We start from the raw sequence: 115,343 nt of genomic DNA, 5'->3' as shown, positions 1-115,343 counted from the left end.
CCGCCTGCCCTTCGACGTCGTCTTCCTGCTCAACCGCTATTTCGGGATCGTCGGCAAGGCGGTGGAACAGGCCGGCGGACGGCTCGACAAATTCATCGGCGACGGCGCCATGGCACTATTCGGCCTCAACACCACACCTGAGGAAGCCTGCCGGCAGGCTGTGGCAGCCGCATCCGCGATTGTTGCCGAGGTGGAGAAGCTCGCCGCCGAACTTTCCGACGAACTGCCATTGCCGCTGCAGATCGTTATCGGCATCCACACTGGCCCGGCAGTCGTCGGCACGATGGGCTATGGGCGCGTGCGCAGCCTGACGGCCGTCGGCGATACCGTCAACGTCGCAAGCCGCCTGGAGACGGCCGCCAAGGAGCTTAATGCTGCGATCGTCATTTCCGAGCCGGTCGCGATAGGCGCCGGCATTGATCTGGAAACGGTCGAAAGCTGCGAAATCAATGTGCGTGGCCGGGCGCTCCCCTTGAAAGTCTATGTCATTCCGAGAGAGAAAGCCGCCGAACCGCTCAAGGAAAGACAATAATGTCCGGCCAAGCATGGCTTACTGGCAAATATTGGAAGCGCCGTTTGCGTAAGGCGCGCAATGCGCTGGCCACACGTTTCTTTGACACCCGCACCGGCCGCCGGCTGCTGATCGAGAATATCGGGCCGCGCGTCACCTCCATGACGGTCGATGCCGGCGATCACCTGATGAGTTTTTCACCCGCCGACTATATCGGCCGCAAGGTCTTCCGGAAGGGCCATTTCGAACGCGAGGCAGTCGACCGGCTGCTCGTGATCCTGCGCGAGCGCGGCCTGCTGAAGAAGGGCAGCATGCTGCTGGAGATCGGCGGCAATATCGGCACACAGACAGTCTATTTTGCGCTCGCCCGCGCATTTGCCGGGATCGTCAGCGTCGAGCCAGATCCGCGCAATTTCCGCCTTCTGGAACAAAATATCCGCCAGAACGGTCTTATCGACACGGTGCGCCTCGTCAACTGCGCCGCCGGCGAAGGTGAAGGCGAGATCGACTTCTTTTTGAACAGCGCCAATCATGGCAAGAGCAGCGCCATCCGCCAGAGCCCCAGTGACCAGAAGATCAGCGTTCCGGTGCTACCCGTGACCGGCATCCTCGACGGACTCAGCATCGACCAAACAGCCATTGGCCTCGTCTGGATGGATATCGAGGGTTACGAGCCGGTTGCCTGCCGCTCAATGCTGCCGCTGCTTGCCCGCCGCACGCCTCTCTATATGGAATTCACACCGCTCTTTTACGGCCAGGAGGGCACGAAAGCCTTCATACGCATGCTCGCCGGCTTCTACGAGTATTGCCTCGTGGTTTTCGAGGACGGCGAGAAGGAGATGAAAGTCCGTGATCTGCCGGGCGAATTCGATCAATATGACGTGCTGTTCCTGCCTTAGACCGAAGAAGAACTATCGGGCGGACTGCATCGCCAGCGATTGATGGCAATGCACACCGGCGAGCACGCCTGAAGCGGAAGCGAGCGTGGCGTTATGCATTGCGCTTGCCGCATCGCCGGCGGCAAAGACACCCTTGACGGTTGTTTCCTTGTTATCGCCGGTCCGGATGAGCGGACCGAACGGACCGTCGTCGAAGACACAGCCGAGTTGTTCGGCAACCGGGCTCGCCATTGCCGTTTTCGGAGCGACGAACACGGCATCCAGCCGCAGGACCCTGCCATCGGCGAGGCGAACGGCCTCAAGCCTGGGAGTGTCCCCCAATAATTCCACGACAGGGCTGCGCTCGATCCGTACACCGCGAGCAGTCAGCCCTGCGAGTTGCTCTTCATCGGGCTCGAACAGCGCTTGGGTGAAATAGGTTGTCTCTCCCCAGTCGGGAATCAGCATGGCCGCATGTGCCGAATGCGGATGGTTTGCGAGAACGCCGAGCTTACCGCCGCTCACCTCATAACCGTGGCAATAGGGGCAGTGCAGTGCGGAGCGGCCCCATCGATCCCGCAGGCCGGGGATATCAGGCAGCGTGTCGCTTATGCCGGTTGCCAGGACGATGCGCGCTGCTCTTTCTTCGCCACCGCCCTTGATGCCGATAACGAATTCGTCGCCATCGGCACGTGCCTGAACAACTTCCCCGTCACGAATGGTGATGGTCGGATAAAGCGAAAGCTGCCGCTTTCCCTCCCGCATAATCGCTGCCGGCGTCTGGCCGTCCTGGCCCAGGAAACCATGTGACGCCTGCGAAAACCGATTGCGCGGCGCGCCCGCATCGATCAGCAGAACGCGGCGGCGCGCCCGGGCAAGCTGCATGGCCGCAGACAGGCCGGCGAAATTACCGCCGATGACGATGACCTCGAATGACATGAAACTCTCCTTTGACGCCGCCCCGATCATGAAGCAACATAAGTTACATGAAACGGTGCAGTCAAGCATCATGTTACTTGTCTTGTTACGATCTGCTTGTGATAATGGCCCATTCGATCGACGGGAATAGAATCTCATGCGCAATGACAGCCGCCTTTCACGCATGCTGCACGTGCTGATCCACATGGATAGGCACGATCATTCGGCTACCTCCGAAATGATTGCAAAGATGCTGAACACCAATCCCGTCGTCGTCCGCCGCACCATGGCCGGCCTTCGCGAACAGGGCTATGTCCGTTCCGAAAAGGGGCATGGCGGGGGCTGGACGCTGGTGCGTCCGTTGTCGGAAATCACCCTGTTCGATGTCTACAGCGCCATTGGCGAACCGCATCTTTTCGCCATCGGCCCAGCCGACGATCAGCCGAAATGCCTTGTGGAACAGGCCGTGAACGCGGCTCTCGAGGATGCGATGAAGGAGGCACAGGCCCTGCTCCTGCGGCGATTGGGCAGCGTGACGCTGGATGAAATCGCGGCCGACTTCGAGGCAAAATTTGCCGCGCTCTCGGCTACGTCCTATTTCTGCGCCTCATAAGCCCGGACTATTTCCGGCGGTAGAGAAAATAGCGCCCTTCCTTGATGCCGCCGGGCAGAGGCAGGGGCAAAAGCTCGGGATGTTCCAGCGGCAGGCCGCTGACGGCGATGCCGTGGTGGGTAAGCACGCCAGCCATCAATTGCGGCAGCCAAGTCAACGTCACGGCGTCGATCTCGTCATGGCCGGTGCCGATATCGGCATGGGCGAGCGCGGCATTGATCCCGAGGAACGCCCGGCCGGTATCGCGGATATTGCCCGTCACCATATTTTCGGCTGGCGGCGTGGAGGCAGAATAGGAGCGTATTTCCCAATCGAAGGCGATAATGCGGCGGTCGGGAAAATGCTCGCGCAGATGGTCGTAGGTGCGGCCATTGCCAAGGCCGAATTCGAGCACCGGCCCCTCCACCTCTTCCACCAGATCGATGATGGCATTGAGAATATCGCGTTGAGCCGTCAATCGGCGAATGAAGCTGTCGAGGCGGCTCATCTTGTCCTGTCCGTCATAAAATATGTCAGTGGTGCTACCATATCGATGCAGTGTAAGTCGATTGCCGGAAACGCAAATTGCCGTTGCAGCGGCAACACGGGTCTGTGATAAACTCTGCTCCATGAACGAGATGTCCAACGACGCATTCTTCGCCAACGTACCGGTCTTCAGCGACTTCGAAGGCGTTACCGATGAGAGCAATTATCAGCCGCTGCCCGAAGGGTGGGTGCTGGCGATGGCCGATATTGTCGGCTCGACGAAGGCGATCTCCGGCGGCCGCTACAAGGACGTCAACATGGCCGGCGCCAGCGTCATCTCCGCGGTGCTGAATGCTGTCGGCAAGGGCGACTATCCCTTTGTCTTTGCCGGCGACGGCGCGCTGATTGCCTTGCCCGCTTCGCTTGAGAAGGAAGCGCGCGAGGCGCTTGCCGCAACGCAGGTCTGGGTGAAGGAGGATCTTGACCTCGATCTTCGTATCGCCATCGTGCCGATCGCCGATATCCGCATGGAAGGTCTCGATGTGCGCGTCGCCCGCTATTCGGCAAGTCCTTACGTCACCTATGCGATGTTTTCCGGCGGTGGCACGATCTGGGCCGAGAAGAACATGAAGATGGGCCGGTACGGCGTCGAAAAAGCCGCGCCCGGCACACGGCCGGATCTGAGCGGCCTCTCCTGTCGCTGGAGCCCGATCGAGGCCCGCAACGGCGAGATCGTCTCGATCATCGCCGTGCCCGGCGAAGACGGTCCCGGGCCGGAATTTCAGGCTCTCGTTGCCGGCATTGTTTCTATCACAGCCGAACAGAACCGCAGCGGGCATCCCGTGCCGGAAGACGGGCCAGAGCTTGCCTTCTCGATGAAGGGCATCAATCGCGAGGTGAATGCCACGGCGCCGGAGGGCAAACGCTTGCGGCAAAAGTTCTTCATTCTCCTGCAGATCGGCCTGACCGTTTTCCTGCACAAATTCGGCATCACCTTCGCCCATTTCAACGCGCGCCGCTACAAGAAGGACGTCTCGGGCAATTCGGATTTCCGCAAATTCGACGACGGACTGAAGATGACCATCGACGTCGACGCGGCCCACCTCGCCCGCATCGAGATGCTGTTGAAGCAGGCGCAGGAAAAGGGCGTGGCGCGTTACGGCCTGCACCGCCAGTCATCGGCACTGATGACCTGCTTCGTACCGACGCCGCTGTCGCGCGACCACATGCACTTCATCGATGGCGCTGCCGGCGGTTACGCCGTCGCCGCCAGCCAGATCACCGGTAAGCAGCTTTCCGGCGTGCTCGTTACGCCTTGATGATGTGATCGGCTGCAAGGCCGAGCCGGCTGAAGACGTTTCGGGTATCGACGATCAGTTTGGCGCTCTTCGAAAGAGCCGCATAGTCGATCATGTCGTGATCGGTCGCGATGAGAACCGCGTCGTATCCCGTAATGGCTTCCGGCGTCAGGTCGATAGATTTCCGGCCCTTCAGCGCCTGATATTCGCGGGTCGGCGGAATCTCCGCGACGAACGGGTCATGATAATCTGCCTTGCCGCCGCGCTCCTCGATGATTTCAATCAGGCGCAGCGACGGACTTTCCCTGATATCGGCAACGTTTTTCTTGTAGGCGAGGCCAAGCACGAGGACGCGTGAGCGGCTGAGCGCCTTTCCGGCACGAATATCCAGCGCCTCGGCGAGCTTGCCGACGACATAGCGCGGCATCGCCGAATTGATTTCGCCGGCAAGCTCGATGAAGCGTGTCGGCAGCTCGTATTCACGCGACTTCCAGGTGAGGTAGAAAGGATCGATCGGAATGCAGTGACCACCGAGACCAGGGCCGGGATAGAAAGGCATATAGCCGAACGGCTTGGTCTTGGCAGCGTCGATGACTTCCCAGACATCGATGCCCATTGCCGCATAGACGGTCTTCAGCTCGTTGACGAGTGCGATATTGACCGAGCGGAAGATGTTCTCTGTGAGCTTGACCGCTTCCGCCGTCGCATTGGAGGAGACCGGGACGACGGTCGAGACGACAGCACCGTAGAAAGATTTCATCAAGGACAGGGCCTGCGTGCCGTCGCCTGCAACGACCTTCGGGATCGTCGCGGTGTGGTAATGCTGATTGCCGGGGTCTTCGCGCTCCGGCGAGAAACCGACGAAGAAGTCTGAGCCGGATTTCAGCCCGGTCCCTTCGAGAATGACCTTCACGATGTCATCGGTTGTGCCGGGATAGGTTGTCGATTCCAGTACGATGAGCTGGCCCGGCCGCAGATGGGCGGCGATCGACCGCGACGTCGCCTCCACGAAGGAAAGATCGGGATCGCGATGTTTGGTGAGCGGCGTCGGCACACAGATGACGATCACGTCGCAATCCGAAAGGCTGGCGAAATCGGTCGTCGAGGAGAACCGCCCCGCATCGATCTCGGCCGTCAGCGCCTCGTTCGTCACCGCATCGATATAGGAGCGGCGGGCATCCAGCGCGACGATCTTCTTCGGATCGATATCGAAGCCGGTCACGGCAAAGCCGCTGCGCGCCACAGCTATCGCCAGCGGCAGGCCGACATAACCAAGACCGATGATGGCGGCGCGCGCAGTGCGGGCCTCAATCTTCTTTGAAAGCGTCTCGAAGGTGGAAGAGCGTGCGTCCAAGGCCATGCCTTTTGCAAAAAGTGAATCCGAACGCTGATCTAATGCATGATCGCGGCAAATTAAACCCAGCCCGTTCGCAGTGTCTGGCCGTGCCGCGCCTTGGATTCTTCAGCAGGGTTGGCCGAAATGACTCGGGATCGCCAGTCCGGCAACCGGGACGCACAAAAAAAATCAGAATCCCATTGTTTCGCACTTTCAGCGTGCCTATTTTGGCAAATGATAATGAACCACTTTGCAAAGATTGCTCGCCCGTTTCCAGGAGGTCGGAAGCCGGCGGGTGTCATAGCCGGTCATCGGCAATCGTTGACACGATAATACCGCTCGTACATCCTGATTTCTTTGTGATCTGCTCATCGTGAATGGGCAGGTCCGGGTTGTTTTTGCCTTTCGGGATGGACGTGCGCCATGAGGATAATACCAAGAATGAGCACGATCGAATCCAGCGTATCCTCCATTTTGTTGGACCGTGTTGCTGAATGGCTGACGAATTCTTCGCTGGCCGGTGACGACCTTGAAAACATCGTGCGCGGTTTCTGCGAGCGGCTTGCGGCCGCCGGCCTGCCACTCGCGCGCGTGCACCTGACCTTCTCGATGCTGCATCCGCTTTACGACGCGCTGAGCTTCACCTGGAAGCGCTCCAGCGGCGTGACCATCGAGGGCTTCCGCATGCCGGCCGGCCAGAAGCCGGACCGTTTCCTGCAGAGCCCTTACTTCCATCTTCTCGACAACAATCTGCAGCATATCCGCCGCCGCATCATGCCTGACGGCCCGAGCGAATTTCCGATCTTTGAGGATCTCCGGCAGGAAAAGGTCACCGATTACCTCGCCTTCGTGCAACCCTTCGGCGACGGTTCGGTACAGGGCATGATGGGCTCCTGGTCGACCGACAGCCCGGTCGGTTTTTCCGACGATATGATCGACGCGCTGCTGCGCATGCAGAACCATCTGGCGGTTGCCGCCAAGATGGCGGTGCTTGCCAAGCTCGCCAACAATATGCTGACCACCTATCTCGGCGGCGATGCTGGCAAACGCGTGTTGAACGGCCAGGTTCGCCGTGGCGACGGTGAGACGATCCGCGCCGCTCTCGTCATGGCGGATATGCGCGAATCGACCATGTATGCCGAAAAGGAAGGCAGGCAGGCCTACATCGATACGCTCAACCAGTTCTTCGACGCGATCGCCGCGCCCTTCAACCGCAACGGCGGCGAAATCCTGAGCTTCCTCGGCGACGGCTTCCTGGCCGTCTATCCCTGCGGTCGCCACAAGGACCCGTCCAAGATCGCCTGCGAGGCAGCGCTTTCCGCAGTGCATCATGCGCAGTCGCGGGTTGCCGAACTGAACAAGGATCGCGAGGCGAAGGGGCTTCCGAAGATCGGCTACGGCATCGGCCTGCATGTCGGCAACGTCATGTTCGGTAATGTCGGCCTGAAGGATCGCCTTACCTTCTCCGCCTTCGGCTCTGCAGTGAACGAGGTGCAGCGCCTGCAGGTGCTGACCAAGAAATACAGCCGCGAGGTCGTCGCGAGCCAGGCCTTTGCCGGCTATTGCGGTGGCGAATGGATCACGCTTGGCGAGGAAAAGCTGCGCGGCATCCGCCAGAAGGTGACGGTGCTGCAGCCGCGGGCGCCGGCATCCGGCCTCCATGTCGACGAAGGCTTCCGCGAATCCGTTCAGAACGGCCTTTCGGAAGCCGAACAGGTCATCATGCTTCACCGCGACAAGAAACAGGTAAAACGTACGCCGATCGAAAAATTCATTCAGTAATCACGCGCGAACATTGCAGCCGCTTTACCCGCTGCACCGTACATGAGAACCCTCGCATCAAGCGCCTTGTAAAATAGGCGCCATGCGCCGTTTTTCCCCATGCCTGTCATCAACTAGACACCCCGTTTACGGTACGATAGTGTGCCTTAACGGGAACACAAAAGACTGGGGAATTTCGTTGGTATGGCGTCTGCAGCCGATCTGTTGCGTATTGAGAATCTGGACGTCGCCTTCTCCGTTTTCGGCGACCGACTGCGCGTCGTAAAGGAAGCCAATCTCCGCATCCTGCCGGGGAAAGTGACAGCCCTCGTTGGCGAAAGCGGCTCCGGCAAATCTGTTATCAGCCAATCGATCATGGGCATCCTGCCAGCACCGGCCCATGCGAGCGGCCGCATCCTGTTTACCGACCCGCTGGATGGCAAGGCGACCGATATTCTCTCCCTGTCACGTGATAGCGCCGAAATGCGCGACCTGCGCGGCCGCCGTATGGCGACCATCTTCCAGGAGCCGATGACGTCGCTCTCACCGCTCCACACGGTCGGTAATCAGATCGGCGAGGTTTTGCTGATCCACACGAATGCCGACAAGAAGGAAGCGCGCGAGCGCACCGAGGAAATGCTCGGCCTCGTCGGCTTTTCCAATCCGAAACGCACCTACGACATGTATCCGTTCGAGCTTTCGGGCGGCATGCGCCAGCGCGCCATGATCGCCATGGCGCTGATCTGCAAGCCGGCGCTCCTGATTGCCGACGAGCCGACCACCGCGCTCGACGTGACGATCCAGGCCCAGATTCTCGAACTGCTGCGCGACCTGCAGGCCAAGCTTGGCATGGCCATGCTGCTCATCACCCACGATCTCGGGGTCGTCGCCAATATGGCCGATGAAGTGGTGGTGATCTATCACGGCGAGATCATGGAAGCCGGCCCGGTCGAGGCAATCTTCCGCAATCCGCAACATCCCTATCTCAAGGCCCTGATGGCTGCGGTTCCGCATTTCGACATGAAGCCGGGCGAGCGATTGAAAGCTCTGCGGGAGGTTCCGGTCAACCTGGAATCGATGATCGGCAAGAAGAAGCCGGTCGAAAAGGAAGCGCCCGGCGTGCTCCTTTCCGTCGCCAACCTTTCGAAGACCTACAAGACACGCAAGCGTAGCTTCTTCGGCGGCCAGGAAGCCACGGTCGTGCACGCTGTCGACGACGTCAGCTTCGATATCCGCCGTGGCGAATGTCTGGGGCTCGTCGGCGAATCCGGCTGCGGCAAAACGACCGTCAGCAAGATCCTCATGCGCGCGATCACGCCTGACAGCGGCGCGGTCGTCTTCAACGACGGCAAGGATGTCCTCGACGTCCTCTCCGTCAAGGGTTCGGAACTGCAGGACCTGCGCACCAAGATCCAGATGGTGTTTCAGGACCCGGTTTCTTCGCTTTCGCCGCGCATGACGGTGCGCAATATCCTCAGCGAGCCGCTCGAAATCCACGATCGTGGCAATAGCGCCGAGCGCAGGGCCAAGGTCGAGGCGCTGATGGGCGCGATCGGCCTCGACCGGCGCTACCTCAACCGCTATCCACACAGCTTCTCCGGCGGCCAGCGCCAGCGCATCGGCATTGCCCGCGCGCTCGCCCTTGGCCCCAAGCTTCTCATCCTAGACGAACCGGTCTCGGCCCTCGACGTGTCTGTGCAGGCGCAGATCCTCAACCTTTTGAAGGATCTGCAGAAAGAACTGGGGCTGACCTATCTGTTCATCTCGCACAATCTCGCAGTCGTCGACTACATGGCGGACCGCATCGCCGTCATGTGCAAGGGCCGTATCGTCGAGATCGCCCCGCGTGAGATCATTCTGCGCAATCCGGTTCACCCCTATACGAAGTCATTGCTTGCCGCCGTTCCCTTCCCGGATCTCGACCGGCCGCTCGACTTCAAGGCACTGCAGGAAAACGGTGCTGCCGATAAGCAGAATTGGGGGCCCGTCTTCCGGGCGGACCATGATGACGCCTCCGAACTCGCTTATGCCGATCTCGGCGGTGGCCATCTGGTGCGCGCCCGCAAGGGCGCCGATGCGAAGGAACTGGTCTGATGGTGACTCGCCGCATCTTTCTCGGTGGCCTGATCGGTTCGGTCATCGCGCCTTCGGTGCTTCGGGCCCAGCAGGTCGCCGAGCCAGAATTTTTGAGGGCCAGGGTCGCTGACGGCAGTCTGCCGCCAATGGCTGAGCGCATTCCGACTGAGCCGCGTATCGTCAATCTCAAGGAGATGGGCCGCGTGCCCGGCACCTATGGCGGCAATGTGCGCACCATCATCGGCGGTGTGCGCGATATCCGCTACATGACGGTCTACGGCTATTCCCGGCTGGTCGGCTATGACACGAAGCTGCAGTTCCAGCCCGATATCCTGCGCGACTTCACCTCGGAGAATGACACGATCTTCACCTTCCGTCTGCGCGAGGGGCACAGATGGTCGGACGGTCATCCCTTCACGGCGGAAGCCTTCCGCTACTGGTGGGAAGAAGTCATCCTCAACAAGGAACTGACGCCCGGCGGCGGCGCTCTGGAGCTGCGTCCGCACGGCTCCCTGCCGCGCTTCGAAGTGCTCGACGAGCTGACTGTGCGCTATAGCTGGGACAAGCCCAACCCGGTTTTTCTGTCGGCGCTTGCCGGACCTCTGCCGCTCGTTATCTATGGCCCAGGCCATTACCTGAAACAGTTCCACAAAGGCTTTCAGGACAAGGCCAAGCTCGAAGAGCTGATGAAAAAGAACCGCGCCAAGAAGTGGGCGGATCTGCACATCAAGATGGCCCTTGCTTCCCGGCCCAATAATCCCGATCTGCCAACGCTCGATCCCTGGCAGAACCGCACGGCTCCGCCGGCCGATCAGTTCGTCTTCGAGCGCAATCCGTTCTTCCACCGCGTCGACGAGAACGGCATGCAACTGCCCTATCTCGACCGCTTCATCCTCAACGTATCCTCCTCCTCGATCATCGCTGCCAAGGCGGGTGCGGGCGAATCCGACCTGCAGGCGACCGGCATCGACTTCAACGACTACACCTTCCTGAAAGAGGCGGAAAAGCGCTTCCCGGTGAAGGTCAATCTGTGGAAGATGGCGCGCGGCTCGCGCATCACACTGTTGCCGAACCTCAATGTCGCCGACGAAGCCTGGCGCACGCTCTTTCGCGACGTGCGCTTCCGCCGAGCCCTATCGCTAGCGATCAACCGGCATGAGATCAACATGGTGGCCTTCTACGGCCTCGGCAAGGCGAGTGCCGATACGGTGCTGCCCGAAAGCCCGCTCTTCAAGCAGGAATATGCCGACGCCTATGTGAATTTCGACCCCGACACCGCCAACAAGCTGCTCGACGAACTCGGCCTCGACAAGCGCGACAGCGATGGCATCCGCCTGCTGCCTGACGGACGCCGCGCCGAGATCACCGTCGAGACAGCCGGCGAGAGCAATCTCGACACGGACGTTCTGGAACTCGTGCACGATCACTGGGCCAACATCGGTCTGGCGCTCTTCACCCGCACCTCGCAGCGCGACGTCTTCCGCAATCGCGCCATGAGCGGCTCGATCATGATGTCGATCTGGTACGGGCTGGATAACGGCGTGCCGACCGCCGACATGTCTCCCTATGGACTAGCCCCTACGCTGGATGACCAGCTTCAATGGCCGCTCTGGGGTATGTACTATCTTTCGGCCGGTCAGGAGGGCAAGGCGCCCGATCTGCCGGAGGCGGCCGAGCTTGTGAATCTCCTGAACCAGTGGGGCGCAAGTGCCACGACGGAAGAGCGTGAGGTTATCTGGCACAAGATGCTGTCCCTATATACCCAGCAGGTCTTTTCGATCGGCCTCATCAACAGCACGCTGCAGCCGATCCTCAGATCCGCCAAAATGCAGAACGTGCCGGAGCACGCGCTCTACGGTTTCGATCCGACCTCCTTCCTCGGCGTCTACATGCCGGACACCTTCTGGTTCAAGGAGGCCTGAGCGATGATCCGCTATATCCTCTGGCGCATCGCCGCCATGGTGCCAACCCTGCTCGTGATATCGGCGCTGGTCTTCGTCATCATCGAACTGCCGCCGGGTGACTTCTTCGAAAGCCAGATCGCCGAACTGCGCGCCCAGGGCGAGACCGCAAACCTGCAGGAAATCGAGGAACTGCGCCATCAATACGGCTTCGACCAACCGGAGATCGTGCGTTACTTCTTCTGGGTCGGGGGCATGCTGCACGGCGATTTCGGCTATTCCTTCGAATATCAGCTGCCGGTTTCCGACGTTGTGGGTGACCGCCTGTGGTTGACGATCCTCGTCTCCTTCTCGACCATCCTTCTCACCTGGCTGATCGCCTTCCCGATCGGCATCTATTCGGCGACCCATCAATATAGCTGGGGCGATTACGGGTTGACCTTCCTGGGCTTGCTCGGCATCGCCATCCCGAACTTCATGCTGGCGCTGATCCTGATGTATTTCGCCAATGTCTGGTTCGGGCTCTCCATCGGCCATCTGATGGACCAGCAATATCTGAACCAGCCGATGAGTTGGGAGAAGGCGAGGTCGATCCTTGCTCACCTCTGGATCCCCGTCGTCATTGTCGGAACGGCCGGCACAGCCGGCATGATCCGCCGCCTTCGCGCCAATCTGCTCGACGAGATGCAGAAGCAATATGTGACGACGGCGCGCGCCAAGGGCCTGCATCCGATACGCGCCCTTATCAAATATCCGCTGCGCATGGCGCTCAACTTCTTCGTTGCCGATATCGGCTCGATCCTGCCGTCGATCATATCAGGCGCCGAGATCGTCGCCATCGTGCTGTCCCTGGAGACGACCGGGCCGATGCTGATCAAGGCGCTGCAGAGCCAGGACATGTATCTTGCCGGCTCGTTCCTGATGTTCCTCGCTTTCCTGAACGTCATCGGCGTGCTGATTTCCGATATCGCACTCGGCTTCCTCGATCCCCGCATCCGTCTGCAAGGCAGGAGCACCAAATAATGTCGCCCCTACCCGCACCCGGTGCACCGCTGCCGCATTATGTTTCGACCGCCCCGTTCGATCCGATCGCAACGGAGACGATGACATCAGCGCAGTCGCGTATCCACCTCGCCTCGCAGAAGCAGCTCATGTGGTGGAAGTTCAAGCGCCACAAGCTGGCGCTTGCATCCGGCATTTTCCTTGCCGCCGTCTACCTGATGATCCTGATCGTCGAGTTCCTGGCGCCTTACGGGCTGCATACCCGCAACGTCGACTTTATCCATTCGCCGCCTCAGCGCGTCCGTCTTTTCGACAGCCAGGGCAATTTCGTCGGCCCCTTCGTGTATGGCCGGCAGATGACGCTCGATATCGACACCCTGCACCGTCTCTATACCGACAATCAGAAGGACATCCAGCCGATCCGCTTCTTCTGCCGTGGTGATGGCTACAAACTCTGGGGGCTTGTCGCTTCCAATTATCATCTCGTTTGTCCGGCAATCGGCGGGCAGATGTTCCTGCTCGGCACCGACCGTCTCGGCCGTGACGTGCTTTCGCGCATCCTTTATGGCGCGCGCATCTCGCTCACCATCGGGCTGATCGGTATTTCCATCAGCTTTGTGCTCGGCATCGTCATCGGCGGCCTTGCCGGTTATTGGGGCGGCGTCTTCGATCTCATCGTGCAGCGCCTGATCGAAGTGCTGCAATCACTGCCCTCGCTGCCGCTCTGGATGGCGCTTGCCGCCATCATGCCTGTGACGTGGAGCCCGATCGTCATCTATTTCGGCATTACCGTCATTCTCGGCATCATCGACTGGACAGGTCTCGCCCGCGCCGTGCGCTCCAAGCTTCTGGCACTGCGTGAGGAGGATTATGTCCAGGCCGCCCAGCTCATGGGTGCCAGCACCCCCCGTGTCATCGGCCGGCATCTCGTGCCCGGTTTCATGTCGCATCTCATCGCATCCGCCACGATTTCCATCCCGGGTATGATCCTCGGTGAGACGGCGCTTTCCTTCCTCGGCCTCGGCCTGCGGCCGCCCATCACCAGCTGGGGCATCCTGCTGACTGAAGCCAAGAGCGTAAGCGTGATCGCCTTCTACCCATGGCTGTTGTTCCCCATCGTTCCGGTGGTGCTGGTGATTTTGGCGTTCAATTTTCTGGGAGATGGCTTGCGCGATGCGGCAGATCCCTACAAATAACGTCGAGTTCGGCGGGGTGCTTCGCGTCCGCCGCCTCGTGGCCTCCGATTTACGGGGGTGGTAGAAGTATGTCGTCCACCTCAGAGGGCACCCACATGGCCAGACGCCTCGAAGATGCGCGCATCCTCATGTACAGCCACGATACATTCGGCCTCGGCCACTTGCGCCGTTGCCGCACGATCGCTCATGCCCTCGTCGAGGATTATCGCGGCCTGAACATCCTGATTATCTCGGGCGCGACGATTGCCGGCGCCTTCGACTACCGCGCCCGAGTCGATTTCGTGAAGATCCCGAGCGTCATCAAGCTTCGCAACGGTGAATATACGTCGCTCGCCAGCCATATCGATCTTCAGGACACGCTGAAGATGCGCGAATCGAGCATTCGTCATACCGCCGAAACCTTCCAGCCCGATATCTTCATCGTCGACAAGGAGCCTATGGGCCTGAAGGGCGAGATTGAGGAAACGCTTGCCTATCTGAAGTCGCGCGGCACCACTCTGGTGCTTGGTTTGCGCGAGATCATGGACGCACCACACCTGCTTGAAGCCGAGTGGAAGAGAAACAGCGTCATGCAGAAGATCGACCAGTATTACGACAGCATCTGGGTCTATGGGCCGCCGGATTTCTACGATCCGCTTGTCGGCCTCGACGTGCCCCCGGGGGTCCGCCGCAAGATGGATTTCGTCGGTTTCCTGCAGCGTAGCGTCTCCAAGGGCAAGAACTCGCTGAATGCCCGCAAGGATGACTATATCCTGGTGACGACAGGCGGCGGCGGCGACGGCTCCGATCTCGTTCACGACGTGATGAATGCCTATGAGGCCGACGAGACGCTGACGCAGAAGGCGCTTGTCGTGCTCGGCCCCTACATGCCGGCGGCCGAACGTGCAAAGCTGGTCAAAAAAGGGGAGAAGATCCCCTATATCGAGGTGATCGAATTCGACAATCACATGGAAGAGTTGATCGACGGCGCGACCGCCGTCGTCGCCATGGGTGGCTACAACACCTATTGCGAGATCCTCTCCTTCGACAAGCCGGCGCTCATCGTGCCGCGCGTCGCCCCGCGCGAGGAGCAGCTTCTGCGCGCCCGCCGCGCCAGCGAACTCGGTCTCATCGACATGCTGCTGCCTGAGCAGTCGGCCGACCCCTCCGTCATGGCGGAGACGCTGAAGCGCCTGCCCTCGCGGCTGCCGCCGTCGAAGAGCGGCTGCAACATGCACCTCGAAGGGCTGGATCATATTTCCCGCACCGTCGGCACATGGCTGGACAGCCGCGGACGCCATCTTTCCCTCGTCGGCGCAGAATAAAGAGCCATCCTTTGCCGCCACGCCGCAAGATCCTCGTTGTGCTGAAAGGCTATCCCCGCCTTTCGGAAACCTTCATCGCCCAGGAATTGCTCGGTCTCGAAAAGGCCGGCTTCGACCTGACGCTGATTTCCATGCGCCGGCCGACCGACAAGAAGCGTCATCCTGTCCATGACGAGATCAAGGCGCGCGTCGTCTATCTGCCGGAATATCTGCACGAAGAGCCGATCCGTGTGCTGAAGGGCCTTTTCGCCGGTTTTTCGAAACCAGGCTTCGGCGCGCTGATGAAGCGTTTCTTCGCCGATCTGCCGCGCGATATCTCCCGCAACCGCTTCCGCCGGCTCGGCCAGGCCCTGGTGCTGGCGCGCGAATGGCCCGATAACGGCGAATGGCTGCATGCTCATTTCATCCACACGCCGGCTTCCGTGACGGAATATGCGAGCGTTCTGACAGGCACGCCCTGGACCTGCTCGGCCCATGCCAAGGATATCTGGACCTCGCCCGACTGGGACCTCGGCCAGAAACTTGGAAGCGCCCGCTGGGCCGTGACCTGCACCCGCAGCGGATACGAGCATATGAAAGCGCTGACCGGCCGCAAAGATGCGGTACATCTGAGCTATCACGGCCTCGACCTTGCCCGCTTCGGCCATTTCGCCGGCGAGCGCTCGAATCGCGATGGCAGCGATCCCGCCGACCCCGCTTTCATCCTCAGCGTCGGCCGCGCAGTGGAAAAGAAGGGCTATGACGTACTGTTGCGCGCCCTTGCCCTGCTACCGAAAGAACTGAATTGGCGCATGGACCATATTGGCGGCGGCGAGGAGCTTTCCAAGCTGAAGAAACTTGCGGCTGAACTCGGCCTTGCCGAGCGCATCACCTGGAAAGGCGCGCTGGCGCAGGAAGATGTGCTTGACCATTATCGCCGCGCCGATCTCTTCACGCTCGCCTGCCGCATCGCCGCCAATGGCGACCGCGACGGACTGCCGAATGTGCTGGTCGAGGCCTCCAGTCAGCGGCTCGTCTGTCTCTCCACCGATGTCTCAGGCGTACCGGAACTGCTGAGCGACGGTGAGAACGGTCTGGTCGTGCCACCAGAAGATCCGTCAGCTCTTGCAAAAGCACTCGAGACGGCAATCCGCAATCCCGATCTGCGCAAGCGGCTGGGCGACGCGGCCGAGGAGCGCGTACGCGGCCACTTCGATTATCACTCCAGCATCCGACAGTTGAGTGGCCTGTTCGAGGCAGAATGGCAGAAGGCGTCATGACGGCTCCCCGCATCTTCTTTTATGTCCAGCATCTGCTCGGCATCGGCCACATTGCGCGTGCGAGCCGTATCGCCAATGCATTGGTGAAGGACGGTTTCGAGGTAACGGTCGTTACCGGCGGCCTGCCCGTGCCGGGCTTTCCGGGCGAGGGTGTCAAAACGGTCGAATTGCCGCCGGTCGTCGCAAGCAATGTCGGTTTTTCCGGCCTTGCTAATGCCGATGGGAAGCCGGCCGACGAGGAATTTCTCTCCAATCGCCGCGAGCTGCTTCTCAAAGCCTTCGACGAGGAAAAGCCTGACGTTGTCATCCTTGAGGCTTTTCCCTTCGGACGCCGACAGATGCGCTTCGAACTGCTGCCGTTGCTCGACGCGATCGAAAAGGCCAGCCCGCGCCCGAAGCTTTTGAGTTCCGTGCGCGACATCCTGCAGGAAAACCGCAAGCCCGGCCGCGACGAGGAAACCGTCAAGCTGGTCAAGGACCATTTCGACGCCGTGCTCGTCCATGGCGATCCTGACTTCGTGCGTCTGGAAGATACTTTCCCTCTGACAGCTGAGATCGCCAACAGGCTGCGCTATACCGGTCTTGTTGCTCCGCCGCCGGCGCCCGAACCATCCGAGACATTCGACATCATCGCTTCGGCCGGTGGTGGCGCCGTCGGGCTGGAGCTGATCCGCGCCGCGCGCGATGCGGCCGCACTCATGCCTGCCGATCTTCGCTGGCTGCTGATTACCGGCCCCAACCTTCCTGCAGCTGATTTTTCCGCATTGTCGGAAGATGCACCTGCCAACGTCACGCTGGTACGGTTCCGCAAGGATTTCCCCTCGTTGCTGCGCGGCGCCAAAGTCTCGATCTCGCAGGCCGGCTACAACACGGTGGGTGATCTCCTGCGCACCCAATGCAGCTCGATCCTCATCCCCTTCGTGGCCGACGGTGAAACGGAGCAGACCGTGCGCGCCGAAAGGCTGCAGACACTCGGCCTTGCCGAAATTCTGTCGGAGAAGGCGCTGACCCTCGACGATGTCAAAACAGCGATCGAACGGGCGCTTGCCGCCCCACTGCGTCCGGCCGTTTCCCTCGATCTCGACGGAGCTGCAAAAAGTGCAGCCATCATTCGTTCAATGATCGGCTGAAACCCTCGCCTATTCTAAAATTCATGTGATATAAGAAAATTTCCGGCGAGAATCGGCGTTTCGACATCAGTCCGCTCCGCCTTGTTTTCGTTGCGATATCGGCGGTCTGACTGCATGGTCCTGTACTCGGAGATTCCCCCTTTCCCAGCATCAGGATCGCTGTCCGGACTTTTCCCACAGTCTGACGGTTAGCCATGGAAAAAAGCCTCGCGCGCTACATCTGGAAGAACACGCGGCTGCAGCAGCTCTGGATTCTGCTGGTCGTCGCAGCTTCCATGGTGCCCTACTTCCTGTCCTTCGACCTGCCGAAGCAGATCGTCAACGGACCTATTCAGGGTGACGGCTTCGAAGGGCCGGGTGCGCGACAGACCTTCATGCACATCGCCTACGACATCCCGCTGATCGGTCATGTCGAATTCTTCAAGGGCCTGGAGCTCAACCGCTTCCAGATGCTGATGGCACTGAGCCTCGTCTTCCTGGCGCTGGTGGTGTTGAACGGCCTCTTCAAGTTCTATATCAATACGTATAAGGGTAGGCTCGGCGAACGCATGCTGCGCCGCATCCGCTTCGAGCTTATCGATCGCGTGCTGCGCTTCCCGCCCGCCCATTTCAAGCGGGTGAAATCGGCCGAAATCGCCACCATGATCAAGGACGAGGTGGAGCCGATGGGTGGCTTCACGGGCGACGCCTTCGTCTCGCCCGCCCTGCTCGGCGGTCAGGCGATCACCGCGCTTGCCTTCATCATCATCCAGAATTTCTGGCTCGGCATGATCGCTGCAGGCATCGTCGGCGTCCAGGCGATCGTCATTCCCCGCATGCGCAAGCGTCTCTTGGAACTCGGCCGTCAGCGGCAGCTGACCGCGCGTGAACTGTCGGGGCGCGTGGGGGAGATCGTTGACGGCATCGGCACGATCCACGGCAACGACACCTCCAACTTCGAGCGCGCCGATATCGCAACCCGCCTCGGCCGCATCTTCTCGATCCGCTACGATCTTTATCAGTGGAAGTTCCTGGTCAAGTTCATCAATAACTTCCTCGCCCAGGTCACGCCTTTCCTCTTCTACGCGATCGGCGGCTATCTGGCTCTGCAGGGCCGGCTCGACATCGGTCAGCTCGTCGCCGTCATTTCCGCCTACAAGGACCTGCCAGGCCCGCTGAAGGAACTGATCGACTGGGACCAGATGCGCCAGGACGTGCAGGTCAAATACGCGCAGGTCTACGAGCAGTTTAATGTCGAGCCGCTGATCGACAGCCGCATCCAGGAGCTTGCAACGGCGCCGGTCGCGCCGCTGACGAGTGCCTTCGTCGTCACAAACCTCTCTGTCAGCGACGACAGCGGCGCCCGCCTCGTCGACCACGTCTCGGTCGAGATCAAACCGAACGAGACGGTTGCGATCGTCGGGCCGAACGGCAGCGGTGCAGAAGCCTTCGCCGAAGCCCTCGGCCGTCTCGTATGGCCGGATTCCGGCCGCATCACCATCGACGGGCAGGACCTGCTGGATCTGCCGGAATCAATCACCGGCCGGCGCATTTCCTATGCGTCCGCCGAAAGCTATTTCTTCCACGGCACGCTCCGCGACAATCTGGTCTACGGCCTCAAGCATGCTCCGATGAAAGAGCCTGAATATGACGGCAAGGCTGCGCAGGAATATAAATGGCATGTGGCGGAATCGCAGAAGGCCGGCAACCCGACACTCGACCTCAACAGCGACTGGGTCGACTACAATGCTGCCGGCGCAAAAGGACCTGAAGACCTGCTGAAGGCGATCCGGCCGGTGCTCGACGCCGTCATGATGTCGCAGGACATTCTGGATCTGGCGCTGCGCTCCACCGTCAATACCGAGGTTCATACTGCCCTCGGCAGCCATATCGTCAAGCTTCGGACGTCGCTGCGCGAGCGGCTTGCCAGGGAAAACCTCGACGCCATCGTCGTGCCCTTCGATTTCGATGCTTACAACACGCAGGCGACCGTCGGCGAAAACCTGCTCTTCGGCACGATGAAGCGGCCGCTGATGAACAACCGCCGGCTTGCCGGCCATCCCTATTTCCAGCAGCTCTTCCGCGATACCGGGCTCAGCACAGATCTCTATGCGATGGGCCTGGAAATCGCCGAGAACGCGGTGGAACTCTTCCACGACCTGCCGCCGGATCACCCCTTCTTCCAGCAGCTCACCTTCATGACGGCGGACGACATTCCGACCTACCAGGCGCTGCTGCAGAAGCTGCAGGGCAGGCGCTTCGAGGATGCGACGCCGGAAGACCGGGCAAGCATCATCCGCCTGAGCTTCGCCTATATCGAACCGCGGCATCGCTTCGGTCTCTTGACCCAGGTGCTGATGGACAAGATCGTCAGTGCCCGCAAGCAGTTCCACCAGAACATCCCCGACGATCTCGCCGAGCTGATCGAGCGTTATGACGTCAGCCGCTTCACGGCCTCCGCGAGCCTGATGGACAATGTGCTCTTCGGCCGCATTGCCTATCAGCAGGCCGATGCCTCCGACCGCATCCGCCTCATCATGGGTGAACTGTTCGATACGCTCGATCTCTATGACGACGTATTGTCGATCGGGCTCGAATTTGATGTCGGGTCGGGCGGCAAGCGCCTGACGGGGGTGCAGCGGCAGAAGCTCAATCTCGCCCGCGCCCTGCTCAAGCGCTCCGACTACTTCATCTTCAACCGGCCGATCCCGGCGCTCGACCAGCGCATCCAGGACCAGATCACCCACAACATCATCGAAGGCCTGCACGAGGAAGGCAAGCGCCCGGCGATCATCTGGGTATTGTCCAACGCCAAGCTTGCGGAAATCTTCGATCGGATTCTGCTCTTCGATCGCGGCGATCTTGCCGAGGCGGGCAACTATCCGGAACTTTCCGAGAAAAACGGGATGTTCAAGGAACTGTTATCGTAATATTCTATTGGGGCGGCAGAGACGGCGCTCGCAAGGCGCTTGGAATTGGTTTTTAGCGCATGATCAAGGACCATGCGGCAGGGGGTTACAACGCTCATGCTGTTGAGAGATGAAGTCGAAATGCTGCGGCGGGTGCCGATCTTCTCGAGGATCGCACCGGCGAAACTCAAGCTCTTGGCGTTCACCTCCGACCGTATGACCTACAACGCCGGCCAGAACCTGTTCCGTCAGGGCGATGTTGGCGACGCCGCCTATGTCGTACTGTCAGGCACCGCCGATATCATCGTTTCCTCACCTGCCGGCGAAATCAAGGTCGCCGATGTTGAGGTCAATTCCATCGTGGGCGAAATTGCCATTCTCTGCGATGTCTCGCGTACCGCGACCGTGCGTGCCACCTCGCCGCTCGAAGTCCTGCGCATCAGCAAGGAACATTTCCTCAAGCTTCTGAGCGATTTCCCGGAAATGGCCGTGGAGATCATGCGCGTGCTCGCCGACCGTCTCAACCACACGACTGCCGAACTGACCGCCGCGCGCGCTGCCAAGCAGCCGCAGATGGCGCAGTAAAGCCCGAAATAGATCCCAAACAAAAAGGCCCGCCTAGTTTCCCAGGCGGGCCTTTTTGTTCTGCCTATGCGCTACTCACGCTGCTCCAGCGCCCTGCTGAAAGCAAGAGCCGCCAGCGTGCAGATTGCACCCGAGAGCAGGTAGTAGCCAACGAAGGGCAAGCCGAACTGGCTCGACAGACTGAGCGCCACCAGCGGTGCGAAGCCGGCGCCGATCAGCCAGGCAAGGTCGGAGGTGAAGGCCGCACCGGTGTAGCGGTAGCCGCGGCCGAAGCGCGACGAGATCGAGCCGGTCGCCTGGCCGAAAGAAAGGCCGAGCACGCCGAAGCCGATGATGACGAAAGCGTCATGACCGGTGTTGCCGGCGCCAATCAGGTACGGGCCGATGAAGCTGAAGATCGCAATCAGCACAGCGCAGATCGCAAGTTGCTTACGCCGGCCGATGCGGTCAGCGATCACACCCGAGGCAATGATGGCAACGAAGCCGACCACGGCGCCGATGACCTGCACCACCATGAAGGCGCCGATCCGCTGGTTGCCGTAAAGGCTCATCCAGCCGAGCGGGAAGATGGTGACGAGGTGGAACATGGCAAAGCTTGCAAGCGGCACGAAAGCGCCGATCAGGATATCGCGGCCATGGACGCGCAGCACCTCGAGGATTGGTGCTGCTTCAAGCTCATGCTGCTCCAAGAGCGTGCCGAAATCCTTGGTCATGACAAGCCGAAGACGGGCAAAGAGCGCGACGACGTTGATCGCGAAGGCGACGAAGAACGGATAACGCCAGCCCCATGAGAGGAAGTCTTCCGGGGAGAGGTTGGCGACGAAATAGCCGAACAGGATGCTCGCCAGCGCAAAGCCGATCGGTGCGCCGAGCTGCGGGATCATTGCATACCAGCCGCGATGATTCGGTGGCGCATTGAGGGCAAGCAGCGACGCAAGGCCATCCCACGCGCCGCCGAGGGCAAAGCCCTGCCCGAGCCGGAAGAGCGCCAATAGCGCAATCGACCAGTAGCCGATTTCATCGTAGCCCGGCAGGAAGGCGATCGATGCCGTCGAGCCGCCGAGCAGGAAAAGCGCAATAGTGAGCTTAGTGCCACGCCCGTACAAACGGTCGATCGTCATGAAGACAACGGAGCCCACGGGACGGGCGAGGAAGGCCAGCGAGAAAATCGCGAAAGAATAGAGCGTGGCCGTCAGCCGGTCCGGCGCGAAGGGAAAGACGAGCTGCGGAAAGACGAGAACGGATGCGAGGCCGTAAACGAAGAAATCAAAAAACTCCGACATGCGACCGATCACCACGCCGATCGCGATGCTGCCGGGCGAAACCGGCTTGTCACCATGAATGCGCCGCGCATCCCGCTCCAGCGATGAAGATGATGGTCCTAGATGTGTGGCAGTAGCCATATGAAACGCCTCCCTCGTTTAAGGTGCTTTTGCAAAGCACCTCAAGCTGATCTTGTTCCATATTTTCAGCTTATCAAGTCCTTGTTGCGCAAATAGTTGACGCCGAATTCTCAAAAATCGATGCGATGGAAAAATCGCGTGATACCTATCCCGACCTATTCCAGAGTTTTATTGGGCAAAGCCACGCTTTTCAGCTATACACGAGACGGCGCCGGAAAAATTTCCTTCTGACTTTTATCAGGATTTGTGGGCGCCGTGGAAGCTAACTTCTCCCGCGGTGCAAAATGCATGTTGCACTGCGACCAAAGACCTCATATCGCTCATCGTGCCAGTGCTTTAGTCGGCAATCGAACGAAACAAAAAGAGCTTAGAGACGTGCCAAAACTGCAGAAGTTTTCCCGCCTTCTATTAATCTTGCCGCTGTTTTTTTTGGCAGGATGCAACATGGTGGTCATGTCGCCTTCGGGCGATATCGCCACCCAACAGCGTGACCTCATCATCGTCTCCACGGTGCTGATGCTCTTGATCATCATTCCGGTGATCTTCCTCACACTGTTTTTCGCCTGGCGCTACCGGCGCTCCAATACGGCCGCGGACTACGCGCCCGAATGGCATCATTCCACACGCCTCGAAATCGTGATCTGGTCGGCGCCGCTCGCCATCATTATCGCGCTTGGCGCCGTCACCTGGATTTCCACGCACAAGCTCGATCCCTACCGCCCGCTCGATCGTATCGATGCGGACCGCGCCATTCCGGCAGATACCAAGTCGCTGACCGTCGAGGTCGTGGCGCTCGACTGGAAATGGCTATTCTTCTATCCCGACCTCGGCATTGCGACGGTCAATGAGCTTGCAGCTCCCGTCGACGTGCCGATCGACTTTAAGATCACCGCCTCCTCGGTGATGAACTCCTTCTTCATCCCCGCCCTTGCAGGCCAGGTCTATGCCATGCCCGGTATGCAGACGAGACTGCATGCCGTCATCAATAAGGAAGGCGAGTATGACGGCTTCTCCGCAAATTACAGCGGTGAAGGCTTCTCGCACATGCGCTTCAAGTTCCACGGCATGAACCAGCAGGGCTTCGATGCCTGGGTTGCGCAGGTCAAGCAGCGCGGCACGATGCTCAATCGCGACGCCTATCTGAAGCTCGAAAAGCCGAGCGAGAAGGAGCCGGTGCGCTACTACGCCGGCGCCGATGCCGATCTTTACGACGCGATCCTCAACATGTGCGCCACGCCCGGCAAGATGTGCGCGAGCGAGATGATGCACATCGACATGATGGGCGGCGGCGGCAAGGAAAGCGAAGAAAACCGCGAAAAGCTGACCTACGACAATCGCCATGCGGACGAAGGGATCGTCGCGCCTGCGGCGACAGTGCCTGCAACGGGCGCACCGGCACGCAGCGAGCCGGCCGAAAGCACCGATGGCAACAGCATGCAGAACATGCCCGGAATGGACATGCAGCATGAGGGTCATTCCATGCCCGGCATGAGCAATGGCGGCACTCCGGCGCCGGCTCAGCAACAATAACAGTTAACCTGGCGCTTTGCGTCGCAAGACATAATGAACGGGTTGTTCCATGTTTTCCAATCCTGACCTCCTGAAGTTCATCTTCGGCCGGTTGACCCTCGACGCGATCCCGTATCACGAACCGATCCTGGTCGTGACCTTCATCGGCGTCGTCATCGGCGCCATCGCGGTGCTGGGCATCATCACCTATTTCAAGTTCTGGGGTTCGCTCTGGAGCGACTGGATCTGCAGCGTCGATCACAAGAAGATCGGCATCATGTATGTGATCCTCGCCGTCATCATGCTGTTGCGCGGCTTCTCTGATGCCATCCTGATGCGCGTGCAGCAGGCGATCGCCTTCAACGGCAATGAAGGCCCACTGCCGCCGCACCATTACGACCAGATCTTCACCGCCCACGGCGTCATCATGATCTTCTTCGTGGCGATGCCCTTCGTCACCGGCCTCATGAATTTCGTGGTGCCGCTGCAGATCGGTGCCCGCGACGTTTCCTTCCCGTTCCTGAACAACTTCTCGTTCTGGATGACGACGGCAGGCGCGATCATCATCATGATCTCGCTTTTCATCGGTGAATTCGCTCAGACAGGCTGGCTCGCTTATCCGCCGCTGTCGGGTGCCGCCTACAGTCCTGGCGTCGGCGTCGACTATTACATCTGGGGCCTGCAGGTCGCCGGTGTCGGCACGACATTGTCAGGCATCAACCTGATCGCGACCATCGTGAAGATGCGTGCTCCGGGCATGACCTTCATGAAGATGCCGGTCTTCACCTGGACGGCGCTCTGCACCAACATCCTGATCGTCGCTTCCTTCCCGATCCTGACCGCAACGCTCGCTCTCCTGTCGCTCGACCGCTATGCCGGCACGAACTTCTTCACGAACGACCTCGGCGGCAATCCGATGATGTATGTCAACCTCATCTGGATCTGGGGCCACCCGGAAGTCTACATCCTGGTTCTGCCGGCCTTCGGTATCTTCTCGGAAGTGGTCGCAACCTTCTCCGGCAAGCGCCTCTTCGGCTACGCTTCGATGGTCTACGCCACCTGCGTGATCATGATCCTGTCCTACCTCGTCTGGCTGCACCACTTCTTCACGATGGGTTCGGGCGCTTCCGTCAACTCCTTCTTCGGCATCACCACGATGATCATCTCGATCCCGACGGGGGCGAAGATGTTCAACTGGCTCTTCACCATGTATCGCGGCCGTATCCGCTACGAAGTGCCGATGCTGTGGACAGTCGGCTTCATGGTGACCTTCGTCATCGGCGGTATGACCGGCGTCATGCTTGCCGTCCCGCCGGCCGACTTCGTGCTGCATAACTCGCTGTTCCTGATCGCCCACTTTCATAACGTGATCATCGGGGGTGTTCTCTTCGGCATGTTCGCCGGCGTGAACTACTGGTTCCCGAAGGCCTTCGGCTTCAAGCTCGATCCCTTCTGGGGCAAGATGAGCTTCTGGTTCTGGCAGATCGGCTTCTGGTTTGCCTTCATGCCGCTCTACGTGCTTGGTCTGATGGGCGTCACCCGCCGTATGAGCCAGTTCGAGGATCCGTCGCTGCAGATCTGGTTCATCATCGCCGCCTTCGGCGTCGGCCTGATCGCGCTTGGCATCGCGTCCTTCCTGATCCAGATCGTCGTCTCCTTCATGAGGCGCGAAGAGCTGCGCGATGACAGTGGCGATCCGTGGAACGGCCGCACGCTGGAATGGTCGACCTCTTCACCGCCGCCGGATTACAACTTCGCCTTCACGCCGGTCGTGCACGATCACGACAGCTGGTACGACATGAAGAATCGCGGCTACGAGCGTCCGCTCGGCGGTTTCAAGCCGATCCATATGCCGAAGAATACCGGCACCGGTGCGATTCTATCCGCCATCAGTATCGCGCTCGCCTTCGGCTTGATCTGGTACATGTGGTGGCTGGTGGTCGTCTCCGCCGTTGCCATGCTCGTCGTCGCGATTGGCCATACCTTCAACTACAACCGCGACTTCTACATCCCCGCGGATGAAGTCACCGAAACGGAAGGCAAGCGCACGCAGTTGCTTGCCGAACAGGTGTAAGAGACCATGAGCGATCATACTATCGACACGGCCGAAAAGCCTGAATTCTATCTGACGGAAGACCATCATCCGGAGAACAGCACCAATCTGGGCTTCTGGCTCTATCTGATGAGCGACAGCCTGATATTCTCGGTGCTGTTTGCCACCCATGCCGTGCTCGGCCGCAGCTATGCAGCCGGCCCGTCGCCGGCCGACCTCTTCGATCTGCCGCTGGTCGCCATCAACACCTCGATGCTGTTGCTCTCCTCCATCACCTATGGCTTCGCCATGCTGCAGATGGAGCGAAACGCAAAGGCCGAAACGCTGTTCTGGCTGGCCGTGACCGGCCTTTTCGGCGCGGCCTTCCTCGGCCTCGAGCTTTACGAGTTCGTGCACCTTATCCACGAGGGCGCCGGTCCGCAGCGCAGCGCCTTCCTGTCGTCTTTCTTCACGCTGGTCGGTACGCACGGTCTGCACGTCACCTTCGGCATCATCTGGCTGATCACGCTTATGGTGCAGGTCTCCATGCATGGCCTGCATGAAGCCAACCGCCGCCGTCTGATGTGCCTTTCCATGTTCTGGCACTTCCTCGACGTCGTCTGGATCGGCGTCTTTTCCTTCGTTTACCTGATGGGAGTTCTCGGATGAGTTCGCAAGCACCCGCACATGAGGATGCCCACGAGGCTCACCACGGCCACAGCCATGGGCACCAGGCCGGTCACGGAAGTTTCAAGAGTTACGTGACGGGCTTCATTCTCTCCGTCATCCTCACGGCCATCCCCTTCTGGCTGGTCATGGGAGAGGTCTTCGAAAATCATGTCGTGACCGCCATCTTCGTGATGGTGCTCGGCGCCGTGCAGATCGTCGTTCACATGATCTTCTTCCTGCACATGAACACGAAGTCGGAAGGCGGCTGGACGATCATGGCGCTGATCTTCACGATCATCATCGTCGCGATCGCTCTCTCGGGTTCGCTCTGGGTCATGTATCATCTGAATGCGAACATGATGCCGATGAGCCCTGAAATGATGAAGAATATGCCATAAAGGCAAAGGAACGGGCGGCGACAACGCCGCCCGCTGCGGTTTATCTATGAGCGATATCTCTTCCGACCAACAGGACAGGCCGCGTTCAGCCGTCACCCTTGCCATCTTGGGGCTCGGCCTTCTGGCCCTTATCGCCGCCTTGCTCGCGCTCGGCACCTGGCAAGTTTATCGACTCTCCTGGAAACTCGATCTCATCGCTCGTGTCGATGCCCGCGTCCACGCCGAGCCAGTCGCCCCGCCGACTCGCGGCGACTGGGGCAAGGTCAACGCCGCCGATGACGAATACCGGCGAGTGACGGCTACAGGCACTTTCGAAAACGACAAGGAAACGCTGGTCACGGCATCGACAGCACTCGGCGCCGGCTATTGGGTGCTGACGCCGCTCAGGCTCGCGGACGGCAGCGCGATATCAATCAATCGCGGCTTCGTACCGACCGACCGTCGCGACCCGGCCTCTCGACCGGAAAGCGAGATCGCCGGACCGGCTAATGTCACTGGGCTGATGCGCATGACCGAACCGAAGGGCATGCTGCTACGCTCCAACGATCCGGCTGCCGACCGCTGGTATTCGCGCGATGTCGCAGCCATTGCCGAGAAGCGTGACGTTGCGGGCGTTGCCCCCTTCTTCATTGACGCAGACGCGACACCCAATGCCGGCGGCTTGCCCGTCGGAGGGCTGACGGTCCTCGATTTCCCGAATAACCACCTTGTCTATGCAATCACCTGGTATGTGCTGGCGATCATGGTGGCGGGGCTGCTCATCTATATCGTGCGGAACGAAGCCAGGCTTCGCAGAATCTCTTAACGAGAGATCTATTGGGCAATGCGGCTGATCGCCTCGGCAAGCTGCGCCTGTGAGAAGGGTTTACCGAGGCGCGGTATATCGATAATGCCGGAACCCTCGGGAATCTCGGCAAAACCAGTTGCGAGGATGATCGGCATCTTCGGCCACTCTCTGCGGATTGCCAGCGCAAGTTGCGAGCCTGTCATGCGCGGCATGGCATGATCGGAGATAACGAGATCGACGTTTTCGTTGCGAAGAATATCGAGCGCGTCGGCGCCGGCCGTCGCCTCGATCACCGTGTGGCCGAGATCCTGCAGCAGCAGCGCGGTATTCATCAGGACCAGCCCGTCATCATCGACGGCAAGAATGCGCAGCGGCCGTGAGTTATTTGCGGCTTCGGGCACGGATTGTTCAGGCTCTTCAACAGTGTTTTCGGCTCCCGTGACAGGAAACCAGAGTTCAGCTGTCGTACCTTCACCGAGCCGACTTTTCAGCACGAGCCTGCCGCCGGACTGACCGGCGAGCCCCTGCACCATGGAAAGGCCGAGACCCGTTCCCTTGCCGACGCCCTTGGTCGTGAAGAACGGGGTCACCGCCTGTTTCAGCGTCTCTTCGTCCATGCCTTCGCCCTCATCGGCAACAGCGACGCGCACATAATGGCCGGCCGGCATGGTACCGCCGCCAGACACGACCTCTTCAGTGGCTTTGATCCTAATAAGCCCGCCGCCAGGCATGGCGTCGCGGGCATTGACGACGAGGTTGAGCACTGCCGTCTCAAGCTGTGCCGGGTCAGTAGCGATCGTCGGCAGGCTCTCGGGAAATTCGGTTTCAAGCGAGGAGACCGGCCCGAGGGATCGCGCGACCATGTCCATCATGCCACGCAGAAGCTCGGAAACATCGATCGTCTCCACCTGCAACTCCTGGCGGCGGGAAAAGGCGAGCATGCGCTGGGTCAGCGCCGCGCCGCGCTGGGCGCCGAGCATGGCATTGTCGACAAGCGGCGACAATGCAGGGTCCTGCGGCATGCGCTTCTTGAGGATTTCGAGGCTGCCCAGCACTGCCATCAGCAGATTGTTGAAGTCGTGCGCGATGCCGCCGGTCAATTGGCCGATCGCCTCCATCTTCTGCGCCTGGAAAAGTTCTTCGCGGGTCCGCTCCAGCGCACGCTGTGTCTCCATCTTCTCGGTAATGTCGCGGGTAATCTTCGCAAAGCCGATAATCTCGCCGAAATCGTCCTTGATCGCGTCGATCACGATACTGGCCCAGAAGCGGGAGCCGTCCTTGCGCTGGCGCCAGCCCTCCTTTTCGAACCGTCCGTCGCGGCTCGCGGTGGCCAGTGCCTGCTGAGGCAATCCGTTAAGGCGATCCTCATCCGTGTAGAAAGTGGAGAAGTGTCGGCCGATGATCTCTTCCGACCTATAACCCTTGATGCGTTCGGCACCGGAATTCCAGCTCGTCACGTTGCCTTCGGGGTCGAGCATGTAGATCGCATAATCGGAGACGCCCTGAACGAGAAGGCGAAACTGCTCTTCGCTGCGCTTCAATGCGTTCTCTGCCGCCTTGCGCTCCGTCAGGTCACGGGTGATTTTGGCAAAGCCGATCAGCTCGCCCGAGGAATGGCGGATCGGATCGATGATGACATGTGCCCAGAAGCGCGTACCATCCTTGCGCTGGCGCCAGCCCTCACCCTCGAAGCGTCCCTCTTTCGTGGCAATCGCCAGCGCGCGGGCTGGCAGGCCGGCTTGACGATCGGCATCGAGATAAAATCGGGAAAAATGTTGGCCGAGGATTTCGGAAGCGCGATACCCCTTGAAACGCTGGGCGCCGGAATTCCAGCTCGTCACATGACCTTCGGGGCTCAGCATATAGATCGCGTAGTCGGTGATTGCATCGACGAGCACCCGGAAACGTCCCTCGTCCCGAAGGGACGTATCATATCGATCCACCGCTTCCATCTGCCCCTCTAAACGATCTACCAGCGCACTATAACGCCGGCTCGGGCCGATGGTTCCCGCTGAAACGACGAATTCCCTCAGACGGCCTGGCTCTGCGGATAGAAGCGTTCCGCAATTCGTTCTGATGCCGAATAGGCCTGCGTGACGATCTCAGGCACGAGATCGATGTCCGGCAGGCTGCCGAGGCCGAGCGGGCCGACCGCAAAAAGCCCATCGATCGACGAGCCGTCGTCCAGAAACGTTTCGCCGCGGGCATTGACCGCCAGTCCAAGCGCAAGCTCATCAGGCACGGCGAGACGCGCCGCGAGCAAGCTCTGGATCAGAGGAGCAGAAAGATCGGGCGCATGGCAACGGCAATCGATGATGCGTTCGGTGTGGATGACCTCCTCGCTCGACGAACCGGCCGGCGTGAAGAACAGGCCGCTGAAACCTCGACGCCCGGCGCGGCCGCGCCTGAGCACCGTGCGGCCTTCGGCAAGCTCCCGCCTGAGACGCAGATGCATGGTCTCCGGCAGGCGGTTGCGGTGACTGTCATAGATCGCCCGCAGATGCCGGTTGAACTGACGCTTCTCGCGCGCCGGCAGCGATCGCCAGAGCGAACGGGCGTGCCTGCGAAGGCCGTTCATGACCGACTGCCAGCTTCGCCCCTCCTCTTCCGCCTCGCGGCAGGCCTGGCGGATGAAGCTGACAATGTCAGGCAGGCTTTGCGGTAGCGCCTCTGCCGGGAAGACCGGATCGGCGGAATTCGGCGTATGGCTCTGCGGCAGGAAACCGTGCCGTGAAATAATCGTTACCTGCCCGGTATAACCCGCGTCGCGAAGCTGCAGCAGCTGGTCCACGACGCGAATGCCGCTGCCGAGCAGCACTGTGTGCGGCCGGGCGACGAGGCGCTGCGTCCTGACGGGTGAAACCTCCTGCTCCTCGGTCTCGGGTCGAGGCAGGCCGTAGCCTGTCGCGAGGATCACGGTATCGAAGAGCGGATTGGACGGATTGGCGCTTTCAAGCAGGAAGCGGCTGCCATGGCTCCTGCGGATCGCCACGACCGGATCATGGCAGACCTGTACGGTGATGTCCCGGCGGGCGGCAAGCGCTTCCGAAAAGCGCTGGTAGACGTAGTCGCTGAAGATTTCCTTAGGCACGAAGATCTGCCGGAAGCCAGGGATTGCGGCTGGCACGGCGGCGCGGAATTCGGCGTTGCTGCAGAGCCAGTCGTTAAAATCGTCGGGATCGCCGAGCGAAACGGAGAGATCACGCACACGCGTATTGAGGATGGTTGAGGACCTTGCTGAGGCCAACGCCTGGCCGCCGCTGACCGTAGAGTTCGGATCGAAAAGCTGGAGGTGAAACGGCGTGCGCACGGTGCGCATCAGCGCCACCGCCATCATCATGCCGGAAAAACCGCGGCCGACGATCGCAATGCGCGGCACGGCGGAAATCTGCGCCGCCGCATTCGCCTTGCCGGAAAAAAGTCCCTGAACCGTCATCTCAACTCCCTTGCGGCTCATCCGCATGTGTCTCGATCAAGGTTTCAACGCACAACATCTGAAGCCCTGCGTTGGGCAGGTTCATGCGGCCACGGAAAACGTTCGCCGCTAAATCGGGCTCCGTTCGGAACCATTACAGGCCGGAGAAGACATTCTCAGCCCGCCCCATAGTCTATTAAACTAGTCGTGTATGAAAGCGCGAAAAGCCCAAGGTGGCAAGAAGTTTATTTTACCACCTGCCCAACACCCTGATCCAAAACGGAAAATGAGTCCGGCCTATTCGAGGATTTCGGCGCTGAAGGAAAAACGCGCCGTTTCGCCGGGAGCAAGCACCTTCGTATAGGGGCGCCCCTCCAGATCGTCCGGGCCGCCATTTTCGGCGGCCGTCCCGTGCCAGGGCTCGATGCAGAGGAAGGGAGCGCCAGGCTTGGTCCAGAGCGCCAGATTGGGCATGTTCTCAAAGCTGAAATGCATGGATGGGCCGCCTTCAGCCTTATAACGCAGGCTGGCGCCTGCGCCTTCCGGAAAGATCATCGCATCCTGCTCGAACATAGAATGGTCGAGCACCAGGCTGCCGGACTTGAAGGGCGAAGCAAGTTTCTTCGGCGAGATCAGCCCCCCTTCGAGCCGGACGAGCGCCGGCTCGACGCCGTTGTCCAGCGTGACCATGTGCGGCTTGTTCTCAGCACCCGGCAGCGGCCAGCGGAAAGCCGTATGAAAGCCAAGACCGAAAGGCATCGGCCTGATATCGCGGTTGGTGACTTCGGCAGCAACAGTCAGAGCACGACCTTCGACGCTATGGATGACGGCCAGCAGGAAATCGAAGGGATAGACGGCCTTGGTCGCCTCTGAAGCGGCAAGCTCGTAGCGGCAGCTCGCTTCGGACGAGGATGCCAGCACAAATTCACTGCGACGGGCAAAGCCGTGCTGGGCCATCGGCGCGCTGTGACCGCCAACCTTTAGAATGTCGTTCGGTGCCTTGCCAACCATCGGAAACAAGATCGGCGAACGGCCTGTCCAAAAGGCGGCATCGCCGTTCCACACCCAGGAGCGGCCGTCGCTGGATGTTAGCGCCTGCATTTCGGCGCCGAGCGAGGAAACGTCAACAGTGAGAAACTGATTTGCGATCCGGACCGTGGATGACATCGAACGCCCTCTTCGTGCTGATTGGCGAGCGGACCATACATGCGCGCCACACAGATTTCCACTGGCGATGCGCCGCTCCGAGACTTTCGTTTTCTGGCAGAAAAATGCGCCTGCTGCGTGCAGTCGGCAGGCCATAACGGCAGCGTTACCGTCCAATGCGAGGAAGGCTCACGTAAAAATAACCGACTGGTGAATTCTTTACTTGAACCCCCTGTCGGAATCGGCAAATGTGGGCGTGCTATCAATCCCTTCATGGATTTGCCTTCTTTCCGGACCACTTGGTCCGAGCACACATCTATTGGACAAAATACCGTGAGCAGCGATGCGTCTATACGCGCGACGAAGCCTTCGGCTTCGATGGCGCTTGCAACCGCGGCAGGGTGGGGCAAGGGCCTCTACACACTGTTCCGCATCACCGTCATGGCCTTCCGCCATCCCTGGCAAGCCGGCCTCGCCATCGGCGCTACCCTGATCGCCTCCACCTTCCAGCTTCTGATCCCCCGCCTGCTCGGCCAGGCGGTCGACCATACGCAGGTGGCGCTTCACGGCGGCACGCTCGGCCAGCAGGCGCAGGACGCGCTGTTGACAACGGCGTTGCTTCTGCTTGGCGCCAGTGTGCTGCGCGGCATCTTCACGATGGTCCAGAACTATTACAGCGAATCCGTCGGCCACCACATGGGCTACGAACTGCGCCTCGCCTGCTACGAAAAGATCCAGCGTCTCTCCTTCTCCTTTCACGATAGCGTGCATTCGGGCGACCTCATCACCATCGGCCTTCTCGATCTGGAAGGCGTGCGCATGTATTTCTCGACTGCGCTCGTGCGCGTCTTCCTGCTGACCATGCTGATCGGCATCGGCGCCTATATGCTACTCTCGACCGACGTCCTGCTCGGCCTGCTGGCGCTCTCCTTCGTGCCCTTCGTCGGCTGGCGCTCTTCTGTGACCCAGCTTCGCCTGCGCGCCACCTGGCTCGACCTGCAGCAGCGGTTGTCGGTGCTGACGCGCATCATGGAAGAGAACCTCGGCGGCATCCGCGTCGTGCGTGCTTTCGCAGCCCAGGACCACGAACTGTCGAAGTTCGAAGAAGCCTCGAAGAATGCGCTGGAACTTGCCCACCAGCGTGTTGGCATCCGCGTCATCAATACCAGCGCCATGACCTTTTCCTTCTTTGTGGCCATGGGGCTGGTGCTTTGGGTTGGCGGCGGCAAGGTGCACTCCGGCGAGATCACCGTTGGTACGCTGGCCTCGTTCCTTACTTTCATGACCATCCTGCAGATGCCGGTGCGGCAACTCGGCCTGATGGTCAACGCCTTCGCCCGTGCTTCGACCTGCGGCACACGCCTTTTTGACCTTCTGGATCTCGAAATCGCCGTTCGCGACGCGCCGGATGCGAAGGAGTTGAAGGTAACAGACGGCACGCTGCGCTTCGAGAATGTCAGCTTCGCCTATCCGAGCTCGCCGATGCACGAGGTTCTGCATGACGTGAGCTTCGAGGCGAAGCGCGGCGAAACGATCGGCATCGTGGGGCCGCCCGGCAGCGGCAAGTCGACGCTCGCGCACCTGATCCCTCGCTTCTATGACGCGACCGGCGGCAAGATCACCATCGACGGCCAGGATATCCGCAAGGCGACACTGCAGTCGCTGCGCCGCTCCGTCGCCGTCGTGCAGCAGGATTCCTTCCTCTTCACGACGACGATCGAGAACAACATCGCCTATGGCGATCCCTGGGCCAAGGAAGGCCGCATCGAGCGCGCCAGCGAAAGCGCGCAGCTCCACAACTACGTGCTCGGTCTGCCGACCGGCTACGGCACGGTCGTCGGCGAACGCGGCGTATCGCTCTCCGGCGGCCAGCGCCAGAGGCTTTCGATTGCCCGCGCGCTGATGCTCAAACCCGCCGTGATGGTGTTCGACGATTCGACCGCAGCAATCGACGCGGCGACCGAACAGCGCATCCGCAGTGCCATGCGCCGCTATGCCGCTGACCGCGTGACGATCATCGTCGCCCATCGCCTGAGCTCGCTGATGCATGCCGACAAGATCTTTTTCATCGAGGACGGCCGCATCGTCGAGCAGGGCACGCATGACGAGCTCCTGACGCTCGGTGGACGATACAAGGCACTTTACGATTTGCAGGTGCGACCGGGCGACGACGCTTTGAGCGCGTAAGAAACCGGCGCAGGAGGAAACAGCATGGCCGAGGAACTGGAAACCGAACGTCCGGACGTTCGCGAGGATGGCAGACGCCCGCCAAGGGCGGTCGTCGGATCGCAGCGCGTCGAAGAGGAAATCTTCGGCAAAGTCTTCGATACCAACATCGTCAAGCGCATCTGGGCCTTCGTGCATCCCTACCGGCGCGATGTCATTCTGTCGGTGATTTCGGTGTTGGTCTTCACCGGCATGCAGCTTCTCATTCCGCTGATCATCCGCTATGCCATCGACCATGGCATGCAGCCGGACGACAGCGGTTCCGCCCTGACCTTGGCGATCGTCGCCTTCCTGATCGCCATCCTCATCAATTACGGCGCCAGCTATTGGCAGGAAACGCTGGTTGGTGGCGTCGCGGAAAACGTGCTCTTCGATATCCGCAAGGCGATGTTCTCCCATCTCCAGCGCGTATCGCTCTCCTTCATGGACAAGACTGAAGTCGGCCGGTTGATGTCGCGCTTGCAGGGCGACGTCAACTCGATGCAGGAATTCCTGGAAACCTGCGTACTCTCGGTCGGCGATATCTTCCTGCTCTTCGGCATCGTCTTCGTAATGCTCTATCTCGACTTCAAGCTCGGCTTGCTGACGCTGTCCGTACTTCCGGTACTCTTCGTCGTGCGCCTGTTCTGGCTGCCGCTCGCCCGCAAGTCCTTCATGGCGGCGCATGAGACGAACTCAGTGGCGAATGGGGCGCTGGCCGAAGCGATCCATGGCGTCCGCGCCGTCCAGAGCATGGACCGGCAGGAGGTCAACTTCACGCTTTACGATGACAAGGCGCATGCCAACCTGCTGACGCATCTAACGGCAGCCCGTTACGCCCAGATCATGGTGCCGATCGTCGACACGCTGACAGGCATCGCCATGGCGCTCGTCATCGTCGTCGGCGGTGCGCGCGTGTTGAACCAGGCGCTCGACGTCGGTGTGCTCGTCGCCTTCCTCTTCTACATCCAGCGCTTCTTCGACCCTATTCGCTCGCTGACGCTCCAATATTCGGTCATGCAGCGCGCCATGGCATCGGGCCAACGGTTGACCGACGTGCTCGATGTGCCGGTCGAAATCAAAGATGCTCCGGATGCCAAGGTGCTTTCACCCGACATGGACGGCTCTGTCGAATTCCGCGATGTCGTCTTCGGCTACAATCCCAAGCATCCGGTGCTCAAGCATGTGAGCTTCAGGGTCAATCCCGGCGAGACGGTCGCTCTTGTCGGCCCAACCGGTTCGGGCAAGTCGAGCTGCATGTCGCTGATCCACCGCTTCTATGAGGTGCAACAGGGACAGGTCGTGGTCGGCGGCCATGACGTGCGCGAGCTGACGCAGGATTCTCTCGGCCAGCAGATCGCCATGGTGCTGCAGGAGCCCTTCCTCTTCACGGGCACAGTTTTCGAAAACATCCGTTATCACAAGACGGAAGCCACCCGTGAGCAGGTGATCGAGGCTGCCAAGGCCGTCGGTGCGCACGACTTCATCATGCGCCTGCCCTTGGGCTATGACAGCATGCTCGGCGAGCGCGGCGGCAATCTTTCGCTCGGCCAGCGCCAGCTTCTCTCCTTTGCCCGCGCGCTAGTGGCAGACGCCAAGATCCTCGTGCTCGACGAGGCGACAGCCAATATCGACAGCTATACGGAGATGCTGATCCAGAGGGCATTGGTAAAGCTGCTCGAAAACCGCACCGGCCTCGTCATCGCCCACCGCCTGGCAACGATCCGCGAAGCCGATCGCATCATCGTGCTGCAGAATGGCGAAATCGTCGAAAGCGGCAATCACCAGCAGCTTATGAAAAACGGCAAGCTTTATTCAAAGCTCTATAACCTCAACTACGCTTCCTTCGACGATATTCCCGAGGATGTGCTGGAAGAGACGGTGACGGAATCGGCGACCTGATTATATCACGCGTCAAGCGACATGACACAGCGTCACCAAACATGACATTTTCCGACCCTGCCCGGTAACAGCTCGCACTCACCGGCTTTTGCTGAAGAGTTCGTCCCGCTTCCCACCAACGGACCCCATCGTGTTGCCCTGCTCGGGTCTATCGGCGGCGAAGTTTCGGTGAGCGCCGCGAATGCAACGATTTCAAGAGGATACCTCGACACTTAATTCGAGACGCGGCAAAAACGGCGCATTCTCACGGGTAACTGCCAAACGACATGAGCCATTCTGCGAACGAGCATGAAGTGGCGCGAACGTTTCAGTGTGCGACGCCTGGTTCCTCATGTGCCCTCACGATGGCGTCCGCTTCCTTGCCGTATAGCTCCTCGAAGTGATCGAAGGTCTTGGAAAAATAACCAATGCCCTGCGTCGCCGAGCGCAGCGCCCGCGCCAGATCGTCAAGTGCGCCGCCCGGAATGAGCGCCCGGAAGATGTCCCATCCCTTAGCGGTTTCATCCCGGTCGAAGCCGAGAACCTGACCCTTGAGAGCGGAGACGATCTGGACGAGGCTGCCGGAATAGATCGACGGAATGTGAATTTCGCTGCGGAAGACCGGTTGCATTAAAACGGCCGCCCCTTCGGAAAGCGCCTGTCGCACTCCCATTTTCGACGCAGTCCGGAAGGCGTGTTCCGAACTGTCGACGGCATGGTGCTGACCATCGTACAGCGTTACGCCGACATCGATGACCTGGAAGCCTAGTGGCCCTTTCTCCATCGCTTCGCGCGCGCCCGCTTCGACGGCAGGGATGTAGTTGCGCGGAACGACGCCACCCTTGACCGTTTCGCTAAAGGTGAAGCCCCGGCCGCGCTCATTTGGCCGAATACTCAGCTTCACATCCGCGAACTGTCCGGCACCGCCGGTCTGTTTGCGGTGACGGTAATGAACCTCAGATGGTTTCGCAATTGTCTCGCGGTAGATCGGGCTGGGCGTTCGATCGGTTACGCCGATGTGAAAGACATCGGACAGCGTCCGGCAGAGATCACGCAGATGCACCGGCCCTTGGGCGCGGACGAGTTGAGCGCCCGTGCCTTCCTCCTGCAAGACTTTGAGACCGCGATCCGTCTCGGAAAGTTTTGCCAGCGTTTCGGAGAGCTTATTTTCATCGCGATCGCTGACCGGAACTAGGATCCTTTCAAGCATCGGCGTGGGTGGTTCCGTCCACTCAGGCGGGGCGACCACCGCGTTTGATGTCAACAGCGAAGGGACGGGCAAGTGGTCGGACTTGACCGTCGCAAACACATCCCCCGGCGCAGCCACAACCGCCGAATTGGACCGCCCGTTTGCGAGATCCTGTACTGCGCCGAGGCTGGAGCCGCCCAGTGATGCGCCCTGCCGCAGTCCCTCGCCAAGCGCGCGCACGAGCACTGTCTTACCGACATTCTGGCGATGATAGGCATGGAAGCTCACGGCGGTCAGCTTGTTTTCATCGACATTGCCTGCACGAGCGAGACGCTGCCGAAGAACCCCTACCGGCGGCGCCTCGTGGCGCAGCACCTTCATCAGCCTCATCATGCCGTTGCCGTGACTTGCGGCACCGATCAGGACTGGAATAATCCTGTTTTCCCTGAGAACCCGCGATGAGATGGCATAGAGCGCGTCGCTGGGCGGCTCGCGATCTTCGATCAATTCCTCGAGAAGCCAGTCATCGAATTCGGACAGGTGTTCCAGGAGCTCGCTGCGCGCTTCGTGCTCGCGCTCGGCGGCGCTTTCGGGGATTGCGATCAGCGCCGAAGTCTGGCTTTCCCGGTAGCGCCACGCCCGTTCCGAAATCAGATCGCAACTGCCTATGATCCTGTCCCCCTCGCGGATCGGGATCTGGCGAAGCAAAAGCGTGTGGTTGGCGTAGTCTTGAAGCGCGGCGATCACGTCCCTCAGCCGCCCTCTCGGTTCGTCCATCCGGTTGACGAAGAGGATGCAAGGCGTCCCCGAGGCTTCGACTATCCGCAGATAGGGCGCGGCGAGCACAGCTTCCTCGGGTGCCGATGAAACGCACAGGATGCAGGCGTCGCTGGCAAGAAGCGCGTGTTGTGCATGCGCCAACGCTTCGTTGGGTCCTGGCGCATCCAGCGCACACCACGCCTCGTTTCCAAAGGTGAATTTTGTGAGGTTCAATCCATAAGGGGAGCTGGATTTTCTCGGCGCCCCCTCCAGGGAGCCGAGCTTTTCCACGACTGTTGATTTTCCGGTCTGCGAGGGTCCAAGCACGGTAAAGCAGCGCATCGGCATTCCTCCAAGTGCCATAAACACAATTTTCAGCCATCACAGGATGCCCTGAACCGCTGCAAGGCGCCAGAGGTGTTCGGTTTCACAACGCTTTGACCTGGACTTGCATTTGAGGCTGTTCCATTCAGTGGCTGATGTCGTTTTGCATTTAATGCATGAGATTCTGTCTGCAACGACTTCAAGAGGATACCTCGACACTTAATTCGAGACGCGGCAGTTAGCGTGAGAATGCCGTTTTTGGCACATTACTTGAGAATCGCAGTGATTAGTGTGTCGGCTGTCGGAGGCTATCTCTTCGAGAAATTGCCTCCATTTCAAAACGTTGCTGATGCATTAGAAGCGGTTAGTGGCCGATAATCGCGCCCGCGAATCTCAGATTAAATGCCATTGGTAGCGTGAAACGGCGCATTCTCACGGTTAACTGCCAAACGACATTCTGCTTCGTGAGTACGAAAGTGAAAAACGGCAAGGTCGAAGGCCTGCATTTTCTGCGCATTGGGCATGATGCAGCTTTGGGCAAAATGGCTTCAAGACGAACGATGACGGGCAGGTCTCACCGCCGCAGAGAATTTGGCTTTCGCCCAGTCGTTTATCATGCCCAGAGCAGCACAGGATCAGAACCTCGTCATGTTTGCCGCAGGCGGATTGGGAGATCGTTGGAGGGTCATCTTGTATCCCTCCACTGCCTTCAATATCGGTCCGAGAACCCAGTCGTACATCGCGCCGATATTGTGCTCCTCCTGCGGGTCGGCCTCGATGTTGAACACCTGGGGATAACCGTTCATGGGTGCAGCGCTCGCGCCCACGCCGCCCATCAGAGTTGCGCCGCCCGCACCGCTGCGGCCCGGCGCTACGTCGGCAAAATAGGCCCGGAACTGTTTCCAGCGGACTGCGACTAGTTCCGATCCGACGAAGGTCAGCAAATGCTGGCGCGCTCCGCCGTCATCTTCGCCGAGCAGGAGCTTGCCCTGGTCGACGCCGTCGATCGGCCGGTCGTCCGGAACTTTGCCGCCTGCAATGCGGGCGAAGGTCGGGAAGAAGTCCATGATCGAGAACATCGCATATGAGGTTCGCGGCTTGATCCTTCCCGGCCAGCGGATCATGGCGGCGGTGCGGATGGCGCCTTCGCTTACTTCGCCAAGCGCGCCGCGGTAAGGTCCCGAGGCTCCCATGTCTGGCATGTCGGCGCCGAACCTGATCACGCCCGGACCGTCCGGCCCATTGTCGGAGGCGAAGACGACGATGGTGTCTTCCTCTGCACCAAGCTCCTTCAACGCGTCCAGCATCGTGCCGACAATGGCATCGCCCTCCACCAGGGAGTCGCCGAACTGGCCGATCCGGGACGCGCCTTCGAACCGCTTCGAGGGCAGGTTCGGATAGTGGGTTCGGGAAATCGGCAAGTACAGGAAGAACGGCTTGCCTGCCGCCTTCTGACGTCTCATGAAGTCGACACCGTGATCCACCAGCTCCCAGTCGATCTCGCGACGCACTTCCTCGGTATATGGTTTCACGGATTTGAGTGGCTCGCCTCGGTTCGCCTCGACAATTTGCGGACCCTTGTCGAGAGGGATATCGAGCGTGTTTGTCTGCTTGCCCTGGCGGATCATTCCAAACGCGTCCCAGGTGTCGCCGGGCGGAATTCCGTAGTATTCATCGAAACCCTGGTTTTGCGGTTGACTGTAGGTTTGCGCGCCGAGGTGCCACTTGCCGAAGATAGCAGTAGCGTAGCCGGCGTCGTGCAGCATCTCCGCCATGGTGATCTCGTTCTCAGGCAGTGAGAATTGAGTGCCGGGAACCGCAACCAGTGACAGTCCGGAACGGATGGAATACCGCCCTGTCATCAAGGCGGCGCGCGAGGGCGTGCAGGAAGGCTCGACCAGAAACTGCGTCAACCGCAGTCCCTCGGAGGCGAGCTGGTCGATGCGCGGCGTCGGCGACCCGCGCAACTCCCCCCTCCGTAAACTCCGATGTCGCCGTAGCCGATATTGTCGCCGAGAATGAACAGGATGTTGGGCTTCGCTTGCTGCGCAGATGCCGTTCCGACAAGAATCGGATGCACACTAAGGCATGATGCCATTGCCAGCGCTTCGGCCATCGGCCGCCAGTGTCTGAGCCATTCCATGTTCAGCCTCCCTGCCAGGGGTGAATAACTGGTCCGCCTTTTGACCTGCCGTCGTGGCGGTCTCTCCTCGATCAAGAACTCATAATCCGAGCGCCTTCTTGATTGCGTCGATGAGTACGGATCCCGCGAAGGGCTTCCGCAAATATGCGATACATCCAGCCTGCTCCGCCTCGGTCTGCAGGCGCATGTCTTCCAGGGCGGTGATGAAGATGATCGGCAGCTTCGCTCCAGCCCCTTTCAGCCTGCGCTGCAGTTCGATGCCGGACATGCCTCCGAGGTCGATGTCCAGCACGAGACAGTCGATCGGCGTCTTCGGATCGCGGACGAGAAAAGCTTCCGCCGATGCATATTCGATAGCCGCAAATCCGTAGGCATTGAGGAGCCGCCCGACGCTTCGACGTAGACTCGCATCATCGTCGACGACAGCGACAGTGCGGCGCAGCTTTCCCACCTCATGCCCTCATGCGTGACAGTGCGCGAGATACGCAATTGTCTGTCATTGTAGGCGTGTCGGCGGTTGCTTGATATTGCCCTAAGGGGAAGATTGTCCGATCACCCCGGGGTCGCAGTACGACCGATGTCGGCGGCGATCGATACGACCTCCGCCAGCGAGCGTGCTCCGAGCTTCTCCATGACCTGATGGCGATGCACCTTCACCGTTCGCTCCGATATGCCAAGGGTATACGCAATCTGCTTGTTGAGATGGCCACGGATGATCAGCCCAAAGACTTCGGCTTCGCGCGCGCTCAAGCACGCAACCAAAGCTCTCAGTTTCTGCAGATGCTCGTGCTCGGCACGGCGCTTTTCATATTGTGTCAACGCACGTCCGATCGTTTCGATCAGGACCGACACCGAGCTAGGCTTTTCCAGAAAGTCCTGAGCCCCCGCCTTCATCGCGTCGACGCTGGCCTTTATGTCTCCTTCGCCCGTGAGGAATATGATTGGCAAAAGTGGCGCCTGCTCACACAGTTGGCGCTGTATTTGCAGGCCAGACTGCCCGGGCATCTGCAGGTCAAGGAGAACGCAGCCCGGCTCGCAGCCTGGAAGATGGGCGAGAAACTGATCTCCGGATTCATACGCTTCGACCGTTAGACCATAGGCGGAGAGCAGGCGTGCAGTCGCCGTTCGATAGGATTCGTCGTCATCGACGATATGGACGACCGGTTTCATCAGCCTCGTTCCACTCGTCGAGAAAGAGGCAGGACCACGCGGAAGATGGCCCCGCCTTCAGGCCGGTTGTTAGCAGAGATTGTGCCGCCATAGGTCTCGACAATGGCGCGCGCTATGGAAAGACCCAGCCCCGTGCCCGCCTGCTTAGTCGTGTAGAACGGCTCGAAGATGCTGGACAACCTGTCTTCGGGAATGCCGTTGCCTGTGTCCGCGACACAAAGCTCCGCCTTCTCGTGCGCCACTCCTGTCGCAAAGGTGAGCATTCTTTTGGCTGGAGCGTCCGACATGGCGTCCATCGCATTGGTGGCCAGATTGAGAACGACCTGCTGCACATGGACCTTGTCCGCCCGCACCGGCAGCTCCGTCGTCGGTCGATTTGTATTGAGCGTGATCCCCCTGCGTTCGGCCTCGCCATGAATGATATGGATTGCACTCGAAGCCACGTCGTTCAGGTCGAACTCCTGCCAATCGATCTCGCTTCTCTTCTTGAGCAATCCTCTCATCCGGCCAATGATGTCGCCCGCACGCTGATCGTCCTCCTGGATGTCGAGAAGTATCTGCTGGATCAACTCCAGATCGGGGCTGCCACTTCGCAGCAGCACCGACGCAGCCTCGGCATTGTTTCGGATGGCCGCCAGAGGCTGGTTCAGTTCGTGGGCGACCGACGAGGACAAGGCGCCGGCCGTTGCGGACTGGTTGAGATGGACAGCTTCGAGCAGGTGAAGGCGTGACCTGCTCTCCGCATCGTGGCGACGGCGTCGCTCGAGCAGCAGCGCGGCGATGATGCCCGCCTGCATCAAAACGACGGCAAGCGCCCCCGTCGCCACCAGCCAGTGCTCCTCCCAAAGACTTGGCTCCTTATGCATCTGGACGGTGCCCGCAGGCAGGTTCCCCTCCGAAAGCCTCCAACGCCGGAGCTGCCGGGCATCGACAACGTATGTCTGCGGCGCTTGAATATCCGAGACCACCCGCCCGGCCATGAGATCGAGGACAAGATTTCCGACGGTGACGCCCAAAGTGTCGAATGTGACGGTATTGCCGCCGACGACGCCGTAGCCGATGTAGGTCTGATAGGGGGCATAGACTGGAGCGCTGGCCGTTGTTGCTATTTGCCTGATCGCCTCACGCGGGATGAAATTCCGCCCTGCCCGATCTTTAAACACCGTCAGCGCCAGGATGATGCTGTCGGGGGGGACATGGGCTGCACGATCGATGAATTCATCGATCGTCAAATCTTCGAGGTATGTCGTTTCGTACGACTTGGAGAACTCGTCGAGATCGGCGCGCGCCGTCGCCAGCCATCCTCGGTCGAACTCCGACGATCCGCCGATGATGTAGAGATGACGGGCACTGGGCTGCAGGCTGCGGGCCATTTCAGCCGTCTTCAGAATGTCGAATGTCGTGAACGCCCCGATCACGTCATCGGGTAGATCGATGTTCTCCGCAGTGGAGTTGCCGAAGCCTGCCGCCACTATCTTCGCATCGGGAGCGATCGTTTCGCGGTTGGTCGATATAAAGCTGGCAGACTCCTTGCCGAGCGCGACAACCACATCCGGGCGGTAATTGGCGTACTTCTCCGCAAGGTATCGCGCCATGCGCGCGACGTGATCGGATTCCGGGAATCTCGACAGATCGAGGAACTCCGAAAACAGGTCGATCCTGCTGTCTGTGGCTTGCAGCAAGCGGCTTCGCAACGCCTCTCCGGCAACGGTCGTCGCCACGAGCCTCTCGTCGTATGGGTAGAGAATGAGAACCCGCGGAACCCGATCAGCGGTTGCGTACGCCATGTCCGAGGCGATGGCGCAGCAGTTCGAAGCAGTCAGCCAGACCGCCGCCAGCAAGAGGCCAGCGCACCGCAATCGACCTGCCCCCTCGCCCAAGGCCATTGATCCACCCCCCAAGCAGAGCGACGATAACATCTTGTTGGTGTGGTGTCATCCGCCGCAAGCACCACTATTGATTGCCATCGGCTTTCATCGATTCCCCAAAGGGCAATATCGCCGAAGCAAGGCATTCGGTAGAGTTGGAAAGCGCTGGGATCGCAACTCGCCGGGCGCGCGCTCTGACCTTGGAGTAAATCCAATGTTTACTGTCCGTCACCTCGTCAGCTCTGCACGGATTCCGATCTCGGTTGTTATCGGAGCCTTTTTCCTCGCGGCATCCGCTTACGCACAGAGCGATCCCCTGCCATCGTGGAACGATACCGCGCCCAAGGCAGCTATCGTCGCCTTTGTCGAGAAGGTAACCAAACAGGGTTCGCCCGACTTCGTCACGGAACCGGAACGGATCGCAGTGTTCGATAATGACGGCACACTGTGGGTCGAGCATCCCATGTACACGCAGCTTGCCTTCGCCCTGGACCGCGTGAAGACGCTCGCTCCGCAGCATCCGGAATGGAAAAATGTACAGCCGTTCAAGGCGGTGCTCGAAGGCGATATGAAAACGCTTGCGGCATCGGGCGAAAAAGGCCTCTTGGAACTCATCATGGTCACCCACGCGGGAATGACGAACGACGATTTCCAGAAGGTCGTCACCGACTGGCTTTCGGCGGCACGCGACCCTAAGTTCAAGCGGCCCTACACCGAACTCGTGTACCAGCCGATGGTCGAGCTGCTTTCCTACCTCCGCGCGAACGGCTTCAAGACGTTCATCGTGTCGGGTGGCGGCGTTGAGTTCATGCGGCCATGGACGGAGAAGGTCTATGGCGTCCCACCGGAGCAGGTTATCGGTTCCTCGATCAAGACGGAGTTCAAGATGCAGGACGACACACCGACCTTGCACCGTCTGCCGGAAGTCAACTTCATCGATGACAAGGCGGGCAAGCCTGTCGGGATCAACCAACAGATCGGCCGTCGACCGATTGCTGCGTTCGGCAATTCCGACGGCGATCTCGAAATGCTGCAGTGGACGACGATGGCGGGTGCGCCTGCGCGTCTGGGCATGCTCGTCCACCATACCGATGCCGAACGCGAATACGCCTACGACCGCAAGAGCGAATTCGGCCGTCTCGACAAGGCGCTCGACGCGGCCGCGATTACCGGCTGGACCGTCATCGACATGAAAGCCGACTGGAAGCAGATCTTCAAGGACTAGGACTACGCGCCTCGCGACTGGGCGGCGTGCCAAGTCTTGTGATGAATTCATCAGACGACGGACATTCCGCCTGTCTCCATTGGGAGCATATTCGCCATGAAAATCGACCGTTTCACCACGCTGATCTTTGCAGGAAGTTTTGCGCTGACCTCCGCGGTCTTTGCGCAGGACGCGCCGAAGACGCCGCACGCACCGCTCGAAAAGGCAATTGGCAAAGTCACGCCGACAGGTCCGGTGCCGTCATTGGCAGTAATCAATTCTGCCGGGGCCAAAATCGAGAACGGGAAGCTCGTTTTGACCGGCGTCTCGGCCAACTCGATCGTCTTTGCCGACCGGCCGGTGCGCGCCGCCGGCCATGTCATGACTGAACAGTTCATTATGCAATGGGACGATGGCAAGGACAACTTCGCCATCGATCCCCCGAATGCGACTGTGTCGGTGCTGGGCGGCGACGGATCGGACGTCAGTGACGCCGTCGTCACGTTGAAGACTCCGAAACTCGACGGCACGACGCTAACATTCGATATCGCCATTCTGGAGGGAAGCCTAAGCGGTGCGACCGGACCCGCGTCCCTCTTCATCGATCACTTCGGTGGTAGTTTCGGCGGAGGTGGTTTCGGCGGGGGCAGCTTCGCTGGAGGCGGTTTCCGTGGCGGAGACTTTGGCGGCGGCTTCCGAGGCAATGACGTGCATATCGGCGACACGAACATCGACCGCGTGGGAGGAAGTTACTGGCATGCGCCCATCTACCACGGTGCCTGGTATCGCGGCGCCCCGGTCGCCGCGGGCGTGGTCGCTGGCGCAGCCATTGGAGCGGCGGCAGCCCGCCCCTACTACCCCTACTACAATTCCTACTACAACGATCCGCAATGCGGCTACTATCCCTACCCGCCTTGCTAGCAGACTGCTGTTTCGCGTCACGCAGCAAAGCGGCGTGACCCTCTCCCGGGAACAGAAAGACAAGAATGGTGAGGCTGGGGAGCCACAGCTTTGGGTATTCTGCCTCGCCAGCAACCCCTAATAGGTGTTTCATGTTGCGGGAATCCATTTCCCGCCACACAGTCCTCACTCGGAAGCAGTGCTGCGTTCAAACGAGATCGGGGGATTCTCATGAAGACCATTCACTTGCATGCGATAGTCTTGCTGACCTGTGTCTCTGCCGCATCGATCGGCAAAGCCGCGGATCTCACACCGCTCACGCCCGAAGCGAAGACGGTCGAGACCCGAAGCGGCTGGGAGTTCACGGTGGCACCTTACTTCTGGGCTGCCGGGATTTCAGGGGACGTAAGTCAATTCGGGCTTCCAGAGGTCGACATAGATGCCGATTTCGGCGACATTTTCGACAATCTCGACTTCGCCTTCATGGCTACAGGCGAAGCACGATATGAGCGCTACAGCATCGTCGGCGATGTGATCTACGTCAAGCTGGGTGCCGATGCGCACACGCCCCGCGGCATCTTCGCCGACAGCGTTGGCGTGACATCGGAAACCTTTGCAGGACTTCTCGGCGTGGGTTACGCGGTGCTCGAGGATCAGAATGGCCACCTTGACGTGTTCGGCGGCATGAAAGTCTGGTCAGTCGAGACGGATATCTCCTTCAACGGCGGACTTCTGGCCGGCGTGGAGCGGGATGACAGTGCCACGTGGGTGGATGCCGTCTTCGGCCTGCGTGGGAACTACTTCTTCACCCAGGAAATCTATCTCACGGGATGGGGTCTGGTGGGCGGTGGCGGCGCCGACGTCGACTGGGATGTTGGCCTCGGTCTCGGTTATAAGTTCAACGACACCATCTCGGCAGTCGCCGGATATCGGGCGCTGGGCGTCAACTACGAGAACGACGGGTTTGTCTTCGACGTCGTCCAGCAAGGCCCCATTATAGGTGTCTCCTTCCACTTCTAGCGCTGCTGCAGGCAGCTTGCCGGTGAACGTCGTGCTCGCTCTCTGAAGGCCTAATGTCCTGCAGGAGCCGGAAGAGCGATGCCTCCAGGAAACAGAGAGCCGCCCATGAACAGCGCGGCGGCTCCCGAGCCAGGCTCGGACGAAATCATTTTCATTAATCTCGCGGAGGCTCCTGATCCGTTGCGTACCGATAGCATAGAGGCGATCGGGGGAGCCAAGGAACTGACAGGTGAAGCACAGAGCGGACGCCACGAAGGGGGCCCGCTCCGACGTCGTTACGAAACTGCGCGCGTCAATCGTGACCTGTCTTCATCTCCCGGACCTGCTGCATGACCTGCTCCAGATTGTAGCTTGCAGGGCTCTGAAGCGGCGGGAAGTCGATGTAGGTCTCGAGATGCTTCAGCCACAACTGCTGCCCGATGGGCAGGATGTTCCAGTCATAGACATAGGCGGTGGACGGCGAAGCGATGGCACCGCCCATACCGAAGAGTGTCTTGATCTGCTGCCCGACCGAGGTCTCGAACGGGTCGCGCTTGATGTTGACGACCTGTGTCCAGGCGTACGGCATCACCCCGCCAATAAAGCCAGCCGGATCGTCGGAGACCATGGCGAAATACATCTTCCAGTTCTTGTAGCGCACAGCCGACGGCTCCTTGCCAGAATAGTACAAGAAACTGTTGCGCGCGGATGGAGACTTGCCTTCCAGGTAGTCACGCTGGTCGATGCCGTCGAGCGTGGTCTTGACAATCCCGGGATACGTACCCGCCTCGATCTCTTTCTTAAGACCATCGCCCTTCGGGCCGCCTGCGATGTTCACAAACGTCGGCAGCCAGTCGAGCGCCGAGAACATGTCGTTCTTGACCGTACCGGGCTCGATGTGCCCCGGCCAGCGAACCACAAGCGGCGCCCGCATGCCGCCTTCCCAAGTGCTGAGCTTTCCGCCTTTGAATGGGGTCGTGCCGCCGTCCGGGAATGTGATCGTCTCGGCGCCGTTGTCGGTGGTGAAGACGATGATCGTGTTGTCGAGTTCTCCTATCTCCTCGAGCTTCTTCAAAACGTAGCCGATGTTGTCGTCCATCTGCTTCATGCCGGCTTCGTTGACGCCCCAGTCCTTGCCGCCGACTTCGCCGACCATGTTCAGATATTTGTCGGGCAACACTGTCGTGATATGCATGCGGGCCGGGTTGTACCAGACGAAGAAGGGCTTGTTGGTCTTCTTCGGGTCATTCCTGTCTAGGAAGTCGATGACCTTGGCCGAGATCTCCTCGTCAATGGTTTTTGAGCGCTCCAGCGTCAGCGGCCCCTCGTCCTTACAGGATTGATTTGCCGGGGATCCGTCGGAGGATGCGCATGCGAGCATTGGGCGCGGCGGCGTGAGACAGGTCGTGGTCTTGGCGTCCACGGACGCCGGGTCTTCCCTTAGGCCGGGGATCGGCGTGTTCTTGCAAGGTGGTGCGATCCCCTGCTCGGTTGCGGTCTTGTTGATGTCGGGGAAGCTCACCCCCTGCATGGCATCGAGGTGATAGAGGTAGCCCCAAAATTCCTGGAACCCGTGTGCCGTCGGCAGGGATTCGGTGGTATCTCCGAGATGGTTTTTGCCGAATTCCCCTGTCGAGTAGCCGAGATCATACAGGAATTTGGCAAGGTGAGGCGTGCCGGCCCGCAGGTAGGACGGGCTTCCGGGAATCTCCGGTAGAACCATGCCGACTCGCACCGGCTGCATGCCGGTGATGAACGCGGTCCGCCCTGCCGTGCAGCTCTGCTCGGCATAGTAGGTCATGAACTTCGCCCCTTCCCGGCCGATGCGGTCGATATTGGGTGTTTCACCGACCGCGAGACCTTGGTGATAGATGCTCGGCTGCATCCAGCCGATGTCGTCGCCCATGATAAACAGGATGTTGGGTTTCCTGCTCTCCTGCGAATGTATTGCCGCCGTGCTCGCCAACAGGCTGCCTGCGACCGCCATTGCTGCTGTGAAGAACTTCGTAGTCCGTCTCACTTCAAATTCCTCCCTCACGGGGCCGCATTGGCGGCCAAGGTTAGTTGAAAGACAAGTCAGAGCAAAAGAGGGTTTGTCGGCGACGTCCAAGTTTACTGACCAGCAAATTGGACCAGATCTTTTCGGTAAAGACGCGGCTCCTCGGCCCGCACGGTGACCCTCGACTTGCGGAAGAGGGATTTCCACTCTTCCATCCATTTTCTACATTGTATTGGCGGGAGCAGATATTGCCCTTTGGGGAATCCGTCGGGGCTAAGAGTTGCCAGTTATGGGAGCCGTCCGCGCCGCATTTCCCGCGCCCCGCGTCGAGACCTCCCTAAAGGACAATAGGCAGCAACCGCGACCGCGTGTCATAAGATGCTCGCAGGGGGAGGTTCTAGCGATGGGCAGGACCATGAGTGCAGTGGACGCACACGAAACGGAATTTGAAGGCTTCGCCTGGGTGCCTGCCCGAACGTTCACCATGGGATCGAACAGGCACTATCCTGAAGAAGCCCCCGCCCATCCGGTGAAGGTTGACGGCTTCTGGATCGACGTGACGCCCGTGACCAACCATCAGTTCGCCGCGTTCGTCAAAGCCACCGGCCATGTCACCATCGCAGAAAAGACCCCAAAAGCTTCCGACTATCCCGGCGCGATTCCCAGGATGCTGCGCGCCGGATCGCTCGTATTCACCCAGCCGAAAACCGTCGTCGGCGCCGACATCAGACAGTGGTGGTCGTTCAAGTTCGGCGCCGACTGGCGGCATCCTTATGGCGGCCGCAGCGATATCCGCGGGAAGCTCGACCATCCGGTCGTCCATGTTGCCTATAGTGACGCCCTAGCGTATGCCCACTGGGCCGGGAAGGACCTGCCGACCGAGGCCGAATGGGAGCTGGCTGCCCGGGGAGGTCTCGAGGACGCCGAATTCGCATGGGGCGACGAATTGATCCCCGACGGAAAGCTCATGGCCAACATCTGGCAGGGTGCGTTTCCCACAGTGAGCACAAAGCCCACAGGAGCGGATAGAACATCACCTGTCGGATCGTTCCCGGCGAACGGCTACGGCATCCACGACATGATCGGCAACGTCTGGGAATGGACGTCGGATTTCTGGTCGCCCCGCCATTCGGAGCCTGCGGCGAAATCATGCTGCATTCCGCGGAATCCCCGAGGCGGCGATCGAGAGGCGAGCTTCGATCCTCGCGAGCCGGAAATACGAATTCCAAGGCGGGTGCTGAAAGGCGGATCGCATCTTTGCGCGCCGAACTACTGCCGGCGCTACCGTCCCGCCGCCCGCCATGCGGAACCAGAGGACACGTCCACCAGCCACGTTGGCTTCAGATGCGTCAAGCGAATCCTGAAGGACTAAGGCGAGGCATTCGGACAGTTGGGAGGCTGGCCAGTCGTTCGATGGTTCCTCGATCACGTCATCCGATTGATCCTCCGGGGTATCCGGGTCGCGGTCGTACGCGGCTCTTAGTGCGTCGAGTGCATTCTGGATGGCGTCAAAGACGTCCGGCGCCTTTGCGCCCTTCACCACGAATGTGTCGACGACATCTTCCAGCCTCATGCTCAAATCGTCACGCCAATCCTTGCTCATTGCCGTTCCTCCGGCTGAAGATGAATACCCCTGCAAAGAAGGCCCACGTCGGGCAATGGGCGGAATACGGTTTCGGACCATACGGGCGAGATCAGTGATCGGGAGGCAATCCGGCGGATCGTAGAACAGCTCTCGCGGACTTCCTGATGCCCGCAGTTGCGATTGCGCGTTTGACTCGGTGGAATTCGCCCTGAGGATTTCAGTGCAAAACATAAATTGAGGCCCGACGCACCGTTTCTTGGCGGGCTTGCCTCAAAAGGTGCAAGATTTGAACGAACAAACGCGGCCGTGGAGCATTTTATGTTCTATAGGGGCGATTTGCGACTAAGGAGAATGTTATGAAGAGAATTATTAGCAGTCTGTTGATTGCGACGGCCCTTATAGGCTCGGCTATTCAGCCTGCTGCGGCGCGCGATCATCATCACCACGACAATACCGGCCGTGCCATTGCCGGCGGCCTTGCCGCAGGTGTCGTTGGCGGCCTGATTGGTGGCGCGATAGTCAATAGTGGTCCTCGCTATGTCGACGGCCCTCGCTATTATGATGCAGGCCCACCGCCGCCGAGATGCTGGTACGAGGACCGTGACGTTCGTAACCGTTACGACGGCGGATATCACACCGAAACCGTCCGGGTCTGCGACTAGCGGCTTCGAGACAACCAATACCGTACAGCCCAATACCGTACAGCATTGAAGCGGCGTTGACCTGATCCTTGGTCATCGCCGCTGCCTTTCGCCCCCGGCCGGGATTGCAGTTGCAATCTCGGCCATGCTCCCCAGAATTGACGAAAGCTGTCGGCAACATCAGTTGTGACCCATCCGCCCAGGCGGAAAAATCCTCCATCTGTCATGCGTCTGCAAAGAACCGCCGTTAGTTGTCGGCCCGGGCAATTGCACGGCTGTGCGACATGATTGCACCTGTGCAACGGGCAGAGAAATGGACCGGGACAGATTCCTGAAACGGCAAAACATGGCCAGCCTCTCCGGCGCGGACCAATGTCAACTTACTGCCATCGCTCCTCTATACATGTGCTGGCGGAGACTGCCAGATCGCATCACCCGTCCTTCTGCGGCTCGTCCAGCATCAGTTTTCAATGCTGATACCGGGCGGTTTTGGGAGGCGGATGTTTTGTCGCGCGCGGGGCATTGAGGGAAAACGATGAGGGATGGTCCTGTGAATGACGGCAAGACGCCGAAGAAGGAACGAATGCGCTTCGTGAGCGCCGAACAGGTGGCGCAGCTTGCCGGCGTTTCCCGCTCGGCCGTATCACGCACCTTTACGCCGGGAGCTAGCGTTGCGCCCGCGACGCGCGAGAAGGTGCTGCGTGCGGCCCAGGAGCTCGGCTACCACGTCAACGATCTTGCGCGCGGCGTGCTGGCCAATCAGAGCCGCCTCGTCGGCATCGTCGCCACGAAACCCGAAATCGGCTTCCGCGCCCATCTTGCCGCCGCCCTTGCCAAATTCCTGATCCAGCGCGGCAGCATTCCGATCCTCATCAACACCGGCCAGACCGAGGACGAACTGCTGGCCGCCCAGAAGATGCTGATCGGCCACCGCGCCGAGGCAATCATCATCCTGTCGGGCTCGCCGCCGGCGAGCTTCTTCGATCTTGCCCAGCGTAATGGCCAGCCGCTCGTCGTCATCGGCCGTTCCGAACCGGATGCAGACCATGTGCGTGCCGGCAATTCGGAAGCCTCCCGCAAGGCGGCGACGGTGTTCTTCGAGGCCGGACGGCGCCGGCTGGCGGTTGCCGGTTCCAACACCGGTACGCCGAGCATTATCGAGCGCGAGAGCGCCTTTCTGTCGACGGCGGAAGGGCTCGGCGCCGAGGTCTTCATCGGCCGTGGCGCGGATTCCGACTATGGGAGCGGCATCGCCGCGGGGCGGGCGCTGTTTTCGAATTCTGTACGCCCCGACGCCGTCTATTGCGCCAACGACCAGATCGCCTTCGGCCTGATGGATTATGTGCGGCAGGAGGTGAAGCTGCGGATTCCGGAGGATGTTGCCATCATTGGTTTCGACGACGTTCCCGAAGCGTCCTGGCTGAGCTATCAGCTGACTACCTTCCGCCAAGACCCGCTCGTCATGGCGATGCGCGCCGTCGAACTGATGGAGCGACGCCTTGGAAATCCGGACTTGCCGCCGGGCTATGAACGCGTCATTCCAGAGTTCGTCATCCGCCAGAGCTTCAGACCCTGATTCCCTTCCGAAAGATTCCCATGCATTGCGAATTTCCTGATGATGCCCGCTTCCTACTTGCCAAGGACGTGATCCTCGATGCGGCGGGAAAGGCGCTCTCCTACTTCTCCGATCTTTCGTCACTGGAAACCGGCCATAAACTGAACGGCCAGGATGTCGTGAGCCAGGCCGACAAAGCCGTGGAGGCGATGATCCGCGACCGCATCACCGCCGCATTTCCCGATGATGGCGTGCTCGGGGAGGAGGAAGGACTGGCGGAAGGCCCCTCGGGCTACCTCTGGGTCGTCGACCCCATCGACGGTACGAGCTGCTTCGTGCACGGCATCGACCAGTGGTGCATCTCGATCGCCATCATGAAAGGCGACGAGACGGTGCTTGGCCTCATCTGCCAGCCGACATCGGGCGATCTTTTCGTGGCGAGGAAAGGCGAAGGTGCCTTTCTGAACGGCAAGGCAATCAGCGTCGACAAGGCCACCAGCATCGGCACCGGGCTTCTCGGTGTGGGCGCCAATTTCCGCATTCCGCTGAAGCAGGTGTCGATCTTCATCCACCTGCTGCTGGAGGCGGGCGGCATGTTTATCCGCAACGGCTCCGGTGCGCTCATGCTGGCGCAGGTCGCCTGCGGCCGGCTCGCTGGCTATTATGAACCGCATATCAACGCCTGGGACTGCATGGCCGGGCTATTGATGATCCGTGAAGCCGGCGGCTGGACCGAAGCCTTCCCCGGCAAGGGCACACTTTTGACCGGCGGCCCGGTCATCGCCGCAGCGCCCGGGCTAAGAGACGATCTCCTGACGCTTGTCAGCCGCTCTCTGCAGGATGAATTGGCCTAAACCTACTGGGTTGTTCGCCCAGCCTCGCTGGTCGCGGATGAACTTGATGCGATCTTCTCCGTCAGATCGACGAAATTGCGGATGAGGGCAAGCCGCGCATCGGCGCGGTGGGCGACGTATAATGGCAGGGGCGGTAGTTGGCCGGGCAATAGCGGCCGATAGACCACAGACTCCCGATGAAGCACGCGCATGGACGCCGGCACCACCGTCAGGCCACGGCCGCCGGCCACCAGATTGATGGCGGCGATGATTCGAGAAACCTCATCGACGATCCGCGGTGCAACGCCGGCAGTCTGGAAGGTTTCCATCAGCCGTTCGAATATTCCAGGCCCGTCCGTGCGCCGGTAGACGACCATATCGACACCGTGGAGCATATCGAGCGTCAGCGGTTCATCTTCCGCCTCTGCATAGGCGTGGCTGCGCGGGACCGCGACAAGCATGTCCTCTTCGGACAGAGCCCGTGCCGTCAGTTCCGGAAAGCGCTTCGCGTCGATGTGCAGCAACGCGACATCGACGCGCTGTTGCTGAAGGGCCAGAATGAGCTCATAGGTCTCGCTCTCCTCGACCACGATCTCGGCAAGCGGGAAGGCCCGGCGAAACTGCTGGAGGAACTGTGGTGCAAGCACGTGCAGAGAGGCCGAGCTTGTAAAGCCGACCGATAGCCGGCCGCTTTCGCCCTGGCTGAAGCGTCGTACAGTGTCGATCGCCAATTGCGACCTTCTCAGAATATCGCGTGCCTCTTCAAGGAACAGCTCACCCGAACTGTTGAGTGCGACCCTGCGCGGAGACCGGTCGAACAATTGGACGCCAAGCTCATATTCGAGATCACGGATCTGCTGGCCAAGGGGCGGTTGCTGGATATGCAGGCGCTCGGCAGCGCGATTGAGGCTCCCCTCCTCGGCGACGGCCACGAAATATCTGAGATGTCTGAGCTCCAATGGATACCCTAGGACTTTTGAAGTTTAAGTGTTGAACAATATAAATATTTTACATGCTGATGTCACGCCTCTAGGCTCTTCCCAACTTGACCGAGACACGGAGGAGACGACATGGCCAAGAGCAAACCGAAGATCGCAATCATTGGCGCCGGCATGGGCGGACTTGCCGCTGCGGCGACACTGCGCAAGGTCGGTATCGACGTCCAGGTTTACGAGCAGGCGCCGAAATTCGCGCGCGTCGGCGCCGGCATCCAGATGCTGCCCAATTCGTCGCATGTGCTACGCGGCATCGGCGTGCTGGATCGCCTCAAGAAGATTGCCTTCGAACCCTATTCCCATCTCAACCGCGTCTGGGACACCGGCGAGATCAAGCGCGAGCTGCCGATGCCGGAGAGCCTCTACGGTGCGCCGTTCCTCTGCATGCATCGTGCCGATCTGCATGAAGCGCTTTACTCGGTGCTTCCGCCTGAGATCGTTCATCTCGGCAAGAAGCTCGTCGGCCTCGATCAGAAGAACGGCGGCGTCAGCCTTTCCTTCGCCGATGGCACCAAGGTTGAAGCCGATGCGGTCATTGCCGCTGATGGCGTTCACTCGCTGGTGCGCGAGATCATCGTCGGCCCGGATGCGCCGCTGCACAAGGGACGTATCGCCTATCGCGCAGTCTTCGATGCCAGCCTGATGAATGGGGGCAAGATTGCGCCTTCAAGAACGAAATGGTGGGGCGTCGACCGGCACATCGTGATCTATTACACAGCCGCAGATCGCAGCTCGCTGTATTTCGTTACCAGCGTTCCGGAGTCGGCCGACTGGATGACGGCCGAATCCTGGTCGGCAAAGGGTGACGTCAAGGAGTTGAGAGCTGCTTATGAGGGCTTCCATCCGGAAGTGCAGATGGTCCTCAACGCCTGCCCGGATTGCCACAAGTGGGCAATTCTCGAACGCGAACCGCTGCCGCGCTGGAGTGATGGCCGCGTTGCACTTCTCGGAGACGCCTGCCATCCAATGACGCCCTATATGGCGCAGGGTGCGGCAACCTCGATCGAGGACGCCGCCGTGCTGGCGCGTTGCCTTGAGGCCGTCGACAATGACGACATCGAAGGTGCCTTCCGCCGCTACGAGGCCAACCGCAAGCCGCGTACGTCTCGCATTCAGGCCATCTCCAGCGCCAATACATGGATGTCGGGCGGAAACGAGGATACGACATGGCTCTACGGCTATGACGCCTGGAACGTGCCGCTCGTCGGCGAAAACGAACTGGCCATGGCCGGCTGATCGGAACAGCGCAATGTTGCAGCAAGAAACCCGCATGATGGACGGTCACTACGAGTTCGTGACCGTCTCGGATGAGGCAACTATCGCCTTTCGGCGATACGGCACGCCGGGAAAGGCGCGCCTGCTGCTGATCCATTCGCTCGCCCTTGACGGCAGCATCTGGACGGATGTTGTCAACGGATTGAAGGCGCGGGCCGAGATAATCTGTATCGACTGCCGCGGGCATGGCTGGAGCAGTCGCGCGCCCCTTTCCCACGCAATCGAACGCTACGCCGATGACATTGCAGAGGTTCTTGACAAGGTCGGCTGGGACAAGGTGATCGTTGCGGGTTGTTCCATGGGCGGCTGCATCGCTCAGGCTTTTGCCGCCCGCCACCCGAAACGGGTGTCGGCAATGACCCTTATCGATACCACGGCCTGGTATGGGGAAAAGGCACCGCAGGAATGGCGGGAACGGGCTCAGAAAGCGCGGGCCCAAGGCCTCGCCTCGATGGCCGCCTTCCAGGCAACCCGCTGGTTCGGCGACCGCTTCAGGGCGGAAAATCCGCGCAAGATCCAGGAGATGATGGAGATCTTTGTCCGCAACGATGTCGATGCCTATGAGGCGACCTGCACCATGCTCGGCAATGCCGATCTTCGCAGTGCGCTTTCCGGTTTTCATTTCCCGGTCTCCGTCATTGTCGGCGAAGAAGACTACGCGACCCCGGTCGAGAGTGCCCGCCAGCTTGCAAAGGCAATCCCCGGGGCGTCCCTGACGATCCTGCCGGGCGCCCGGCATCTGACGCCAATTGAATGCAGCGATGTCATCGCAGAGGCGATCGCCAAGATGATTGAAGCTGCCGCCCACTAGGGCGAAGCCGGCGGCAGGGGGCGCCGCCGGCGTGTTGAACCGTGCTGATCTGGGAGGATGATATGCACGATAACAATAGCATACTGGTTGCCGGCCCGGTTGCAGGCGAGGTCTCGCATGACGACCCGCAGCAGACGCGGTTGGCTGGCCGCGCCGCGGTTTTGACTGCACGCTTCGAAGCGATCCCCTTTACGCCCTGGCACCGCCGGGCACGTATCATCATGGGCAGCGCTACATTCCTCGATGCCTTCGATGCTCTTTCGCTGGCCTTTGTTCTGCCGATCCTGATCAAGCTCTGGGCACTGACGCCGGCTCAGATCGGCTGGATGATTGCGGCAAGCTACATCGGCCAGCTCGTCGGCGCCCTTCTCTTTAGCCGCCTAGCGGAGACGCTCGGCCGCGTTCACATGGCCGCATCCGCGACAGCGCTGATGTCGGCCATGAGCCTCGCCTGCATATTGGTGGGCGATTTCCAGATGCTGTTCATTTGCCGACTGATCCAGGGTATCGGGGTCGGCGGCGAAATGCCCGTCGCGGCCACCTATATCAGCGAGCTTTTGCGCGCCAAGGGTCGCGGGCGCAATTTCATGCTCTACGAGTTGATCTTTCCGATCGGCCTGATGGTGACCGGCCAGGTCGGCACATTGATCGTGCCGGTCTTCGGCTGGAAATCACTGTTCCTGCTTGGCGGGATTCCCGGTCTGCTGATTGCCTATCTCCTCTATCGGCTGCCGGAATCACCGCGCTGGCTGATCGGCCAGGGCCGGCTCGACGAAGCCGAAAAAGTGATCCGCCAGGCCGAGGAAAGTGCACGGCGCAAGGATCCCGGCTATTCCTTCGACGATCGCGCCTATAACGAAGCGACGCTGGCGCTCGGCGGTCAAAGCCAGGCCGCTGCACCGCGGACACGCAGCCGCTGGCGGGAACTGTTGTCTCCGACCTTCCGCATGCGCACCATCGTCGCCTGGATCCTCTGGGCAAGCTCGTTCTTTGTCGCCAACAGCCTCAACAACTGGATGCCGACGCTCTATCACACCGTCTATTCGCTGGAACTCGGCAGTGCGCTGCGGGCAGCCTCGATGACTAATGTCGCACAGGTCGTCATCCTGCTCGCCTGCGCCTTCTGCATCGACCGTATCGGGCGACGCACCTGGGCTGTCGTCTCGTTCCTCGTCGGTGCCGTTCTCTTGGCCGCACTCGCCGCCGGTGGTGCGAGCAGCCTCTGGTCGCTCATTCTGCTGGCCACACTTGCCTATGGCGTCGTCGGCTCCGTCAACGCCGTACTCTACCTCTATACGCCGGAAATCTACCCGACGCGCATGCGCGCGGTCGGAACAGGCCTTGCGACATCATGGCTGCGTATCGCCTCGGCCGTCGGTCCGACGACGGTCGGCTACATGGTCGGCGCGCAAGGCATCAAGTCGGTCTTCATCATGTTCGGGATCGTCGCCGTTATCGGCGCGCTTGCGGCAACGCAGATGATCGAGACCGGTGGACGCAAGCTTGAGGAGATTTCCTCCTAACTCATGCCCCGTCCGGAAGCATTCGCGGAAAGAAGCCCCGGTAACCTTTGATGCCGGGGCTTCGATGTCTCCAAGGCCTCAGGCGCCGCGCAGCACGGCATCATGCTCCTTGCGCGCGATCACCGTAGCGACGACAAAGACGAGCAGGGCGCCGACCGCAAGGCTGACGGCCAGAAAGAACATCGGCGCAATCGTGCTGCCGGTTTCGTCCTTGATCCAAGGCACGACGTTTTGAGCGACGAAGCCGCCGAGATTGCCGACCGAATTGATGGCTGCGAGGCCCGCCGCAGCACCCGCACCTTTGAGAAAGCGAGATGGCAGGCTCCAGAAGACCGGCTGTGGTGCGAAGATGCCGGCCGCGGCAATGCACAGGAAGATGAACTGCAGCGTGTTGTTCGGAACAAGCGCCGAGAGCAGCAGGCAGGCCGCACCGACGAAGGCAGGAATGACAATATAAGGCGTCTTCGCCTTCGCCTTGTCGGCGGCAGTCGGCACCGCCCAGAGCGCAATCGCCACGAGTACCCACGGGATGATGTTGAGCAAGCCGTTCACAGTGTTGCTGACGCCGAAGGCTTTCACGATGGTCGGCAGCCAGTAGCTGAGACCATAGGCGGCAAGCGGGAAGGCGATGTAGCAGAGCGCCATCAACAGGACACGGGGGTCGATGAGTGCCTTGAAGCCGTTCTCGGCATTGTGATCCATGCCGGAATTTTCCGACGCGAGGCGGTCTGTCAGCCAGCCCTTCTCCTCGTTGCTGAGGAACCTCGCGTTTTCGGGGCGGTCATAGAGATAGAAGAAGGTAACGACACCAGCAATGACGGCCGGAATGCCTGTCGCCAGAAAGACCCATTGCCAGCCGGCATGGCCGAGGAAGCCGTCGAGATCGAGCAACATGCCTCCAACAGGCGCGCCGACGGCATTGGCAAGTGCGCTGAAGATCATGAAGAGACCCACCATGCGGCCGCGATAATCCGAGGGGAACCAGAGCGTCAAAAGATAGAGGACGCCCGGAAAGAAGCCTGCCTCGCAGACGCCAAGCAGGAAACGCAGGATGTAAAACATTGTCGCATTCTGCGTATAGGAGAGCAGGATGGTAACGATGCCCCAGGATACGAGAATGCGGGCGAACCAGACGCGTGCGCCGAACCTGTCGAGGAATAGGTTGCTCGGTACTTCAAAAAGGAAGTAGCCGATAAAGAAGAGCGAGGCGCCAAGGCCATAGGCATATTCGCTCATGCCGAGCGCACCGACCATTTCCAGCTTGGCGAAGCTGACATTCTGACGATCGATATAGGCAATGAGGTAAAGGATTCCGAGGAATGGCATGAGCCGCCAGGTAATCTTCGAGATCAACTGCTGTTCGTTGACCATTGCAAATTCTCCAAATGATTGTTGCTTTTCTCGCCAATAGATAGCCACCTCCGGACGATTATCAATCACACCGAACGGATGGGGACGGCTCCTGCATTGACAAGCGATATGTCGACAGCCATGCCTAGGAGCGTGGAAAGCCATCCTTTCTGCCCGTGTCTCCAGAGAGATCATCATGTCCATGCCCTCCCCCCGCGATTTCCTGACTTCGCTATTTTCCGCCGCCGTGCGCGCCGCCGATCCGCTGACAGGTATTACCGCGCATTTGCCGGAGAAACCTGATGGCAGGACAGTCGTAATCGGCGCCGGCAAGGGGGCCGCGCAGATGGCACGCGCGCTGGAAAGCGTGTGGGACGGACCGCTCGAAGGCGTGGTGGTCACCCGCTATGGCTACGGTTGCGCGACCGATCATATCGAGATCATTGAAGCTGCTCATCCGGTTCCCGATGCCGCCGGCCTTTCCGCCTCCAGACGACTGATGGAAACCGTCGCCGGCCTGGGTGAAAACGATCTCGTCATCGCGCTGATCTGCGGCGGCGGCTCGGCGCTCCTGCCTTCCCCACCCGAAGGGCTGACGCTGCAGGACGAGATCCTCTTGAACGAGTTGCTTCTTGCTTCTGGCGCACCGATCTCGGCCATGAACGTCGTGCGCAAACACCTCTCCACCATCAAGGGCGGGCGGCTGGCGGCTGCGACCAAGGCCCGCGTCGTCAGCCTGATCGTCTCTGATATTCCCGGCGACAATCCCGCCCATGTTGCCTCAGGCCCGACCGTTCCCGACGGTTCGACCCGGCACGATGCGCTCGAGATCATCAAGCAGTACAGCCTCAAGCTGCCGCAGGCGGCTATCGATCATCTGAACTCCCCAAAGGCCGATGCGCCACGGCCGGACGATCCGGCCTTTGCCGGCCATGAGCACTACATCATCGCATCGGCCGGCGTATCGCTGGAGGCAGCCGCCGAACTTGCACGTTCGCAGGGAATCACACCGGCGATCCTGTCGGATTCTGTCGAAGGGGAATCGCGCGACGTGGCGCTGGTACATGCGGCGATCGCTCGCGAGGTCGCCGGCCGCGACCGGCCTTTCACGAAGCCGACCGTCATTCTCTCCGGCGGGGAGACGACGGTGACACTGCGTGCCAAGGGCGGCAAAGGCGGCCGCAACGGTGAATTCGCGCTGGCGCTCGCATTGGCAATCGACGGGCACAACACCATCCATGTGCTTGCCGCCGACACCGACGGCATCGACGGCTCGGAAAACAATGCCGGCGCATTTTCCGACGGCGGTACCGTCAAGCGACTGCGCGCCGCCGGCTTCGACCCGCGCCGCGTGCTCGACGGCAATGACAGCTATTCCGGCTTCAAGGCGATCGGCGACCTCTTCGAAACCGGCCCGACCGGCACCAACGTGAATGATTTCAGGGCAATCCTGATCGTCTGACAACTCTTCTATGAAAGGGCCGCGCGACTTACCGATTTATCGATGCGTCCTCGGATAGGGATTTCGCTCCGGCGGCGTCCAGTTGGCGAGTGTCGCGGGATCGGGCTTCCATATCTCGACCTTCAACGGATAGCATGCGGCCATATCGCTGGAATGGCTTGCGCCGCAATCGCCACCTGGGCAGGCTGATAAGGCGCCGAGAAGATCGATCTCCGCAAAGAATTCGATGAAATCTCCCGGCCTGACGGGGCTGGCCTTCATGAAATACTGATGCGTGTCCCTGGTGAAGCCGGTGCACATGAAGACGTTGAGCACGTCATGCACATGCATCTCGGCCTGCTCGAGCGGCATGCCGCTGTCGGCAGCGAGCGCCCGCGTCAGGTTCGAATGGCAGCAATGGTGGTAGTCGCTACCCTTCAGCAATCGGTTCGTATAAGGATCGCAGCGCGTGCCGATGACATCATGAATGCCGGCACCGTCGTCATCCCAGCCATACCAGCCGAGGCTGTCATAGGTGATCGTCGCCATAGGGCGCAGATACGGCAATGTGCCCCAGAGACGATCGCCGACACCGACATGGGTTGCGTGCAGAGCCCGTGTCTTGCCGCTGAAAAACCGTTCGGTGAGATTGGCAGCGTTCCACAGATTGAGGTCACCGACCTGCGGACCGTCGATGCTGACGATGCGAAAGAAATGCCCCTGTGGAACGTGGAAGCTGCCTGCCTCGCGCGGTGGCACGATCACCTCGCTGACCTTCGTCAGCGTTTGACGGGCGGCCTCGAGCAGACCGAGATCGGCAGACGGCAGCGTTTCGACGGGATAGACGACCACGGGCGGTGCTGACCGCCGCTCGGCTGCGTCAGATGGAATTGGCACTATCGACTTCTTCGACATCCGGTTAGTTCCGCTCCGCTGGCGATCTTCCGGTGCTGCGCCCGGTGACACGCAATAAGTCGCCGAGCACTCTTAGCGAGGTTGCGCCATTGGGCAACCGAGATGTTTCTTGCCCTATGGGCAAGTTTTGCTTAGTCATCCTGACATGAGAAACCTTCCCCTCGCATCACTGCGGGCATTCGAAGCCGCCGCACGCCACGAAAGCTTCGTCCGGGCGGCTGCCGAACTGAACCTGAAACCGGCCGGCATCAGCCAGCACGTGAGGGCGATGGAGAATTGGCTCCGCATCCCCATGTTTTTGCGTCATAGCCGGGGCGTGACGCTGACAGCCGCCGGCAGGGAATTCGGCGCGGCCGTCACGCATGCGTTGGCGCATATCGAAGTCGCCGCCGGGCAGTTGAGGCTGGAAGCAAACAGCCGCCCGGTCAGCGTTGCGTGCATTCCCTCGATGGCAGTGCGATGGCTCATTCCGCAGCTGCCGAGACTGAGAGTTGCTTATCCTGATATCAGGATCAACATCGTCTATGCGCTCGATGCCAGGACGCCCGAAGCGGCAGTTGCCGATCTCCTGGTCTGCCACGGCGTGCGACCAGGCCCCGGCGCCATCAAGCTCCTGGATGCAGCAACCAGACCAACCTGTTCTGCGGAATTCCTCGCCCGGCATGGCCCCTTTCACAAGCCAGCTGACCTGCTTGCCTGTGAAATCCTGCATGACGAGACGATCGATGCCTGGGCGCGCTGGTTGTCAGGCGTCGGCATCAATTCCGCACCGAAGGCCGGACCTGTTTTTGCCGACTTCAATCTCATGATCGGCTCGTTGATCAGCGGCCAGGGTATCGGACTTTGCCCAACCGCGCTGATCGCAGAGGAGATCGCGGCAGGTTCGCTCGTCTCCCTCTTCGAGAGGGCTTCCGATATGGACAAGGCCTACTGGCTCATCGAGGCAAAGGGCCTCTCGCGCGAGGCAAGAACGTTTCGCGATTGGCTGCTTGCAGCAAGGCAGGACGAGAGCTGACGGACCGATCAGGCTTTGGCCCGCTTCGGAACAGACAGATCCTGAAGTGTCATGCGCCAGATGTTGCGACCATCGGCCTTGGCGCGATAGAGCGCCCGGTCCGCCTCCTGCATGAGCGCTTCGTGGTCCACTCCGTCAGCTGCAGCAATGCCGACGCTGATGCCGAGGCGGATGGCAAGACCATTGATGGTAAAAGGCTGCTCGAAGGCGCCGATGCAGCGCTCGGCGAGATCAATCGCTTCGCCTCTTTCTCCCGTCATCAGGATTGCGAATTCATCGCCCCCGAGCCGGGCGACCAGATGACCTCGCGCATGCATCTGCAGCCGATTGGCAACATTTTTCAGCACTTCATCCCCGGCAGCATGGCCAAACGTGTCATTGACGGGCTTGAACCCATCCAGATCCAGACAGCAGATGATGACCTTTTCCCGGTCCTCCGATGCAAGGGCTTTTTCGAGCGCTTTGTAGAATTTCATCCTGTTTGGCAGACCTGTGAGAATGTCGTGATGCGCCAAACGATTGGCTTCAGTCTCGGCAAGAATTCTGTCGCTGACATCGGCCACGGTGAGCAGCAGCCGATGCTCGGCCCCTTCGTGGAGCTGACGAACATAGATCAGCACGTGGCGCTCCGATCCGTCCCGCGTTGTCTGTCGCCAGATCGTTCGCGCATCACAGTCACCGTCGAGATGAAGGAGGACTTTCTCGAATGCCTGGAGTTCGCCGTCGACATGCATGTCGCAGGCTCGCTTCGACAGTAGCGTCGCAGGTTGGAAGCCATAGAAATCAACAGCTGCCTGGTTGGCCTGCAGAATGGTAAGACTATCGCCATCGCACAAAAGCATGGGCATGGGGTTGGCGTTGAACAATTGGCGAAGCCAGTCTTCCCGCTGTTTGAGGCCGGTAATATCGATGCGCATGCCGATCGCGCCGCCGTCGGGCGTGCGCCGGTCGTCGTGGCGCAGCCACCGGCCATCCCGCAGCTGCTGCTCTTCTTGCGAAACAGGCTGACGAAATTTCTGCATGCGGGCTCTGAACCACGCCTCCTTGTCCTCGACGAGCTCGCACATCCCGTCGCCGGCGAGACTGGTCCTCAATATATCCTCAAAGGCGACACCGGGCCTGAGATGCTCGGCTATATCAGCGTAAAGCTCGGCATATTTCTGGTTCCAGAGAACATAGCGGTCGTTGGCGTCGAACACGCAGACCGCCTCCGGCAGCATCTCGATGACATAGCGCAGGCGCAGATTGGCCTCGCGCGCCGCATAACCAGCAGGACGCTCGTCATCCACCGGCTCGAGGAAAGCAGCCGTGACCGTCTCCGTGCCAGTAGGCCAGCTCACGACCTGTACGCGGCATAGCCGACGATGACCGGAATGATCGCTGATGAAGGCAGTGGAGACACCCGAGAGCAACGGCCATTCCGGCATGAGTTCGGTAATACCTACGCCGTGAGCCCGGTCTTCAAGATGGAGGAGATGCGCGGCTTCGGCATTGGCAAAGATGACGTGACCGGTGGTGTCGAGCACGATCACCGCCATCGGACATGCCTCCAGGAATGCAAGGATCTCGGCACCAAGCATCATTAGTCCAACCGTAAAGTCGCTTCAGCAGATCTTTCGGATGTGACTTTAACAGCGGAACGTAAAGGAATGTAACCAAGCCTCACAGTGCGAGCATTTCATACACACTCCGAAGCAAGACAAGGTTTGTCGAAAGTTAACAGAAGATCCTGATGTAATGTTCCACGACGAAATGGCTTGGGTATTGCATTGGCTTCACTGCTCTGCCCTCACCACATCACAACGCAAGGCCGCGTCTTCTCGCCTGAGCTGGAAATCGCCACGCGCTCAACAGGCAACACGCGAGTCTGTCACGCCTGCACAATTGGTAGGATTTTTCATGAACCGGCGAACGAAAGAAATAAATAGTCTATAGATTTTATAGAGAATTCGACACCCTTCGCGTCATCGCTTCCTGACATTGCAACCTCAAACGGGAAACATCAACGATGACATTGGCAAAAACATTGGGAACGGCTGTGCTCAGCCTCATCTCCCTCGGCATGTTCAGCAACGTGGCAGTGGCCGAGACGGGCGCGCCGTTGCTCGACAAGGTGCCGTCGGGAACGGTCCTGACGATCGGCGATCCGGTGACGCAAAAGGCCCTTGAGGTTTCCGGCCTCATCAAGGAACTCACCTTCGAGGTCAAATGGGCCAATCTCAGCGGCGGCCCACAGACCTCCGAAGCCTTCCGCGCGCACGCTCTCGATGTCGGCTCCGTCGCCGAAATCCCGTCGATCTTCGCAACCTGGAACAACCTGCCCGTCCGCAACATCGCCTATCGCGAACGCAAGGACCCCATTGCCAATCCAATCTACCGTTTCGGCATCGCGCCTGGCGTCGACGTCAAGTCGCTCACAGATTTCCGCGGCAAGCGCATCGCTTTCAGCCCCGGCCAGGCCCAGGGCACGCTCGTGCTTCGCGCGCTCCATGCCGCAGGCCTGACGAAGAAAGACGCCACGCTGGTCGAGCTGCCGAGCACCGGCGATGTCTATCCGAAGGCACTTGCCAGCAAGCAGGTCGATATCGCGCCGCTCGGCGGCGTCAATATCCGCCGCTACATCAGCCAGTATGGCTCCGATGGCGCAAGCCTTGTCGAGCATGGCCTGCGTGACGACCCCGCCCATCTCTACGCACCGCAATGGGTGCTGGACGATCCCGCAAAAGCAGCCGCCCTTGCCGAATATGTCCGCCTTTGGGCGCGCGCAACCGAATGGGTCGATCAGAATCCTGAGATCTGGATCAAGGAATATTACATCGGCCAGCAGGGCCTGAGCCGCGAGGATGCCGAATTTCTTATCAAGTTCGCAGGCACCCAGGTCATCCCCGATAGCTGGGCGGACGTGAAGAAGCGCCATCAGGAAACCATCAACCTCTTGGCCAGCGAGCTTGGCTACAAGCCCTTCGACGTCGAACAGATCTTCGACAACCGCTTCGAAAAAATCGCTGCAGCCGCTCTGCCAAGAAGCCAGTGATCGTGCGTGCCGTTCGATAGCGAAGAGAGGAGATCGCAAGCATGGCAACCACCTGGGATGCAGATAACGTCAAGACATCGCGGATATCGCCGCGCGAAAGCGCTGGCGTAAAAGCGACGGCAAAACCCGCGGCCTCCCGCGCCCGCCGCAGGCTCGGCCCCGGACGCGAGATACCCTTCGGACTGCAGATCGGTCCGGCACTGCTGGTGCTGGCCTGGGTTGCCGGATCAGCGTTGGGGTGGATCGATCCGCGCATTCTCTCGGCGCCCTGGACGGTCGTCGAGGCCTTCGGACGGCTGATCGCCGAGGGCCGCCTGCAGGACAACTTCGTGACGTCTGCGACGCGCGCGCTGCTCGGCCTCAGCATCGGCCTTGTCATCGGCACGGCCCTCGCGGTCATCGCCGGTCTGTCCCGCATCGGCGAGGCGCTGATCGATGGCCCGATCCAGATCAAGCGCGCCATCCCGACGCTGGCGCTGATCCCGCTTTTTATCCTGTGGTTCGGGATTGGTGAAGGCATGAAGGTCACGACCATCGTGCTTGCCGTCATCATCCCCATCTACATCCACACCCACAATGCACTGCGTAGCATCGACAGCCGTTACGTCGAGCTGGCCGAGACGCTGCGCATGAGCCAGAAGGACTTCGTCTTCCAGGTCGTACTGCCCGGCGCCCTGCCCGGTTTCCTTCTCGGTCTGCGCTTTGCCGTCACGCTCTGCTGGGTGTCGCTCGTGGTGGTCGAACAGATCAACTCCACCAGCGGCCTCGGCTACATGATCGATCTTGCCCGCACCTATGGCCAGACCGACGTCATTCTCGTCGGCCTTGTGGTCTATGTGCTGCTCGGCCTCATATCGGACGGTCTCGTCCGACTGCTCGAACGGAGGGTTCTGTCATGGCGCCGCACTCTGGCCAATTAAAGCCTGCCGTCCACGTCGCAAATCTCGTGCGGCGTTTTGCTGCAAAGACGATCCTCGACGGCGTGGATCTCGATATCGGCGAGGGCGAGTTCGTGGCCCTGCTCGGGAAAAGCGGATCAGGCAAGAGCACTTTCCTCAAAGCCCTTGCCGGCCTCGACCACGAAGTCGAGGGAACGGGTACGCTCGAGACGCCGGAAAAACTCTCGGTGGTCTTTCAGGATGCCCGCCTGCTGCCCTGGCGCACGGTCATCCAGAACGTCACGCTCGGCCTGCCGGGTGAAACCGGACAGGAAGCCGGACGCAAGGCGCTCGCCGAAGTCGGTCTCGAAGGACGGGAAACTGCCTGGCCGAACCAGCTTTCCGGTGGTGAGCAGCAGAGGGTGGCGCTCGCTCGCTCGCTGGTGCGCGAGCCGGCCCTGCTGCTGGCAGACGAGCCCTTCGGCGCGCTCGATGCGCTGACCCGGCTAAAGATGCATGACCTCTTGCGGGAGCTTTGTGCGAAACACCGCCCCGCCGTTCTCCTCGTCACCCATGATGTCGATGAGGCGATCTCGCTCGCCGACCGGATCCTGGTGCTCGACGAGGGCCGTTTCGTGGAGGATCTGCGCATCGACCTGCCGGCGCCGCGCGATCACGGCGATCCGCGCTTCGCACAGATCCGAACCCGTCTTCTGAGCCGGCTCGGGGTTGATGCCCCCGGCCGCCGCGCCGCCTGAAACCAACGGAGATCGTCATCATGGCCAGTCAGAAAAGACAGATACGGCTTGGCGCATTCATCATGGCAACGGGCCATCATATTGCCGCCTGGCGCCACCCGGACGCGCGGGCCGATGCCGGCTTGAATATCGATCACTATCGCGAACTGGCTCAGACCGCCGAACGCGGCAAGTTCGACCTGGTTTTCGTTGCCGACAGCCCCGCCGGCTGGGAGCGCGCCAAGGATCCGGAAGCCTTGCGCCGCACGGCCCAGGGCGCTCATTTCGAGCCAGTGACCCTATGGGCGGCGCTTTCGCAGGTGACGAGCAATATCGGCTTTGTCGCGACTGCCTCCACCACCTATGAAGACCCCTATCTGCTCGCCCGTAAATTCGCCTCGCTCGACTATATTTCCAAGGGGCGTGCGGCCTGGAATGTCGTCACCACAGGCGCCGATGTCTCCAAGAATTTCTCTATCCCTGGCCACCCGGCCCATGCCGACCGTTACGCACGGGCCGAGGAATTCGTCGACCTGGTGAAGGGCTTATGGGATTCCTACGAGGATGATGCCTTCATTCGCGACAAGGAAAGCGGCGTCTACCTCGATCCGGACAAGGTGCATCAGCTCAATCACAAGGGCCAGTTCTTCAGCGTCAGCGGGCCGTTGAATGTCGGACGCCCGGTTCAGGGTTACCCCGTCATCGTCCAGGCCGGCGCATCCGAGCCCGGACGCGAGCTCGCAGCGCGCACCGCCGAGATGATCTTTACCGCCAACCAGACGCTGGAAGACGCTCAGGAATTCTACTCCGACGTCAAAGGACGTCTTGCCCGCTACGGGCGCAGCCCGGACGAGCTGCTGATCAGCCCCGGCATCTTCCCGGTGCTCGGCGGCACGGAGGCTGAGGCCAAAGCAAATTACGACTACATCCAGTCGCTCGTTCACCCCTCGGTCGCCTGGAACATCCTGTCGCGTCACTACAAGGGCGTCGATCTATCCGCTTATTCGCTCGACGATCCTGCCCCGCCGCTTCCTGACAACACCGAGCTCAACAAGAGCCGCCTGAAGCTGGTCACCGATCTGGTCTCCCGCAACAATATGACGCTGCGCGAATTCTATCTGGCGGTCGCCACTGCCCGCGGCCACCGCACGGTGGTCGGCACGCCGGAACAGGTGGCGGACGCGATGCAGGAATGGTTCGACAATGGTGCCGCCGACGCCTTCAACATCATGCCGCCTGTCCTGCCGACAGGTTTGACGGATTTTGTCGATCAGGTGGTGCCGATCCTGCGCAAGCGCGGTCTTTTCCGGGAAGAGTACGAGGGCACGACACTGCGCGAGAACCTCGGCCTTCGCCGCCCGCCGAATGGCTTGGCGCTCAAGGCGCAGCAGGGCGAAGCCGCCCGGGCCGCCGGGTAATACATCACCGCAGAGACACGGGACAGCCGGGCTCGCAGGGAAACCCGGCTATCCTATCCAATCATAGAGAACCGCAGGCGCATCGCATGAGCAGCAATCCGGAATTCCTCTGGTACATCCCCAATGCCGTCAAACCCGGCCACCGCGGCGATTCAGCAGCAGAAAACCACAATAGCCTGGAAACGCTGACGAGCCATGCCAAGGCACTTGAAGAGCATGGCTGGAAGGGCGCGCTCATCGGGACCGGCTGGGGCCGGCCGGACACCTTTACTCTGGCAACTGCACTTGCCGCACGGACAACGACCTTCGAGCCGCTGATCGCGATCCGCCCCGGCTACTGGCGACCGGCGAATTTCGCATCGTCGGCCGCCTCGCTCGATCATCTCACCGGTGGACGTGTGCGCGTCAACATCGTCTCCGGCAAAGACAATCTGGCCGCCTATGGTGACAGCGAAGGCGATCAGGCGCATCGCTATGGCCGCACCAAGGAATTCATGCGGCTGGTGCGAAAACTATGGACCGAGGAAAACGTCACCTTTGCCGGCGAGCATTTCGGGGTCAGCGAATCCACCGTCGTTCCACGCATCGAGGCTCGCGGCGAGCGCCGCCATCCGAAACTCTATTTCGGTGGTGCATCGGAAGCGGCCGAGCGCGTCTCGGCCACCGAAGCTGACGTCCAGCTCTTTTGGGGTGAGCCGCTTGATGGCGTGCGGGAACGGATCGATCGCTTGAAGCGGCTGAGCCGCGACCTCGACCGCGACCTGCCGCCGCTTCAATTCGGGCTGAGGATTACGACGCTGGTCCGCGACACGACAGAAGAAGCTTGGGCCGATGCCGAGGCGAAGGTCGCCGAAATGGCAGAAAATAGCGGTGCCGGCTGGCACGACCACCAGCGGGCCGTTGCCGTCGGCCAGCAGCGCCTGCTCGACCTTCATCAGCGCGGTGAAGTGCTCGACGACAATCTTTACACCACGCCCGGCAAATTCGGCGGCGGCGGCGCGGGCACGACTTGGCTGGTCGGCTCCCCCGCAGATGTCGCCCGTTCGCTGCGCAAATACCAGGAGCTCGGCATCACCCATTTCGTTCTGTCCGACACGCCCTATCTTTCGGAGATCAAACGGCAGGGCGCACAGCTGCTGCCCTTGCTGAAGGCGGCATGACGGCGTCTGAAAAGCATATCCCCATCGCCGGTAATCGGTCCGCATGAGACGCAACAAAAAAACAGGCCCGGTGGGCCTGTTTTTGTTTCGACCGGGCGCCTCAATGCGCGCCTGCGCCTCCACCAGCCTGCGGCTTTTTGGTGAAAAGCAAGGCAATTGCTGCCAGCGCCAGCACCACGCCGATGACCGCAAACGTATCGGAGAAGCCCATGATCAGCGCCTGGCGCTTGACGATCTGACCGAGGGCAACGACCGCCTTCTGCGATGCGACGGCCGGATCGGTGACACCATGCTGCGTGAAATAGCCCGACAGTTGGGTCAGCCGATCGCGCACCTCGTCACGGGTCAATGTGATCGACTGGCCGATGATGTTGGAATGGAACTGCTCGCGCTTGGTCAGGATCGTGCCAAGCGAAGCCGTGCCGACCGCACCACCAAGATTGCGCAGCATGTTGGTGAGGCCCGAGGCAGCAGCGGCATCTGCGGGCGCAATGCCGGCTGTGGTGATCGCAGTGATCGGGGTCAGCACCAGGGCCTGGCCGATGGCGCGCACGATATTCGGGATCAAGAACTGGTCACCGGCATTGTTGGCCGAGAGCGTGATGTTCATGAAGCAGCTGATTGCGAAGATCGAGATACCGAGAAAGCCGATATAGCGAGCATCGAAGCGCTTCATCAGAACAGGCACGAGCGGGATCAGCAAGAGCTGTGGCAGACCGGTCCAGGCAAGCACGTTACCGATCTGCTCGGCGTTGTAGCGCTGCACCTGACCGAGATATTGCGGCAGGATATAGACCGTGCCGAAGAGCGCCACACCGACCAGCACGTTGACCAGCACGCCGATGCCGAAATTGCGCTGTGTGAGCAGGCGCAGCTTTACCAGCGGCTTTTTGACGGTCAGCTCGATCCAGATGAAGGCGGCCAGGAAAACCAAGGCCACGATGCCGAGCTTGACGATGAAGGGCGAAGAGAACCAGTCGTCCTTGTTGCCCTCTTCCAGTACGGTCTGCAGCGCCGAAAGGCCGATTGCCATAGTGAAGATGCCGGCCCAATCGCCCTCCTTCAGAAGATGAAGCTGCATCGGCTGCTTTTCAAGCGTCAGAGCGAGCGCCGCCGCCATGATGAGGCTCGGGATAGTGTTGATGAAGAAGATCGTCTGCCAGCCGTAGTTCTCGGTCAGGTAGCCACCGATCGTCGGGCCGATGGCCGGGGCGAAGGTGACCGACAAGGCAAAGACGGCAAGGCCAAGCGGCTGCTGGCTCTTCGGCAGCTTGGTCAGCACCATGGTGAAGGCCATGGGGATCAGCACGCCGCCGGCAAAGCCCTGCAGGCCGCGCAGCAGGATCATCGTGCCGAGATCATGGGCGAAGGCACAGGCCATCGAAAAGATCGGGAAGAGGATGGAATTGACGAGGATATAGCGGCGGAACGAGAAGACATTGCTGAAATAGGCCGTCAGCGGAATGACGACGATCTCGCCGATCAGATAGGAGGTGGAGATCCAGGCGCCGTTGTCGACGCCTGTGCCAATGCCGCCTTCGATATCAAGGAGGGAGGCATTGGTGATCTGGATATTGAGGATCGCCATGAAGGCGCCGATCATGCCGGCGAGAACGGCAATCCAATCCCTTGTGCTGGCCTTGGTGCTGGCGCCCGGCTGCGGGATAGCGCCTGATGTTGTTGCGATACTGGACATGACACGATCTCCTGCCCCTTCGCTTAGTTGCTGGTAGCATCGACCTTAGTGTCGATGCTCGGCTGGACGGACATGCCGGGTCGCAGATCGCCCTTTTCGGCGGCATCTCCGTCAAGCACGATCTTCACCGGGATGCGCTGAACAACCTTGGTGAAGTTGCCGGTGGCGTTGTCGGGCGGCAGCAGCGCAAATTCCTGGCCGCTTGCCGGCGCCAGGCTGTCGACATGGCCGCGATAGGTGCGGCCCGGGAACATGTCGACCTCGATAGCAACAGGCTGGCCGGCATGGACATCGGTCAGCTGTGTCTCCTTGTAATTGGCAACGATATAGGCAGCTGTCGTCGGCACCACTGCCATCAGTTGGGTGCCGGCCTGAACATACTGGCCGACGCGCAGCGTACGGTTACCGACCGTACCGTCGACGGGCGCAACGATCGTCGCATAGGAGAGGTTGAGCTCAGCCTGATGCATGACAGCCTGGTCATGGGCAAGTGTCGCCCTGGCCTGGGCAAGCTCGGCATTCAGTAGCTCGACCTGCTTCGTTGAGGCGTCGAGGGCAGCGCTGTCGCGCACGATCGTAGCCTGAGCGGCGGCGATTGCCGAAGCCGCCTGCTGGGCGGTCTGAACTGGTGCATAACCGTTGGTGGCCAGGTTCGTATAGCGCTTGTTGTTCTGTTCCGCGAAGGTCTCGTTGGCCCGGTCAACGTCGAGCGTGGCGCGAGCGGCGGCGATGGTCGACTGCTGGATATCGAGCGAAGCCTGCTTGGCGTTGACGGTGGCTTCGGCAGCGGCGACATCGGCTTTCGCCTGATCGAGCGCAGTGCGGAAATCTCGGTCGTCAATGCGGGCGAGCGGCTGGCCGGCCTTCACCGCCTGATTGTCGGCAACAAGGACCTCCATAAGATAGCCTGAAACCTTCGGGGAGACCGTGGTGCTGTCGGCCTTGACATAGGCATCGTCGGTCGAGACCTCGAAGCGGCCCACCGTCCAGTAATTATGGCCGTAATAGGCGCCGGCGGCGATAATGGCGATGGCGGCAACGCCGATCAGCAGCGAGCGGCCGCCGCGCTTGCGGACCGGTGCCTCTGTAGCGGGCGCGGCGGCAGGCTCGGTGACACGCGGCGTCTTGCCGGCGTCAAGCGTTGCAGGTGTGGCTTCAGCGGTGGTTTCGGCGGCCGGCATATCGGCCGGAGCGGCGTTGTTGTTCAGGGCATGCAGCTTCTTGACGGACATCGTCTCTCTCCTTGTGGAAGGTCGCTGTCGTCTTGGCCGCGGCCTCGAAATTCGGCTCAAGCCTCATTTAGGAAACTTGATGTTTTCCAAAATATAAGTTAAAAAAGAGAAGTCAACAAGAATTTGGAAAATCGCGATGGTCGAAAATCACAATATCGAGAAAAAGCCGCGCGGCAGGCCGCAGGTACGGTGTGACGAGGATACGCGCGGTGTGCTCATCGAAGCCGCCAACAGGCAGTTCCACGAGAATGGCTATGCCGCGGTCAGCATCGCTGCGATCGCGCAGGAAGCCGGCGTTTCAACCAAGACGCTCTATCGCCTGTTTCCGACGAAGGCAGATCTGTTTTCCGAAATGGTCTCGGATCGCACCGGACGCTTCCTCTTGGCGCTCGACCCCGGCACACTGGCGACGGCCGAGCTTCGCCAGGGACTGGAGCGCATGCTGATGGCCTATGGCATGCTGACGCTTTCGCAGGACACGATCACGATTACCCGCCTCGTCATCGGCGAATCCGACCGCTTTCCCGAACTCGCCACCTCGTTTTACGAGAAGGCGATCGTGCGCACGAACACGTCGATGGAAAACTGGCTGCGCCGCCAGGTGGAACACGGGCTGATCAAGCTCGAAGACCCGCACGCCGCCTGCGGCATGCTGCGCGGCATGATGATCATGGAACCCCAACGCGCCGCCATGCTGCGCCAGCTGCCGGCGCCCAACATCGAAGAGATCGCCGCGAGGGCGAGAATGTGTGCGGATATCTTCCTGAAGGGATGCGCTGCTTAGGGACATAGGACATGCGGGATTGAAGGCGGGCTCTCCCTGGGGTGGACGGCAGTTTTCCCACTCTTGAAGATCGCCTCCGGTGTTTCCACTTGACGATACGACAGATCCTGTCGACAAACCCGGTCTCGAGCTCGAATGGTCAGGCTCGAAAAATCAGGAAGAAACGCGCATGCGCACCCCGAGACGCCCCGCTAACCCGCATGAAGCGGCCGAGGCCCTGTTCAAACCTGTCAAGAAGCCGGCGACATCGGCCGTCGAGCGGCCCACTCTGCCGAATGTGAAGGAACTTGTGACCTTGAAGCTCGACAGCGAGGTTCTCGCCTACTTCCAGGCCGACGGCTCAGGTTGGCAGGAGCGTATCAACGACGCGTTGCGGGCAGCCATGACGAACAAGGACTGACCCGCATCTGGGTGAAGGCGCGTCGAGTGCCTTTATCCTGGAGCACCGCCGCGAGAATCGCGACGGTACCGAAAGCGAATTTCCGCGACGTGTCAGGCCGCGAGAACCCCTGCCTTTTTCGCCGTCCAGGTGGCGATCAAGTCCATCAACCCGGGCGACAGGCAATCGTAAGGCTCAAGCCCAACTTCCTTGAGACGCGAGCGTACGGCGCCCATCTTCCCGGGGTCGTATCCGCTTTCGATAATGGACGACACGAAGGCGGCAAAGCCGGGTGCTGCCCAGCCTCTTTCCTGGAACCGTTCGGGATGGACGAAGGAGAGCCCCTGAAAGGCATGATCGCGATCGACAGGCCCGTACATGTGAACCCCGCAATCCTTGCAGGCATGGCGCTGTATCAGCGCGGACGCGTCGACGATCGCGAGCTTATTTCCGTTCTCCAGAACCTCGACGTTCGCCGTTGGCGCGACGGCAACTACGGAAAAGACCGCACCCTGCGGCTTCCAGCATTTCGTGCAGCCGCAAGCATGGTTGTGGGCAATATCGCCCTTGACGCGGACTTTCACCGGATTGCTTGCGCAATTGCATACTAGCGTGCCGCCGACAAATGACGCATCGGTCGCCCGGTATCCTGAATCCACGATTGGGTGGATCGCTACATTGTTCATGCGTTGTCTCCTTCCCTTCCTGGGCCGAGGCGGGATGCCGCGGCCAAGCCCTGTGTCATCGCGCAAACCCTCGACTGCCAGCGCGAGACTTCCTCCTGGGGTGAGTATATCACCACACGGTTGATATCGTCCGCCCCTCTTCTGCTCATGCCACGGGATCAGGTACGATATCCGAGCCCGACTTTAGGGATGCTCAGTCAGCGGTCGGCTCGACGACCGCCAGGAGAAAGGTCGCGAGCCATTCGATGACCTCGGATCGTCGGGCATACCCGATACACCCTTTGCGCTCTCAACCCGCTATCCCAATGCAGCCGCCTCTCAATCCTTGATTCACAAAATTGCAGCACTGATACCTTATGGGACCGAGCAGATCCGTCTGGATTGCTCCCCGCCAGCTCCTTTGCCCATGCCAACCTTTGCCCGGCATATCGCGATCCTCCTGCCTCTCGACGAATGGTCGCCCCGCTCTAGCTCTTTAGCGTTTCTCGTAATTTATGTTGATCCGGATAATGGTAGCGAAAAGACATCCCCTGCCGACTATCGGCGCCGCGCTGCTTGCGCTTCTCCTCATCGCCTTTCCAGCCGCCACCGGCCAACATCGGTCCGCCGAAGTGCGCGCAGCAGAAATTGGACAGCAGGTCAACCAGCTATCCGATCGCGATCCGAATGCCGGCCGTACGCTTGCATGGTCGGCAAGTCAGGACTTCCGCAAGGAGGGCGAGCGCGTTTTGGCGGGGCGTTTCGGCCTCCAGGCCTTGAAGCTCGATGCAGAGGTGAATGCCTGGCAGCGCTTGGCACGAGACGGGCTCACGGCTCGTGACGAGCTGTCGAAAGAGCTGGACGGTGATGGAATCGCCCTGTTCTACAACCTGCTCCTGCACGCGCAGGGCATGGTTGGCGATCGTGAGGGCCAGCAGAAATCGGTCAAGGCCTATATCGAAAAAACCGTCGCCATGTCGGGAGAGGACAGCAAATCCGAGATCATGGCCCGCATCATCGGCGCCTATAGCTTTCTGGAAACCGGGGACACGCAGGAAGGTTTCATCCGTTTGCAGTCAGCCCTGCGCCATGCCGCCGCCGGCAAAAATTACGGCCTCACGCTTTCGGAATACACGACGGCTGCACAGTCCTTTGCAGATAGCGGGCAAATGGCGGCAGCCGAAGCCTTTTATACGGAAGGCCTCGGCACGAATGCAGCGAAAATCGAAAGCCGCGAACTCGCCACGCTGTGGTTCGAATATTCACGATTTCTGCAGAGGTCCGGCGGCGACATCGATGCGACACTCCGGACGGCCCAAACAGCCCGCGAGATGCTGCAACGGCAATACGGCGAAACATCCGAGGAAGCGATCTCAGGCGGCGACAATCTGGCTTCGTTCCTCGTCAATAATGGCGCCGTCGCATCCGGCCTCAACATCCAGGAGGAAATCTATCAGACAGCCCTTTCGTCACTCGGAAATGACGTGCCGCTGACCTGGCGGACCGCCAACAATTATGCCGAGGCATTGCGCATGGTCGACCATCCTGAGGTCGCCCGTGGTATTGATGAAGCCCTCCTCAAACTGCGTATCACCCATTACGGACACGCCAGCATCCAGGCGCTGGTCAGCGCCTCCAATCTCGGTCTTGATCTGCTCGCCCTCGGCGACAGGGATGGAGCGCTAAAGGCCTTCGAAGAGCAGCGCAAGATCGGTTTGGAAATCGCCGATCCGCACTCGGAGCACGCCGCACAGGGCGAAAGGTGGAAGGAATACACGCAGGCCTATTTCCTTCGCTACGCGCGGATGGACAACAAGTCGCTGGAGGATATGGCAGCGATAAAGGACTGGCGCAGCGCACCCGACCTGATGCGGATCAAAACAGCGCAGCTTGCGGCCGAGCAGTTCGAGATGCGGGACGACACCAAGCGTGCCCTTGCCCTCCGCCAGGAAGCCTATGAGATATCAAAAGGAGCCTTTGGCGAGCTCCATCCCCTGACCTTCGATGCATTGCTGGAGGTCGCGACAACCCACATGCGCCGCAAGGATGCCGAGACGCTCCAGAGTTTCCAGCAGCTCGACGAGAGGATGTTCGACTGGATGCTGCGCGAGGTCGGATCATCAGGCAACCGCTATGTCGCGGAGACAACGCGTCGCCTCGCCGATGATATGCTGCGCACATTCGGCGAATTCGCGCTATCCAGCCCGGAAGCCGCAACGCTCTATGCCGATTCAGTGGCGCGCTGGAAAACCATGGAGAGCGGCGAGCGCACCCGCCTGCGCATGGCAGCAGAGACAACCACCAATCCCGATATGCATAAGCTCGCCGAAACCGTTGTGCGGCTTTTGGGTCAACAGCAGGAGCTGCTTTCTTCGGGCGATGTAGACACCGAAGTCCGGCAGATCCTGACCGAACTTAAAGCGACCCGCGACCGATTGCCGAAATCACTCGGCCAAAACATCGCCACGCAATCCGTGGAAGACGTTCTCGGTACAAACGCAGCGATGGTCGACTTCTTCGTCAGTTCACGGCGCGCACGCAACGGTGATGCCAACAGCGCGGATTCAAGGCTTCAGGCGATCGTGCGTCGCAAGGGTGAGGCACCCGCCATCTTCGATCTCGGCGCCCTCGGCACGATCGTCCGACAGGCAGCAGCGGAAGAGAATCCGGACAGGCGCTTCGGTAAGCTCTACCAGTCGCTTTTCGGCCCACTGAAGGGCGTGCTCGAAGACAGGACGCAGCTCTATATCGTTCCCGACGGAGCACTCTACAGCATCCCATTCGCCATGATGAAGACGGATGACGGTAGACATCTTGACGAGGCATTCGAGGTACACATGCTGACGCGTGAGGATGCGATCTTCTTCACACCCAAGCGCGACCGGCCGGCACCGGGCGAAAAGGCGCTCGTCGTGGGCGATTTGAAATACTGGCACCAGCGCCCCCTGCCCTTTACGCGCCGTGAGATCCATGACGTGGGAAATGATCTGAAAGCTGCCGGCCTCGACGTAGTTTCGTTGAGTGGAACCACCGGTATGGAAGTACCGATCCGCAAGGCTTCAGCCGACGCTTCCATCATCCATCTTGCGACCCATGGTTTCTTTGACGCTGATACCGATGAGGAAACCACTGACGCCCTATGGCGCAGCGGCCTCATCGTTGCCGGCAAAGTCGCAGCGCAAGAGCCGGATGCCAATGACAATGACGGCATTCTTTATGCACGAGAACTGATGAACTGGGATCTCTCCTCAACCGATCTCGTCGTGTTATCGGCCTGCCAGACTGCACTTGGCGATCCAAGCCGCATAGGCAATGTTCGCGGTCTGCCGACGGCGCTTGCCATTGCAGGGGCCAGGCGCTCACTGCTCACTCTGTGGTCGGTCGATGACGAAGGCACCGCCAATTTCATGGCGCGCTACTATCAGATATTGACGGAAGACAAGCTCGATTATGCCGCAGCACTCCGAAGGACCCGCATCGAGGCCATAAGCGGCAAAATCGACAAGGCCAGCGATCCGTCGCTATGGGCAGCGTTTGTTCTCTTCGAGGGATGATCAGCCTCAGCTCACGCAGGTATCGCAGTGGCTCAATCAAACAACCAGCAAGATCGCGGATCATTACGCCGAAGCTGGTTTTGTGTTAAGACTTCGCGCGGTCAGGATGGGCAGCCTGGAAGGCTGGCAGTTTGGCGCATTTGCCATCGATATCAACAATGCGCTTGAAATCGGTCATGTCCACTCCCCAGCGGCGGGCATTGTAGACCTGCGGAACAAGACAGAGGTCCGCCATCGTCGGTGTATCCGCAAAGCTGAACCCTTTGTCGGCTGGGTCGATCATCGCTTCCAGTTTACGAAGTCCGTCCGTGATGAAATGCTTCATCCATTCCTCGCGGGCGTCGGTCTTGTCCGCTACGGTCATGAGGTGCGCCACGACATGCGTGTTGCATATCGGATGGATGTCCATGGCGACCGCGTATGCGAAGGCGCGCACTTTCTGGCGATCGGCAATATCCGCTGGCAGCAATCCGCATTCCGGCCGAACCTCGGCCAGATACTCGATGATTGCCAGCGACTGGGTCAGAGTTTTCCCGTCGATCACCAATGTCGGCACGAACCCCTGCGGGTTGAGCGCCAGATATTCCGGCTTCTTATGCGCTCCCTCCAACAGGTTGATGGACACTGTTTTGTAGTCGATCGCCAAGAGATTGAGCGCAATGCGGACGCGATAGCTCGCCGATGACCTCCAGTAATCGTAGAGAACGACCTCGTTCATTGCAGCCCGGCTCCTCTGTATCTTTCGACCGTCTGCTCGATCGCCCCGAAGATCGAATGGCCGGCACGATCCTTCATCTCGATGCGGACCTGATCCCCGAACTTCATGAACGGAGTCTTCGGCGATCCGGTCTCGATCGTCTCAATCATCCGTATCTCGGCGATGCATGAGTAGCCGTCTCCTCCGTCTTCGATGGGCTTGCCCGCTCCGCCATCCAGCTTATTGGAAACCGTTCCCGAGCCGATGATCGTTCCGGCCACCAGATTGCGGGTTTTGGCGGCATGGGCGATGAGCTGGCCAAAATCAAACGTCATATCGATGCCCGCATTCGCCTTGCCGAATGCCTTGCCGTTCAAGCTCACAAGCAGCGGCAGACACACCTTGCCGCCGTCCCACGACGCTCCGAGTTCGTCCGGCGTCACCGCGATCGGAGAAAATGCCGATGCCGGCTTGGACTGGAAGAAGCCAAATCCCTTTGCCAACTCGTCCGGTATGAGACCGCGCAGCGACACATCATTGACGAGCATCACCAGACGGATGGCATCGCGCGCTGCTTCAGGACCGGAACCCATAGCAACGTCACCGGCGATGACGGCAACCTCACCCTCCATGTCGATCCCATAAGTCTCGTCAGCCACCACGATCGGATCTCGCGGCGCGAGGAAACCATCCGAACCACCTTGATACATCAGCGGATCGGTCCAGAAACTCGCCGGCATCTCGGCGCCCCGCGCCTTGCGTACCAATTCAACATGGTTGAGATAGGCCGAACCGTCAGCCCATTGGTAGGCCCGCGGCAGGGGCGATGCGGCGTCGTGTTCGTGAAACCGGATCGTCGGCTGGGCACCTGTCTCGATACCTTCGGCAATCTGCGCGAGTCTTGGAGCCACGTGCTCCCAGTCATCGAGAGCCGCCTGCAACGTGCGGGCAATGTGACCGACTTCGGAATAGCGGGTAAGGTCACGGGAGACGACAACGAGCCGGCCATCTCTCGTGGAGTCTTTCAACGTCGCAAGCTTCATATCCCATTCCTGTGCCAGAGGATGCCTGACCGATCCTCACTTGAGGCCATCACTTGATACCGGGGGTTCCGTCGAACTTGCGTTCCAGGCCGTCCCAGCATTCCAGATAATCATCCTGCAGCGTTTCAAGCTCGGCTGCGTATTTCGTCAATTGCTGAGGGTACCGGGTCTCGAACATGAAGGCCATGGTGTGATCCAGCTTCACCGGCTTGAGCTCGGCATTGGATGCTTTTTCGAAGGCGAGGGCGTCCGGCCCGTGGGCGAGCATCATGTTGTGCAGGCTCATGCCGCCGGGGACGAAGCCCTCCTCCTTGGCGTCATACTGGCCATGGATCAGGCCCATGAACTCGCTCATGATGTTGCGGTGGTACCAAGGCGGACGGAACGTGTGCTCTGCCACCAGCCAGCGCGGCGGAAAGATCACGAAATCGACATTCGCCGTACCTGCATCTTCGGTGGGCGCGGTCAGCACCGAAAAAATCGACGGATCGGGATGATCGAAGCGGATCGCGCCAACAGGAGCAAATGTCCGTAAATCGTATTTAAACGGGGCGTAGTTGCCGTGCCACGCTACCACATCGAGCGGTGAGTGGCCGATATCGGTAACATAGAATTTTCCGCACCACTTCACATGGACGCGACAAGGCTTTTCCTTGTCCTCGAAAGCGGCGACGGGCGTCTTGAAGTCGCGCGGGTTCGCCAGGCAGTTGGCGCCGATGGGACCACGGTCCGGCAGCGTGAATTTCGCGCCGTAATTCTCGCATATGTATCCGCGCCAGACCGCCTGCTCGCCATTACGGAGAACCTTGAACATCATGCCGCGCGGGATGAGGCATATTTCCAGGGGCTCCACGTCCATGATGCCCATTTCGGTGAACACTCTGACGGCGCCGAGCTGCGGCACGATCAGCAGTTCACCATCGGCGTTGAAGAAGTAATCATCCACCATGTCCTCATTGAAGACGTAAGCATGTGCTGACATGCCCACCTGGGTCGTCACATCGCCTGCCGTCGTCATTGTCCGCACCCCTTCGAGAAACGTCAGCTTCTCGGTGGGCGTGGGAACGGGATCCCAGCGAAGCTGCCCCAGGGGAAGCGAATGCTCGTCCAGGCAAGGCGCGGTTTTCCAGAGCGGATAGGACGCGTTCGAGAAGCGGCTTGTGTGACGCACGCTCGGGCGAATGCGATAAAGCCAGGACCTTTCATTCGTCCCGCGCGGCGCGGTAAACGGCGAGCCGGAAAGCTGCTCGGCATAAAGACCGTAGTTGCATTTCTGGGGGCTGTTCTGGCCCTGCGGCAGGGCGCCGGGAAGCGACTCTGTTTCGAAGTCGTTACCGAACCCCGGCATATATTTCAGCTCGTTTGTCGTCGAGGCTTCACCCTCGGAAGCCTGGATTGATGTCTGGTCCATTGCTCAACTCCTCCCCGGAAACTCTCGGCGTCGCGCGTCCTTTCAGACGCGCGAGGTGGCCCCGAGAGTTTACTCCGCCGCAGTACCGATGACACCACGCTTGATCTGATCGGCCTCGATCGACTCGAAGAGAGCGCGGAAATTGCCTTCGCCGAAGCCCTCGTCGCCCTTGCGTTGGATGAATTCGAAGAAGATCGGGCCAATCACGGTCTTGGAGAAGATCTGGAGCAGGATTTTCGTCATGCCGCCATTCACCACGCCTTCGCCATCGATGAGGATGCCGTGCTTCTTCATGCGCTCGACAGGTTCGCTATGGCCGTTCACGCGTTCGTAGGACATGTCGTAATAGGTTTCCGGCGGTCCCGGCATGAAGCGCAGGCCGTTGCCGGCAAGCCTGTCCGTGGCCTCGTAGATATCTTCCGTTCCAACGGCGATGTGCTGAATGCCCTCACCCCTGTATTTCTTCAGATATTCCTCGATCTGGCTCGTGTCGTCCTTCGATTCATTCAGCGGGATGCGGATCTTGCCGCAGGGCGACGTGATGGCGCGGCTCACCAGACCAGTGATGCGCCCATCGATATCGAAGAAGTGGATCTGCTTGAAATTGAACAGGTTGCGGTAAAAGTCCCACCACTTGTCCATGTTGCCACGGAAGACGTTGTGCGTCAGATGGTCGAGATAATAGAAACCGATCCCCTGCGGATGCGGGTTAGGCTCGCCGAGCCAATCAAACTCGGCATCGTAGGCCGATCCCTTTGCACCATAGGTCTCGACGAAATAGAGCAGCGAGCCGCCAATGCCGACGATCGCCGGGACGTCGAGCGCCTTGTCATCCGCTTCATAGGGAACGGCGCCTTTCGACACCGCGTGATCAAAGGCGTGTTTGGCGTCGACGACGCGCCATGCCATCGAGGGAGCGCAGGGACCATGCTCTGCAACGAAACGAGCGGCATGGCTGCCGGGTTCGGCGTTCAGGACGTAGTTGATGTCGCCCTGCCGCCAGACGGTGATGTCTTTCGTCTTGTGTTTGGCGACTGGGATGTAGCCCATGCGCGTGAAGAGTTCGCGCAGCTTCTCGGGCTCAGGATGGGCGAATTCAACGAATTCGAATCCGTCGGTGCCGGCCGGGTTGTCGGCGGTAATTTCCGAGGGCGGCGCATCATGCGGAAAAGGGCCCATTTTTTCCTCCTGGGAACTGGACTTCGATATGCAAAGTGTGGCCCAAAACGCATGCAAAGTTCTTGCATTCTTCATGCCAGAGGAAGAGATTATGCACGGTTCGTGAGGGTTTTGGAGATTCCGCGCAATGGATGAACAGCTCGACAAATTGGATTTGCGCCTGCTCCAGGAGCTTCAAAAAGACGGCCGTTTGACGAACAATGAGCTGGGGGAGCGGATCGCGCTTTCACCCTCGCAATGCTCGCGCCGGCGGACGAGACTGGAAACTGAGGGATATATTCGCAGCTACCGGGCCTATCTGGATCAACAGAAGCTAGGCCTGGATATGCTGGTGGTCATTTCCGTGACGCTTGCCACCCATAACAGAGACAATGCCCGCAGATTTTCGCAGTTGATCAATGGACTGCCGGAAGTTCTCGAAGCCTATGCGCTGACAGGTGAAATGGACTATCACTTGAAGGTCGCGACCCGCGGGCTCGCGGACCTCTCCAAATTCGTCAACGACGTCCTGTTACCCCACGAGTCGGTGCAGCACGTAAAAACCTCGATCGTGCTCGACACGCTGAAGACATTCGAAGGCTTTCCGATACACATGCCGGGTCATCGGCATGGCGACAGCACGCGGTGATCTGGCACCAAGCGTCAGAGCGGCAGTTCGGTCGAGAATTTCAGCTCCCGCAGCACAAAGCTCGATACGACTGTGCGCACATGCGGATTGCGCATGAGGTAGCGGGTCATGAAGGCTTCGTAGCTTTCCACGTCCCTCGCCCTTATCTTCAGCATGTAGTCGAAAGCGCCTGACAAGGCATAGCACTCCATGATCTCCGGCCGCTCCAGAACCACCGAAGCGAAAGAGGCGACCGCCTCTTCGTGGTGATCCTCCAGCGTCACATGCGCGATCACGCAGAGCTTGAGATCGAGTTTTCCGGGATCGAGTAGTGTCACACGCTTACGGATGACACCGTCGGCTTCCAGTTCCTGGATCTTCCGCCAGGCCGAACTTTGCGACATGCCGACCTTTTCCGCCAGGTCTGCCAGCGAAAGACTGCCGTCGGCTTGGATAAGTTGCAGAAGCTTGCGGCGAAAATTCCCAGGTTCTTTCATTTTCTGCACCACATTTGGGAATATTTGCCATCATTATGGCAATTGGCAGCACGAAAGAAAAGAAAATCCTCCAAATCCGGGGGATAATGGCAGAAACGCTATCCCGGGAGGATCAGAATATGACCAAAGAAAGCAGCTACACCGCCAAACTGCCTGGCTCGGACGGTTTATATGCCTATACCCCTGAGGAAGATGCGATTTGGGGCGAACTCTACCGGCGTCAGATGAAGCTGCTCGCCGATGCGGCCTGCCGCGAATATCTGGATGGCGTGAAAATGCTAGGGCTGAAGCCCGACAAGGTGCCTCAGCTTCTCGATGTGAACAGACGCCTAAACGAGACCACCGGCTTCGGCGTGGAAGGCGTGCCGGCGCTCATTCCGCCCTCTCGCTTTTATGAACTTCTGTCACAAGGCAAATTCCCGCTCGCAACCTTCCTGCGCCGTCGCGAGCATATCGACTATATCGAGGAACCGGACCTGTTCCACGAGGTTTTCGGCCATTGCCCGATGCTCACCAACCAGAGCTATGCCAATTTCGTACGGCATTTCGGCGAAACAGCTGTTCGCCTCGGCAAAGGCTATTCTTGGCATCTGTTCCGCATCTTCTGGTTCACCGTCGAGTTCGGCCTGATCAATACGCCGCAGGGCCGCCGCTGCTTCGGCGCAGGGATCGTCTCATCGCCAAGCGAAGCGAAGGCGGCGACGGAAGGCAAGGCATGCGAATTTCGGCCGTTCGATCTGCTGAGCGTGCTCAGGACGCCCTACCGGATCGATATCCTCCAGCCGATCTACTACGTCATCGACAGCTTTGCCGATCTCGAAGCAATCGTGGGGCAGGATATCGAAGGCACGATCCTGAAGGCGAAATCGCTGGGTGATTTCGCCCCCACTTTCGAGGCCAAAGCTTCGTGAATCGCTGACACTATCGCGGCCGGCCCCAACTCGACCTTGTATCCGATGTCGACGCGCGGGCTCCTGGCGATCGCACAAGACAGCGCGATGATGTCAGGAAGGCTTTACAAACGTCAATCGCTCAGGTCCGGGGCGTCCGCACCGGTCCGGTGGACTCGCGCAGGATGAGTTCAACCGGCCACAATTCGTGAATCTCCGTCGGTGAACGCCCGGCCAAAAGCTGCAGGACGAGATCGGCGCATCGCGTACCAGCCGCTCGCATCGACGACCGGGTTGCCGACAGCGAGGGGACCATGTTGTCGGCTGTCAGATACGGAAAGACGTCATCGTGGGCAATGACCGAGACATCGCTGCCGATCTGGAGCCCCAGCGAACGTGCGGCGCGGTAAATACCGAGCGCCGTCATCATCGACCCCGCGACAAACGCGGTCGGCCGCTTCGGCTGCTCGAGAAATGACCGCGCAAAGCGGAAACCGAGCTCGTCGGTGAAATTGCCGTTGGCGATCAGTTGCGGATCGACCTCGATCCCGTGGCTCTGCAAGGCGCTGCGGTAACCGATGTCGCGATGCAGCGCGTAAGTTGCGCCCTCGCGGCCATTGATCATCGCAATCCTCGTATGACCGAGATCGATCAAATGCGAGGTCGCGCGGCGTACAGCCCCTTCATTGTCGATATCGAGCCACGGGTGCGGCACGTCGATGTCTGAACGGCCATGAACGAGGAACGGCATTCCCAGCTCATGCAGCAGCGCGATACGCTGGTCATTGGGTCGAGGCGAATGCACGATGATCGCATCCACCCGCTGACTTTCCGCCAGCCGTCTGTAGAGTTGCATCTCGGCATCATATTCGGGATTAGCCATCGGAATGACCAGGATATCGGTGTCTTCCGTGATAAGACGCTCCGCCATACCGGCCATGAATTCCGCGAAATGAAACTCGCCGGCACGCCCCATGACGACGCCAATGGCACCAACCCGCCCGGTCTTCAGTCTGACCGCATTGACGTTCGGCCGGTAGCCCAGCCGCACCGCCTCTTGGACGACGCGGGCGCGCGTCACCTCGCTTACCTCGGGATAGCCACTGAGCGCACGGCTGACGGTCGTTGGAGACAATCCAAGTTGTTTTGCGAACTCTTTGAGTTTCATTGACCGAAATAACTTTCATCGCCTGCGCTGCCGGGCATCTATACCATCGGCCTCGCAAATTCCACATTCTATGCCGTCGATTATATTTTCTCAAATCGATTTCAATTTCATCTGCCGCCAGATGAACACCAGCGCGAATTAGGAAATCACGGCATTTGGGTTCCAGTTGATTTTAAACGATATTTCGCATTTATTAACAAGTATAGGTCGCAATCAAGAACCTCCCTTGACACGGTATCGACCTTCTGACAGTTTTTCACAACCAAATCGATTTCAATTTGGTCTTTGGGAGGAGAAAATGAAGTTTCGTTTCACTGCGGCCGCCCTCGCGGCTGCGCTTATTGGCGTGTCAGTTCCGTCCTTTGCCGCCGAGATCAGCATTTCAGCGAGCTCTACTGGCAAGAACCTCGATCTGTTCCGCAAGCAGCTCGATGCCTTCGAGAAGGCGACCGGCAATACGGTCAAGATCGTCACCATGCCGCCCTCATCCACTGAACAGTTTTCGCAATATCGGCTCTGGCTCGCAGCCGGCAACACGGATGTCGATGTCTACCAGACGGACGTTATCTGGGCCCCGCAGCTGGCAGACCAGTTCGTCGATCTCAAGGATGCCACCAAGGACGTCGTCGGCGACTTTTTCCCGGCGATCGTTGCCTCCCAGACCGTGAACGGCCGTCTGGTCGCAATCCCGCTTTATACGGATGCACCGGCCCTCTTCTACCGCAAGGATCTGCTTGAGAAATACGGCAAGCAGCCGCCGAAGACCTGGGACGAGATGGAGGCAACCGCCAAGGAAATCCAGGATAAGGAACGCACCGCCGGCCAGAAGGATCTCTGGGGCTACGTCTTCCAGGGCAATGCCTATGAAGGCCTGACCTGCGATGCACTGGAATGGGTCAAGTCCTCGGGCGGTGGCCAGATCATCGAGACCGACGGCACGATTTCGATCAACAACGAGAAGGCCGCGGCGGCACTCAATCGCGCCAAGGGCTGGATCGGCACGATTTCACCGAGCGGTGTGCTCGCCTATCAGGAGGAAGAATCCCGCGGTGTCTGGCAGACCGGCAACGCCGTCTTCATGCGTAACTGGCCCTATGCCTATGCGCTGGGCAACGGCGCCGACAGCCCGGTCAAGGGCAAGTTCGACGTGACGACACTTCCCGTTGCCGCAGAAGGCGACAAGCCCTCTTCGACGCTCGGCGGCTGGAATCTCGCCGTCTCGAAATATTCGAAGAACCCGGATGCGGCAATCGAACTCGTGAAGTTTCTGACGTCGAAGGAAAGCCAGAAGCAGCGCGCCATCGAACTCTCCAACCTGCCGACCCTGTCGGCGCTCTATGACGACAAGGATATTGCTGCCGCGCAACCGTTCATGCCGAACTGGAAGCCGATCTTCGAAAACGCTGTGCCGCGTCCGTCGGCAGTTGCCAAGGTCAAGTATAACGAGGTTTCCGCCAAGTTCTGGACCGCCGTGCACAATACGCTCTCCGGCAGTGGGACAGCCGAAGAAAACCTAGAGCTTCTCGAAGCCGATCTGACGACGCTGCAAGGCAGCGGCTGGTAACAGATCGAGGCGGCAGCGTCGGATATCTCGTCGCTGCCGCTTCCGATACGCCGTCGTCGATTGTCTCATGAAGCGGATATTCCATGAGTGAAGTTGCAGTCTCCCAAAATCTGAGCACGGGCGCGCGCACGAAGGCAATCTCTTCGGATCTGCGCTCGGAACGTGTCCGATCCGCCTGGATCTTCCTGGCTCCGACCCTGCTGATCCTGGCCATCGTTGCCGGCTGGCCGCTGTTCCGCACCATATACTTCAGCTTCACCAACGCGTCGCTGACGAACCTCGGCGATGCCCAGTTCGTCGGCTTCGACAATTACCTCTCCTGGGTCACCCTGAAGAGCGGCCGCACGATCTATAGAGGACTGCTGGCCGATCCCGCCTGGTGGGGCGCGGTCTGGAACACGGCAAAGTTCACGCTGTTGTCGGTGACGATCGAAACCGCGCTCGGCCTCATCGTCGCCCTTGTGTTGAACGCGCAATTCGTTGGCCGCGGCGTCGTGCGCGCCGCTATCCTCATTCCCTGGGCGATCCCGACCATCGTCTCCGCGAAAATGTGGGCATGGATGCTCAACGACCAGTTCGGCATCCTCAACGACATGTTTCTCAGCCTCGGGCTCATCAGCCAGAAGATCGCGTGGACCGCTGATCCTCAGACAGCGATGATCGCCGTTCTGATCGTCGACGTCTGGAAGACAACGCCCTTCATGGCGCTGCTGATCCTCGCCGCCCTGCAAATGGTTCCGGCCGATATTTACGAAGCCGCAAAGATCGACGGCATCAACCCCATCAAAGTGTTCTGGCGTCTGACCCTGCCGCTGATCCGCCCGGCAATCATGGTCGCCGTGATCTTCCGCATGCTCGATGCCATGCGCATCTTCGACCTGATCTACGTGCTGACACCGAACAACGCCCAGACCAAGACAATGTCGGTGATGGCGCGCGAAAACCTCTTCGATTTCGACAAGTTCGCCTATGGCGCAACCGCCTCCACTGTTCTCTTTCTTATCATCGCGTCCGTTACCGTGCTCTACATCTGGCTCGGCCGCGTCAATCTTGGCGGAGGCGAACGCTGATGCTGCTCACAGCCACGAAGAATACGCTGTTTTATCTGCTGGTCGCGGTCATCGTCATCATCGCGGTCTTCCCGTTTTATTACGCGATCCTAACAAGCTTCAAAGCCGGCACCGCGCTCTTCGAGGTCACCTACTGGCCGACCTCGATCTCGCTGGAAAACTATACCGGCGTGCTGACGACCGGCAGCTTCATCCGCAGCCTCGGCAATTCGCTGCTCATTGCCTGCCTCGTGGTCGCCGCCTCTTTGCTGCTCGCCGTGACCGCATCCTACGCGCTTGCCCGCGTGCATTTCCGGGGTCGGGCCCTCTTGATGCTGACCATTCTGTCCGTCTCGATGTTCCCGCAGATCGCTGTGCTCGCAGGGCTATTCGAACTCATCCGCTGGATCGGCATCTTCAACACGCCCTTCGCGCTGATCTTCTCCTATATGATCTTCACTCTGCCTTTCACCGTGTGGGTGCTGACGACTTTCATGCGGGATCTGCCGATCGAGATCGAGGAAGCGGCCATCGTCGATGGCGCCTCCCCCTGGGTCATCATCACGCAGGTGTTCATGCCGCTGATGTGGCCGGCCCTGGTCACCACCGGTCTGCTTGCCTTCATCACGGCCTGGAATGAATTTCTGTTCGCCCTGACTTTCACCTCGTCGGATGCGCAACGGACGGTGCCGGTAGCGATCGCTCTCCTTTCGGGCGGCAGTCAGTTCGAAATCCCCTGGGGCAATATCATGGCGGCATCGGTCATCGTTACCGTGCCCGTCGTCATCCTTGTTCTTATTTTTCAACGCCGGATCATTTCCGGGCTGACCGCCGGCGGCGTCAAAGGCTGAGGAAAGCGCGACATGGCACAAATTAGATTAGACAATATCCGCAAGAGCTTCGGGGCATTCGAAGTCATCAAGGGCGTCAGCATGGACATCCGGAAGGGGGAGTTCATGGTCTTTGTCGGCCCGTCCGGTTGCGGCAAGTCCACCTTGCTTAGATTGATCTCAGGACTGGAGGACATAACGTCAGGCACGCTTTCCTTCGATGGTCAGCCGGTCAATCGTCTTTCCCCGTCGAAGCGCGGCATCGCGATGGTCTTCCAGTCCTATGCGCTCTATCCGCATATGACGGTCTACGAAAATATGGCCTTCGGCATGAGGCTCTCCGGCCGAACCAGAGAAGAATGCAAGGCGCGCGTCGAACAGGCAGCCGGCATGCTGCAGCTCTCACCCTATCTGGAGCGCTTGCCGCGCCAGCTTTCAGGCGGCCAACGCCAGCGCGTGGCCATTGGCCGCGCCATCGTTCGTGACCCGAAGGTCTTCCTGTTCGACGAACCATTGTCGAACCTTGATGCTGCGTTACGCGTCGCCACAAGGCTGGAGATCGCCAAGCTTCACCGTGGCATGCATGACACCACGATGATCTATGTCACCCACGATCAGGTCGAGGCCATGACGCTTGCCGATCGCATCTGCGTTCTTCGCGATGGCGTCGTCGAACAGGTCGGAACTCCGATCGAGCTCTACGAGACCCCGAACTCAATCTTCGTCGCCGGCTTCATCGGCTCGCCGAAAATGAACTTCCTCTCCGGCCCGTTCGCGGCTCCCTATAATGCCCACACGATCGGGGTGCGAGCCGAACATATCGAGTTTAGAGATCAGGATCCTGCCTGGACGGGCACCGTCATCCACTCAGAAATCCTCGGCTCGGACAGTTTCGTTTATCTCGACATCGGCTCCGCCGAGCCGCTGACCGTGCGAGAGACCGGCGTATCGAGCCACCAGCCCGGCCAGCAACTGGGCGTGTCGCCGGTCAAGGATCGCATTCACCGTTTCGACCAATCCGGACGCGCACTCGAAAAGGTCCCTTTCAAGGGCGCAGCCTGACCACCAATCAAACAAACAGGATCCGACCGCTTCCCATCGGTTCCGGTCCGCTACTTGCTGTGAAGGAGCAGAGACTTGTCTATTCGCACCATCGTCTGGGGTGAGAACATCCACGAAAATACCAACGCCATTGTCCGGGAGATCTATCCTGATGGCATGCACACCACGATTGCCAAGGCGCTGAACACCGATCCGGCGATTTCCGCGACCACGGCAACGCTGCAGGAGCCGGAACATGGCCTCAGCGAAGCCCGGCTTGCTGAGACCGACGTTCTGACCTGGTGGGGCCACAAGGATCACGGCGCGGTTTCTGACGTCGTCGTCGAGCGCGTCGCCAAGCGGGTCTGGGAAGGCATGGGCCTGCTCGTTCTGCATTCCGGCCATTTCTCCAAGATCTTCAAGCGGCTGATGGGCACGCCCTGTGCGCTGAAATGGCGCGAGGCGGGTGAGCGCGAGCGTCTGTGGACGATCAATCAGCGCCATCCGATCGCTGCTGGTCTCGGCGAGCATTTCGAGCTTGAGAACGAGGAAATGTATGGCGAGCAGTTCTCCGTACCGGAGCCACTGGAAACGGTCTTCATCTCCTGGTTCCAGGGCGGCGAAGTCTTCCGGTCTGGCCTGACCTGGCGCCGTGGTGCCGGTAATATCTTCTATTTCCGTCCCGGCCACGAAACCTATCCGACCTATCACGATGCGAACGTGCAGAAGGTGCTGATCAACGGCGTGAAATGGGCCTACAACCCGCAGGGCGACCTGAAGAGCATCACCGATGCCCCAAATGTGCCGGTAGAGAAGGCACTGGAGCCGATCGTCGAGCGTGGTCCGAGACTGCATCAAGCCGGCGAAGCCGGTTACCGCTGAGGAGAAGAGCAATGCGTCTACTTGTTCTTGGCACGGGCATGATGGCCAAAAACCAGGTTGCCAACTTCCTCGCCATCGATGGTGTCGAGGTGGTCGGCGCCGTCGACACCGATCGGACCCGGCTTGGTGAGTTCGCTGATCATTTCAACATCGCAAAGCGCTTCAGCACGCTCGAGGAAGCGATCGCCTGGGGCGAATTCGATGCCGCCACCAACGTCACGCCTGACCGGATACATCATGCGACGAGCTTGGCGCTGATCGCGGCCGGCAAACACGTCTTCTGTGAAAAGCCGCTGGCAGAAAACTACGCCCATGCGCTTGAGATGACGGACGCGGCTGAGGCCGCCGGCGTCATCAACATGGTCAACCTCACCTATCGCAACGTCGCACCGCTGCAGCGCGCCCGCGAGATGGTGTTGGCAGGCGAACTTGGCACCATCCGCCATGTGGAGGCCTCCTATCTGCAGAGCTGGTTGGTGTCTCGCGCCTGGGGCGACTGGCGCACGGAATCGCGCTGGCTGTGGCGCTTGTCCACCGGCCATGGATCGAACGGCGTGCTCGGCGATGTCGGCATTCATATTCTCGATTTCGCCGCTTATGGCGCCGCGACCGATATCGACCATGTCTTTGCGCGTCTCAAGACCTTCAACAAGGCGCCGGGCGGACAGATCGGTGAATATATGCTCGACGCCAATGACAGCTTCACCATGTCTGTCGATTTCGCCAATGGCGCTCTCGGCGTCATCCATGCGACACGCTGGGCGACCGGTCATCTCAACGAACTGAAGCTGCGCATCTATGGCGAAAAAGGCAGCCTCGAAGTCATCCATCGTCCTGACGGCTCAGATCTTCGGGGCTGCTTCGGTGACGATATTGAAAGCGCCACCTGGCGTGACATCGAGGTGCCGGCAGTGCTGACCAACTACCAGCGCTTTGCCGAAGCGGTCAGAACCGGAAAGCAGGACGATCCCACCTTCCGCCATGCCGCCAACCTGCAGAAGGTCATCGACCTCGCGATCGTATCGGAGAAAGAACGTCGGGAGTTCAATCTGCTGGCTTCCGAGAGCCTGGAAGGCACGGCCGGCCAGGAACGCAAGACGGACGATCAGGGACCGGCGCTAGCACTCGTCGTCTGAAGGCATGGTGAAACATCGAAGGCCCGCGTGATCGGGCCTTCGTCGAGCTAATAGCTCACGCTGCTTATCCGTGCCAGCGCGCGAGTGCCTCGTTGCAGACTACACAAACGGCACCCACGCGATCTTGGCTCGCCGTGGCTCTTTTACGCCAGGCCAAGACACGCTTACTAGGCGGCCTTAACAGGCGCTCTCACGCCCCGATAAGCAATGAGATCCTCGATTGTGATCAGATGGAGGCCGTGCCGTTCGGCAAACTGCTCAAGCTCGGGCAGGCGTGCCATCGTGCCATCATCATTGGCCACCTCGCAGATGACACCTGACGGCGACAGGCCGGCAAGCCTTGCGAGGTCGACAGCCGCCTCGGTATGACCTGGACGAGAAAGCACGCCGTTCGGATGCGCACGCAACGGGAAGATATGGCCGGGCCGCGCAAAATCCTCGGGGCGGGACGTCTCGGCAATGAGTGCGCGAACCGTCGCGGCGCGGTCAGCCGCCGAAATTCCGGTCGTCGTTTCAGGAATATAGTCAACCGACACGGTGAAAGCCGTCTTCAAAAGTTCGGTATTGTTGGGGACCATCTGCGGGATCTGCAGCTCGTCCAGCCGCTCGCCTTCCATTGCCACACAGATGAGGCCGCGAGCATAATTCATCATGAAGGCGATCGCCTGCGGGGTGATTGCCTCGGATGCGATGACGAGGTCGCCCTCGTTTTCACGATCACGATCGTCGACGACGACCACGATCTCGCCACGCGCAATCGCGACGATCGCATCTTCAATTTTGGAAATTGCCATCTTCTCTGCCTTTCAAGGGTTAGCCGCAGTGTGCGGCGTACATGGCCTGTCAAAAGCCACCATTTTCCCTTGGGCGAACAAGCATATGAAACACCGCGTGCCGAGCGGTGTCCTCTGCGTTGCTCTCTTCCATCCGGACTATGACCGTCGGCTCCGGCATCTCACCGGATCTGCTGACCCTTCGCTTCCACGAAGGCGCTCGCGGGCTCCGAGTTGCCTCGATACCGCCGGTGGGGAATTGCACCCCGCCCTGAGAACATTACTTAGATAGATGATGAAGGCCTTGTTCTGCAAGAGGTTGGGTGCAGATCTCGCCGCGGGAACTGCCTCGCAGAGGTGAAAGCACCGTTTCCTATTGCCGAACAGAGCTAGGACATGATCAGGCCGCCATCGACATTGATGGTCTGGCCGGTAATGTAGGCTGCATCGTCGCTGGCAAGGAAGGTGACGAGGCCGGCGACGTCTTCGCCGGAACCGGCGCGCTTCATCGGAATGCCTTCGACCCATTCCTTCATCAGTTCGCCGGGGCCGTAATTGCCGAGCAGCTTGCCCCATGCCTGGTCGTTATAGGCCCACATGTCGGTCTCGATGATGCCCGGGCAGAAGGCGTTGACGGTGATGCCGTCGGTCGCGACTTCCTTGGCAAGGCTCTGGGTGATGCCGACAACGCCCATCTTCGAGGCGGCATAATGCGGCGTATAGATGAAGCCGTCGCGCGCCTGGCCGGAGGCCGTGTTGATGAGACGGCCGCCGCGGCCGTGCTTGCGCATGCGGGCGATCGCTTCCTGGGCGCAGAGGAACACGCCCTTGGTGTTGACGGCCATGACCTTGTCCCACTCGCCCTCGGTCATATCCTCGATGCGGGCAATGGTGATGACGCCGGCATTCTGGATGGAGACGTCGACTGCGCCGAATGCCTGCTCGGCTGCGTCATAAAGGGCCTTGACGCTTGACTTGTCAGTGACGTCGCCAACGAAGGAAATAGCCTTGCCGCCATCTGACTTGATCTGTTCTGCCACGCCATGCACGCTGTCTTCATTGGCCGAAACGACGAGATTGGCGCCTTCGCGCGCAAAGCGTTTGGCGATCGCTGCACCGATACCGCGGCTTGCGCCGGTAATGACGACGGTCTTGTTTTCAAAACGTTGCATTCTCTTTTCCTTTCAACGGCGCCGGTGTGAGCGCACCGATCTGCACCGGCGACACTTGTCTCCGCACTCAGAGTTCAAACGGCTGCCGAAATAATTCCTGCGAATTCCGAGGCCTTCAGCGAAGCGCCGCCGACCAGCGCTCCGTCCACATTGCGAAGCCCGAATATCGCCTCTGCATTGGATGCCTTGACCGAGCCGCCATAGAGGATCTTGACCGAACGGCCATCGCTGCCCAGCCGCTCTTCGAGCATCTGCCGGATCGCCGCATGGACCTCCTCAATCTGTTCGTGGGTCGGCACCAGTCCGGTTCCGATTGCCCAGACGGGTTCATAGGCGATGACAAGATTTCGGCTGGTAGCACCCTCGGGGACGGATCCCCGCAGTTGTTCGCCGACGACTTCGATTGCCCGGCCTTCGTCGCGCTCATGGCGTGTCTCACCGACGCAGACGATCGAAATCAAGCCTGCCCGATGCGCTGCAAGCGCCTTCCCCAGCACAATCTCATCGTCCTCGCCGTTCAGGACACGGCGTTCGGAATGTCCGAGGATGACATAGCGCGCACCGAGATCGGCAAGCATTTCGGCAGAAATTTCGCCGGTGTGGGCACCCGACGACTGCGCGTGGCAATCCTGCGCGCCGATGGCGAGATCCGTATCCTTGACCCGCGCCACGGCGCGGTCGATCAGCGTGAAGGGCGGGCAGACGACGATATCGCACGTCGCACTGCCCGTTAGCCCCTTCAGCGCCTCGATCTCAGCTTGGGAGGAGACGAGACCGTTCATTTTCCAATTGCCTGCGATCAGCTTACGCATGTCATCACCAGCAGCAGAAGCCGCCGTCGACGAGCAGATCGACGCCCGTCACGAAACTTGCAGCGTTCGACAGGAGGAAGACCGCAGGACCGACCATCTCGTCGACACTGGCCATGCGCTGCATCGGCGTCTGTTCTTCGAAGAGCTTGGTCTGATGTACCATCTCCGGCCGGGTGTTCATCGGCGTTGCGGTATAGCCCGGCGAAATCGTGTTGACGCGGATGCCACGCCCGACCCATTCCATCGCCAGCGACTTCGACATATGGATCACGCCCGCCTTGGAGGCGTTGTAATGGGCCTGACTGAGACCCCGATTGACGATGACGCCGGACATGGAGGCGATGTTGACGATCGAACCGCGGCCGCTCTTCAACATGGCCCGCGCTTCGGCCTGGCAGGACAGGAAGATGCCCTTCAGGTTGATGTCCATCAGTGTCTGGTACTGATCCTCTTCCATCTCCTCGGCGGGATTAGCGTTGGCGATACCGGCGGCATTGACAGCAAGCGAGAGCGCACCGAGATCGGCTTCGGTGCGGGCGACGGCTTCGGCAAGCGACGATTTACTGGTGACGTCGGCGGCAATCTCGATCGAGCGGCGACCGGCAGCCCTGATATGGCTGGCAGTCGTGGCAAGACCGTCATCAGTGCGGCGATCGAGAAGCGCCACGTCGGCGCCGCACTGGGCAAGACCGATGGCGATCCTTTGCCCGATGCCGCTGCCGGCGCCCGTCACGATGGCGACCTGGCCGCTGAGATCAAATAGTTTCGGTGCGTTCAGAGAGATGTCGGACACCGCTCTTCCTTTCTGCCTTTGCCTAGATTGTCGCCAGTTCCATGACCGAGACGTCGTTCGCCTCGTCACGCTTCAAAATGCCTGCCTGCTTGCCCTGAGCCAGTACGAGAATGCGGTTTGATACGCCGAGAACCTCCTCGAGGTCGGAGCTTACGACAATGACCGCGACACCCTGCTTGGCCAGGTTGACGATGATATCGTAGATGCCGGCGCGGGCTCCGACATCGATACCGCGTGTGGGCTCGTCCAGCACCACGACCTTCGGATCGCGCATCAGCCATTTGGCGATGACGACCTTCTGCTGGTTGCCACCCGAGAGGTCGGAGGCAAACTGCTCCGCACGCCCCTTGACGCCGAATTTCGCCACCGCCTTTTCGGCGAAAACGCGCTTCACGCTCGAAGTGAGCCAGCGCCCGCCAAGCTTGTCGAGATTGGCGTAGATGATGTTCTCGCTGATCTTGTGTGCAACGACGAGCCCTTGATCCTTGCGATCTTCCGGAACCATCACGATGCCCTTGGCGATCGCATCTGCAGGGCTGCGCAGCTTCAGCGCCTCGCCTTCCAGCCGGACCGAGCCGGCGCTGATTGGATCGGCACCGGAAATCGCTCGCACGAGCTCGGTGCGGCCGGCACCGACGAGGCCGGCGATGCCGAGGATCTCGCCCGCGTGAACGTCGAAACTTACATCCCGGAAGGAATCATCCGGCGACGTCAGGCCGGACACTTCGAGCACGGGCCTGCTGGTCGGCTCGGGAAGGGTCGGAAACATGCGATCGAGCGAGCGGCCGACCATGCTTTCGACGATCGTGCGTACCGGCGTCGAACTGTCGGCAAATTCATGGACGCGCTCTCCGTCGCGAAGCACGACGATGCGATCGGTGATCTTTTTGATCTCTTCCATGCGGTGGGAGATGTAGATGATGCCCACGCCCTCGGCGCGGAGCTTGCGCACCTGCTCGAACAGGGCTTCCGTCTCCGCCCCGCCAAGGGCTGCGGTCGGCTCGTCGAGGATCAGGAGTTTTGCATTGAGCGCCAGCGCCTTGGCAATCTCGATCAGCTGCTGGTTGGCGGTCGAAAGACCAGTGACCTTTCGGGTCGCGGGAATGTGCAGGTTCAGCCGTGCGAGCTGTTCCTGGGCGCGGCGGACCATCTGGGTGCGGTCGACCACGCCGTTCTTCATCGGCCAACGACCGATGAAGACATTTTCAGCGATCGAAAGGTGCGGCAGAAGCTGCAGTTCTTGATGGATCAGCACGACGCCCTTGTCGATCGCCTCGCGTGGAGCGGCTGGGGCATAAGGCTGCCCCAGCCATGTCATCGTGCCCTCGGACGGTGTGCGTGATCCGGCAATGATGCCTGATAGCGTCGACTTGCCGGCGCCGTTTTCGCCGAGAAGCGCCACCACCTCGCCGGGATAGACGTCCAGGTCTACATTTTTCAGAACCTGGAGCGGTCCATAGCGCTTGGATATGCCCCTCAGGGAAAGAACCGGCTCGGTCACAGCACACCTCCTCGAGATTTCGACTGATTACGGGTGGTTGGCGATGAAGCCTGCCACGTTTTCCTTGGTCGTCAGCGTGGCATCCATCAGCTGGACCGGCGGCACCTTTTCCTTGGCAGCGAGCTTGACCGCGTTCTCCACCGCATCGCGGCCCATCTTCTGCGTCTGCTGTGTCGCGGTCACGTCGAACACACCCTTGCTGAGGGCCTCGAGTGCAGCGGTGTCGCCATCAAAACCACCGACCACGATCTTTTGCGATGGATTAGCGACCTTGATCGCTTGGGCCGCACCGAGCGCCAGTCCATCTGCCTGGGCAAAGACGATCGAGACATCAGAATTCGACTGGAGCATATTCTGCATGATCTGGAAGCCCTCGTCCTGGCTCCACATGTTGGAATATTGCTCGGCGACGACGCTCACGTCCGGATAGGCCTTCAGGGATTCCTGGCACCCCTTGGTGCGGTCCAGTTCAGGCGTGGTGCCCTTCTGGCCATGGATGATGACCATCTTGCCCTTGCCGCCGGCTTCCTTGAGGATGTAGTCGCAAACCGCCTTGGCGGAGGCGACGGAATCGGTCGCCAGGAAGGTATCGCCCGGAGCGCCTTCAGCATTCCGGTCGACGTTGACAACCGGAATGCCGGCCTGCTTTGCGAGCTTGACCGGCACACTGGCTGCAGCAGCGCCTGCCGGGATGTAGATCAGTGCATCGATATTCTGGGTCAGCAGGTCCTGGATCTGGTTGACCTGGGTCGGGCCATCGCCCTTGGCGTCGACGGTGAGGACCTCGATGCCACGCTTCTTGGCTTCAGCTTCGACGGACTGCTTGATCTGGTTGAAGAAGTTTGCCTGCAAATTGGCGACGGCAAGGCCGAGCTTCTTGACTTCGGCCGCCTGAACGGATCCGAGGCTGAGGCCAAGCAGGGCGGCAGACGCGAGCAGAGTGCGCGCAAATTTCATGTCAGTTCCTCCGTTGTTAGTGAACCCTCGGGTATCCTCCCCCTCGGGCAATAGCTCCGCTCCAAACCTCTCGGAGAGGAATTTCTTCACGCCCGCATCGTCTGCGGGCGGAATGATCAGGCAGCCCGCCGCTTCCGGATCGTTTCTGCGCCGACAGCGAGAACGATGACGACGCCGATGATGACCTGCTGCAGGAAGGGCGAGACGTTGAGAAGGTTGAGGCCATTACGCAGCACGCCGATGATCAGGACGCCGATCAGCGTGCCGCCAATACCGCCTGCGCCTCCCGACAGAGAGGTTCCGCCGATGACGACGGCCGCGATCGTGTCCAGCTCGTAGCCAAAACCGCTGGACGGCTGAACCGAGTCCAGACGGGCCGCAAGAACGATACCGGCAAGACCTGCAAGGACGGCACTCGCCATGTAAACAAGAATAGTCACGAGCTGGACGTTGATGCCGGCAAGACGAGCAACTTCGGGATTGCCGCCGACCGCATAGAGCATGCGGCCTTCTGCGCGGAAGTGCAGGAAAACCCAAGCAGCGGCGACGACAGCCAGCATCAGGAAGACGGTTGCAGTCAGAATGCCGAAATGGCGATCAATGGCCAGCATCATGAACCAGTCGGGGAAGCCGACGATCTGCTGGCCGTCGGTGATCATGTTCGCCACGCCGCGCGCAGCCGACATCATCGCCAGTGTCGCGATGAAGGCAGGCACCCTGAACCAGGTGACCATGATGCCGACGATCAGGCCGCTGATCATCGAGGCAATGAGCGCCACCACGATGCCGATGCCGAGCGGCAGGCCGGCCACATTCGCCGTCCAGCCCATCACCATCATCGCGAGAGCCAGAACCGAACCGACTGAAAGGTCGATGCCGCCGATCAGGATCACGAAGGTCATGCCCACTGCCATGATCCCGAGCACGGTGATCTGGTCGAGAATGTTCAGACCATTGCGGACGGAGAGAAATGCATCAGTGCTGAAGGTCAGGAACAGGCAGAGCAAAAGCAGCCCGATGAGCGGGCCGGTTGCCCCCGTGAGCTTGCTTACCCACGTGCCGGACGGACGGCTCTGTTCATTCACGTCGATCGCCACCATCGTTCCTCCCTGGGATTAAGGCCGGCGGCCAATATTTCTTCAAGCAAGAATATTTATGCATGCCTGCTGGAAAATTCATTAACAACTTGCTTAGATGCTGTCAACCAGCTTTCCGGCCGATGAGCGAAGCACAATGACCAATAAGGGGCTTGACTAAGGCCGCTTGTATGCAAAAATATAACTACATGAATATTTATGCACAAGAGGAAACGATGGAGCCTTCCGAACTTGAACGTGTTGCTCGCCAGATACGTCTGCGCGACCTCCAGGCCGTATACGAGGCAGGCGCCGGCCATATTGGTGGCGAGATGTCGGTGATCGATCTCCTCACCGCGCTTTACTTCCGTGTGCTGCATATCTGGCCCGACCAGCCCAAACATCCCGATCGCGACAGGTTCGTGCTGTCGAAGGGCCATACGGCCTGCGCGCTCTATGTGACGCTCGCCAAGCGGGGCTTCATTCCGGAAGAGGAAATCGCGACTTTCCTGAAGCCGCATTCCCGGCTGAACGGCCACCCGAACTGCAACAAGGTGCCGGGCGTCGAAACCAATACCGGGCCTCTGGGACACGGGCTGCCTGTCGCTGTCGGCATGGCGAAGGCGGCGAAACTCTCGGGCGCGAAATACCACACCTATGTCATCACCGGTGACGGCGAGATGCAGGAAGGCTCCAACTGGGAAGCCATCATGGCAGCATACCAGTTCCGCCTGGACAACCTGACGCTGGTCATCGACCACAATAGGTTCCAACAGGGCGCCTCCCTATCGGACACCAACGATCTCGCGCCGCTTCGCCCCAAGCTCGAGGCCTTCGGATGGGAGGTCAGCGAAATCAACGGCAATGACATGCACGCGATCGTGCCCGCTCTCGAGCATCGCAGTGACCGCCCGCATTGCATCGTCGCGCACACCAATAAGGGCCATGGCATCTCGTTCATGCAGGATCGCGTCGACTGGCACCACAAGGTTCCGAGCAAGGAACAGTATGAAACCGCATTGGCAGAACTGTCGGAGGCACTCTAATGAACGCGCCCGTAAACCCACCGAAGCTCTATGATTGCCGCGATGCCTTTGCCGCGACGCTCGAACGGCTGGCGACCGAGAATGAAACCATCGTCGCCGTCTGCAACGACTCGGTCGGCTCCTCCAAGCTCGGCGGCTTCAAGTCGAAATTCCCTGATCGCCTCGTCAATGTCGGCATTGCCGAACAGAACATGGTCGGCGTCGGCGCCGGCCTCGCCAATGGCGGACGCCTGCCCTATGTCTGCGGTGCTTCACCGTTTCTGACCGGCCGGTCGCTCGAACAGATCAAGGCCGACATTTCCTACTCCAATGCCAACGTCAAGCTGGTCGGCATTTCCTCAGGGATGGCTTACGGCGAACTTGGCCCAACCCATCATTCGATCGAGGACTTCGCCTGGACGCGCGTGCTGCCGAACCTGCCCGTCATCGCACCATGCGACCGGATCGAGACTGCCGCCGCCGTCGAATGGGCCGCAAGCTACAATGGTCCCTGCTTCCTGCGCCTGTCGCGCGTCGGCGTTCCGGATCTGCTGCCCGAAGGCCATAAGTTCGAAGTCGGCAAGGCGAACCTGCTGCGTGAGGGCTCCGATGTCACGCTGATTGCCAACGGCACGCTGACCCATCGCATGGTGAAAGCCGCCGAAATCCTGGCCGCGCGCGGCATCAAGGCACGCGTGCTCAACATGGCGACCGTTCGTCCGATCGACGAGACCGCCATCATCGCCGCAGCCAACGAGACCGGTGCTATCGTGACGGCGGAAGAACATTCGATCTTCGGCGGCCTCGGTTCAGCCGTCGCCGAAGTGGTCGTCGACAACGCGCCCGTGCCGATGAAGCGTCTTGGCGTTCCCGGCATCTATGCGCCGACGGGTTCGGCCGAATTCCTCCTCGACGAATTCGGCATGGCGCCGACGGCGATCGCCAATGCGGCAGAGGCGCTGATCAAGCGCAAATAATCTGATAGCAGGTCTATTGAGCCGGGGCGTGCATCCGCCCCGGCCATTGTCTGAGGAGAAGACGATGCGGGCTATTCTGGCAATCGACCAGGGCACCACCAATTCGAAGGCAGTTCTGGTTTCCGAAACAGGAGAGGTGCTCGCTAGAGGCTCGGCCGCCGTCGGCATTTCCTATCCGCAACCGGGCTGGGTCGAGCAGGATCCTCGCCGGATCTTTGCCTCCGTTTGCGAAGCGATCGAGACCTGCCTGACGAAAGTGTCCGACGTCACTGTCGAGGCGGTGGCGGTATCCAACCAGCGCGAATCTGTCACGGTGTGGGATGCTGAGACCGGCGAAGCGCTCGGTCCCGTGCTCAGCTGGCAATGCCGCCGTACCGCGCCTGACTGCGAGCGCCTCATCGCCGAAGGTCATCTCGACCGCGTACAGGCGCTGACCGGTCTGCCCCTCGACCCGATGTTTCCCGGATCGAAATTCCGCTGGCTGCTCGATCGCGTTCCGGCCGGACGCCGCGTGCGTCTCGGCACGATCGACAGCTGGCTAATCCATTCCCTGACGGGTGGACGCCGCCACGTCTGCGATGCCTCCAATGCCGCCCGCAGCCAGCTGTTCGACCTCAATGACCAAGTCTGGAGCGAAGAACTCGGCCAAATCTTCGGCGTTGATATTACCCTGCTCCCTGAAGTGCTCGACAGCTCTGCCGATTTCGGCACGACACAGGGGCTTCCCGGCATTGCCGATGGCACGCCGATCCGCTCCGCCATCGGCGACAGCCATGCAGCGCTCTTCGGTCACGGCGCCTTCAAGCCCGGCGACGGCAAGGTGACGTTTGGAACCGGTTCCTCCGTCATGACGACATTGCCGCGCTTCATCGCGCCGCAAAACGGCATCACCACGACGGTCGCCTGGCGGATCGCTGGCGTGCCGACCTTCGCCTTCGAAGGCAATATCCTCGTTTCGGCCGCAAGCCTTCCCTGGATGGCCGGCATTCTGGGCCTTCCCGATGTGGCCGCCCTCGTCGACCTTGCGGCGACGGCCGAGCCGGGCGGACCGGGATTCGTGCCGGCCTTCGTCGGCCTTGGCGCCCCCTATTGGAGTTCCGACGCCCGCGCTCTCTTCGCTCAGATCAACTTTTCCACGACCCGCGCCCAGATGGCCCGCTCGGTGACGGATTCGATCGCCTGCCAGGTGCATGACGTGATCGCCGCCATGCGCGCCCAGAGCGGCGGTCAACTCGGCGCCCTATACGTCGATGGCGGCCCGAGCCAGAACCGCTTCCTGATGCAGTGCGTATCCAATCTCATCGAACATGCCGTCATACAATGCCAAGCGCCGGAGGCTTCAGCCCTCGGTGCAGCCTATTTGGCCGGGCTTTCGCTCGGCCTGTGGAAGGATCTCGATGTGATCGAGGCACTGCCCCGAAGCACCGAAGTGATCCGCCCCGAAGAGATCGACCGCATCGGCCTTCTCAATACATGGAATGATGCGCTGGCCCGCTCGACGTCACGACCGACACCGGTTAAATGTGAATAAAAATTCAAGCCGGTATCGCCCATGTCCCGCCTCAACGAACTCCGCCTGATTTCCAGGGTTGCCCAGATGTACCACATCGAAGGGCGGCGCCAGGCGGAGATCGCACAGCATCTGCGGCTTTCCCAGGCGACTGTCTCGCGAATGCTGAAGAGGGCCGAGGCCGAGGATATCGTTCGCACCAGCGTCATCCCGCCGGTCGGCACCTATAGCGAGCTCGAGGGGGCGCTGCGACAAAAGTTCGACCTTCCCGAAGCAATTGTCGTCGAGTGCAGCGAGGACCGGGACGGGGCAATCATGGCCCGGATCGGGGAAGCCGCAGCCCATCTTCTGGAGATCACACTTTCACCTGGCGAGATCGTCGGGGTGTCGAGCTGGAGCCAGACCATCTTCAAGATGGTCGAAAACATCCATCCGCAGAAAAGCGCCCAGGTAAAATACGTCGTCCAGACCCTCGGCGGCATGGGCGACCCCTCGGTGCAGACACATGCAACGCAGCTCACCACGCGCCTTGCTCGCCTCACCGGGGCCGAACCCAAATTGCTTCCCGTACAGGGCGTGACGACGTCGAGGGAAGCCAGGCTCCTGATGCAGTCAGATCCCTTCGTCCGTGAGACCATGGATCTCTTCGGCAGCATCACGCTCGCCATCGTCGGCATCGGCGCGGTTGAGCCGTCCGAATTGCTTGCCCGTTCCGGCAACATCTTTTCGTCGCGGGAACTCGCCGATCTCGCCGAGGCCGGCGCCGTCGGTGACATTTCACTGCGTTTCTTCGACAAGGACGGCAAACCGGTGAAAACGCCGCTGGATGACCGGGTCATAGGCCTTCCACTCGAGGACCTTGCGCGGGTGGATCGGGTCATCGCGCTGGCTGGCGGCGCGAAGAAGACGGCAGCGATCTCAGGCGCCCTTCGCGTTGGCGTCATCGACATGCTGGTAACGGATAAGTTTACCGCTCAACGATTGATCGACGTATAGGAACTCGCCAGCGAACCAACTGGTCCCGAGAACGGCGCGGAAAATATTGACGTCATGACGTTTCGCCGTGAGGGGTTGCGGTTTGTTCGGGAGTGGTAGCTGTTGGTACAATGGTGACCAATCCGCACCTCTATCGCTCGTTTCAGGCGATCGGGAGTTTATCGCATGCCGCAGAGGCCGGCGTCCTTCATCACCCCGACGATGCGGCTGATATTGCTGGCCGCCATCTGGATCTCCAGACAACGCTCCGCGGATGGCTTGACGTGGCGTCGAGCACGGTCCCGGTGGCACTTCTAGAAGCGACGGTTAACAAATTCTTAGATTATTCGACGCAAATCTCGTCACCAGTTGCCCCAGGAGAAACAGGCCTGAAAACGCGCCGCGTTTTCGGAGGTGCTTCTTCGATTTCCGCCGCCTGTTCTGGATTAGCGCAATGACTATCATCTCGCGAATTTTAAAGATCAAAAGCCGTTCCCACATCCGCGTCGAACGTCAGAGGATCGGCATTCACGACAAGATCCCGGGCACGAGAAAGAAGCGGAGCGGCCAGGCAAGGCGGCGCCTGGGAATCTTGATCGCCGGCTTCGTATTCGGCTTCCTACTGATCGGAGGTCGCCTCCTCCAGTATGGGCTGGCTGAGCCGTTTGCCGCCAGCTCGCTTGGCAATCCCAACAGCGTCGCCTCCCGGCCCGACATCATCGATCGCAACGGCCAGCTCCTTGCTACCGACCTGAACATGGTCTCCCTCTATGCAGACCCCCGTCGCATCATCGACGCCGACGAAGTGGTGGAGAAACTCGCAGCCGTCATCCCGAGCCTCGATTGGAGGGAGACCCACAAGAAACTCAAGATGGACAGCGGCTTCCAGTGGTTGCGGCGCCAACTCACGCCGAGGCAGCAAGCTGACATCCTGGCCCTTGGCCTTCCCGGCATAGGCTTCAGACCGGAAAAACGCCGCTTCTATCCCGGCGGGCGCGCCGCTTCGCACATTCTCGGCCATGTCAATGTCGACAATCAAGGACTGGCTGGCATGGAGCGGTATCTCGACCAGCAGGGCCTGGCCGATCTGAGGGCTGTGGGACTGACGTCTGGAGTTCCACTTGAGCCCGTCAGGCTGTCGATCGACATTCGCGTCCAGAACATCGCCCGAGAGGTCGCCGCCAAGGCGATGAACGCCTATCAGGCAGAAGCCGCCGGCGCACTCATTCTCGACGTCGAGACGGGCGAGGTCCTGGCTATGGCCTCGGTGCCGGACTACGACCCCAACGAGCCGTCGCGCGCATTGGCGGACGGCAGACCGGACAAGGATTACGAGAAAGGCTGGTTCAACCGGATCAGCAATGCGACATTCGAAATGGGCTCGACCTTCAAGAGCTTCACCTTGGCAATGGGCCTCGACGCGGAAAAGATCACTCTAAACTCCGTCGTCGATGCATCCCGTCCGATCCGCATAGGCGGCTTCACGATCAAGGACTTCAAAGGCAAGCACAGGCCACTGTCGATCCCGGAAGTCTTTCAGTATTCGTCGAACATCGGCACCGCCGCCGTCGCGGATATGGTCGGCATTGAGGGGCATCAACAGTTTCTGACCAAGCTCGGCCTTCTCTCCAAGATGGAGACGGAGATGCCGGGTGTCGCAACGCCGACACAGCCACGCACGTGGAAGAAGATCAACTCTGTCACGATCTCCTTCGGCCACGGCGTCGCGACAACCCCGCTGCAGACGGCGTCTGCGGCCGCATCTCTTATCAATGGCGGCAATCTCATTTCGCCGACCTTCCTGCCGCGGTCGCCGGAACAAGCCGCAGCATTGTCGCGAAACGTCATCAAGCAAAGCACGAGCGCGGATATGCGCTACCTCTTCACCTGGAACGGGCTGAAGGGCTCCGGCCGCGGCGCCCAGGTCGAGGGCTTCAACGTCGGCGGCAAGACCGGCACCGCCGACAAGGTCGTCAATGGACGCTATGCCAGCGACCTGAATTTCAACGCCTTCGTCGCGGCCTTTCCGATGGATAAGCCGAAATACATGGTTCTCTCGATCATCGATGCCCCGAAAACCGGCGAGCACGGCGGGCGAACTGCAGCGTCAACCGCTGCTCCGATGGTGAAGGAAATCATTGGTCGAGCAGCCCCGCTGCTCGGCGTCCAGCCTCGCTTCGGTTCGAATGATGTTCCCTATTCACTGATCAGTTACTGAGCTATCCGCCAGGATCTGCGAGGTGCGCCGCACGTCGCTGCGACAGCGATCCGCCTCGGTATATGCGCCCGAAGCCTAGGAATGATTTCTGGCCGGTCGGCATCATGCCGAGGCGCCGCAGCGCCCATGGTCCGTCGTCGCAACATAGAAAGTGTCAGATGAAAGTCGCTTCGAACAGCTCACGCGCATATTCGTTGTGCGTTTTTCCATCCTGCAAATCCCGATTCGAGAGCTCGTCGATGAAGCGACCATCCTTCATGATCAGCACGCGATCGCACATATGGGCAATCACCGCCAGATCGTGACTGACAAGCACGTAGGACAGCCCCATCTCGTCGCGCTGGTCCGCCAGCAGGTTCAGGATTTCCGCCTGTATCGAGACATCGAGCGCCGAAGTCGGCTCGTCGAGAAGCAGGATCGGCGGGGAGAGGATCAGTGCCCGCGCGATTGCGACACGCTGGCGCTGGCCGCCGGAAAGTTCGTGAGGGAACCGGTTTGCAAATGCGGCCGGCAGACCAACCTGGCGCAGAGAACGCTCGACGCTTTGCCAGATTTCTTGTTTGCCCATCGCCCGCAAAGGCTCCGCGAGTGCCGTGCCGATCCGGTGGCGCGGATGTAGCGAGCCATAGGGATCCTGGAACACCATTTGAGCGCATTTGAGGTCGTCGAGGCTTCTCGACTTGCCGACGGTGCGACCGGCGAGCGTGATTTCGCCCAACCAGCCTTTTTCCATGCCTGACAGGCATCGCAAGACAGTGGACTTGCCACAGCCGGATTCGCCGACGATGCCCAGCGTTTCCCCACGAGCGACGCTGAAGCTGATGTCCTTGACGACATGATTTTGCTGTTTGCCGGACGAGAATGTGACGTTGAGGTCGCGGACTTCGATCATCATGCTCTCTCCAGGTCGATCTCCGAGCGGTCGAGGACCGCAAGCCGCCGGACGGGATGTCGCGGATCCGGCATCGCGGCGATCAACCCCTTCGTATAGGGATGGCTGGCATCTTCCAGCCTCGTCAGCGTCTCGACGATGCGCCCCGCATACATGACGATGATCCGCTCGCAGAAGGCGGAGACCATCCGGATATCGTGACTGATCAACAGCAGGCCGGAATCGTTCTCCCGGACGAGTTCGTCCAGCAGGGTCAGCACGTCCTTGCGCACGCTGACATCGAGCGCCGAGGTCGGTTCATCGGCGATGACGAGCTTTGGCTTGGCAAGCAGCATCATCGCAATCATGACACGCTGCCCCATGCCACCAGATATCTGATGCGGATACTGCGCCATCACGCGCTCGGCGTCCTTGATGCGAACGCGCTCGAGCATTGCCTTGGCGGCGGCGGTCGCCGCTGCGCCACGCAGGTTGAGATGCAGGCGAGCCGCTTCGGCGATCTGCTTGCCGACGCTGAGCACAGGATTGAGCGAATAGCGGGGGTCCTGCATGATAAGCGCAATATCCTTGCCGCGTATCTTTCCCATCTGCCTCTCGGACAGAGACAGAAGCGGACTGCCATCGAGTTCGAGACGCCTTGCCGAGACGGTGGCGCCTGCCGACAGAAGGCGCATGACCGCGCGACCGGTCGTCGATTTTCCGGAGCCGGACTCGCCGACAATGCCGACGCGCTCGCGCCCGACTTCGAAGCTGACATGGGAAACGGCAGGCACGGCGTTCCTGCCGAAGCTGACATTGAGGTCTTCGACGGAGAGAACTGGCTTCATATCAGGACCTGGCATGACGGGGATCCAGAATGTCGCGAAGCGCATCGCCTGCGACATTGAAGGCGAGGCTGGTAACGAGAATGGCGACACCCGGCATCACGGCAACCCACCAATAGTCGAGCATGAACTTGCGCCCGCTCGATATCATCGCGCCCCATTCGGGCGCCGGCGGCTGCGCGCCCAATCCGAGGAAGCCGAGCGAGGCAGCCGTCAGAATGATGCCTGCCATATTCAGGGTCAGGCGTACGATCACAGACGGAATGCACATGGGGGCGATGTAGACGAACAGGATGCGCAGGGGCGAGGCGCCATAAAGGCGGGCCGCGGCAACATAGTCGGCATTCCTGACGACCAGCGCCTCGGCACGCGCCAGACGCGCGATGGGTGGCCATGCCGTGAGTGAAATGGCGATGATCGCCGTCGTCAGCCCGGCCCCAAGTGCGGCGGCGAATGCCAGCGCCAGGATCAGCGAAGGAAAGGACAGGACGATATCCGTTGCCCGCATCAAGAGCGCGTCCGTTCGACCTCCGAAGAAGCCGGCGACAACACCGATCAGCAGACCGATCGGGCCGACGATCAGGGAGATCGAAAACACGGTCTGGACGGTGATCCGCGTCCCGTAGATCAGACGGCTCAGAATATCCCGGCCGAACTCGTCGGTGCCTGCCCAATGCGCGGCGCAAGGCGGCTGCAGCGCGTCGGACAGGACCTGGATGTTGGGATCATAGGGCGCGAGCAAAGGCGCAAGGATCGCGACGACGCAGAGCACCGCCAGAATGACGAAGCCGGCCATGCCGAGCGGTTCCTGCCCAAGTCTTGAGACGATCCGCATCGTTGAGCCCGAGATCCGTGCCGGTAGGCTCGGTGGGCGCACAGTGAGGTCCGTTTGGATTGCATCGCTCATTGAGCAGCCTCCCGAGTCCGCGGATCGAATATCGCATAGGCGATGTCCGCCAGGAAATTGAGGAACATGAAGATGAAGCCGATGATGATGGTGGCGGCAACGACGGCGTTCATGTCGCCGATCATCAGTGCGTTCGTCATGTATTGACCGATACCCGGCCAGGAAAAGACGATCTCCGTCACGACGGCGCCTTCCAGGAGGCCACCGTAGGAAATAGCCAGGATAGTGATCAACTGGACGGCGATATTCGGCAGGACGTGACCGATGACGGTGCGTGCCGGGCCGACACCCTTTGCACGCGCGGCAATCACGTAATCCTGGCTCAATTGCTCAAGCGTGAAACTGCGGGTCATGCGGGTGATATAGGCCATGGCGGCATAGGCCAGGATGACAGCCGGCAGGATGATGTGACCAGCCGCGTTCCAGAAGATCTCCGTTTCTCCCTGCAGCAGACTGTCGACGAGCAGCAGCCCCGTCTGCGGCGTCACCGTGCCCTCGTAGAAGACATCGACACGGCCGGGGCCTCCAACCCAGTTCAGTCCGGCGTAGAAGATGACCAGGCCGACGATCCCGAACCAGAAGACCGGGATCGAATGACCGACAAGCGCCACGATCCGGGCGATCTTGTCGATAAAAGTGTCTCGAAAGAGCGCCGCCGTCAGCCCAAGCGGAACGCCGACGAAGGTCGAGATCAGGATCGCCAGGGTGGCGAGTTCGAAGGTCGCGGGAAATGCCTGGGCAAGATCCGAAGAGACCGGATTGCCTGTCAGCACCGCCGTTCCGAAATCGCCATGCGCCAGGCCATTCAGGTAGATCAGGAACTGCTGGTAGATCGGCAGGTCCAGACCAAGCTTCTGGCGCATGGCGGCATAGGCGGCTGGATCTGCCAGCTCGCCGACGATCGCTCCGACCGGATCAGCGGGAAGAATACGGCCGATCACGAAAGTGACGCACAGCAGGATGAACAGGCTGACGGCGAGGTGTGCCACCCGGAGCGCCAGTTCCTTGACGGAGAGTTCCTTCATGATCGGCGACCTTGCTTAATCGGTCTCGACTTTCGTGACGCCCTCAAGGCGCGTCGTCTGGTTCGGATGGCCGACATAGCCATGGACGTCACCATTCAGCACGATGGGCTCGAAGCGCTCGAACATCGGCAGGACGGCCGGTTTCTGATCCACGAACATCTTCTGCATCTCGACGTAGAGTTCGCCGCGTTTCTTCGGGTCTGCCTCGAGCGAGGCTTTTGCCGTCAGAGCCGTCAGTTCGGGAATGTCCCATGCCGAGCGCCAGACGAAGTTACCTGCATTGTTTGCCTCGAGAGAATTGTCGGGATTGGAGGCGAACTGCTCCATTGCCCCGAGCACATTCGGCATGTAGGCGCCTGTCTGCGGAATGAGGAGATCGAAATTCCGGGCACGGTGGGCTGCGATGATGTCGGATCCGTTGCCCTGCTGGATGTCGACCTTGATGCCGATCTGACCGAGCGAAGCCTGGATTGCAGTGGCAAGATCGATGCGGGGCGTCTGTGCGATGGTCTTCAGACTGAGTGTAAAGCCATCTTTGAAACCGGCTTCTGCAAGAAGCGCCTTGGCCTTGGCGACATCGAGGTGCCAGTCGGGGCTCGGGATTGCATATTCGAAGTTCTCCGGAACAGGCACGGTACGCGCACGCCCGTAAGGACCCATGATGGTCTTCTCGATCCCCTTGTAGTCGATACCGTAGGCGATCGCTTCGCGCACCTTCGGGTTGGACAGGTATTTGTTACCGGCATTCATCGACAGCACGTAGAAGCCGCCTGTGGGCACACGCTGGATCTCGAAGCCCTTCTTGTTGTCGAAGGTGGCGAGATCCGACGCGGTCATTGCGCTTGCTATGTCGATATCGCCGCGCTCCAGCATCAGGCGCTCCACCTGGCTTTCGGGAACATGGCGGACGATGACGCGGCGCATCTTCGGAGCACCCCCAACATAATTCTTGTTGGCGTCGAGAATGACAAGTTCATTGGGCGCCCAGCGGTTCAACGTAAACGGTCCGGAGCCGGCCGAATGGGTTCTCAGCCAAGCGTTGCCATAGTCGTCGTTGGCGACATGCTTCTGGATTTCAACGCTGTCGACGACGCTCGCAATGACCATGGCCAGACGGTAAAGCAGAAGCTCCGATGTCACCTGGCCCGAAAGATCGATGCGCACCGTCTTGTCGTCGACGGCTTTGACCAGTTGATCGACATTGTCCTTCGTATAGCCGACGCGCTTGAGGTTGGCGGCTGCGGCCTGATCGAGCTTCAGCAAACGGCCGAGCGAATAGACGACGTCCTTGGACGTCACCGGATTTCCGGAGGCGAAGGTCGCATCGCGCAGTTTGAACGTGATCCCCTTGTCATCGACCTGCCAGCTTTCAGCAAGCTGCGGCACGATCTTGCCGTCAGGCGTCGAGGCAACCAAGCGGTCGTAGAGATTCGACATGATTTCGTTGGCCTTGGCCTCCGTCGCCTGCTGCGGGTCCAGCGAAAGAACCTGGGCAAGCGAGGTGCCGATGACCAGCTGATCGGCAGGCGTGGCCGCCCGAAGTGCCGGCGCCGCCAAGGTCAGCGCGCAGAATGCGACGCCAACAAACAGGCTTCTAGAAAATTGCTTCATTGCAACTCCTCCCTGAGTTACTATACAATACATAATATGTCGTCCGTATGTCGTATTATGATTTTTCAAAGAAGTTTGCAAGCGCCATGCGGACGAGGACGAGAAAATGGGGAACAACGAAATGGTGGCGGGCACGCGTGGCAGACAGCGTTTGGCGCAGCAGGTCATCGACCAGCTGCGCATGCAGATCGAAACGGGAAAGCTTCGCGAGGGAGATCAGCTTCCAACCGAACCGCAGCTTGAGGCGGCCTTCGGCGTCAGCCGTACGGTCGTGCGGGAGGCGATCGCCGACCTGCGCGCGGCTGGATTCGTCCGTCCCATTCAAGGCAAGGGTGTCTTCGTCTCCGATCCCAAGGCACATGGCAGGCTGATCCTGACGCCGGTCGAAGTCAAGAGCATTCCGGAAACGCTGGAATTGCTGGAGTTTCGCATGGCTGTCGAAGGAGAAGCTGCCGCTATTGCGGCCTATCGCCGAACAGCCGAACAGGAGGCGGCAATTCGGCTTGCCAACCGGAAAATGGCCCAACTCATCGAGAGCGGTGAGCCCACAGTCGAGGCCGATTATGAATTCCATACCGCCATAGCCAATGCTTCTAACAACAGATTCTACATCGATGCCCTGCGTCATTTCGGAGCGCGCGCGATCCCGCGCGGCCAATTCCCGACCTTGCCGGAGGCCAATGACCGCGCCTATCTCGAAAAAGTCCATGCAGAGCATGGTGAGATCCTGGCGGCTATCGCCGAGCAGGATCCCGACCGCGCGAGACAGGCCATGCGCGCGCATATGATGGCGAGCCAGCGACGATACCGGATGCTTGCAGAGCAGCAATGAGGCTCGACAATCGCAGAAATTCATATTATGTCATATGACATGATTTGAATGATCGGGAGGTTAATCGTGTATTTGGGAACCCAGGTCGCTGCGCGGGACGACGATGATTTTCGCGTTTTTGCTCAGCTAGGCGTAAAGCATATTTCCGCTGACCCGCCCGGTGCGCCGTCGAGCTGGACGCTGGAGGACCTCGAGCGTCATCGTGATCATGTAGAGAGCTTCGGCCTCGTTCTGGACATGATCCAGCTTCCCCTCCCCTCCAAGCCGATCGAAAACGCGTCCTATCCCGATATCCTGCTCGGAGGCCCGGAACGCGACCGGCAGATCGATGCCGTCTGCCGGATGATCGAGAATTGCGCAAAGGCCGGGATCCCCGCCACGAAATACAATCTCAATCTCATCGGCATTCCCAGGACGGAGCGCGAAAAAGGCCGCGGCGGTTCTCTGAACGAAGCCTTTCGCTGGGAAAGGGCCGATCAGCAGGCCGCGCCCGGTCTTGCCGGCGTCCTCTCAGAAGATGAGAACTGGGAGCGCATCGACTACTTCCTCGAGCGCGTGGTTCCCGTTGCGGAAAGCAACAGGGTGCGCCTTGCCTGCCATCCGCACGATCCCTATACGCCACCGGGCTATCGCGGCGTCACCAGGGTCCTTGGCACTGTGGATGGACTGAAGAAATTCGTGCAGATGCACGAAAGCCCCTATCATGGCCTGAATTTCTGCCAGGGCTCGATCGGCGAGATGCTCGACAATCCGCGCGAGGAGATCGACGACATCATCCGCTGGTTCGGCACGCGCGGAAAGATCTTCAATCTGCACTTCCGCAACATCAGTGGCGGCAAACTCTCCTTCATGGAAACGTTTCCCGATGAAGGCGACATGGACATGGTGCGGTCGCTGAAGGTCTACCGCGAGGTCGGCTACAAATATATGGTCATGCCGGACCATGTGCCGCGCATCAGCGGCCGCGACGCGACGGGCGTCGCCTTCAGTTTCTGCTACGGTTACATAGCCGCGGTGCTCGAGGCGATGGAAGCCGGTCATATGTGAGCGAGGCGCTCACCTTCAATCAGCAATTATTCAAGGAATTCAACATGGATCCCAACGCCATCAAGAAAGCCGTGGGCGACGGCCTCCTCTCCTTCCCGGTGACGCATTTCGACAGCGAGAACAAGTTCAATGAAGGCGCCTACCGCGACCATGTGAACTGGCTGGCCGGTTTTGATGCAAGCGCACTTTTTGCCGCTGGCGGCACGGGCGAATTCTTCTCCCTCAATCCGGCCGAAATCCCCGCCGTCATTCGCGCCGCCAAGGCTGCCGCAGGCAAAACGCCGATCATCTCCGGCACTGGCTATGGCACGTCACTTGCCATCGATATTGCGCGCGATGCCGAAAAGGCCGGTGCCGATGGTCTGCTCCTTCTTCCGCCCTATCTGATGTTTGCCGAGCAGGCCGGGCTTGTCGCCCATGTGAAGGCTGTCTGCCAGTCGGTCGGGATCGGCGTGATCGTCTATAACCGGGACAACGCGATCCTGTCGGCCGACAGCATCGCTCAGCTTTGCGATGAGTGCCCCAATCTCGTCGGCTTCAAGGACGGTGTCGGCGACGTCGATCGGGTCATCGAGATCACGACCAAGATTGGCGACCGGCTTGTCTATGTCGGCGGCATGCCGACCCACGAAGTCTACGCTCAGGCCTATTTCGCCGCCGGCGTTACCACATACTCCTCGGCCGTCTTCAACTTTGTGCCGGCTCTTTCGCAACGGTTCTACAAGGCGCTCAGGGCAGGCGACCAGAAGACCGTCGACCAGATCTTGAAGGATTTCTTCTTCCCCTTCGTTGCGCTACGCAATCGCAAGAAGGGCTATGCAGTCTCCATCATCAAGGCCGGGCTGAAAGTCATCGGCCGCGATCCGGGCGCCGTGCGCGCTCCGCTCACGGATCTGACAGCCGAGGAGCTTTCCGTGCTGCAGTCGATTGTCGAGGCCAACGGCCAGGCGAAGCTGGCCGCGGAGTAAGACCGCGGCCATCGGCGCTGAGATTCATCGTCGCGTTGCGGCGACGATCGGCTTGACCGCCGCTCTCATGCTCTCCGGCGTCGTGCCGGTCACGATAACGCCAAGCAGAGGGGCCGCGATACCCGCGTCCCTCAGCTTCGGCATATCATCCGGCACAAACTTCTTCTGGCTTGGCGCGATGACCGGAATACCCGCCTTGCTCGCGATGGTCCGGTAGCGATCAAGATCGGTCCCGTCGAGCGGCTTTCCATAGCCTGCAAAGGAAGCGACCGAGGTTTCCATCATCGCACCGGGAATGTCGAGAATCTTCGTCAAGTCCTCGTCGGTACTCGCCTCGCCAAGCGCAGGAATGGGCCGTAGCTTCGATTGCAGCAGATGCGGCTGCATGTCGCTGAGATAGATGTTGAATCCCTCGAAACCTAGATCGGCGAGCGCGTCCATCTCTTGCGGGCTCGGAACCCTTTCCTGCCCGGCCATGACAAGAAGCGGCACGCCGAGCGTTGCAAGATCCTCGAAAAACAGTCGCTCTTCGGCAAAGCTGCCGAAGGTGGTGCCTGTGGCGCGATGATAGGCGTTGAGATGGACCTTAATCGCAAAGGCACCCGCGTCGATAGCAGCCCTGGCGAGGTCGAGATCGTGACGCGCGAGCGAGACGATGATCGGGAATTCGCCCTCGCGCAGCGCTTTTGTTAGCCTGGTTTCCGGATAGGAAGGCATGGGAACGGCCTCAGTTCAGACGCTGGCCACCATCGGCGGCGAAGAGGTGGATATTGGAAAGCTCCGGCCGGACGCGGATCCTCACGCCAGGAGACATCGATATGCGCTCACGAAAGACGCCGGTAACCTGCGTCTCCCCG

General features: G+C 60.2%; 97 protein-coding genes, 2 pseudogenes and 1 riboswitch (2 of these 100 only partly in view). Of the genes and pseudogenes, 58 read left to right on the top strand and 41 right to left on the bottom strand.

The features are described from left to right. Positions 1-532 carry the 3' end of an adenylate/guanylate cyclase domain-containing protein gene (locus J2X71_RS12640; protein WP_310382433.1) on the top strand. 1,184 nt of this gene lie to the left of the window's left edge, so only the last 532 of its 1,716 coding nucleotides appear in the window; the start codon falls outside the window, past its left edge; its stop codon occupies positions 530-532. Beyond that, on the top strand, positions 532-1,410 hold the full coding sequence (locus tag J2X71_RS12635) for an FkbM family methyltransferase (protein WP_310382432.1): 879 nt from the start codon (positions 532-534) through the stop codon (positions 1,408-1,410). The genes J2X71_RS12640 and J2X71_RS12635 overlap by 1 nt, the downstream gene beginning before the upstream one ends. Before the next feature lie 12 nt (positions 1,411-1,422). On the opposite strand, the gene J2X71_RS12630 is transcribed toward J2X71_RS12635, so the two are convergent. Beyond that, complete coding sequence (locus J2X71_RS12630; RefSeq protein ID WP_310382431.1) at positions 1,423-2,328, bottom strand: NAD(P)/FAD-dependent oxidoreductase; 906 nt, start codon at positions 2,326-2,328, stop codon at positions 1,423-1,425. A gap of 136 nt (positions 2,329-2,464) precedes the next feature. On the opposite strand from J2X71_RS12630, the gene J2X71_RS12625 reads away from it, so the two are divergent. Continuing rightward, entirely contained in the window at positions 2,465-2,920 is a 456-nt protein-coding gene (locus J2X71_RS12625; protein WP_310382430.1) for an Rrf2 family transcriptional regulator, read from the top strand. Positions 2,921-2,927: 7 nt separating this feature from the next. Here J2X71_RS12625 and J2X71_RS12620 read toward each other — a convergent pair whose 3' ends face one another. Beyond that, positions 2,928-3,407, bottom strand: coding sequence for a class I SAM-dependent methyltransferase (locus J2X71_RS12620; protein ID WP_310382428.1), 480 nt, complete (start codon positions 3,405-3,407; stop codon positions 2,928-2,930). Positions 3,408-3,528: 121 nt separating this feature from the next. Here J2X71_RS12620 and J2X71_RS12615 point away from each other — a divergent pair, with 121 nt between their 5' ends. After that, positions 3,529-4,704, top strand: coding sequence for a DUF3095 domain-containing protein (locus J2X71_RS12615; RefSeq protein ID WP_310382427.1), 1,176 nt, complete (start codon positions 3,529-3,531; stop codon positions 4,702-4,704). Here J2X71_RS12615 and J2X71_RS12610 read toward each other — a convergent pair. Then, the gene (locus J2X71_RS12610; RefSeq protein ID WP_310382426.1) at positions 4,694-6,043 is read right to left on the bottom strand and encodes a nucleotide sugar dehydrogenase; all 1,350 of its coding nucleotides are present in this window, start codon (positions 6,041-6,043) and stop codon (positions 4,694-4,696) included. The genes J2X71_RS12615 and J2X71_RS12610 overlap by 11 nt on opposite strands. Positions 6,044-6,460: 417 nt before the next feature. Here J2X71_RS12610 and J2X71_RS12605 point away from each other — a divergent pair, with 417 nt between their 5' ends. The 10 genes from J2X71_RS12605 to J2X71_RS12560 all read left to right on the top strand — a co-directional run bounded on the left by J2X71_RS12605 (position 6,461) and on the right by J2X71_RS12560 (position 21,121). Beyond that, positions 6,461-7,801 (top strand): adenylate/guanylate cyclase domain-containing protein, encoded by a 1,341-nt coding sequence (locus tag J2X71_RS12605; RefSeq protein WP_310382425.1) that lies wholly within the window; start codon positions 6,461-6,463, stop codon positions 7,799-7,801. Positions 7,802-7,984: 183 nt separating this feature from the next. After that, on the top strand, positions 7,985-9,874 hold the full coding sequence (locus J2X71_RS12600; protein ID WP_310382424.1) for an ABC transporter ATP-binding protein: 1,890 nt from the start codon (positions 7,985-7,987) through the stop codon (positions 9,872-9,874). Further along, positions 9,874-11,778, top strand: a complete 1,905-nt coding sequence (locus tag J2X71_RS12595; RefSeq protein ID WP_310382423.1) for an ABC transporter substrate-binding protein — start codon at positions 9,874-9,876, stop codon at positions 11,776-11,778. Before J2X71_RS12600 ends, J2X71_RS12595 begins: the two co-directional genes overlap by 1 nt. 3 nt (positions 11,779-11,781) lie before the next feature. Continuing rightward, positions 11,782-12,780: an ABC transporter permease gene (locus tag J2X71_RS12590; RefSeq protein ID WP_025670158.1), complete on the top strand. Its 999-nt coding sequence runs from the start codon at positions 11,782-11,784 to the stop codon at positions 12,778-12,780. Further along, positions 12,780-13,955 (top strand): ABC transporter permease, encoded by a 1,176-nt coding sequence (locus tag J2X71_RS12585; RefSeq protein WP_310382422.1) that lies wholly within the window; start codon positions 12,780-12,782, stop codon positions 13,953-13,955. The genes J2X71_RS12590 and J2X71_RS12585 overlap by 1 nt, the downstream gene beginning before the upstream one ends. 95 nt (positions 13,956-14,050) lie before the next feature. Then, positions 14,051-15,259 carry a glycosyltransferase family protein gene (locus J2X71_RS12580; protein ID WP_310382421.1) on the top strand — a complete coding sequence of 403 codons (1,209 nt, stop codon included), beginning with the start codon at positions 14,051-14,053 and terminating at the stop codon, positions 15,257-15,259. Positions 15,260-15,270: 11 nt separating this feature from the next. Beyond that, positions 15,271-16,518 (top strand): glycosyltransferase, encoded by a 1,248-nt coding sequence (locus J2X71_RS12575; protein WP_310382420.1) that lies wholly within the window; start codon positions 15,271-15,273, stop codon positions 16,516-16,518. Next, a complete protein-coding gene (locus tag J2X71_RS12570) occupies positions 16,515-17,648 on the top strand; it encodes a glycosyltransferase (RefSeq protein WP_310382419.1) in 1,134 nt (377 codons plus the stop codon). The genes J2X71_RS12575 and J2X71_RS12570 overlap by 4 nt, the downstream gene beginning before the upstream one ends. Positions 17,649-17,842: 194 nt before the next feature. Further along, entirely contained in the window at positions 17,843-20,557 is a 2,715-nt protein-coding gene (locus J2X71_RS12565) for an ABC transporter transmembrane domain-containing protein (protein ID WP_310382418.1), read from the top strand. 96 nt (positions 20,558-20,653) lie between these two features. After that, entirely contained in the window at positions 20,654-21,121 is a 468-nt protein-coding gene (locus tag J2X71_RS12560; protein ID WP_025669918.1) for a cyclic nucleotide-binding domain-containing protein, read from the top strand. 71 nt (positions 21,122-21,192) lie between these two features. Here the strand turns inward: J2X71_RS12560 and J2X71_RS12555 are convergent, their stop codons facing one another. After that, complete coding sequence (locus J2X71_RS12555; RefSeq protein ID WP_310382417.1) at positions 21,193-22,524, bottom strand: MFS transporter; 1,332 nt, start codon at positions 22,522-22,524, stop codon at positions 21,193-21,195. Positions 22,525-22,899: 375 nt separating this feature from the next. Between J2X71_RS12555 and cyoA the strand changes: the two are divergent. The 5 genes and pseudogenes from cyoA (at position 22,900) to J2X71_RS12530 (ending at position 27,937) form a co-directional block, all read left to right on the top strand. Then, a pseudogene (cyoA, locus tag J2X71_RS12550) lies at positions 22,900-24,061 on the top strand (ubiquinol oxidase subunit II). Positions 24,062-24,103: 42 nt separating this feature from the next. Further along, positions 24,104-26,107 carry a cytochrome o ubiquinol oxidase subunit I gene (gene cyoB, locus J2X71_RS12545; RefSeq protein ID WP_007822616.1) on the top strand — a complete coding sequence of 668 codons (2,004 nt, stop codon included), beginning with the start codon at positions 24,104-24,106 and terminating at the stop codon, positions 26,105-26,107. A 6-nt stretch (positions 26,108-26,113) separates the two neighbouring features. Continuing rightward, complete coding sequence (gene cyoC, locus J2X71_RS12540) at positions 26,114-26,734, top strand: cytochrome o ubiquinol oxidase subunit III (protein WP_007822614.1); 621 nt, start codon at positions 26,114-26,116, stop codon at positions 26,732-26,734. Further along, positions 26,731-27,132 carry a cytochrome o ubiquinol oxidase subunit IV gene (gene cyoD / locus J2X71_RS12535; RefSeq protein WP_113320590.1) on the top strand — a complete coding sequence of 134 codons (402 nt, stop codon included), beginning with the start codon at positions 26,731-26,733 and terminating at the stop codon, positions 27,130-27,132. Before cyoC ends, cyoD begins: the two co-directional genes overlap by 4 nt. A 46-nt stretch (positions 27,133-27,178) precedes the next feature. Next, positions 27,179-27,937, top strand: coding sequence for an SURF1 family protein (locus J2X71_RS12530; protein WP_310382415.1), 759 nt, complete (start codon positions 27,179-27,181; stop codon positions 27,935-27,937). An 8-nt stretch (positions 27,938-27,945) separates the two neighbouring features. Here J2X71_RS12530 and J2X71_RS12525 read toward each other — a convergent pair whose 3' ends face one another. From J2X71_RS12525 to J2X71_RS12515, 3 genes are all read right to left on the bottom strand, one after another. Then, positions 27,946-29,871 carry a PAS domain S-box protein gene (locus J2X71_RS12525; RefSeq protein WP_310382414.1) on the bottom strand — a complete coding sequence of 642 codons (1,926 nt, stop codon included), beginning with the start codon at positions 29,869-29,871 and terminating at the stop codon, positions 27,946-27,948. A gap of 77 nt (positions 29,872-29,948) precedes the next feature. Continuing rightward, positions 29,949-31,355, bottom strand: a complete 1,407-nt coding sequence (locus tag J2X71_RS12520) for an FAD/NAD(P)-binding protein (RefSeq protein WP_310382413.1) — start codon at positions 31,353-31,355, stop codon at positions 29,949-29,951. Positions 31,356-31,631: 276 nt separating this feature from the next. Then, positions 31,632-32,501, bottom strand: a complete 870-nt coding sequence (locus J2X71_RS12515; RefSeq protein ID WP_310382412.1) for an aldose 1-epimerase family protein — start codon at positions 32,499-32,501, stop codon at positions 31,632-31,634. 312 nt (positions 32,502-32,813) lie between these two features. Between J2X71_RS12515 and J2X71_RS12510 the strand changes: the two genes are divergently transcribed. Both J2X71_RS12510 and J2X71_RS12505 read left to right on the top strand, forming a co-directional pair. Further along, positions 32,814-34,667 (top strand): ABC transporter ATP-binding protein, encoded by a 1,854-nt coding sequence (locus J2X71_RS12510; RefSeq protein WP_310382411.1) that lies wholly within the window; start codon positions 32,814-32,816, stop codon positions 34,665-34,667. 24 nt (positions 34,668-34,691) lie between these two features. Beyond that, positions 34,692-36,587 (top strand): ABC transporter ATP-binding protein, encoded by a 1,896-nt coding sequence (locus J2X71_RS12505; RefSeq protein ID WP_310382410.1) that lies wholly within the window; start codon positions 34,692-34,694, stop codon positions 36,585-36,587. A gap of 307 nt (positions 36,588-36,894) precedes the next feature. Here the strand turns inward: J2X71_RS12505 and J2X71_RS12500 are convergent, their stop codons facing one another. From J2X71_RS12500 to J2X71_RS12480, 5 genes are all read right to left on the bottom strand, one after another. Continuing rightward, positions 36,895-38,856 carry an elongation factor G gene (locus J2X71_RS12500; RefSeq protein ID WP_310382409.1) on the bottom strand — a complete coding sequence of 654 codons (1,962 nt, stop codon included), beginning with the start codon at positions 38,854-38,856 and terminating at the stop codon, positions 36,895-36,897. A 617-nt stretch (positions 38,857-39,473) separates the two neighbouring features. Continuing rightward, entirely contained in the window at positions 39,474-40,805 is a 1,332-nt protein-coding gene (locus J2X71_RS12495; RefSeq protein WP_310382408.1) for a sulfatase-like hydrolase/transferase, read from the bottom strand. A 255-nt stretch (positions 40,806-41,060) separates the two neighbouring features. Beyond that, positions 41,061-41,432 carry a response regulator gene (locus J2X71_RS12490; protein ID WP_310382407.1) on the bottom strand — a complete coding sequence of 124 codons (372 nt, stop codon included), beginning with the start codon at positions 41,430-41,432 and terminating at the stop codon, positions 41,061-41,063. Between the two features lie 101 nt (positions 41,433-41,533). Beyond that, positions 41,534-42,151 (bottom strand): response regulator transcription factor, encoded by a 618-nt coding sequence (locus J2X71_RS12485; RefSeq protein WP_310382406.1) that lies wholly within the window; start codon positions 42,149-42,151, stop codon positions 41,534-41,536. Further along, positions 42,151-44,037: a HAMP domain-containing sensor histidine kinase gene (locus tag J2X71_RS12480; protein ID WP_310382405.1), complete on the bottom strand. Its 1,887-nt coding sequence runs from the start codon at positions 44,035-44,037 to the stop codon at positions 42,151-42,153. Before J2X71_RS12480 ends, J2X71_RS12485 begins: the two co-directional genes overlap by 1 nt. 196 nt (positions 44,038-44,233) lie before the next feature. Between J2X71_RS12480 and J2X71_RS12475 the strand changes: the two genes are divergently transcribed. The 3 genes from J2X71_RS12475 to J2X71_RS12465 all read left to right on the top strand — a co-directional run bounded on the left by J2X71_RS12475 (position 44,234) and on the right by J2X71_RS12465 (position 47,143). Beyond that, positions 44,234-45,244 carry an HAD family hydrolase gene (locus J2X71_RS12475; protein ID WP_310382404.1) on the top strand — a complete coding sequence of 337 codons (1,011 nt, stop codon included), beginning with the start codon at positions 44,234-44,236 and terminating at the stop codon, positions 45,242-45,244. 96 nt (positions 45,245-45,340) lie between these two features. Beyond that, on the top strand, positions 45,341-46,144 hold the full coding sequence (locus J2X71_RS12470; protein ID WP_310382403.1) for a hypothetical protein: 804 nt from the start codon (positions 45,341-45,343) through the stop codon (positions 46,142-46,144). A 210-nt stretch (positions 46,145-46,354) separates the two neighbouring features. Beyond that, positions 46,355-47,143: a hypothetical protein gene (locus tag J2X71_RS12465; protein WP_310382402.1), complete on the top strand. Its 789-nt coding sequence runs from the start codon at positions 46,355-46,357 to the stop codon at positions 47,141-47,143. A gap of 292 nt (positions 47,144-47,435) precedes the next feature. Here the strand turns inward: J2X71_RS12465 and J2X71_RS12460 are convergent, their stop codons facing one another. Then, on the bottom strand, positions 47,436-49,109 hold the full coding sequence (locus J2X71_RS12460) for an arylsulfatase (protein ID WP_310382400.1): 1,674 nt from the start codon (positions 49,107-49,109) through the stop codon (positions 47,436-47,438). A 415-nt stretch (positions 49,110-49,524) separates the two neighbouring features. Here J2X71_RS12460 and J2X71_RS12455 point away from each other — a divergent pair, with 415 nt between their 5' ends. Beyond that, entirely contained in the window at positions 49,525-50,493 is a 969-nt protein-coding gene (locus tag J2X71_RS12455) for a formylglycine-generating enzyme family protein (RefSeq protein WP_310382398.1), read from the top strand. A gap of 21 nt (positions 50,494-50,514) precedes the next feature. Here the strand turns inward: J2X71_RS12455 and J2X71_RS12450 are convergent. Continuing rightward, positions 50,515-50,724 (bottom strand): annotated as a pseudogene (locus tag J2X71_RS12450) (hypothetical protein); the annotation flags it as partial. Positions 50,725-51,062: 338 nt separating this feature from the next. On the opposite strand from J2X71_RS12450, the gene J2X71_RS12445 reads away from it, so the two are divergent. The 3 genes from J2X71_RS12445 to J2X71_RS12435 all read left to right on the top strand — a co-directional run bounded on the left by J2X71_RS12445 (position 51,063) and on the right by J2X71_RS12435 (position 53,756). Continuing rightward, positions 51,063-51,368, top strand: a complete 306-nt coding sequence (locus tag J2X71_RS12445; protein ID WP_310382397.1) for a hypothetical protein — start codon at positions 51,063-51,065, stop codon at positions 51,366-51,368. Positions 51,369-51,882: 514 nt separating this feature from the next. After that, complete coding sequence (locus tag J2X71_RS12440) at positions 51,883-52,923, top strand: LacI family DNA-binding transcriptional regulator (RefSeq protein WP_310382396.1); 1,041 nt, start codon at positions 51,883-51,885, stop codon at positions 52,921-52,923. Between the two features lie 20 nt (positions 52,924-52,943). Then, positions 52,944-53,756, top strand: a complete 813-nt coding sequence (locus J2X71_RS12435) for an inositol monophosphatase (RefSeq protein WP_310382395.1) — start codon at positions 52,944-52,946, stop codon at positions 53,754-53,756. 2 nt (positions 53,757-53,758) lie between these two features. On the opposite strand, the gene J2X71_RS12430 is transcribed toward J2X71_RS12435, so the two are convergent. Continuing rightward, entirely contained in the window at positions 53,759-54,694 is a 936-nt protein-coding gene (locus J2X71_RS12430) for a LysR family transcriptional regulator (RefSeq protein WP_310382394.1), read from the bottom strand. A 111-nt stretch (positions 54,695-54,805) separates the two neighbouring features. Between J2X71_RS12430 and J2X71_RS12425 the strand changes: the two genes are divergently transcribed. The 3 genes from J2X71_RS12425 to J2X71_RS12415 all read left to right on the top strand — a co-directional run bounded on the left by J2X71_RS12425 (position 54,806) and on the right by J2X71_RS12415 (position 58,339). Next, positions 54,806-55,966, top strand: a complete 1,161-nt coding sequence (locus J2X71_RS12425; RefSeq protein ID WP_310382393.1) for an FAD-dependent monooxygenase — start codon at positions 54,806-54,808, stop codon at positions 55,964-55,966. Between the two features lie 13 nt (positions 55,967-55,979). Then, positions 55,980-56,816, top strand: coding sequence for an alpha/beta hydrolase (locus tag J2X71_RS12420; RefSeq protein WP_310382392.1), 837 nt, complete (start codon positions 55,980-55,982; stop codon positions 56,814-56,816). Positions 56,817-56,878: 62 nt separating this feature from the next. Then, positions 56,879-58,339: an MFS transporter gene (locus J2X71_RS12415; protein ID WP_310382391.1), complete on the top strand. Its 1,461-nt coding sequence runs from the start codon at positions 56,879-56,881 to the stop codon at positions 58,337-58,339. 78 nt (positions 58,340-58,417) lie between these two features. On the opposite strand, the gene J2X71_RS12410 is transcribed toward J2X71_RS12415, so the two are convergent. Then, on the bottom strand, positions 58,418-59,710 hold the full coding sequence (locus J2X71_RS12410) for an MFS transporter (RefSeq protein ID WP_310382390.1): 1,293 nt from the start codon (positions 59,708-59,710) through the stop codon (positions 58,418-58,420). Positions 59,711-59,885: 175 nt separating this feature from the next. On the opposite strand from J2X71_RS12410, the gene J2X71_RS12405 reads away from it, so the two are divergent. After that, the gene (locus J2X71_RS12405) at positions 59,886-61,151 is read left to right on the top strand and encodes a glycerate kinase (RefSeq protein ID WP_310382389.1); all 1,266 of its coding nucleotides are present in this window, start codon (positions 59,886-59,888) and stop codon (positions 61,149-61,151) included. 36 nt (positions 61,152-61,187) lie between these two features. Here J2X71_RS12405 and J2X71_RS12400 read toward each other — a convergent pair whose 3' ends face one another. Next, on the bottom strand, positions 61,188-62,045 hold the full coding sequence (locus J2X71_RS12400) for a DUF1989 domain-containing protein (protein ID WP_310382388.1): 858 nt from the start codon (positions 62,043-62,045) through the stop codon (positions 61,188-61,190). A gap of 145 nt (positions 62,046-62,190) precedes the next feature. Between J2X71_RS12400 and J2X71_RS12395 the strand changes: the two genes are divergently transcribed. After that, positions 62,191-63,060: a LysR substrate-binding domain-containing protein gene (locus tag J2X71_RS12395; protein WP_310382387.1), complete on the top strand. Its 870-nt coding sequence runs from the start codon at positions 62,191-62,193 to the stop codon at positions 63,058-63,060. A gap of 8 nt (positions 63,061-63,068) precedes the next feature. Here J2X71_RS12395 and J2X71_RS12390 read toward each other — a convergent pair whose 3' ends face one another. Then, positions 63,069-64,640 carry a diguanylate cyclase domain-containing protein gene (locus J2X71_RS12390; protein WP_310382723.1) on the bottom strand — a complete coding sequence of 524 codons (1,572 nt, stop codon included), beginning with the start codon at positions 64,638-64,640 and terminating at the stop codon, positions 63,069-63,071. Positions 64,641-65,068: 428 nt separating this feature from the next. Here J2X71_RS12390 and J2X71_RS12385 point away from each other — a divergent pair, with 428 nt between their 5' ends. The 5 genes from J2X71_RS12385 (at position 65,069) to J2X71_RS12365 (ending at position 70,287) form a co-directional block, all read left to right on the top strand. Next, a complete protein-coding gene (locus tag J2X71_RS12385; RefSeq protein ID WP_310382386.1) occupies positions 65,069-66,094 on the top strand; it encodes an ABC transporter substrate-binding protein in 1,026 nt (341 codons plus the stop codon). A 41-nt stretch (positions 66,095-66,135) separates the two neighbouring features. Further along, complete coding sequence (locus J2X71_RS12380) at positions 66,136-67,014, top strand: ABC transporter permease (protein WP_310382385.1); 879 nt, start codon at positions 66,136-66,138, stop codon at positions 67,012-67,014. Next, on the top strand, positions 66,990-67,730 hold the full coding sequence (locus J2X71_RS12375; protein WP_310382384.1) for an ABC transporter ATP-binding protein: 741 nt from the start codon (positions 66,990-66,992) through the stop codon (positions 67,728-67,730). Before J2X71_RS12380 ends, J2X71_RS12375 begins: the two co-directional genes overlap by 25 nt. Before the next feature lie 20 nt (positions 67,731-67,750). Then, on the top strand, positions 67,751-69,127 hold the full coding sequence (locus J2X71_RS12370; protein WP_310382383.1) for an LLM class flavin-dependent oxidoreductase: 1,377 nt from the start codon (positions 67,751-67,753) through the stop codon (positions 69,125-69,127). Positions 69,128-69,213: 86 nt separating this feature from the next. Then, complete coding sequence (locus J2X71_RS12365; protein WP_310382382.1) at positions 69,214-70,287, top strand: LLM class flavin-dependent oxidoreductase; 1,074 nt, start codon at positions 69,214-69,216, stop codon at positions 70,285-70,287. A 100-nt stretch (positions 70,288-70,387) separates the two neighbouring features. On the opposite strand, the gene J2X71_RS12360 is transcribed toward J2X71_RS12365, so the two are convergent. Beyond that, on the bottom strand, positions 70,388-71,983 hold the full coding sequence (locus J2X71_RS12360) for a DHA2 family efflux MFS transporter permease subunit (protein WP_310382380.1): 1,596 nt from the start codon (positions 71,981-71,983) through the stop codon (positions 70,388-70,390). Positions 71,984-72,006: 23 nt separating this feature from the next. Further along, positions 72,007-73,215, bottom strand: a complete 1,209-nt coding sequence (locus tag J2X71_RS12355; protein ID WP_310382379.1) for an HlyD family secretion protein — start codon at positions 73,213-73,215, stop codon at positions 72,007-72,009. Positions 73,216-73,351: 136 nt separating this feature from the next. On the opposite strand from J2X71_RS12355, the gene J2X71_RS12350 reads away from it, so the two are divergent. Both J2X71_RS12350 and J2X71_RS12345 read left to right on the top strand, forming a co-directional pair. Further along, complete coding sequence (locus tag J2X71_RS12350) at positions 73,352-73,999, top strand: TetR/AcrR family transcriptional regulator (RefSeq protein ID WP_113322525.1); 648 nt, start codon at positions 73,352-73,354, stop codon at positions 73,997-73,999. Between the two features lie 169 nt (positions 74,000-74,168). After that, entirely contained in the window at positions 74,169-74,399 is a 231-nt protein-coding gene (locus J2X71_RS12345) for a BrnA antitoxin family protein (RefSeq protein WP_310382377.1), read from the top strand. Positions 74,400-74,491: 92 nt separating this feature from the next. Here the strand turns inward: J2X71_RS12345 and gfa are convergent, their stop codons facing one another. Next, positions 74,492-75,064 (bottom strand): S-(hydroxymethyl)glutathione synthase, encoded by a 573-nt coding sequence (gene gfa, locus J2X71_RS12340; protein WP_310382376.1) that lies wholly within the window; start codon positions 75,062-75,064, stop codon positions 74,492-74,494. 509 nt (positions 75,065-75,573) lie between these two features. Here gfa and J2X71_RS12335 point away from each other — a divergent pair. After that, positions 75,574-78,597 (top strand): CHAT domain-containing protein, encoded by a 3,024-nt coding sequence (locus tag J2X71_RS12335; RefSeq protein ID WP_310382375.1) that lies wholly within the window; start codon positions 75,574-75,576, stop codon positions 78,595-78,597. Between the two features lie 85 nt (positions 78,598-78,682). On the opposite strand, the gene maiA is transcribed toward J2X71_RS12335, so the two are convergent. From maiA to hppD, 4 genes are all read right to left on the bottom strand, one after another. Next, positions 78,683-79,315 (bottom strand): maleylacetoacetate isomerase, encoded by a 633-nt coding sequence (gene maiA, locus J2X71_RS12330; protein WP_310382374.1) that lies wholly within the window; start codon positions 79,313-79,315, stop codon positions 78,683-78,685. After that, positions 79,312-80,337, bottom strand: a complete 1,026-nt coding sequence (locus J2X71_RS12325) for a fumarylacetoacetate hydrolase family protein (RefSeq protein WP_310382373.1) — start codon at positions 80,335-80,337, stop codon at positions 79,312-79,314. The genes maiA and J2X71_RS12325 overlap by 4 nt, the downstream gene beginning before the upstream one ends. 49 nt (positions 80,338-80,386) lie before the next feature. Then, positions 80,387-81,748 (bottom strand): homogentisate 1,2-dioxygenase, encoded by a 1,362-nt coding sequence (gene hmgA, locus J2X71_RS12320; RefSeq protein ID WP_310382372.1) that lies wholly within the window; start codon positions 81,746-81,748, stop codon positions 80,387-80,389. Between the two features lie 69 nt (positions 81,749-81,817). Continuing rightward, positions 81,818-82,927 (bottom strand): 4-hydroxyphenylpyruvate dioxygenase, encoded by a 1,110-nt coding sequence (hppD, locus tag J2X71_RS12315; protein ID WP_310382371.1) that lies wholly within the window; start codon positions 82,925-82,927, stop codon positions 81,818-81,820. 127 nt (positions 82,928-83,054) lie between these two features. On the opposite strand from hppD, the gene J2X71_RS12310 reads away from it, so the two are divergent. Beyond that, positions 83,055-83,555 carry an Lrp/AsnC family transcriptional regulator gene (locus J2X71_RS12310; RefSeq protein WP_310382370.1) on the top strand — a complete coding sequence of 167 codons (501 nt, stop codon included), beginning with the start codon at positions 83,055-83,057 and terminating at the stop codon, positions 83,553-83,555. Positions 83,556-83,569: 14 nt separating this feature from the next. On the opposite strand, the gene J2X71_RS12305 is transcribed toward J2X71_RS12310, so the two are convergent. Next, positions 83,570-84,031 carry an Lrp/AsnC family transcriptional regulator gene (locus tag J2X71_RS12305; protein ID WP_113322518.1) on the bottom strand — a complete coding sequence of 154 codons (462 nt, stop codon included), beginning with the start codon at positions 84,029-84,031 and terminating at the stop codon, positions 83,570-83,572. Positions 84,032-84,150: 119 nt separating this feature from the next. Here J2X71_RS12305 and J2X71_RS12300 point away from each other — a divergent pair, with 119 nt between their 5' ends. Beyond that, on the top strand, positions 84,151-84,942 hold the full coding sequence (locus tag J2X71_RS12300) for a phenylalanine 4-monooxygenase (protein WP_310382369.1): 792 nt from the start codon (positions 84,151-84,153) through the stop codon (positions 84,940-84,942). A gap of 121 nt (positions 84,943-85,063) precedes the next feature. Here the strand turns inward: J2X71_RS12300 and J2X71_RS12295 are convergent, their stop codons facing one another. Then, complete coding sequence (locus J2X71_RS12295; protein ID WP_113322516.1) at positions 85,064-86,089, bottom strand: substrate-binding domain-containing protein; 1,026 nt, start codon at positions 86,087-86,089, stop codon at positions 85,064-85,066. Positions 86,090-86,387: 298 nt separating this feature from the next. On the opposite strand from J2X71_RS12295, the gene J2X71_RS12290 reads away from it, so the two are divergent. The 6 genes from J2X71_RS12290 (at position 86,388) to J2X71_RS12265 (ending at position 92,591) form a co-directional block, all read left to right on the top strand. After that, positions 86,388-87,653: an ABC transporter substrate-binding protein gene (locus J2X71_RS12290; RefSeq protein WP_310382368.1), complete on the top strand. Its 1,266-nt coding sequence runs from the start codon at positions 86,388-86,390 to the stop codon at positions 87,651-87,653. Between the two features lie 83 nt (positions 87,654-87,736). Then, entirely contained in the window at positions 87,737-88,723 is a 987-nt protein-coding gene (locus J2X71_RS12285) for a carbohydrate ABC transporter permease (protein ID WP_113322514.1), read from the top strand. Then, entirely contained in the window at positions 88,723-89,553 is an 831-nt protein-coding gene (locus J2X71_RS12280) for a carbohydrate ABC transporter permease (RefSeq protein WP_037097340.1), read from the top strand. Before J2X71_RS12285 ends, J2X71_RS12280 begins: the two co-directional genes overlap by 1 nt. A 12-nt stretch (positions 89,554-89,565) precedes the next feature. Beyond that, complete coding sequence (locus tag J2X71_RS12275) at positions 89,566-90,594, top strand: ABC transporter ATP-binding protein (RefSeq protein WP_310382367.1); 1,029 nt, start codon at positions 89,566-89,568, stop codon at positions 90,592-90,594. Between the two features lie 75 nt (positions 90,595-90,669). Then, the gene (locus tag J2X71_RS12270; protein ID WP_310382366.1) at positions 90,670-91,455 is read left to right on the top strand and encodes a ThuA domain-containing protein; all 786 of its coding nucleotides are present in this window, start codon (positions 90,670-90,672) and stop codon (positions 91,453-91,455) included. Between the two features lie 11 nt (positions 91,456-91,466). Next, entirely contained in the window at positions 91,467-92,591 is a 1,125-nt protein-coding gene (locus tag J2X71_RS12265) for a Gfo/Idh/MocA family oxidoreductase (protein ID WP_310382365.1), read from the top strand. A 167-nt stretch (positions 92,592-92,758) separates the two neighbouring features. Here J2X71_RS12265 and ribB read toward each other — a convergent pair whose 3' ends face one another. The 7 genes from ribB to J2X71_RS12230 all read right to left on the bottom strand — a co-directional run bounded on the left by ribB (position 92,759) and on the right by J2X71_RS12230 (position 99,699). Beyond that, positions 92,759-93,385, bottom strand: a complete 627-nt coding sequence (ribB, locus tag J2X71_RS12260) for a 3,4-dihydroxy-2-butanone-4-phosphate synthase (protein WP_113321781.1) — start codon at positions 93,383-93,385, stop codon at positions 92,759-92,761. Positions 93,386-93,502: 117 nt separating this feature from the next. Continuing rightward, a riboswitch (FMN riboswitch) is annotated at positions 93,503-93,647 on the bottom strand. 106 nt (positions 93,648-93,753) lie between these two features. Beyond that, complete coding sequence (locus J2X71_RS12255) at positions 93,754-94,536, bottom strand: glucose 1-dehydrogenase (RefSeq protein ID WP_113321780.1); 783 nt, start codon at positions 94,534-94,536, stop codon at positions 93,754-93,756. A gap of 74 nt (positions 94,537-94,610) precedes the next feature. Then, on the bottom strand, positions 94,611-95,348 hold the full coding sequence (gene tpiA, locus J2X71_RS12250; protein WP_310382364.1) for a triose-phosphate isomerase: 738 nt from the start codon (positions 95,346-95,348) through the stop codon (positions 94,611-94,613). 4 nt (positions 95,349-95,352) lie between these two features. Then, on the bottom strand, positions 95,353-96,141 hold the full coding sequence (locus J2X71_RS12245; RefSeq protein ID WP_310382363.1) for an SDR family oxidoreductase: 789 nt from the start codon (positions 96,139-96,141) through the stop codon (positions 95,353-95,355). 22 nt (positions 96,142-96,163) lie between these two features. Continuing rightward, a complete protein-coding gene (locus J2X71_RS12240; RefSeq protein ID WP_310382362.1) occupies positions 96,164-97,642 on the bottom strand; it encodes a sugar ABC transporter ATP-binding protein in 1,479 nt (492 codons plus the stop codon). 27 nt (positions 97,643-97,669) lie between these two features. Next, the gene (locus J2X71_RS12235) at positions 97,670-98,599 is read right to left on the bottom strand and encodes a sugar ABC transporter substrate-binding protein (RefSeq protein ID WP_113298805.1); all 930 of its coding nucleotides are present in this window, start codon (positions 98,597-98,599) and stop codon (positions 97,670-97,672) included. A 116-nt stretch (positions 98,600-98,715) separates the two neighbouring features. Next, positions 98,716-99,699 carry an ABC transporter permease gene (locus J2X71_RS12230; RefSeq protein WP_310382361.1) on the bottom strand — a complete coding sequence of 328 codons (984 nt, stop codon included), beginning with the start codon at positions 99,697-99,699 and terminating at the stop codon, positions 98,716-98,718. Positions 99,700-99,911: 212 nt separating this feature from the next. On the opposite strand from J2X71_RS12230, the gene J2X71_RS12225 reads away from it, so the two are divergent. From J2X71_RS12225 to J2X71_RS12200, 6 genes are all read left to right on the top strand, one after another. Beyond that, positions 99,912-100,721, top strand: a complete 810-nt coding sequence (locus J2X71_RS12225) for a transketolase (protein ID WP_113324572.1) — start codon at positions 99,912-99,914, stop codon at positions 100,719-100,721. After that, a complete protein-coding gene (locus J2X71_RS12220) occupies positions 100,721-101,677 on the top strand; it encodes a transketolase family protein (protein WP_310382360.1) in 957 nt (318 codons plus the stop codon). The genes J2X71_RS12225 and J2X71_RS12220 overlap by 1 nt, the downstream gene beginning before the upstream one ends. Positions 101,678-101,741: 64 nt before the next feature. Further along, positions 101,742-103,208 carry an FGGY-family carbohydrate kinase gene (locus J2X71_RS12215; RefSeq protein ID WP_310382359.1) on the top strand — a complete coding sequence of 489 codons (1,467 nt, stop codon included), beginning with the start codon at positions 101,742-101,744 and terminating at the stop codon, positions 103,206-103,208. 21 nt (positions 103,209-103,229) lie between these two features. Next, a complete protein-coding gene (locus J2X71_RS12210; protein WP_310382358.1) occupies positions 103,230-104,183 on the top strand; it encodes a sugar-binding transcriptional regulator in 954 nt (317 codons plus the stop codon). Between the two features lie 110 nt (positions 104,184-104,293). After that, positions 104,294-104,620 (top strand): hypothetical protein, encoded by a 327-nt coding sequence (locus tag J2X71_RS12205; RefSeq protein WP_310382357.1) that lies wholly within the window; start codon positions 104,294-104,296, stop codon positions 104,618-104,620. Then, positions 104,617-106,380 (top strand): penicillin-binding protein 2, encoded by a 1,764-nt coding sequence (locus tag J2X71_RS12200; protein WP_310382356.1) that lies wholly within the window; start codon positions 104,617-104,619, stop codon positions 106,378-106,380. The genes J2X71_RS12205 and J2X71_RS12200 overlap by 4 nt, the downstream gene beginning before the upstream one ends. 154 nt (positions 106,381-106,534) lie before the next feature. Here the strand turns inward: J2X71_RS12200 and J2X71_RS12195 are convergent, their stop codons facing one another. The 5 genes from J2X71_RS12195 to J2X71_RS12175 are packed head-to-tail and all read right to left on the bottom strand — an operon-like array spanning position 106,535 to position 111,639. Continuing rightward, on the bottom strand, positions 106,535-107,272 hold the full coding sequence (locus tag J2X71_RS12195) for an ABC transporter ATP-binding protein (RefSeq protein WP_310382721.1): 738 nt from the start codon (positions 107,270-107,272) through the stop codon (positions 106,535-106,537). Continuing rightward, positions 107,272-108,114, bottom strand: a complete 843-nt coding sequence (locus J2X71_RS12190; RefSeq protein WP_310382355.1) for an ABC transporter ATP-binding protein — start codon at positions 108,112-108,114, stop codon at positions 107,272-107,274. The genes J2X71_RS12195 and J2X71_RS12190 overlap by 1 nt, the downstream gene beginning before the upstream one ends. Continuing rightward, positions 108,101-109,003, bottom strand: a complete 903-nt coding sequence (locus tag J2X71_RS12185) for an ABC transporter permease (RefSeq protein ID WP_310382354.1) — start codon at positions 109,001-109,003, stop codon at positions 108,101-108,103. Before J2X71_RS12185 ends, J2X71_RS12190 begins: the two co-directional genes overlap by 14 nt. Then, the gene (locus J2X71_RS12180) at positions 109,000-110,028 is read right to left on the bottom strand and encodes an ABC transporter permease (protein ID WP_310382353.1); all 1,029 of its coding nucleotides are present in this window, start codon (positions 110,026-110,028) and stop codon (positions 109,000-109,002) included. The genes J2X71_RS12185 and J2X71_RS12180 overlap by 4 nt, the downstream gene beginning before the upstream one ends. Positions 110,029-110,043: 15 nt before the next feature. Next, the gene (locus tag J2X71_RS12175; RefSeq protein WP_310382352.1) at positions 110,044-111,639 is read right to left on the bottom strand and encodes an ABC transporter substrate-binding protein; all 1,596 of its coding nucleotides are present in this window, start codon (positions 111,637-111,639) and stop codon (positions 110,044-110,046) included. A gap of 121 nt (positions 111,640-111,760) precedes the next feature. Between J2X71_RS12175 and J2X71_RS12170 the strand changes: the two genes are divergently transcribed. The 3 genes from J2X71_RS12170 (at position 111,761) to kdgD (ending at position 114,486) form a co-directional block, all read left to right on the top strand. Then, a complete protein-coding gene (locus J2X71_RS12170) occupies positions 111,761-112,471 on the top strand; it encodes a FadR/GntR family transcriptional regulator (protein WP_310382720.1) in 711 nt (236 codons plus the stop codon). A 66-nt stretch (positions 112,472-112,537) separates the two neighbouring features. After that, positions 112,538-113,518 carry a mannonate dehydratase gene (locus tag J2X71_RS12165; protein ID WP_310382351.1) on the top strand — a complete coding sequence of 327 codons (981 nt, stop codon included), beginning with the start codon at positions 112,538-112,540 and terminating at the stop codon, positions 113,516-113,518. Between the two features lie 44 nt (positions 113,519-113,562). Next, on the top strand, positions 113,563-114,486 hold the full coding sequence (kdgD, locus tag J2X71_RS12160) for a 5-dehydro-4-deoxyglucarate dehydratase (protein WP_310382350.1): 924 nt from the start codon (positions 113,563-113,565) through the stop codon (positions 114,484-114,486). Positions 114,487-114,510: 24 nt separating this feature from the next. On the opposite strand, the gene J2X71_RS12155 is transcribed toward kdgD, so the two are convergent. Both J2X71_RS12155 and J2X71_RS12150 read right to left on the bottom strand, forming a co-directional pair. Next, positions 114,511-115,203 carry a hypothetical protein gene (locus J2X71_RS12155; protein ID WP_310382349.1) on the bottom strand — a complete coding sequence of 231 codons (693 nt, stop codon included), beginning with the start codon at positions 115,201-115,203 and terminating at the stop codon, positions 114,511-114,513. Positions 115,204-115,213: 10 nt separating this feature from the next. Next, a protein-coding gene (locus tag J2X71_RS12150; RefSeq protein WP_310382348.1) for a sn-glycerol-3-phosphate ABC transporter ATP-binding protein UgpC crosses the window boundary here: on the bottom strand, positions 115,214-115,343 show its 3' end. 923 nt of this gene lie beyond the right edge of the window; the window shows 130 of its 1,053 coding nt (coding positions 924-1,053); its start codon lies off the right edge, out of view — the gene reads right to left on this strand; the stop codon is at positions 115,214-115,216.

It is taken from the genome of Rhizobium sp. 1399, assembly GCF_031455475.1.
Classification (GTDB): Bacteria; Pseudomonadota; Alphaproteobacteria; order Rhizobiales; family Rhizobiaceae; genus Rhizobium.
Note: the sequence above shows the minus strand (reverse complement) of the source record. Positions and strands in the feature narration are given on the sequence as shown.

Bases quoted from the DNA above. Each gene is read 5' to 3' on its own strand.
- J2X71_RS12290 (WP_310382368.1), top strand. From the start codon at position 86,388: ATGAAGTTTCGTTTCACTGCGGCCGCCCTCGCGGCTGCGCTTATTGGC.
- J2X71_RS12355 (WP_310382379.1), bottom strand. From the start codon at position 73,215: ATGTCCGTCAAGAAGCTGCATGCCCTGAACAACAACGCCGCTCCGGCC.
- J2X71_RS12300 (WP_310382369.1), top strand. From the start codon at position 84,151: ATGACCAAAGAAAGCAGCTACACCGCCAAACTGCCTGGCTCGGACGGT.
- J2X71_RS12155 (WP_310382349.1), bottom strand. From the start codon at position 115,203: ATGCCTTCCTATCCGGAAACCAGGCTAACAAAAGCGCTGCGCGAGGGC.
- J2X71_RS12285 (WP_113322514.1), top strand. From the start codon at position 87,737: ATGAGTGAAGTTGCAGTCTCCCAAAATCTGAGCACGGGCGCGCGCACG.
- J2X71_RS12615 (WP_310382427.1), top strand. From the start codon at position 3,529: ATGAACGAGATGTCCAACGACGCATTCTTCGCCAACGTACCGGTCTTC.
- J2X71_RS12580 (WP_310382421.1), top strand. From the start codon at position 14,051: ATGGCCAGACGCCTCGAAGATGCGCGCATCCTCATGTACAGCCACGAT.
- J2X71_RS12190 (WP_310382355.1), bottom strand. From the start codon at position 108,114: ATGCCAGGTCCTGATATGAAGCCAGTTCTCTCCGTCGAAGACCTCAAT.
- J2X71_RS12195 (WP_310382721.1), bottom strand. From the start codon at position 107,272: ATGATCGAAGTCCGCGACCTCAACGTCACATTCTCGTCCGGCAAACAG.
- J2X71_RS12520 (WP_310382413.1), bottom strand. From the start codon at position 31,355: ATGACGGTTCAGGGACTTTTTTCCGGCAAGGCGAATGCGGCGGCGCAG.
- J2X71_RS12220 (WP_310382360.1), top strand. From the start codon at position 100,721: ATGAACGCGCCCGTAAACCCACCGAAGCTCTATGATTGCCGCGATGCC.
- J2X71_RS12625 (WP_310382430.1), top strand. From the start codon at position 2,465: ATGCGCAATGACAGCCGCCTTTCACGCATGCTGCACGTGCTGATCCAC.
- J2X71_RS12170 (WP_310382720.1), top strand. From the start codon at position 111,761: ATGGTGGCGGGCACGCGTGGCAGACAGCGTTTGGCGCAGCAGGTCATC.
- J2X71_RS12480 (WP_310382405.1), bottom strand. From the start codon at position 44,037: ATGGCCTTGGGCGAGGGGGCAGGTCGATTGCGGTGCGCTGGCCTCTTG.
- J2X71_RS12175 (WP_310382352.1), bottom strand. From the start codon at position 111,639: ATGAAGCAATTTTCTAGAAGCCTGTTTGTTGGCGTCGCATTCTGCGCG.
- J2X71_RS12275 (WP_310382367.1), top strand. From the start codon at position 89,566: ATGGCACAAATTAGATTAGACAATATCCGCAAGAGCTTCGGGGCATTC.
- cyoC (WP_007822614.1), top strand. From the start codon at position 26,114: ATGAGCGATCATACTATCGACACGGCCGAAAAGCCTGAATTCTATCTG.
- J2X71_RS12440 (WP_310382396.1), top strand. From the start codon at position 51,883: ATGAGGGATGGTCCTGTGAATGACGGCAAGACGCCGAAGAAGGAACGA.
- J2X71_RS12295 (WP_113322516.1), bottom strand. From the start codon at position 86,089: ATGAAACTCAAAGAGTTCGCAAAACAACTTGGATTGTCTCCAACGACC.
- J2X71_RS12470 (WP_310382403.1), top strand. From the start codon at position 45,341: ATGAAAATCGACCGTTTCACCACGCTGATCTTTGCAGGAAGTTTTGCG.
- maiA (WP_310382374.1), bottom strand. From the start codon at position 79,315: ATGAACGAGGTCGTTCTCTACGATTACTGGAGGTCATCGGCGAGCTAT.
- cyoD (WP_113320590.1), top strand. From the start codon at position 26,731: ATGAGTTCGCAAGCACCCGCACATGAGGATGCCCACGAGGCTCACCAC.
- J2X71_RS12425 (WP_310382393.1), top strand. From the start codon at position 54,806: ATGGCCAAGAGCAAACCGAAGATCGCAATCATTGGCGCCGGCATGGGC.
- J2X71_RS12560 (WP_025669918.1), top strand. From the start codon at position 20,654: ATGCTGTTGAGAGATGAAGTCGAAATGCTGCGGCGGGTGCCGATCTTC.
- J2X71_RS12635 (WP_310382432.1), top strand. From the start codon at position 532: ATGTCCGGCCAAGCATGGCTTACTGGCAAATATTGGAAGCGCCGTTTG.
- J2X71_RS12365 (WP_310382382.1), top strand. From the start codon at position 69,214: ATGAGCAGCAATCCGGAATTCCTCTGGTACATCCCCAATGCCGTCAAA.
- J2X71_RS12460 (WP_310382400.1), bottom strand. From the start codon at position 49,109: ATGGCGGTCGCAGGCAGCCTGTTGGCGAGCACGGCGGCAATACATTCG.
- J2X71_RS12435 (WP_310382395.1), top strand. From the start codon at position 52,944: ATGCATTGCGAATTTCCTGATGATGCCCGCTTCCTACTTGCCAAGGAC.
- J2X71_RS12200 (WP_310382356.1), top strand. From the start codon at position 104,617: ATGACTATCATCTCGCGAATTTTAAAGATCAAAAGCCGTTCCCACATC.
- tpiA (WP_310382364.1), bottom strand. From the start codon at position 95,348: ATGCGTAAGCTGATCGCAGGCAATTGGAAAATGAACGGTCTCGTCTCC.
- ribB (WP_113321781.1), bottom strand. From the start codon at position 93,385: ATGGCAATTTCCAAAATTGAAGATGCGATCGTCGCGATTGCGCGTGGC.
- J2X71_RS12485 (WP_310382406.1), bottom strand. From the start codon at position 42,151: ATGAAACCGGTCGTCCATATCGTCGATGACGACGAATCCTATCGAACG.
- J2X71_RS12525 (WP_310382414.1), bottom strand. From the start codon at position 29,871: ATGGAAGCGGTGGATCGATATGATACGTCCCTTCGGGACGAGGGACGT.
- J2X71_RS12595 (WP_310382423.1), top strand. From the start codon at position 9,874: ATGGTGACTCGCCGCATCTTTCTCGGTGGCCTGATCGGTTCGGTCATC.
- J2X71_RS12410 (WP_310382390.1), bottom strand. From the start codon at position 59,710: ATGGTCAACGAACAGCAGTTGATCTCGAAGATTACCTGGCGGCTCATG.
- J2X71_RS12500 (WP_310382409.1), bottom strand. From the start codon at position 38,856: ATGCGCTGCTTTACCGTGCTTGGACCCTCGCAGACCGGAAAATCAACA.
- J2X71_RS12475 (WP_310382404.1), top strand. From the start codon at position 44,234: ATGTTTACTGTCCGTCACCTCGTCAGCTCTGCACGGATTCCGATCTCG.
- J2X71_RS12610 (WP_310382426.1), bottom strand. From the start codon at position 6,043: ATGGCCTTGGACGCACGCTCTTCCACCTTCGAGACGCTTTCAAAGAAG.
- J2X71_RS12235 (WP_113298805.1), bottom strand. From the start codon at position 98,599: ATGAAATTTGCGCGCACTCTGCTCGCGTCTGCCGCCCTGCTTGGCCTC.
- J2X71_RS12505 (WP_310382410.1), top strand. From the start codon at position 34,692: ATGGCCGAGGAACTGGAAACCGAACGTCCGGACGTTCGCGAGGATGGC.
- J2X71_RS12360 (WP_310382380.1), bottom strand. From the start codon at position 71,983: ATGTCCAGTATCGCAACAACATCAGGCGCTATCCCGCAGCCGGGCGCC.
- J2X71_RS12280 (WP_037097340.1), top strand. From the start codon at position 88,723: ATGCTGCTCACAGCCACGAAGAATACGCTGTTTTATCTGCTGGTCGCG.
- J2X71_RS12205 (WP_310382357.1), top strand. From the start codon at position 104,294: ATGGTGACCAATCCGCACCTCTATCGCTCGTTTCAGGCGATCGGGAGT.
- J2X71_RS12375 (WP_310382384.1), top strand. From the start codon at position 66,990: ATGGCGCCGCACTCTGGCCAATTAAAGCCTGCCGTCCACGTCGCAAAT.
- J2X71_RS12345 (WP_310382377.1), top strand. From the start codon at position 74,169: ATGCGCACCCCGAGACGCCCCGCTAACCCGCATGAAGCGGCCGAGGCC.
- J2X71_RS12230 (WP_310382361.1), bottom strand. From the start codon at position 99,699: ATGGTGGCGATCGACGTGAATGAACAGAGCCGTCCGTCCGGCACGTGG.
- hppD (WP_310382371.1), bottom strand. From the start codon at position 82,927: ATGGGCCCTTTTCCGCATGATGCGCCGCCCTCGGAAATTACCGCCGAC.
- J2X71_RS12515 (WP_310382412.1), bottom strand. From the start codon at position 32,501: ATGTCATCCACGGTCCGGATCGCAAATCAGTTTCTCACTGTTGACGTT.
- J2X71_RS12620 (WP_310382428.1), bottom strand. From the start codon at position 3,407: ATGAGCCGCCTCGACAGCTTCATTCGCCGATTGACGGCTCAACGCGAT.
- J2X71_RS12590 (WP_025670158.1), top strand. From the start codon at position 11,782: ATGATCCGCTATATCCTCTGGCGCATCGCCGCCATGGTGCCAACCCTG.
- J2X71_RS12325 (WP_310382373.1), bottom strand. From the start codon at position 80,337: ATGAAGCTTGCGACGTTGAAAGACTCCACGAGAGATGGCCGGCTCGTT.
- J2X71_RS12445 (WP_310382397.1), top strand. From the start codon at position 51,063: ATGAAGAGAATTATTAGCAGTCTGTTGATTGCGACGGCCCTTATAGGC.
- J2X71_RS12350 (WP_113322525.1), top strand. From the start codon at position 73,352: ATGGTCGAAAATCACAATATCGAGAAAAAGCCGCGCGGCAGGCCGCAG.
- J2X71_RS12305 (WP_113322518.1), bottom strand. From the start codon at position 84,031: ATGAAAGAACCTGGGAATTTTCGCCGCAAGCTTCTGCAACTTATCCAA.
- J2X71_RS12390 (WP_310382723.1), bottom strand. From the start codon at position 64,640: ATGCTTGGTGCCGAGATCCTTGCATTCCTGGAGGCATGTCCGATGGCG.
- gfa (WP_310382376.1), bottom strand. From the start codon at position 75,064: ATGAACAATGTAGCGATCCACCCAATCGTGGATTCAGGATACCGGGCG.
- J2X71_RS12420 (WP_310382392.1), top strand. From the start codon at position 55,980: ATGTTGCAGCAAGAAACCCGCATGATGGACGGTCACTACGAGTTCGTG.
- J2X71_RS12225 (WP_113324572.1), top strand. From the start codon at position 99,912: ATGGAGCCTTCCGAACTTGAACGTGTTGCTCGCCAGATACGTCTGCGC.
- kdgD (WP_310382350.1), top strand. From the start codon at position 113,563: ATGGATCCCAACGCCATCAAGAAAGCCGTGGGCGACGGCCTCCTCTCC.
- cyoB (WP_007822616.1), top strand. From the start codon at position 24,104: ATGTTTTCCAATCCTGACCTCCTGAAGTTCATCTTCGGCCGGTTGACC.
- J2X71_RS12385 (WP_310382386.1), top strand. From the start codon at position 65,069: ATGACATTGGCAAAAACATTGGGAACGGCTGTGCTCAGCCTCATCTCC.
- J2X71_RS12565 (WP_310382418.1), top strand. From the start codon at position 17,843: ATGGAAAAAAGCCTCGCGCGCTACATCTGGAAGAACACGCGGCTGCAG.
- J2X71_RS12585 (WP_310382422.1), top strand. From the start codon at position 12,780: ATGTCGCCCCTACCCGCACCCGGTGCACCGCTGCCGCATTATGTTTCG.
- J2X71_RS12405 (WP_310382389.1), top strand. From the start codon at position 59,886: ATGTCCATGCCCTCCCCCCGCGATTTCCTGACTTCGCTATTTTCCGCC.
- J2X71_RS12455 (WP_310382398.1), top strand. From the start codon at position 49,525: ATGGGCAGGACCATGAGTGCAGTGGACGCACACGAAACGGAATTTGAA.
- J2X71_RS12335 (WP_310382375.1), top strand. From the start codon at position 75,574: ATGGTAGCGAAAAGACATCCCCTGCCGACTATCGGCGCCGCGCTGCTT.
- hmgA (WP_310382372.1), bottom strand. From the start codon at position 81,748: ATGGACCAGACATCAATCCAGGCTTCCGAGGGTGAAGCCTCGACGACA.
- J2X71_RS12630 (WP_310382431.1), bottom strand. From the start codon at position 2,328: ATGTCATTCGAGGTCATCGTCATCGGCGGTAATTTCGCCGGCCTGTCT.
- J2X71_RS12395 (WP_310382387.1), top strand. From the start codon at position 62,191: ATGAGAAACCTTCCCCTCGCATCACTGCGGGCATTCGAAGCCGCCGCA.
- J2X71_RS12465 (WP_310382402.1), top strand. From the start codon at position 46,355: ATGAAGACCATTCACTTGCATGCGATAGTCTTGCTGACCTGTGTCTCT.
- J2X71_RS12310 (WP_310382370.1), top strand. From the start codon at position 83,055: ATGGATGAACAGCTCGACAAATTGGATTTGCGCCTGCTCCAGGAGCTT.
- J2X71_RS12530 (WP_310382415.1), top strand. From the start codon at position 27,179: ATGAGCGATATCTCTTCCGACCAACAGGACAGGCCGCGTTCAGCCGTC.
- J2X71_RS12215 (WP_310382359.1), top strand. From the start codon at position 101,742: ATGCGGGCTATTCTGGCAATCGACCAGGGCACCACCAATTCGAAGGCA.
- J2X71_RS12185 (WP_310382354.1), bottom strand. From the start codon at position 109,003: ATGAGCGATGCAATCCAAACGGACCTCACTGTGCGCCCACCGAGCCTA.
- J2X71_RS12180 (WP_310382353.1), bottom strand. From the start codon at position 110,028: ATGAAGGAACTCTCCGTCAAGGAACTGGCGCTCCGGGTGGCACACCTC.
- J2X71_RS12255 (WP_113321780.1), bottom strand. From the start codon at position 94,536: ATGCAACGTTTTGAAAACAAGACCGTCGTCATTACCGGCGCAAGCCGC.
- J2X71_RS12370 (WP_310382383.1), top strand. From the start codon at position 67,751: ATGGCCAGTCAGAAAAGACAGATACGGCTTGGCGCATTCATCATGGCA.
- J2X71_RS12380 (WP_310382385.1), top strand. From the start codon at position 66,136: ATGGCAACCACCTGGGATGCAGATAACGTCAAGACATCGCGGATATCG.
- J2X71_RS12210 (WP_310382358.1), top strand. From the start codon at position 103,230: ATGTCCCGCCTCAACGAACTCCGCCTGATTTCCAGGGTTGCCCAGATG.
- J2X71_RS12570 (WP_310382419.1), top strand. From the start codon at position 16,515: ATGACGGCTCCCCGCATCTTCTTTTATGTCCAGCATCTGCTCGGCATC.
- J2X71_RS12600 (WP_310382424.1), top strand. From the start codon at position 7,985: ATGGCGTCTGCAGCCGATCTGTTGCGTATTGAGAATCTGGACGTCGCC.
- J2X71_RS12415 (WP_310382391.1), top strand. From the start codon at position 56,879: ATGCACGATAACAATAGCATACTGGTTGCCGGCCCGGTTGCAGGCGAG.
- J2X71_RS12605 (WP_310382425.1), top strand. From the start codon at position 6,461: ATGAGCACGATCGAATCCAGCGTATCCTCCATTTTGTTGGACCGTGTT.
- J2X71_RS12400 (WP_310382388.1), bottom strand. From the start codon at position 62,045: ATGTCGAAGAAGTCGATAGTGCCAATTCCATCTGACGCAGCCGAGCGG.
- J2X71_RS12265 (WP_310382365.1), top strand. From the start codon at position 91,467: ATGCGTCTACTTGTTCTTGGCACGGGCATGATGGCCAAAAACCAGGTT.
- J2X71_RS12555 (WP_310382417.1), bottom strand. From the start codon at position 22,524: ATGGCTACTGCCACACATCTAGGACCATCATCTTCATCGCTGGAGCGG.